The 115343-nt window shown below is 30.4% G+C and carries 111 protein-coding genes, 1 tRNA gene, 1 pseudogene, 1 riboswitch and 3 other annotated features (2 of these 117 cut by a window edge); of the genes and pseudogenes, 86 read left to right on the top strand and 27 right to left on the bottom strand.

The window, feature by feature from the left end; translation table 11 throughout:
* From KQI18_RS06455 to KQI18_RS06440, 4 genes are all read right to left on the bottom strand, one after another.
* Positions 1–854: the 5' portion of a siderophore ABC transporter substrate-binding protein gene (locus tag KQI18_RS06455; protein WP_216466965.1), read on the bottom strand. It extends 103 nt beyond the left edge of the window; 854 of the gene's 957 nt are visible here — the first part of the coding sequence; it begins with the start codon at positions 852–854; its stop codon lies off the left edge, out of view.
* A 92-nt stretch (positions 855–946) separates the two neighbouring features.
* A complete protein-coding gene (locus tag KQI18_RS06450) occupies positions 947–1705 on the bottom strand; it encodes an ABC transporter ATP-binding protein (protein WP_216466963.1) in 759 nt (252 codons plus the stop codon).
* A complete protein-coding gene (locus KQI18_RS06445) occupies positions 1702–2682 on the bottom strand; it encodes an iron chelate uptake ABC transporter family permease subunit (protein ID WP_216466961.1) in 981 nt (326 codons plus the stop codon). The genes KQI18_RS06450 and KQI18_RS06445 overlap by 4 nt, the downstream gene beginning before the upstream one ends.
* Complete coding sequence (locus tag KQI18_RS06440; RefSeq protein WP_216466959.1) at positions 2679–3656, bottom strand: ABC transporter permease; 978 nt, start codon at positions 3654–3656, stop codon at positions 2679–2681. Before KQI18_RS06440 ends, KQI18_RS06445 begins: the two co-directional genes overlap by 4 nt.
* Positions 3657–4091: 435 nt before the next feature.
* Between KQI18_RS06440 and zupT the strand changes: the two genes are divergently transcribed.
* From zupT to KQI18_RS06415, 5 genes are all read left to right on the top strand, one after another.
* A complete protein-coding gene (gene zupT, locus KQI18_RS06435) occupies positions 4092–4949 on the top strand; it encodes a zinc transporter ZupT (RefSeq protein ID WP_216466957.1) in 858 nt (285 codons plus the stop codon).
* Between the two features lie 488 nt (positions 4950–5437).
* Entirely contained in the window at positions 5438–7366 is a 1929-nt protein-coding gene (locus tag KQI18_RS06430; RefSeq protein ID WP_216466956.1) for an OPT family oligopeptide transporter, read from the top strand.
* On the top strand, positions 7356–7739 hold the full coding sequence (locus KQI18_RS06425) for a PqqD family protein (RefSeq protein ID WP_216466954.1): 384 nt from the start codon (positions 7356–7358) through the stop codon (positions 7737–7739). Before KQI18_RS06430 ends, KQI18_RS06425 begins: the two co-directional genes overlap by 11 nt.
* A gap of 160 nt (positions 7740–7899) precedes the next feature.
* The gene (locus tag KQI18_RS06420) at positions 7900–8367 is read left to right on the top strand and encodes a MarR family transcriptional regulator (RefSeq protein WP_216466952.1); all 468 of its coding nucleotides are present in this window, start codon (positions 7900–7902) and stop codon (positions 8365–8367) included.
* Positions 8357–8923 (top strand): cyclase family protein, encoded by a 567-nt coding sequence (locus tag KQI18_RS06415; RefSeq protein WP_216466950.1) that lies wholly within the window; start codon positions 8357–8359, stop codon positions 8921–8923. The genes KQI18_RS06420 and KQI18_RS06415 overlap by 11 nt, the downstream gene beginning before the upstream one ends.
* 31 nt (positions 8924–8954) lie before the next feature.
* On the opposite strand, the gene KQI18_RS06410 is transcribed toward KQI18_RS06415, so the two are convergent.
* Together KQI18_RS06410 and KQI18_RS06405 are read right to left on the bottom strand one after the other, a co-directional pair.
* Positions 8955–9188, bottom strand: coding sequence for a hypothetical protein (locus tag KQI18_RS06410; protein ID WP_216466948.1), 234 nt, complete (start codon positions 9186–9188; stop codon positions 8955–8957).
* A 38-nt stretch (positions 9189–9226) separates the two neighbouring features.
* A complete protein-coding gene (locus KQI18_RS06405) occupies positions 9227–10462 on the bottom strand; it encodes a DNA polymerase Y family protein (RefSeq protein WP_216466947.1) in 1236 nt (411 codons plus the stop codon).
* Positions 10463–10743: 281 nt separating this feature from the next.
* Between KQI18_RS06405 and KQI18_RS06400 the strand changes: the two genes are divergently transcribed.
* Entirely contained in the window at positions 10744–11211 is a 468-nt protein-coding gene (locus KQI18_RS06400) for a methylated-DNA--[protein]-cysteine S-methyltransferase (protein WP_216466945.1), read from the top strand.
* A 123-nt stretch (positions 11212–11334) separates the two neighbouring features.
* Here KQI18_RS06400 and KQI18_RS06395 read toward each other — a convergent pair whose 3' ends face one another.
* Positions 11335–12177 (bottom strand): MBL fold metallo-hydrolase, encoded by an 843-nt coding sequence (locus KQI18_RS06395; RefSeq protein ID WP_216466944.1) that lies wholly within the window; start codon positions 12175–12177, stop codon positions 11335–11337.
* A 128-nt stretch (positions 12178–12305) separates the two neighbouring features.
* On the opposite strand from KQI18_RS06395, the gene KQI18_RS06390 reads away from it, so the two are divergent.
* From KQI18_RS06390 to mgtA, 4 genes are all read left to right on the top strand, one after another.
* Entirely contained in the window at positions 12306–13151 is an 846-nt protein-coding gene (locus tag KQI18_RS06390) for a helix-turn-helix transcriptional regulator (RefSeq protein ID WP_216466942.1), read from the top strand.
* A 49-nt stretch (positions 13152–13200) separates the two neighbouring features.
* Complete coding sequence (locus tag KQI18_RS06385) at positions 13201–13455, top strand: DUF3795 domain-containing protein (protein WP_216466941.1); 255 nt, start codon at positions 13201–13203, stop codon at positions 13453–13455.
* Positions 13456–13533: 78 nt separating this feature from the next.
* The gene (locus KQI18_RS06380; protein WP_216466939.1) at positions 13534–13992 is read left to right on the top strand and encodes a VOC family protein; all 459 of its coding nucleotides are present in this window, start codon (positions 13534–13536) and stop codon (positions 13990–13992) included.
* A gap of 132 nt (positions 13993–14124) precedes the next feature.
* A riboswitch (M-box (ykoK) riboswitch) is annotated at positions 14125–14284 on the top strand.
* A gap of 345 nt (positions 14285–14629) precedes the next feature.
* Entirely contained in the window at positions 14630–17302 is a 2673-nt protein-coding gene (gene mgtA, locus KQI18_RS06375) for a magnesium-translocating P-type ATPase (protein WP_216466937.1), read from the top strand.
* 283 nt (positions 17303–17585) lie between these two features.
* Here mgtA and KQI18_RS06370 read toward each other — a convergent pair whose 3' ends face one another.
* The 4 genes from KQI18_RS06370 to vanR all read right to left on the bottom strand — a co-directional run bounded on the left by KQI18_RS06370 (position 17586) and on the right by vanR (position 21242).
* A complete protein-coding gene (locus KQI18_RS06370; RefSeq protein WP_216466936.1) occupies positions 17586–18059 on the bottom strand; it encodes a GNAT family N-acetyltransferase in 474 nt (157 codons plus the stop codon).
* Positions 18060–18181: 122 nt separating this feature from the next.
* Positions 18182–19159: a D-alanyl-D-alanine carboxypeptidase family protein gene (locus KQI18_RS06365; RefSeq protein ID WP_216466934.1), complete on the bottom strand. Its 978-nt coding sequence runs from the start codon at positions 19157–19159 to the stop codon at positions 18182–18184.
* Between the two features lie 276 nt (positions 19160–19435).
* A complete protein-coding gene (locus KQI18_RS06360) occupies positions 19436–20569 on the bottom strand; it encodes a sensor histidine kinase (RefSeq protein ID WP_420372065.1) in 1134 nt (377 codons plus the stop codon).
* Complete coding sequence (vanR, locus tag KQI18_RS06355; protein ID WP_216466931.1) at positions 20547–21242, bottom strand: VanR-ABDEGLN family response regulator transcription factor; 696 nt, start codon at positions 21240–21242, stop codon at positions 20547–20549. Before vanR ends, KQI18_RS06360 begins: the two co-directional genes overlap by 23 nt.
* 305 nt (positions 21243–21547) lie before the next feature.
* Between vanR and KQI18_RS06350 the strand changes: the two genes are divergently transcribed.
* Positions 21548–21907, top strand: coding sequence for a hypothetical protein (locus KQI18_RS06350; RefSeq protein ID WP_216466930.1), 360 nt, complete (start codon positions 21548–21550; stop codon positions 21905–21907).
* A 10-nt stretch (positions 21908–21917) separates the two neighbouring features.
* Positions 21918–22190, top strand: a complete 273-nt coding sequence (locus KQI18_RS06345) for a DUF1905 domain-containing protein (RefSeq protein ID WP_216466928.1) — start codon at positions 21918–21920, stop codon at positions 22188–22190.
* Between the two features lie 162 nt (positions 22191–22352).
* Here the strand turns inward: KQI18_RS06345 and KQI18_RS06340 are convergent, their stop codons facing one another.
* Complete coding sequence (locus KQI18_RS06340) at positions 22353–23255, bottom strand: helix-turn-helix transcriptional regulator (RefSeq protein ID WP_216466927.1); 903 nt, start codon at positions 23253–23255, stop codon at positions 22353–22355.
* A gap of 125 nt (positions 23256–23380) precedes the next feature.
* On the opposite strand from KQI18_RS06340, the gene KQI18_RS06335 reads away from it, so the two are divergent.
* The 5 genes from KQI18_RS06335 (at position 23381) to KQI18_RS06315 (ending at position 27916) form a co-directional block, all read left to right on the top strand.
* Positions 23381–24157: a hypothetical protein gene (locus KQI18_RS06335; protein WP_216466925.1), complete on the top strand. Its 777-nt coding sequence runs from the start codon at positions 23381–23383 to the stop codon at positions 24155–24157.
* Entirely contained in the window at positions 24151–24741 is a 591-nt protein-coding gene (locus tag KQI18_RS06330) for a dipicolinate synthase subunit B (RefSeq protein ID WP_216466924.1), read from the top strand. The genes KQI18_RS06335 and KQI18_RS06330 overlap by 7 nt, the downstream gene beginning before the upstream one ends.
* 180 nt (positions 24742–24921) lie before the next feature.
* Entirely contained in the window at positions 24922–25452 is a 531-nt protein-coding gene (locus KQI18_RS06325; RefSeq protein WP_236887666.1) for a CD3072 family TudS-related putative desulfidase, read from the top strand.
* 257 nt (positions 25453–25709) lie between these two features.
* A complete protein-coding gene (locus KQI18_RS06320) occupies positions 25710–26918 on the top strand; it encodes a deoxyguanosinetriphosphate triphosphohydrolase family protein (protein ID WP_216466920.1) in 1209 nt (402 codons plus the stop codon).
* Positions 26919–26953: 35 nt separating this feature from the next.
* On the top strand, positions 26954–27916 hold the full coding sequence (locus KQI18_RS06315; protein ID WP_216466919.1) for a type I phosphomannose isomerase catalytic subunit: 963 nt from the start codon (positions 26954–26956) through the stop codon (positions 27914–27916).
* A 109-nt stretch (positions 27917–28025) separates the two neighbouring features.
* Here KQI18_RS06315 and KQI18_RS06310 read toward each other — a convergent pair whose 3' ends face one another.
* Positions 28026–28835, bottom strand: a complete 810-nt coding sequence (locus KQI18_RS06310) for a carbon-nitrogen hydrolase family protein (RefSeq protein ID WP_216466917.1) — start codon at positions 28833–28835, stop codon at positions 28026–28028.
* 485 nt (positions 28836–29320) lie between these two features.
* On the opposite strand from KQI18_RS06310, the gene KQI18_RS06305 reads away from it, so the two are divergent.
* Both KQI18_RS06305 and KQI18_RS06300 read left to right on the top strand, forming a co-directional pair.
* On the top strand, positions 29321–29986 hold the full coding sequence (locus tag KQI18_RS06305; RefSeq protein ID WP_216466915.1) for an anthrax toxin lethal factor-related metalloendopeptidase: 666 nt from the start codon (positions 29321–29323) through the stop codon (positions 29984–29986).
* Between the two features lie 185 nt (positions 29987–30171).
* Positions 30172–31029, top strand: coding sequence for a DUF3298 and DUF4163 domain-containing protein (locus tag KQI18_RS06300; protein ID WP_216466913.1), 858 nt, complete (start codon positions 30172–30174; stop codon positions 31027–31029).
* Positions 31030–31073: 44 nt separating this feature from the next.
* Here KQI18_RS06300 and sleC read toward each other — a convergent pair whose 3' ends face one another.
* Positions 31074–32351, bottom strand: coding sequence for a spore cortex-lytic germination protein SleC (gene sleC, locus KQI18_RS06295; protein ID WP_216466911.1), 1278 nt, complete (start codon positions 32349–32351; stop codon positions 31074–31076).
* Positions 32352–32496: 145 nt separating this feature from the next.
* Here sleC and KQI18_RS06290 point away from each other — a divergent pair, with 145 nt between their 5' ends.
* From KQI18_RS06290 to KQI18_RS06265, 6 genes are all read left to right on the top strand, one after another.
* Entirely contained in the window at positions 32497–33312 is an 816-nt protein-coding gene (locus KQI18_RS06290; protein ID WP_330654366.1) for a PrsW family intramembrane metalloprotease, read from the top strand.
* 138 nt (positions 33313–33450) lie between these two features.
* Positions 33451–33990, top strand: coding sequence for a signal peptidase I (gene lepB, locus KQI18_RS06285; RefSeq protein ID WP_216466908.1), 540 nt, complete (start codon positions 33451–33453; stop codon positions 33988–33990).
* Position 33991: 1 nt separating this feature from the next.
* A complete protein-coding gene (locus KQI18_RS06280) occupies positions 33992–34738 on the top strand; it encodes a sugar phosphate isomerase/epimerase family protein (protein ID WP_216466906.1) in 747 nt (248 codons plus the stop codon).
* Between the two features lie 89 nt (positions 34739–34827).
* Positions 34828–36498 (top strand): nucleoside kinase, encoded by a 1671-nt coding sequence (locus KQI18_RS06275; protein WP_216466905.1) that lies wholly within the window; start codon positions 34828–34830, stop codon positions 36496–36498.
* Between the two features lie 208 nt (positions 36499–36706).
* Positions 36707–37627, top strand: a complete 921-nt coding sequence (gene glsA / locus KQI18_RS06270) for a glutaminase A (RefSeq protein WP_216466903.1) — start codon at positions 36707–36709, stop codon at positions 37625–37627.
* A gap of 82 nt (positions 37628–37709) precedes the next feature.
* Positions 37710–38546, top strand: a complete 837-nt coding sequence (locus tag KQI18_RS06265; protein ID WP_216466902.1) for a deoxyribonuclease IV — start codon at positions 37710–37712, stop codon at positions 38544–38546.
* Positions 38547–38617: 71 nt separating this feature from the next.
* Here the strand turns inward: KQI18_RS06265 and KQI18_RS06260 are convergent, their stop codons facing one another.
* On the bottom strand, positions 38618–39022 hold the full coding sequence (locus tag KQI18_RS06260; protein ID WP_216466900.1) for a RusA family crossover junction endodeoxyribonuclease: 405 nt from the start codon (positions 39020–39022) through the stop codon (positions 38618–38620).
* A 76-nt stretch (positions 39023–39098) separates the two neighbouring features.
* Between KQI18_RS06260 and queG the strand changes: the two genes are divergently transcribed.
* Both queG and KQI18_RS06250 read left to right on the top strand, forming a co-directional pair.
* The gene (queG, locus tag KQI18_RS06255) at positions 39099–39995 is read left to right on the top strand and encodes a tRNA epoxyqueuosine(34) reductase QueG (RefSeq protein ID WP_216466898.1); all 897 of its coding nucleotides are present in this window, start codon (positions 39099–39101) and stop codon (positions 39993–39995) included.
* A gap of 90 nt (positions 39996–40085) precedes the next feature.
* Positions 40086–41969, top strand: a complete 1884-nt coding sequence (locus KQI18_RS06250) for an AAA family ATPase (RefSeq protein WP_216466896.1) — start codon at positions 40086–40088, stop codon at positions 41967–41969.
* A gap of 34 nt (positions 41970–42003) precedes the next feature.
* On the opposite strand, the gene KQI18_RS06245 is transcribed toward KQI18_RS06250, so the two are convergent.
* The gene (locus tag KQI18_RS06245; RefSeq protein WP_216466894.1) at positions 42004–43515 is read right to left on the bottom strand and encodes a recombinase family protein; all 1512 of its coding nucleotides are present in this window, start codon (positions 43513–43515) and stop codon (positions 42004–42006) included.
* Between the two features lie 901 nt (positions 43516–44416).
* Here KQI18_RS06245 and KQI18_RS06240 point away from each other — a divergent pair.
* The 4 genes from KQI18_RS06240 (at position 44417) to KQI18_RS06225 (ending at position 45877) form a co-directional block, all read left to right on the top strand.
* Positions 44417–44596 carry a hypothetical protein gene (locus KQI18_RS06240; protein WP_216466892.1) on the top strand — a complete coding sequence of 60 codons (180 nt, stop codon included), beginning with the start codon at positions 44417–44419 and terminating at the stop codon, positions 44594–44596.
* A gap of 58 nt (positions 44597–44654) precedes the next feature.
* Positions 44655–45107 carry a hypothetical protein gene (locus KQI18_RS06235; RefSeq protein ID WP_216466890.1) on the top strand — a complete coding sequence of 151 codons (453 nt, stop codon included), beginning with the start codon at positions 44655–44657 and terminating at the stop codon, positions 45105–45107.
* A 225-nt stretch (positions 45108–45332) separates the two neighbouring features.
* Positions 45333–45503 carry a hypothetical protein gene (locus KQI18_RS06230; RefSeq protein WP_216466889.1) on the top strand — a complete coding sequence of 57 codons (171 nt, stop codon included), beginning with the start codon at positions 45333–45335 and terminating at the stop codon, positions 45501–45503.
* Positions 45504–45676: 173 nt separating this feature from the next.
* The gene (locus tag KQI18_RS06225) at positions 45677–45877 is read left to right on the top strand and encodes a hypothetical protein (RefSeq protein WP_216466888.1); all 201 of its coding nucleotides are present in this window, start codon (positions 45677–45679) and stop codon (positions 45875–45877) included.
* Between the two features lie 164 nt (positions 45878–46041).
* Here the strand turns inward: KQI18_RS06225 and KQI18_RS06220 are convergent, their stop codons facing one another.
* Positions 46042–46674: a manganese catalase family protein gene (locus KQI18_RS06220; protein ID WP_330654375.1), complete on the bottom strand. Its 633-nt coding sequence runs from the start codon at positions 46672–46674 to the stop codon at positions 46042–46044.
* Between KQI18_RS06220 and KQI18_RS06215 the strand changes: the two genes are divergently transcribed.
* The 15 genes and pseudogenes from KQI18_RS06215 to KQI18_RS06145 all read left to right on the top strand — a co-directional run bounded on the left by KQI18_RS06215 (position 46660) and on the right by KQI18_RS06145 (position 58930).
* Positions 46660–47097: a DUF2935 domain-containing protein gene (locus KQI18_RS06215; RefSeq protein ID WP_330654374.1), complete on the top strand. Its 438-nt coding sequence runs from the start codon at positions 46660–46662 to the stop codon at positions 47095–47097. The genes KQI18_RS06220 and KQI18_RS06215 overlap by 15 nt on opposite strands.
* 211 nt (positions 47098–47308) lie before the next feature.
* Positions 47309–48160, top strand: a complete 852-nt coding sequence (locus KQI18_RS14165; protein WP_236887664.1) for a hypothetical protein — start codon at positions 47309–47311, stop codon at positions 48158–48160.
* Between the two features lie 385 nt (positions 48161–48545).
* Complete coding sequence (locus KQI18_RS06205; protein ID WP_216466884.1) at positions 48546–48683, top strand: hypothetical protein; 138 nt, start codon at positions 48546–48548, stop codon at positions 48681–48683.
* A 358-nt stretch (positions 48684–49041) separates the two neighbouring features.
* Positions 49042–49437, top strand: a pseudogene (locus KQI18_RS06200) (S16 family serine protease); the annotation flags it as partial.
* Between the two features lie 150 nt (positions 49438–49587).
* Entirely contained in the window at positions 49588–50238 is a 651-nt protein-coding gene (nth, locus tag KQI18_RS06195; protein WP_216466882.1) for an endonuclease III, read from the top strand.
* A 174-nt stretch (positions 50239–50412) separates the two neighbouring features.
* The gene (gene trmL, locus KQI18_RS06190) at positions 50413–50883 is read left to right on the top strand and encodes a tRNA (uridine(34)/cytosine(34)/5-carboxymethylaminomethyluridine(34)-2'-O)-methyltransferase TrmL (RefSeq protein ID WP_216466880.1); all 471 of its coding nucleotides are present in this window, start codon (positions 50413–50415) and stop codon (positions 50881–50883) included.
* Positions 50884–50919: 36 nt separating this feature from the next.
* The gene (locus KQI18_RS06185; protein WP_216466878.1) at positions 50920–51768 is read left to right on the top strand and encodes a DegV family protein; all 849 of its coding nucleotides are present in this window, start codon (positions 50920–50922) and stop codon (positions 51766–51768) included.
* Positions 51769–51946: 178 nt separating this feature from the next.
* Positions 51947–52699, top strand: a complete 753-nt coding sequence (locus KQI18_RS06180; RefSeq protein WP_216466875.1) for a DUF6873 family GME fold protein — start codon at positions 51947–51949, stop codon at positions 52697–52699.
* Positions 52700–52866: 167 nt separating this feature from the next.
* Complete coding sequence (locus KQI18_RS06175) at positions 52867–53355, top strand: DUF2975 domain-containing protein (protein WP_216466873.1); 489 nt, start codon at positions 52867–52869, stop codon at positions 53353–53355.
* Between the two features lie 62 nt (positions 53356–53417).
* Positions 53418–53885 (top strand): DUF2975 domain-containing protein, encoded by a 468-nt coding sequence (locus KQI18_RS06170; protein WP_216466872.1) that lies wholly within the window; start codon positions 53418–53420, stop codon positions 53883–53885.
* 11 nt (positions 53886–53896) lie between these two features.
* Positions 53897–54115 carry a helix-turn-helix domain-containing protein gene (locus tag KQI18_RS06165; protein WP_216466870.1) on the top strand — a complete coding sequence of 73 codons (219 nt, stop codon included), beginning with the start codon at positions 53897–53899 and terminating at the stop codon, positions 54113–54115.
* A gap of 470 nt (positions 54116–54585) precedes the next feature.
* Positions 54586–55401 carry a putative sporulation protein YtxC gene (locus KQI18_RS06160; RefSeq protein WP_216466868.1) on the top strand — a complete coding sequence of 272 codons (816 nt, stop codon included), beginning with the start codon at positions 54586–54588 and terminating at the stop codon, positions 55399–55401.
* Positions 55402–55534: 133 nt separating this feature from the next.
* Positions 55535–56137, top strand: a complete 603-nt coding sequence (locus tag KQI18_RS06155; protein ID WP_216466866.1) for a DUF445 domain-containing protein — start codon at positions 55535–55537, stop codon at positions 56135–56137.
* 150 nt (positions 56138–56287) lie between these two features.
* Positions 56288–56506, top strand: a binding site (T-box leader).
* A 55-nt stretch (positions 56507–56561) separates the two neighbouring features.
* Positions 56562–58484: a threonine--tRNA ligase gene (gene thrS / locus KQI18_RS06150; protein ID WP_216466864.1), complete on the top strand. Its 1923-nt coding sequence runs from the start codon at positions 56562–56564 to the stop codon at positions 58482–58484.
* Positions 58485–58729: 245 nt separating this feature from the next.
* Positions 58730–58930, top strand: a complete 201-nt coding sequence (locus tag KQI18_RS06145) for a S26 family signal peptidase (protein WP_216466862.1) — start codon at positions 58730–58732, stop codon at positions 58928–58930.
* Positions 58931–58978: 48 nt separating this feature from the next.
* Here KQI18_RS06145 and KQI18_RS06140 read toward each other — a convergent pair whose 3' ends face one another.
* Positions 58979–60382: an ATP-dependent metallopeptidase FtsH/Yme1/Tma family protein gene (locus tag KQI18_RS06140; RefSeq protein WP_216466860.1), complete on the bottom strand. Its 1404-nt coding sequence runs from the start codon at positions 60380–60382 to the stop codon at positions 58979–58981.
* A gap of 223 nt (positions 60383–60605) precedes the next feature.
* Positions 60606–60751, top strand: a sequence feature (ribosomal protein L20 leader region).
* On the opposite strand from KQI18_RS06140, the gene infC reads away from it, so the two are divergent.
* From infC to rplT, 3 genes are all read left to right on the top strand, one after another.
* Positions 60721–61281 carry a translation initiation factor IF-3 gene (gene infC / locus KQI18_RS06135; protein WP_216466859.1) on the top strand — a complete coding sequence of 187 codons (561 nt, stop codon included), beginning with the start codon at positions 60721–60723 and terminating at the stop codon, positions 61279–61281. (Overlaps the previous feature by 31 nt.)
* Before the next feature lie 26 nt (positions 61282–61307).
* Entirely contained in the window at positions 61308–61502 is a 195-nt protein-coding gene (gene rpmI / locus KQI18_RS06130) for a 50S ribosomal protein L35 (RefSeq protein ID WP_216466857.1), read from the top strand.
* 63 nt (positions 61503–61565) lie between these two features.
* On the top strand, positions 61566–61922 hold the full coding sequence (rplT, locus tag KQI18_RS06125; protein ID WP_216466855.1) for a 50S ribosomal protein L20: 357 nt from the start codon (positions 61566–61568) through the stop codon (positions 61920–61922).
* Between the two features lie 70 nt (positions 61923–61992).
* Here rplT and kynU read toward each other — a convergent pair whose 3' ends face one another.
* The 3 genes from kynU to KQI18_RS06110 all read right to left on the bottom strand — a co-directional run bounded on the left by kynU (position 61993) and on the right by KQI18_RS06110 (position 65224).
* The gene (gene kynU, locus KQI18_RS06120; RefSeq protein WP_216466854.1) at positions 61993–63279 is read right to left on the bottom strand and encodes a kynureninase; all 1287 of its coding nucleotides are present in this window, start codon (positions 63277–63279) and stop codon (positions 61993–61995) included.
* Positions 63280–63384: 105 nt separating this feature from the next.
* The gene (locus tag KQI18_RS06115; RefSeq protein WP_216466853.1) at positions 63385–64578 is read right to left on the bottom strand and encodes an MFS transporter; all 1194 of its coding nucleotides are present in this window, start codon (positions 64576–64578) and stop codon (positions 63385–63387) included.
* 205 nt (positions 64579–64783) lie between these two features.
* Positions 64784–65224, bottom strand: coding sequence for an Lrp/AsnC family transcriptional regulator (locus KQI18_RS06110; protein ID WP_216466851.1), 441 nt, complete (start codon positions 65222–65224; stop codon positions 64784–64786).
* 419 nt (positions 65225–65643) lie between these two features.
* On the opposite strand from KQI18_RS06110, the gene KQI18_RS06105 reads away from it, so the two are divergent.
* The 9 genes from KQI18_RS06105 to KQI18_RS06065 all read left to right on the top strand — a co-directional run bounded on the left by KQI18_RS06105 (position 65644) and on the right by KQI18_RS06065 (position 77119).
* Positions 65644–67020 carry a TrkH family potassium uptake protein gene (locus KQI18_RS06105; RefSeq protein ID WP_236887663.1) on the top strand — a complete coding sequence of 459 codons (1377 nt, stop codon included), beginning with the start codon at positions 65644–65646 and terminating at the stop codon, positions 67018–67020.
* 34 nt (positions 67021–67054) lie between these two features.
* Positions 67055–67726 carry a potassium channel family protein gene (locus KQI18_RS06100; protein WP_216466849.1) on the top strand — a complete coding sequence of 224 codons (672 nt, stop codon included), beginning with the start codon at positions 67055–67057 and terminating at the stop codon, positions 67724–67726.
* A gap of 2 nt (positions 67727–67728) precedes the next feature.
* Positions 67729–68523, top strand: coding sequence for a TrmH family RNA methyltransferase (locus KQI18_RS06095; protein ID WP_216466847.1), 795 nt, complete (start codon positions 67729–67731; stop codon positions 68521–68523).
* 196 nt (positions 68524–68719) lie between these two features.
* The gene (locus KQI18_RS06090; protein ID WP_216466845.1) at positions 68720–69229 is read left to right on the top strand and encodes a hypothetical protein; all 510 of its coding nucleotides are present in this window, start codon (positions 68720–68722) and stop codon (positions 69227–69229) included.
* Positions 69230–69352: 123 nt separating this feature from the next.
* Positions 69353–69577 (top strand) — a binding site (T-box leader).
* A 47-nt stretch (positions 69578–69624) separates the two neighbouring features.
* Positions 69625–70644 (top strand): phenylalanine--tRNA ligase subunit alpha, encoded by a 1020-nt coding sequence (gene pheS, locus KQI18_RS06085; protein WP_216466843.1) that lies wholly within the window; start codon positions 69625–69627, stop codon positions 70642–70644.
* Positions 70645–70659: 15 nt separating this feature from the next.
* Complete coding sequence (pheT, locus tag KQI18_RS06080; RefSeq protein ID WP_216466841.1) at positions 70660–73050, top strand: phenylalanine--tRNA ligase subunit beta; 2391 nt, start codon at positions 70660–70662, stop codon at positions 73048–73050.
* Positions 73051–73073: 23 nt separating this feature from the next.
* Positions 73074–73640 carry a cell division protein ZapA gene (zapA, locus tag KQI18_RS06075; protein WP_216466839.1) on the top strand — a complete coding sequence of 189 codons (567 nt, stop codon included), beginning with the start codon at positions 73074–73076 and terminating at the stop codon, positions 73638–73640.
* Positions 73641–73754: 114 nt separating this feature from the next.
* Positions 73755–76193: a DUF3656 domain-containing U32 family peptidase gene (locus KQI18_RS06070; RefSeq protein ID WP_216466837.1), complete on the top strand. Its 2439-nt coding sequence runs from the start codon at positions 73755–73757 to the stop codon at positions 76191–76193.
* A 95-nt stretch (positions 76194–76288) separates the two neighbouring features.
* On the top strand, positions 76289–77119 hold the full coding sequence (locus KQI18_RS06065; RefSeq protein ID WP_216466835.1) for a nitroreductase family protein: 831 nt from the start codon (positions 76289–76291) through the stop codon (positions 77117–77119).
* A 162-nt stretch (positions 77120–77281) separates the two neighbouring features.
* On the opposite strand, the gene KQI18_RS06060 is transcribed toward KQI18_RS06065, so the two are convergent.
* Entirely contained in the window at positions 77282–77794 is a 513-nt protein-coding gene (locus tag KQI18_RS06060; RefSeq protein ID WP_236887662.1) for a Gx transporter family protein, read from the bottom strand.
* 38 nt (positions 77795–77832) lie between these two features.
* Entirely contained in the window at positions 77833–78240 is a 408-nt protein-coding gene (locus tag KQI18_RS06055) for a NusG domain II-containing protein (RefSeq protein WP_236887661.1), read from the bottom strand.
* A 221-nt stretch (positions 78241–78461) separates the two neighbouring features.
* Here KQI18_RS06055 and KQI18_RS06050 point away from each other — a divergent pair, with 221 nt between their 5' ends.
* From KQI18_RS06050 to KQI18_RS06025, 6 genes are all read left to right on the top strand, one after another.
* Entirely contained in the window at positions 78462–78971 is a 510-nt protein-coding gene (locus KQI18_RS06050; RefSeq protein WP_216466831.1) for an FMN-binding protein, read from the top strand.
* 267 nt (positions 78972–79238) lie between these two features.
* Complete coding sequence (locus KQI18_RS06045; protein ID WP_216466830.1) at positions 79239–80279, top strand: FAD:protein FMN transferase; 1041 nt, start codon at positions 79239–79241, stop codon at positions 80277–80279.
* An 18-nt stretch (positions 80280–80297) separates the two neighbouring features.
* Positions 80298–81170 carry a LysR family transcriptional regulator gene (locus tag KQI18_RS06040; protein ID WP_216466828.1) on the top strand — a complete coding sequence of 291 codons (873 nt, stop codon included), beginning with the start codon at positions 80298–80300 and terminating at the stop codon, positions 81168–81170.
* Between the two features lie 53 nt (positions 81171–81223).
* On the top strand, positions 81224–82171 hold the full coding sequence (locus tag KQI18_RS06035) for a 1,4-dihydroxy-2-naphthoate polyprenyltransferase (protein WP_216466826.1): 948 nt from the start codon (positions 81224–81226) through the stop codon (positions 82169–82171).
* A gap of 32 nt (positions 82172–82203) precedes the next feature.
* Positions 82204–84141, top strand: a complete 1938-nt coding sequence (locus KQI18_RS06030; protein WP_216466824.1) for an FAD-dependent oxidoreductase — start codon at positions 82204–82206, stop codon at positions 84139–84141.
* A gap of 27 nt (positions 84142–84168) precedes the next feature.
* A complete protein-coding gene (locus KQI18_RS06025; RefSeq protein WP_216466822.1) occupies positions 84169–85137 on the top strand; it encodes a polyprenyl synthetase family protein in 969 nt (322 codons plus the stop codon).
* Positions 85138–85256: 119 nt separating this feature from the next.
* On the opposite strand, the gene KQI18_RS06020 is transcribed toward KQI18_RS06025, so the two are convergent.
* The gene (locus KQI18_RS06020; RefSeq protein WP_216466820.1) at positions 85257–86702 is read right to left on the bottom strand and encodes an aminoacyl-histidine dipeptidase; all 1446 of its coding nucleotides are present in this window, start codon (positions 86700–86702) and stop codon (positions 85257–85259) included.
* A gap of 151 nt (positions 86703–86853) precedes the next feature.
* On the opposite strand from KQI18_RS06020, the gene KQI18_RS06015 reads away from it, so the two are divergent.
* From KQI18_RS06015 to KQI18_RS06000, 4 genes are all read left to right on the top strand, one after another.
* Complete coding sequence (locus tag KQI18_RS06015) at positions 86854–89232, top strand: endonuclease MutS2 (protein WP_216466818.1); 2379 nt, start codon at positions 86854–86856, stop codon at positions 89230–89232.
* A 14-nt stretch (positions 89233–89246) separates the two neighbouring features.
* Complete coding sequence (locus KQI18_RS06010) at positions 89247–89690, top strand: DUF523 domain-containing protein (RefSeq protein WP_216466812.1); 444 nt, start codon at positions 89247–89249, stop codon at positions 89688–89690.
* Between the two features lie 154 nt (positions 89691–89844).
* Positions 89845–91545 (top strand): arginine--tRNA ligase, encoded by a 1701-nt coding sequence (gene argS, locus KQI18_RS06005; protein WP_216466810.1) that lies wholly within the window; start codon positions 89845–89847, stop codon positions 91543–91545.
* A 381-nt stretch (positions 91546–91926) separates the two neighbouring features.
* On the top strand, positions 91927–92853 hold the full coding sequence (locus KQI18_RS06000; protein ID WP_216466808.1) for a hypothetical protein: 927 nt from the start codon (positions 91927–91929) through the stop codon (positions 92851–92853).
* Positions 92854–92855: 2 nt separating this feature from the next.
* On the opposite strand, the gene KQI18_RS05995 is transcribed toward KQI18_RS06000, so the two are convergent.
* A complete protein-coding gene (locus tag KQI18_RS05995; RefSeq protein ID WP_216466806.1) occupies positions 92856–93062 on the bottom strand; it encodes a hypothetical protein in 207 nt (68 codons plus the stop codon).
* 101 nt (positions 93063–93163) lie between these two features.
* Between KQI18_RS05995 and KQI18_RS05990 the strand changes: the two genes are divergently transcribed.
* The 13 genes from KQI18_RS05990 to KQI18_RS05930 all read left to right on the top strand — a co-directional run bounded on the left by KQI18_RS05990 (position 93164) and on the right by KQI18_RS05930 (position 105916).
* Positions 93164–94948 carry a B12-binding domain-containing radical SAM protein gene (locus tag KQI18_RS05990; RefSeq protein WP_216466805.1) on the top strand — a complete coding sequence of 595 codons (1785 nt, stop codon included), beginning with the start codon at positions 93164–93166 and terminating at the stop codon, positions 94946–94948.
* A 10-nt stretch (positions 94949–94958) separates the two neighbouring features.
* On the top strand, positions 94959–96104 hold the full coding sequence (locus KQI18_RS05985) for a tetratricopeptide repeat protein (RefSeq protein ID WP_216466803.1): 1146 nt from the start codon (positions 94959–94961) through the stop codon (positions 96102–96104).
* A 45-nt stretch (positions 96105–96149) separates the two neighbouring features.
* Positions 96150–97061: a bifunctional enoyl-CoA hydratase/phosphate acetyltransferase gene (locus KQI18_RS05980; RefSeq protein WP_216466801.1), complete on the top strand. Its 912-nt coding sequence runs from the start codon at positions 96150–96152 to the stop codon at positions 97059–97061.
* Positions 97062–97318: 257 nt separating this feature from the next.
* A complete protein-coding gene (locus KQI18_RS05975; RefSeq protein ID WP_216466799.1) occupies positions 97319–97645 on the top strand; it encodes a PadR family transcriptional regulator in 327 nt (108 codons plus the stop codon).
* A gap of 1 nt (position 97646) precedes the next feature.
* Positions 97647–98459, top strand: a complete 813-nt coding sequence (locus tag KQI18_RS05970; protein WP_216466798.1) for a permease prefix domain 1-containing protein — start codon at positions 97647–97649, stop codon at positions 98457–98459.
* A 363-nt stretch (positions 98460–98822) separates the two neighbouring features.
* On the top strand, positions 98823–100499 hold the full coding sequence (locus KQI18_RS05965) for a formate--tetrahydrofolate ligase (protein WP_216466797.1): 1677 nt from the start codon (positions 98823–98825) through the stop codon (positions 100497–100499).
* Positions 100500–100614: 115 nt separating this feature from the next.
* Entirely contained in the window at positions 100615–101247 is a 633-nt protein-coding gene (locus KQI18_RS05960; RefSeq protein WP_216466796.1) for a cyclodeaminase/cyclohydrolase family protein, read from the top strand.
* Between the two features lie 24 nt (positions 101248–101271).
* Positions 101272–102141: a bifunctional 5,10-methylenetetrahydrofolate dehydrogenase/5,10-methenyltetrahydrofolate cyclohydrolase gene (locus KQI18_RS05955; protein WP_216466795.1), complete on the top strand. Its 870-nt coding sequence runs from the start codon at positions 101272–101274 to the stop codon at positions 102139–102141.
* Between the two features lie 141 nt (positions 102142–102282).
* The gene (locus KQI18_RS05950) at positions 102283–102957 is read left to right on the top strand and encodes a methylenetetrahydrofolate reductase C-terminal domain-containing protein (RefSeq protein ID WP_216466793.1); all 675 of its coding nucleotides are present in this window, start codon (positions 102283–102285) and stop codon (positions 102955–102957) included.
* 27 nt (positions 102958–102984) lie between these two features.
* A complete protein-coding gene (locus tag KQI18_RS05945; protein ID WP_216466791.1) occupies positions 102985–103869 on the top strand; it encodes a methylenetetrahydrofolate reductase in 885 nt (294 codons plus the stop codon).
* A 22-nt stretch (positions 103870–103891) separates the two neighbouring features.
* Positions 103892–105271, top strand: coding sequence for a dihydrolipoyl dehydrogenase (lpdA, locus tag KQI18_RS05940; RefSeq protein ID WP_216466789.1), 1380 nt, complete (start codon positions 103892–103894; stop codon positions 105269–105271).
* Between the two features lie 116 nt (positions 105272–105387).
* Positions 105388–105768: a glycine cleavage system protein GcvH gene (gene gcvH / locus KQI18_RS05935; protein WP_216466787.1), complete on the top strand. Its 381-nt coding sequence runs from the start codon at positions 105388–105390 to the stop codon at positions 105766–105768.
* A gap of 56 nt (positions 105769–105824) precedes the next feature.
* Positions 105825–105916, top strand: a tRNA-Ser gene (locus KQI18_RS05930).
* A 227-nt stretch (positions 105917–106143) separates the two neighbouring features.
* Here the strand turns inward: KQI18_RS05930 and KQI18_RS05925 are convergent.
* Positions 106144–106986, bottom strand: coding sequence for a DUF6544 family protein (locus KQI18_RS05925; protein WP_216466785.1), 843 nt, complete (start codon positions 106984–106986; stop codon positions 106144–106146).
* Entirely contained in the window at positions 106976–107425 is a 450-nt protein-coding gene (locus KQI18_RS05920; RefSeq protein WP_216466784.1) for a MarR family winged helix-turn-helix transcriptional regulator, read from the bottom strand. The genes KQI18_RS05925 and KQI18_RS05920 overlap by 11 nt, the downstream gene beginning before the upstream one ends.
* A 285-nt stretch (positions 107426–107710) precedes the next feature.
* Here KQI18_RS05920 and kdpA point away from each other — a divergent pair, with 285 nt between their 5' ends.
* The 5 genes in view from kdpA to KQI18_RS05895 are tightly spaced (at most 43 nt apart) and all read left to right on the top strand, a layout consistent with a single transcriptional unit that may run on beyond the window.
* Positions 107711–109396: a potassium-transporting ATPase subunit KdpA gene (gene kdpA, locus KQI18_RS05915; RefSeq protein ID WP_216466783.1), complete on the top strand. Its 1686-nt coding sequence runs from the start codon at positions 107711–107713 to the stop codon at positions 109394–109396.
* 15 nt (positions 109397–109411) lie between these two features.
* On the top strand, positions 109412–111472 hold the full coding sequence (gene kdpB / locus KQI18_RS05910; protein WP_216466781.1) for a potassium-transporting ATPase subunit KdpB: 2061 nt from the start codon (positions 109412–109414) through the stop codon (positions 111470–111472).
* Between the two features lie 10 nt (positions 111473–111482).
* Positions 111483–112043: a potassium-transporting ATPase subunit C gene (locus KQI18_RS05905; protein WP_236887660.1), complete on the top strand. Its 561-nt coding sequence runs from the start codon at positions 111483–111485 to the stop codon at positions 112041–112043.
* A gap of 43 nt (positions 112044–112086) precedes the next feature.
* Positions 112087–114801, top strand: a complete 2715-nt coding sequence (locus KQI18_RS05900; RefSeq protein ID WP_216466779.1) for a sensor histidine kinase — start codon at positions 112087–112089, stop codon at positions 114799–114801.
* On the top strand, positions 114801–115343 hold the 5' portion of the coding sequence (locus KQI18_RS05895; protein ID WP_216466777.1) for a response regulator. 162 nt of this gene lie beyond the right edge of the window; 543 of the gene's 705 nt are visible here — the first part of the coding sequence; the start codon lies at positions 114801–114803; the stop codon falls past the right edge of the window. The genes KQI18_RS05900 and KQI18_RS05895 overlap by 1 nt, the downstream gene beginning before the upstream one ends.

Here is a 115343-nt window from a genome sequence, read left to right as displayed (position 1 = left end):
TTTTTACCAGCATTTGTGTTTTTAACTAGGTCGTTATTAAGAGTGTCTGAACTCTTGATTTCTCCACCAGTTACAACAGCACGGTCAACTACAAAAAGTATATCTGGATTTGTTTTTGATATATACTCGAAGTTTACCTCTTGTCCATGTGTAGAAGCCTCTATTTTATCATCAGCAACTTTTAGGTCAAGAACATCGTGAATTAATCCAAAGCGTGATCCTTTACCGTAAGCACTTATATTTCCATCATTAGTTAATATTATTAAAGATTTTTTGTCTGATTCTTCAGCCATTCCTTTAACTTTTTCTACCTTTTTGTCTACTTTAGTTAAATAATCTTTTGCAGTATCTTCTTTTCCAAAAAGCTCTGCTACTTCAGTAGTATTTTTCTTAAAGTCGTCCATGTAAGTATCTGCATTTAAGTCAATATATACTGTTGGAGCTATTTCAGATAGCTTATCATAGTAATCTTCTTGTCTTCCAGATATAAATATTACATCAGGCTCAAAAGCGAATATTGCTTCCATGTCAGGTTCCTTTATTCCACCAGCATTTGTTGACTTTTCAAACTTCGAAAGGTATTTCGGTAAGTTTTTTAGAGGTACTGCAGTCTCAACATCAACATCAAGTGCACCTATTGTGTCAAGTATACCCATGTCAAATACTACTGCTTTCTTTGGATTTTTAGGAACAGTAGTTTCTCCTTTTGAGTGTTTGAATACTACATCTCCAGCATTTTCTGTGGCTTCTGTAGAATTCTGCCCTTCTTCTTTGTTGTCCGTCTTTGGACTGCAACCTGCTACTATGACTACTGTCATAGTTAAAACTAGAAGCATTGAGAATAGTTTTTTCATTGTGATTTCCTCCAATTGTTTAAATTTATTTTTAATTTAGCTATATGCTATTAATTATTATTATCAGTTCGATTCTAAAACAAGCTAATGAGTTAGCTGTAGTACAGACATATATTTTTTCCATCAATATTTTGAATATCTATATCCATGCCGTATATTTCCCTCAGTACTGAGGAATTCATAATGTCTTTTGTGTCTCCGTCCTGAACAATTTGCCCATTTTTCATTGCTATTACATAATCTGCATAACAAGATACGAAATTTATATCATGTATGACTATCATTACAGTTTTATTTAATTCATTTACAAGTCTTTTAAGAACTTTCATGATTTGAACAGAGTGCAACATATCTAAATTATTTAATGGCTCATCCAAGAATATATAATCTGTATCCTGTGCTATTACCATTGCTATGTACGCCATTTGCCTTTGTCCGCCACTTAGTTCATCTAAAAATCTATCTTGTAAATCTGTAAGACCTAAATAACTTAGAGAATCATCTATAAATTTTTCATCTTCTTCTGTTAATTTACCTTGAGAGTGGGGGTAGCGTCCAAAACTAACTAAATCCCTAACAGTAAGTCTTATATTAAGATGATTTGATTGTCTTAATATAGAAAGTCGCTTAGACAATTCACTGTTATTCCATTCTCTAAGTTCTTTGTCATCTATAAATACTTCTCCAGAATTTTTAGCTAGAGTTCTACATATTATAGATATCAATGTACTTTTACCAGCTCCATTACTACCAATAAATGCTATCAGTTTGTTTTGAGGGAGCTCTAGACTCACATTATTTATAACTTCTTTTTTACCGTAATGCTTAGTTATATTTTTTAGTTTTATCATTTTTTACTCTCCTTTAACAAAAGATATATGAAGCATAGCCCTCCGAAGAAGTTTATTATTACACTTATCGGTATTGAAAACTGAAATACTTTTTCAACTACTAATGTTCCAACTGAAAGTGATAAGCATCCAATCAATACTGCAGCTGTTATCTGCAGACTGTGATGATACGACTTCACGATTTTGCGTGACAAACTTACAACTAATATTCCTAAAAATGTTATAGGTCCAACCAGAGCAGTAGACACTGAAACCAATATAGATGTTATTATTAATGATTTAAGCACTGCTTTATTATAAGATATCCCTAAGTTGATTGCGTGGTCAGCTCCAAGTTCAATTACATCATATTCCTTTAGATCTTTTAATGTTATTAGAAAAATAACTATTATCATTAAAAAACTAATACCTAATAAATCCTGGTTTATATTATTGAAGGTTGCAAACATTTTTCCTTGAAGCACTGAGAATTCGTTTGGGTCGAGTAGTACTTGCATAAAAGTTGCCATACCTCTAAATAGTGTTCCAATTATCATTCCGGCTAGAACTAAAAAGTATAGATTTTTATTTTCACCTCTAAATAAGAAGTAAAATAGTAAACATGAGCTTCCTATCATAAAAACTACTGATAGAATAAAATTTGGATATCCAGATAGCATTGATAGCTGTCTTGATCCGAAAGCAAAAACTATAACGGTTTGTATAAATAAGTACAATGAATCTAGTCCTATTATACTAGGCGTTAGAATTCTGTTACCCGTTATCGTTTGAAAGGTTACTGTAGAATATCCTATACAATAACTTACAAGTAGTATTGCAAGCATTTTAAGGCATCTTCTTGGAAGATAGTATCCTATATTTTTTTCTGTTAAACCCCAGAAAGTGTAAAAAGACATTACGCATAAAGTCGCTAGAAAAAGAAGTAGGATAACTTTGATATCCCTACTGTGTTTTTTAATAAATTGTCTATTAATCATAGCGCCTCCTTCTTCTTAAATAAGACTCCTAGGAATATAATACTTCCAAGAATACTTATTACTACGCTTATTGAAATTTCATATGGGGCGATAAGAGTTCGTCCAATGATATCACATATAAGGATAAATAATGTACCAATAAGCACTGTATCCAACAGCGTATTCTTTAAGTTGTCGCCTTTATAAAGTCTTACGATATTAGGGACTATCAGACCCACAAAAGGGATACTTCCAACAGTTATTACTACAAGCGATGTTATAAATGCAACAATAATAAGACCAATCATCACAACCCATTTATGATTTAGCCCTAGATTCGTTGAAAAGCTTTCACCCATACCTGCAATGGTAAATTTGCCTGCATATGCATAGGCGATTATTAATACTGGTATTCCTATAAAAAGTAACTCATATCGACCCTTTATGATCAACGAAAAGCTTCCTTGTAACCACGAAGACATATTTTGAATAACGTCGTATCTATATGCGAGAAACTCAGTTATTGCACTTACTACGCTACCTAACATAAGACCAATTAGAGGCACCATGATAGCATTTTTATATGTAATACGCTGTAAAAGATTCATAAAGAGCATTGTTCCAAGCAGTGAGACAGCAAAAGCAATTAGCATTTTAGCCGTTTTTGCTTGACTTCCAGCTATTATAATTGAAATCAGTATACCTAGGCGACACCATTCCATAGTTCCTGCTGTTGATGGTGATACAAAGTGATTGTTAGTAATAGTCTGCATAATAAGTCCAGCTATACTAAGTGTTGCGCCTGTTATGATAATACTGATTAGCCTTGGTAGTCTACTGATCATAAGCAGATACAAATCACTCTTATTGTATTTGATCAAGCCGTGAAAACTAAAGTCTTCGACTCCAATTCCGATAGATACCACTGATAAAACTAGAAGTAATATAATTAGTGTGGTTCTATTTGAAATCAATCGCAGTATATTTTTTTTCATTTTAGCTCCTCCTATGTCAGTAATAATTCTAACAAAATGGAAAATGAAAGTCAATATCAATTACGAAAGAAAATTAAATGCAATTAAAAATGAAGATTAAACATAAAATATTATTTTATTTTTACAATAACGTAGATATTTTTAGTAATAATGATAAAATTAAAAATACTATAGTTATATTTTTAATTAAAGTATTGTTTTAAATATATAATTTCGATTTGGTTTAGCTAATTTAGGGTATTAGGATAATAACTTATGTTTTTAATACTAAATTTAGATAATAATATAGTTGTGTGACAATTTTAAAATAGATAGAATAGAAGTACGAAAATATTTTTACTATTGTCAAGTGTAGTTTAATAAAAATATATTTGTACAAAACGGATATGAATATTTAAGAAATATCGACAAAGTATGAGTAGGTAGGTGTAGTTTATGGATCAAAATATTTTATTTGCGTTTATGATGACGTTAATAGCAGGTTTATCAACTGGGATAGGAAGTGCAATTGCATTCTTTGCTAAAAAGACGAATACAAAGTTTCTCGCAGTAAGTCTAGGGTTCTCTGCAGGAGTTATGATATATGTTTCTATGATCGAGATATTTACAGAGGCTAAAAGCAAACTGATCGTTCCCTTAGGATTAAAAAATGGAACAATAGTAACGGTATTGGCATTCTTTGGTGGTATGATTTTAATAGCTTTAATTGACAAATTGATACCTTCAGAGGAAAACCCACATGAAGTAGAGTTTGTAGAGACTCTAAATAAGATTGAAGAGGAAGAGATTGTTAGCCACGAAAAAAATATCGAAGACAAGGAAAGCTCTGATTTAAATAAAAGCAAATTGATGAGAACGGGTTTATTTACTGCTTTGGCAATAGCGATTCACAACTTTCCAGAAGGGCTTGCAACATTCGTTTCAGCACTTCAAGAACCATCCCTTGCTATACCTATAGTTGTGGCGATAGCGATACATAATATTCCAGAGGGGATTGCAGTATCTGTACCAATATATTACGCTACTGGAAGCAAGAAAAAAGCATTTATTTATTCGTTTTTATCTGGCTTATCAGAGCCTATAGGGGCTATAATAGGTTTTATGATATTACTTCCAATCATGAATGATATTCTATTTGGAGTAATATTTGCAGGTGTTGCTGGTATAATGGTATTTATATCAATAGATGAACTTCTACCGTCTGCAAGAGAGTATGGAGAGCATCATCTTTCTATATATGGTATGGTTGTAGGCATGGCTGTTATGGCTGCTAGTTTGATTATGTTTATGTAATTAATTTTAAGCTATCTCTAATAGATAAATAATTTTATCTTTATGAGATAGCTTTTTAATTTTTAATATAAAAAGTAAAACAAATCATTTGTAAAGTTGAAATTTTTTAATTGCTAATTTACAGAAAACTTTATTAAAAAAATAAAATAAGGTTTATGTTAATCCATTATTATATATTTGTGGTTAAAATAAATTAGCTGTTTTAAATAATAAAATAGTGGCATAATATTAAGTATGAAAGATTTTGTTTTTAACCTTATTCGAGTTTTCCTATGTCTATAATTATGCTTTTTTGGACATTTTAGAAAAAATATGGAGTAAATTAAAATATTTTTTTAATTAAAAATTATTTGTAAATTTTCTTGAAATGCTCAAATCACGTAGTAATAAGGGGTTAGAGAAAAATGTATAATTATAGGACTCCAATCTTTCGGGAAATTATGGTATCATTTAATTGGATATAAATTAGCCAAAAAGGAGTGAAAAAAATGAAGAAAAAATTACCTACGGAAGCGTATGGTGGCGTATCAGGTAAAGATTACGTACCTTATGTAACCGACAAGTCGAGAACAGGAGGAAATATAGCAGTTCTCTTAATAGGTATAGTTTTAGCTGCAGTCTTTGCTGCCTCAACTACGTATTCAGGAATGAAAGCCGGGTTGACAGTTGCAGCGGGTATTCCAGGTGCTATTCTTGGTGCAGGTTTAGTTGGAGTATTTGCTAAAGAAAAAGGAATCTTAGGTAAGAACTTAATTCAAGGGATGTCAAGTGCTGGTGAGTCAGTTGCCAGTGGTGCGATATTCGTATTACCAGCAGTTTTATTAATTGGTGGGAAGATTACGTTTTTTGAAGGTCTAGCGGTAGGAGTTGGCGGTGTACTATTCGGTATTGGTATCGCGGCATTAGTTCACAACTACCTTATCATTGAAGAGCATGGAAACTTAATGTATCCAGAGTCAATGGCGATCTCAGAAACATTGGTTGCATCTGATACAGGTGGAGAATCACTTAAGTACATGGGAATTGGTTTTGGTATTGGTGGTCTACTAACTGTATTAACAGGATCTGTATTAGGTCTTGTAAATAACATGGCTAGTTTTGTCGGAACAAAAGCATATAAGTGGAAATTGGATATAGAAGTGAATCCACTATTACTAGGTATAGGATTTATAGTTGGTTTAGAGATATCACTTACTATGTTCGCAGGTTCAATGTTAGCAAACTTTGGTATAACACCATTAATCGGTTATTTCGCTGATATGGCTGCTCCAGGTGCTATGGTATGGAATGCTCCAGATGTTGCTATAAAAGGCATGGAAGTTGGAACTATAGCAGGTTCTTATGTAAAATACATAGGTGCAGGAATGATGCTTTTTGGTGGTCTAATAGGTGCTATAAAATTAATACCTGTAATAGTTGCTTCTATAAAAGAAACAATGAAAGCTACAGGTGGTGAAGGTGATTCTAAAGGTTCTCTTCAAATAATAATATTACTTGCTGGTATTGTTATATCATTTGTAGCAGGATTTATGATTACTGGTGGAAACATTGGTATGGCTATATTAGGAACAGTATCTTCATTAATACTAATGTTACTATTTGTAATAGTTGCAGGTCGTTTAACTGGGACTATAGGTACTTCTAACTTACCAGTTTCAGGAATGACTATAGCATCATTAGTTATAGTTACTATGGTATTCGTTGTAATGAAATGGACTGGCGTTGAAGACAATAAATCGTTATTATTATTTGGTACTTTAATAGTTATCGCTATAGCCATTGCAGGCGGTTATTCACAATCACAAAAAGTTACTTACATCATAGGTGGAGATAAAGGTGAAATGCAAAAATATTTTGCTATAGCTGCGATAGTTGGTGTTATAGTTGTTGTTGGAACAATGATAATACTATCTGATCAATTAGCTATAACAGGAGCTGATGCACCATTCGGTCTTCCACAAGCTAACTTAATGGCTACACTTACTTCTGGTATAATGTCAGGGGATCTTCCTTGGGTTATGATATTTATAGGTGTATTTATGGCTATAGTTTTATACTTCTTAAACTTACCAATTATGACAGTTGCGATAGGTTTCTACCTACCAATATCAACTACATCTATAATATTAATAGGTGCTTTAATAAGAGTTCTAGTTGAAAAAATGTCTAAATCAGATGCTGAAAAAGAAGCAAAAGTTTCTAATGGCGTAAGTTTATCTTCAGGATTAGTTGCTGGTGGATCTATAATAGGTCTTATAGGTATAATCCTACAAGTTACAGGAGTTATAACTCTTGGTGAGATAACAGGATTTGCAGCTGGAAATGGTATGGCACTTATATTACTTGCAGCCCTTGTTATATTGACTGCAATACCAATTATGAATTCAAAGCCTACTAAGACAAGCGATGAAGAATAATGAAGAAGTCTTAAACCTTGTATATGAAATCAGAGATGGTTTAGAGTACGAGGTTGATAAAAAAGGTATCGTTACAATATTAAAAAGACAAGATCACTGGATACAGAGATTTTTTAGAAAATTGCACTTTAGAATTCCAGAGACTACTCGAGTAACATTAGACAGTTATGCCAGCTTTATATTTTTAAACATAGATGGTAAAAGAACGGTTAAAGAAATCGGGGAGATTATGGACAGAGAGTACGGTGAGGAAGCCAAACCACTGTATGAGAGATTATTGCTTTTTCTAAATCATATCGAAGTAAATGCCAAATATATCGTTCGTATAGAAAAAGGTTTAGATCAGATAGAATCTGATGATACAAATCTTTAGAAAATATAGATGAATAATAAAAACTACCTCAATGCATATTGAGGTAGTTTTTTTATGTTTTTAAATAATTAATTTTTAAATTAGTTTTATACATATTGACAAATGTAAAGTCAAGACGTATAATGATTATTGTGTCCTAGGAAACAAAAAGGAGTTAGATATGAATAAAGATAAGAAGATTATAAAGATATTAAAAGAAATTTATGAAAAAGAAGATGTACTTAGTAAGATAAGAAACAAAGGAATAATAGAAGGCTATACACTATCAGAAATTCATAGTGTAGATGCAATAGGGGGATCGTATGATCCAGTAAATGTTACTATAATCTCTGAAAAGTTAAATATCACGAAAAGTGCAGTAAGTAAAATAATAAAAAAACTTTTAAATAAAGGTGTCATTAGTGTTTATCAATTACCTGAAAACAAAAAAGAAAGATATTTTCTGCTTACTAAAGTAGGAGAGAATATATTTTTGAAACATCAAAAGTCTCACAGTATGTGGGAGAAAACAGATGAAAGATTTTTCAAAGAAATAGAGGATGAATATAAGGATGTAACTCTAAGTGTCTTAGAAAAATTTAATGAATATTTAAAAGAAGAGATAGAGGAGGAAAATTATGATAATTGACTTAACAACAAAAATAGAAAAAGATAGTGAGGCTATGAAGTGGATAGAGTCTCAAGAAGATAAATTAAGAGCTGCAGGTCATGTGGGTACACACCTAGATACGTATTGTAAAAGTGACATTCCAATTGAATATTTTAAAAGTAAGGGAATTTTAATAGATGTATCTGATATATGTTATGACAGAGAAATAGATATTAAAGATATTGATGGAGTTGAAATTTTAGAAAATACTTTTGTAATTTTTAGAACGACTCATATTGATAAATTTAATTATGGAACTAAAGAATATTTTAGCAATCATCCTCAGCTTTCTAATAAATTAATAGATTATTTATTAGAAATGCAAATTAACTTTATAGGCATAGATTGTTCAGGTATTCGTAGAGGTCAAGAGCACCAACCAGCAGATAGACTGTGTGAGAGCAAAGGCGTGTACGTTATAGAAAACCTTAGTAACCTACAAAAAATAGGTTGCGATCCTTTTAATGTCTATACTATGTGGTTGGATGATTGTGACCTTACAGGATTAAGATGCAGAGTAATTGTAGATCAATAATGCAACTAATAGAACTATACAATTATAACTTTTATGATTCAATAAACCAATGATCTTCATCTAAATACAAGTATCTTTGTTTATTTTTTACAGTTATGGTGTACCTTATGCCAGCGCCCCCAGATTTTAAAGATGCAGCTCTACATACGTCGGTGATTTTATCTATTTCAAAAACACGCCCATCGTCCCAAAGTATCGCTAGGGGGCGAATTGTACCTTCGTGAGTATATTTTGCTACTATTTCAACGAAAACTTTTTCTTTCATAAGGCCCTCCTAATGTTTATTGATATTTTCAACCTAATTTATTTTGTCCAAGCTATTGGATGGATTTTATGGTCGTCTTTTGGATTAAGACTTGAAAGTTCTGTGTCTACAAGTGAGACGCCACGTTGTACAGCAAAGTGGCCAAATCTATATCTTAGAGAGTCTATTGTTTTATCAAGTTCTTCGTGTTTTTGAACATCGATAAACTGTTCGTCAAAAGAAAGCTGAGTTATGTTTGCATCTGATAAATTACATGCACGTACGCCAAGTTTTCTTACTGGTAAAAAAGGACTATGATGCGTTTTAAATAACTCAAATGATTTGTCAAATATCTCATTTGTGCTAGAACAGGGGATATCTAAAGTTACTTGACGCTCATATGTAAATAGAGTATTGTCTCTTACTGTAATCTGGATTGTGCTGCACACTAACTTATGTTTTCTAAGTCTCTCAGTTACACTTTCTACAAGTTTTTGAAGTATAATTTTAACTTCATCATAAGTTTCTAAATTATTCTTAGTTGTTGTAGAGTTACCAATACTTTTAATTGGAGTTTTAGAGCCTAATTCAGAAACAGTTGATGAATCATAACCATTTGCGAAACTCCATATTTCTTCACCTCTTTTACCTAGAACTCTTCTTATAAATTTAGGGGAGGTGTTTGCAAGATCACCTATGGTAAATATATTATACTTTTTTAATGTTTTTTGCGTAGATTTACCTACACATAATAGTTCTCTAACATCCAGATTCCAGATTTCATTTTTGAAATTATCTCTATGTATAACAGTTGTGGCATCAGGTTTTTTTAGATCACTACCCAATTTTGCGAATATCTTGTTGAAACTAACGCCAATTGATACAGTTACGCCAAGTTCACTTTTTATTCTTTTACGAATTGTATTAGCGATCGTCTCGCCATCCCCATAAGGACTATTAGTAACATCTAACCAACATTCATCAAGCCCAAAAGATTCTATTTGATTGGTGTAATCTTTGTAAATTGCTATAGCCATTTTAGAAAATCTTAGATATCTATCAAAATTTGCGGGAACTATTACTAATTCAGGGCATTTTCGTTTTGCTTCCCATAGAGATTCACCAGTTTTAATTTGAAACTTTTTAGCTAAATAATTTTTTGCTAAAACAACTCCGTATGTAGTATCTGAATTATTTCCAACAGCTACTGGCTCATTTCTAATAGACGGGTTGTATAGGCACTCAACACTAGCATAAAAATTATTTATATCAGAATGTAATATAATTCTATCCATCAGAACCACCTCATATATTATTTTACCACAAAAACAGAACTTATGTTCTATTATATTCAATAAGGTATAAAATATTCTACAGGTAAAGGCTGGAATATTTACTTTTTTATATAGCAAACGTATGTACTTACTGATATAATTTAAATAAAGAAAATTAAAAATGATATATAGATAAATTAATAGGTTAGAAGAATACAAGCAAACTGTGTTAGCAACAAAAAATAGTGATTTAATTAAAATCAAACAGAAAAGCGCTTAAACACTTATTTTAGGAGGATGTTATGAATAATATATTTGTATACAAAACAGAGATCGGCGAATTGGCTATTGCTGATAATGGAAGAGCTATTACAGAATTATATTTTAAAAATAAAATAAATTTAGACGGTAAAAATGTTGAAGAAACCAAGTTGATAAGACAGGCATATAATGAATTTAATGAATATTTATCCGGAAGCAGAAAAGATTTTAATATTCCTCTTGAACCATGCGGAACAGAGTTTCAACTTAAAGTATGGGAAGCATTAAAAACTATTCCGTATGGTGAGACTTGCAGCTATAAGGAAATAGCAGAAAAAGTAAATAGCCCGAAGGCTTTTAGAGCTGTAGGTTTAGCAAATAATAAAAATCCTATTTCTATATTCATTCCATGCCACCGAGTAATTGGATCGAATGGAAAATTAGTAGGGTATGGTGGAGGACTTGATGTAAAAGAGTTCTTATTAAATTTAGAAGAAAAGAATAGTTAGATATTCTATATAATGTAAGGGATTGCTCAAAACTTTGTTTGTTTTTTGAGACATTCCCTTATTTTTATGATTTTATAACATATATTTTAATCTTGATAATAAAATTAAAATATAAAATCATAGCTAATTTATCAAGATACTTTCTCCCGTTGACAGGTATGAGATTTTATCTCCAATTCTATTTTTCATGATCTCATATGCTTTTTTCCCAGTACAGTGACAAGTAAGAATTTCTTCAGTGCAGGATTTATCGAGTATATCAGCCACCTCGTTTATATAGTTTTCGTTACAGTTAAGAGATTTAATGCCAAATCCCATCATATGAAATCCACCGATGATATGAGAAATCTCTTTGTCTGGATAGAGAAGTTTCGTAGTATTTACAATATTAACTATTCCACTATGACTACATGCACTTACTACGACTACTTTATTACCTTCTTCAATAGTTAGAAATAATTCGTGATTGAATTCGTCAGGTACGAGTTTACCTTTTTTTCTTTCCTTAAGAGCTTTATCTTTACAGATAAAATAAGGATCTTTTACAGTATCAGATCTTAGGTAAAAGTTGTCTGAAATTTTACAGCCTTTAGTAAAGAAGAAGACTCTATCTTTGTATGTTTCAAATATATACCTATCAACTCCAATGTATTTACTTACAAATAATTTCTTATAATGAAAGGCACCCTTAGCATCACTTTTAATTATTACTTTAACATTTTTATTGTGCTTTAGAAGCGTCTCGAGACCACCGATGTGATCTGAATGGTTGTGGGAAATTATAACCCAATTCAGATTATTTAGATCTATATCTAGTTCTTTAGCATTTTCTATAAATTTATCTGAACCACCAGTGTCTAATAAGCACTTTAAATTGTCTTTTTCTATGTATAGAGATAAACCATGTTCTGATCTCAAATTATCAAAATTGCTAACGTTTTCTAGCAAGGATGTTATTTTTATCATTAATTTTTACCTCCAAAATTATTTTATAATTATGATTAGAATACCACATTAGAATATAAGTTTACAGTTTAAATTTTCAATTGTATAATACAATTTAATACAACGATATATGGAATAGGAGGAAGTTTATGTATTTTGAAAGTATTTTGTTAGAAGACCATTATCATATAATATCAAATAAAAATTATACATATATTTTTCCACATCCTATTCTTAGTAAATATATAGCGCATTATACAGTATCTATACCAGATAGAGGACAAACTAATACTAATGTTGACTTGGGTTATTTAAATTTAATTCCAGACTCAAGTGGTTGCATAGTTTGTACATATGAAGATAATGATTTCAGTATGTATTTATGGGGGGCTACTACTAAAATAGTTACTGTAGAAAATGATATAAATACCGATAAAGTAAGATTTTTTATAGAATTTTTACCAGGGGGACTACATGCTATAACTGGGATAAAACAGTCAGAGCTTTGTGATATTCAAACATCGATAGAAAATATAGATAAAGGCTTGTATAAAAAAATTATCTATGCACTGGAAAACTCAGTAAGTTTGGATGATTTAATTACTTCTATGAACAGTATATTTATTGAAGAGTTAAAAAAGAACCAGAAATCTAATTCAATTATTGAATCTTCTTTAATTATATCTTCAAAAGTAAGTGGCATTATGACTATAAGGGAGCTTGCTGGGTCGCAATATATAAGTGAAAGACAGTTAAATAGATTATTTAATGAGTATATAGGAATGAGCGCTAAGATGTTTTTAAAATTAGTAAGAATTAATAATACTATTAATATACTTAAACACACAAATTATAACTTAGCAGATAATGCACAGATTTTTGGATTCTATGATCAATCACATTTTATTAAGGATTTTAAAGCAATTTGCGGAGTTACGCCAAAGTCATTTATGGAAAACATGTCCGATTTTTACAATGAAGAATTTAAGTATTAGTCTATTATATAAATGAGTATATAAACTATATAATTTGAAAGGAGATACAATGATAGAATCTAGATGTGGACTTTTATGTGATAAATGTGGATACAAAGATGAAGTAGAATGCATAGGGTGTTTAAATATTCAAAAACCATTTTGGGGCGAAGTCTGTCCAATAAAATCATGTTGTGAAAGCAAAGAATACAATCACTGCGGAGAATGTAGCAAATTTGCATGTGAATTGCTTGTAGCGTTTTCATATGATAAAGATCAGGGTGATGATGGAAAGAGAGTTGAACAATGTAAAATTTGGTCATAAAAAAATTTAAGTGGAAGTTTATAATTCTAAAAAACAAAAATTAAAAGTTTTTATATTTTATAATTAAGGAGATATATTATGAAGTTTTCATGTTCACTTATTGCAGTTAAAGATATAAATGCTTCTAAAAAGTTTTACGAAGATTTATTTGGTTTACAAATTGAATCGGATTTTGGGACAAATATAGCATTTGACTGTGGATTATCCATTCAGCAAGATTTTGATTGGTTAACTGGTTTGAAAAAAGAAGATATTAACTATCAGTCAAATAATTTTGAACTTTACTTTGAAACAGTAGATTTACCTGGATTTTTAGAGCGTTTACAAGAATATCCAGACATAACATTTTTACACGATATAAAAAGTTATGATTGGGGACAAAGTGTAATTAGGTTCTATGACCTAGATGGTCATATAATCGAAGTAGGAGAAAGTATGGCTAGTGTAGTTAAGAGATTTTTGAAAGAAGGATTATCAATTGAAGAAATAGCTACTAAAACCCAGCATCCAATTGATTTTATAAAATCTTGTATTTAGTTAATGGACAAAAATAATTATAGCTAAAAATAGACATTTACTACAGAAATTTATATCTAAATATCATAAATAGATGACAACTCGAGGTTGACAAATTAAAATTTAATACATATACTAAATAAAGAGAGAACCAAATAAACTCGGTAGGTGAGGTTACCGCAGGGATACGGGTTGCTGCCGCAAAATAGTGGAGACACTATGAGATGGTTAGCAGTTTATGTCGATAAACAAGGCATAATCTAATGCAATTACATTGCCCTGCGAAGCTAAAGCTTGAACGGTGAGATGACTGTAAATTTTTCAGTTGTTTATTTAATGCGGACTTTTATCCCTTGTCACTGCTTATGCTTTGGCGAGGGATTTTTTAGTTTTCTTAATTTTCCCCATTTATGGGTTTATATAGATATTTTAAATTATGGAGGTGAACAAAATGGACCCTGAAAGTAGCAAAGGCATAAAATTTGATAGACGAAGTAAAGGGATTGACGAGACTGACGCTATTCCTCGGTTCGTTTTTCCACCTAAGGTTTTTTATATGAAAATTTAATAATTAATTTATAGGAATTACTTCTTTATTATTTTATGTCCTTATATATCCAGGAAATTTTGGAGAGATTATAACAAGGAGGTATAAATAATGACTAGAAGAAGTTTAATTAGAGAAGAAAAATTAATATCAACAGATAGATTACTAGATATAGCAAAAAAAGATGTAAATACAGTTTTAAAGGAATTTAACACTTCAACAGAGGGCTTGGAGTATACTTCAGTAGAAGATATGCGTGACGATTACGGAGAAAATATAATTGATCACGATGAAAAGGACTCTATTTTTAAAAGATTGATAGAAGCTTTCATAAATCCTTTCACAATAGTACTATTAGTACTTTCATTTATATCATTTATCACAGATGTACTAATGGCGGCTCCAGGAGAAAAAGATTATACAGCAGTTATCATCGTATTAACTATGGTTACAATAAGTGGTGTTTTAAGATTTATACAAGAGATGCGATCAGGTAATGAAGCGGAAAAGCTTAAAGCAATGGTAAAAGTAACTGCTAATATTGAACGTAAAGGTTTAGGAGCGAAAGAGATTCCACTTAGCGAAGTCGTTGTAGGAGATATAGTGCACTTATCAGCAGGAGACATGATTCCAGCAGATGTTCGTATAATTCAAGCAAAAGATTTATTTATAAGTCAATCCGCTCTAACAGGTGAGAGCGAGGCGTTAGAAAAACTTCCTGATGCAATAGATGATTCTGTTAAAAATCATCTAGATAGTAGCAATTTAGCTTTTATGGGAAGTAACGTTATAAGTGGATCAGCAAGTGCGGTTGTCGTTTCTGTAGGAAATGAAACAGTTTTTGGATCAATGGCTAAGTCTATAGTAGGAGTAAAAACTGAAACAAGCTTTGAAAAAGGTGTAAATTCAGTTTCATGGTTATTAATTAGATTTATGTCATGTATGGTTCCGATAGTTTTCTTTGTAAATGGATTTACAAAGGGAGATTGGATGGAGGCATTTTTATTTGCTTTATCAGTTGCAGTAGGTCTTACACCTGAGATGTTACCGATGATAGTAACCACAAACCTTGCAAAGGGTGCAGTTAAAATGTCAAAGAAAAAAACTGTAATTAAAAATTTGAACTCAATACAAAATTTTGGTGCAATGGATATACTTTGTACTGACAAAACAGGAACTCTTACACAAGACAAGGTTGTTCTTGAGTACCATTTAGATATCCATGGAAATAGTGACGATAGAATTTTGCGCCATGCATTTATGAATAGCTACTATCAAACAGGTTTAAAAAATCTAATGGATATAGCTATATTAAATCATGCAGAAGATATTGGATTCCCTGATTTAACTAGAGATTATGAAAAAGTGGATGAAATACCATTTGATTTTAATAGAAGACGTATGAGCGTTGTAATAAAAGATAAAAAACAAAAAACTCAATTGATTACAAAGGGTGCTGTTGAAGAAATGTTAAGCATTTGTTCTTGGGCTGAGTATGAAGGTAAAGTAGTTGAGTTAACTAAAGAAATAAAAATTGAAATTCTCAATACAGTAAAAGATTTAAATATTAAGGGAATGAGAGTTATCGCTATAGCTCAAAAAACTAATCCAACTACAGAGGGGTTATTCTCTGTAAGTGATGAGTCAAATATGGTGTTAATGGGATATCTAGCTTTTTTAGACCCTCCAAAAGAAACAACTAAAGATGCAATAATAGCGCTTGAAGATCATGGAGTAGGAGTTAAAGTTCTTACAGGAGATAATGACGCCGTAACAAGATCAATTTGTAAGCAAGTTGGATTAGAAGTAGACAATTTATTATTGGGCTCAGATATAGATAATATGAATGATGATGAACTATCTAAAATAGTAGAAAAAACAACTGTGTTTGCAAAGCTTTCACCTATGCAAAAAGTACGTATAGTGAGAATTTTAAGACAAAATGGGCATACAGTTGGATTTATGGGTGATGGTATCAATGATGCTGCAGCAATGAAAGAATCAGATGTAGGTATCTCTGTGGATACTGCAGTTGATATAGCCAAAGAATCTGCAGACATTATACTTCTTGAAAAGGATCTAATGGTTCTTGAAGAAGGGGTTAAAGAAGGTAGAAAGACTTTTGCAAACATTATAAAATATATAAAGATGACAGCAAGCTCAAACTTTGGTAATATGTTTTCAGTATTAGTGGCCAGTGCCTTCTTACCGTTTTTACCAATGTTACCTATTCAAATTCTAGTCCTAAATTTAATATACGATATTTCATGTGTTTCAATGCCATGGGATAATGTAGATGAAGAGTACATTAGAGAGCCTAAAAAATGGGATGCATCTTCCATAGGTAAGTTTATGTTTTGGATCGGACCGACAAGTTCAGTGTTCGACATAGTAACATATATAGTTATGTTCTTTGTTGTGTGTCCAATTGCACTAGGTGGTTTTTATGGAGATGCAGGAGTAGACAAAACGATGTTTATGGCATTGTTCCATGCTGGATGGTTCGTAGAATCTTTATGGAGTCAGACTTTAGTAATCCATATGATAAGAACGCCAATGTTGCCATTTATACAAAGTAGGGCATCACTTTCGGTTACTTTATTTACTTCAATAGGAATAGCAGTTGGAACGATACTTCCATACACTCCTCTAGGAGCTAGTTTGGGTATGGCAGCTCTCCCTATATACTACTACTCATGGTTAGGACTTATCATAGCTTCTTATATGCTATTAGTAACTGTTATAAAGAAAATCTATATAAGAAGACATGGTGAATTTTTATAAGAAATCATGTTTAAAATAAAAATATAGATAAAGCAATTAATGTAAGTAAAAATAATAAATAAGAATATTTAATGAAAAAGCAACTATAATTTACAAAATTGAGAGCTTAAAGTATTAGGTTAAGAAGTTTAACCTGAGCAATTAAAGCTATCACAAATTAGTAAATTGTAGTTGCTTTTTTAATTTAAAGTCTCTTTCTTCTATATTTTTATTGATAATAGAAAGTAAAGTAGAAACAGTATAATTTTTATAATCTCTCATATATTGCAATTATGTTAGGAATTTAATTTATAAAATATTCCATAGGTGTAAACCTCATACCATCAACAATTTGTTCATCCGATAATCTAGAAAAACCAAGTTTAAGATAGAAATTTATTGCGTAAGGTGAAGCATTTACAGTTATTTTTTTTACTGATGCAAAGTCCTTTAGGTAAGTAGTGAGTGTGGTAAATAAATTAGCAGCGATAGTCTGTTTATGATAATTTTTATTTACAAATAAAAGTGCAATATGATTTTTATTTCTTGTGGCCATTACACCTATAATTTCATCTCCATCAAAGCATCCCCAAAAGTTCATAGTTTGATTTTTATAAAGCTCTAACATAGAATCGTAGTCGATGAAATTTTTAAAGCTCTCGACACCATTATATGTATAATCAGAAGCGACAAACTCAAGAAATACATTCCATGCTAAATTTAAACCATGTCTCAAATCTTCTTCTTTAAATGTTCTGATTTGATAGTTATTTTCCATTAAAAAACTCCTTTCTCAAAACATATGATTGTTTTAATGCAATTAATTAATAATAATTCTTAATAAAAAAATATAGTTTTATATAGTTATTGTATATCTAAATATCAAAATTTGTTCAAGAATTAGTGAAAATAAGTATTATATATATTAAAAGCATCTGTTATGTTTGAAGCAGATTTTTTAGCTGTTTTATCTGCACCAGTAGTTATTAAAATATATTCTTTCTCCTTTTTTTCAAGAAGACTGGCTAAACAAAGACCTGCCTTATCTGTATATCCAGTTTTTCCACCTATCACTTTTCCTCTACCTAGATTTTCTTCATCTATTTTTTCAAAAGTAATACTTCTAAATGTGATACCTGCAGAATTTAAATTTGTAGGAGATGTTGAATACTTTTCTGTTGTAAATATAGATCTAAAAGTTTCGTTCTCTAGAGCATAATCAAGTAGAATAGATAAATCGTATACTGTTGTATAATGATCGTAGTTATGTAAGCCTATTACATTGGTAAAGTGAGTGTTTTTCATTCCTAATTCTTTAGCTTTTTTATTCATAAGATTTACAAACTCATCTTCAGATCCCGAAATGTACTCTGCAACAGCAATTGATGATTCAGCCCCTGAAGGCAATATTATACCGTAAAGTAAATCAATTGCTTTTACTTTTTCATCAGGCAAAAAACCAGTCATTGAGGCATTAGAGTCTTTTAGAGAGTTAAAGATACTGCTTTTAATTGGTATTTTTGTATCTAAATTATTTAGATTTTCTATGGCAACAAGAGCAGTCATTATTTTTGTAAGAGATGCAGGGTAGCATCTAGAGTCACTATTTTTTTGAGCGATTATTTTGCCATTATCATTATTTACGAGTATAGCATTTTTGCTATTGATATTATTAATCTCGTTAATATTAGAATTATTGTTATTAAACTTCTTAAATCCAATTGAATTAGATGATATAGTTTTGCTGCTCCAATTTTGATATTTACCTGTATTATATACTATTAATAAAGTAATACAAAGTAAAATAGTTGGAAAAAGTATAGTTGGTATAAAGATATTTAATGGTTTTAATTTTTTATTATTCTTTTTTTTAGACATCTTGTATATCCTCCCTAGATAATTAATTCTTTATAACACTATTTAACTAAATATCAGGGAACGATGTTTTAAATCAAACTTATTTAAATCTTAAGATATCCTTAAAATTAAATAGGAATGGTATTGTGAATATATTTAATATAACAAAAAATAATAAAACTGCCGAAAAACCATTTAATTCAAATTATTATATATAGTAATACTGAATAGATAAACTATACGATTATTATATAAAAACAAACTTGATTAAAGGGCTTATGGCAGTTATTTTAAGTACTAGTTTAACTTCGATTTAGGTAATTTTATTATGAAATTAGTAAAGTCATTATTGCTATTAGCAAGTATTTTTCCTCCGTGAAGTTCTACAATTTCTTTTGCAATGGCTAATCCGAGTCCGGACCCACCAGTATTTGTAGACCTAGCAGAATCTAATCTGTAAAACTTTTCAAATATAGTATTTAGCTGATGGTCAGGTATTTTTTTACCCTTGTTTTGAAAAGTTATCTCTACATAGTTTCCAAAATTTTTTTCTATAATTTTAATTTCACTGTTGTCGTAACTGTATGTTAGAGCATTTTTTAGTATGTTATTAAATACACGCGCAAGTTTATTTGCATCACATGTTATATAAATATCTTCATCGCTAAATACATTACATGTAATACTTTTAGCAGAAAAACTAGGGTAGAATTCATCAGATAATTGCTTTAACATAAGAGAAAGGTTAACTTCTTCTTTTTTCAATTCTATATTTTGAAGATTAAATCTTGTGATCTCGAAGAATTCATTTATTAAGTCTTCTAACTTTAATGATTTGTCTAGTGCTATATCTGTATATTTTTTTCTCTGTTCAACGGGCATGTCGTATGCCTCATTTAATAATGTTAGATACCCTATAACAGAAGTAAGAGGGGTTTTAATATCGTGCGCTAAATATACAACTAAATCATTTTTCCTTTGTTCACTTTCTTGTGCTTGTTCTTTTCGATCTCGAAGTGTCTTTTTAACAGTATTTAATTTATTTTCCATAAACTCAAGTTCTGGAGATAGTTTGATAGTTTCATGATTTTCGTCAAGTAGCTTATCGACACCCTCAATCGTTTGATTAAAGTAGGTTGTTAGTTTTGAAAGTGCAAAGTAAAAGCCTATAAGTAGTATAATAATAAATGTAATTACTAGGAGAATACTTTTGTTTCCTCTAATTATATCGTTATAGAAATAATATGATCCGTTTGAATCCATCAGAAAGACATTTTCAAGAATAGATCTAACGAAGTTAGAAAAGACTCCATTAGTCATAGATAAAATAATAAAAAGTCCGATTAAACTAAATACTATAGTAACAAATAAAATATGTAAAAATATTTTATTCTTAAGTTTTGAAATATCACTTTTCAATTTTATAGCCAACCCCCCAGACAGTTTTTATAAATTTATGATCACTTGTAGTGTCATTCATCTTCTCACGTAGATGTCTAATATGAACCATAACAGTATTGTTATTATTGCTAAAGTATTTTTCACCCCACACTTTTTCAAATAAATCCTCAGAGCTGACTACATTACCTCTATTTTCAGAAAGAATCCATAGTATAGAAAATTCAGTAGGGGTTAGAGACAGTTCTTTTTCGTTTAGACTACATTTATATGTATTTTTATTCATAACAAGTCCCGCATAGTCTATGATATATTTCTGAGCCTGAGAACCTTCATTGTACCTGGTAAATCTTCTTAGTTGTGCTTTGACACGAGCTACAACTTCTAATGGATTAAAAGGTTTGGTAATATAATCATCAGCACCTAAAGTAAGTCCAGTAATTTTATCTATATCTTCAACTTTAGCAGTTAGCATTATTACTGGGAAGTTGTGTCTTTCTCTAATTTGTTGACACAGCTCGAATCCATTTATATCTGGCATCATAACATCTATTATTGCTAAATCTAGATCGGTATTATTTATGCAATTTAGAGCTTCTTTTGCACTATAGTATTTGTATATATTGTAGTTTTCATTTTTCAGATAGAGTTCAACTAGATCTGCTATTTCTTTTTCATCATCGACTACTAAAATATTAATGCTCATTGTTCCTCCTTTTATTGATAAGTCTTATATTCGATAAATTAATCATAACAAAACTCACGTCTCAGTGTTTTAATTAAAGTTTATTAATTTCTTAAGAAATCCTTAAGATGCCTGTTAATTATATTATATATCTACACTTTAGTAAAATCGATATATAATCTAAAATATAAACGAAAGTTGATTAATAAAATTTTCTATAGTATAATTATGGAAAATTGAGATGATATTAATCATATTTTTAGCAAGAGTGTATATTTTATTTTAAAATAGAAAAAATAAAGCATAACTCTAAAGGAGTGAAGAATTTGAACAAATTAAAAAATAGTATGGCATTATATGTTGGGATATTTGTAATTTTATTTTACATAGTTCCATTTATGAATAAATTTATCGATGACAAGAGCGTACCAATTGCTCTTTTAATTTTAATAAATCCAATCGCATGTATCATAATAAGTGTATTTTTTGGATATAACAACAGCTTTAATCTAATGTATGTATTAATTATACCGCTGTTGTTTTTACCAACAATATTTATGTTTTACAATAGTTCTGCTACTTATTATGGTGTACTATACTTTATATTTACTTTTATGGGAATGATGTCGGGGAACTTTATAAAGAGGACTAGGGATAGAATAATAGAAGATAAGAGAAATATATAGAGGAGATAATATGGAAAAGTTATATGAATTCGTGGCAGAGATAAAAAAAGTTCCTGATATTAACGGAGCTTATGTTGAAATCCCTTTTGATGTAAAAGAAGAATTTGGGAAGGGAAGAGTACCTGTTCATGCTACTTTTGACGGAGAGCCTTATGATGGGAGTCTAGTGAGAATGAAAACACCTTGCCATATAATAGGTATTAGAAAAGATATTAGAGAGAAAATAGGAAAACAACCAGGAGATACAATTAAAGTAACTTTAAAAGAAAGAATAAAAAAATAATATAATTATTGAGGACTAACAACTATAAATTAATATTTAATTTTATTTAAACCACTCTTACTGCAAAGAGTGGTTTTTTGCTCACTATAAACACTTATTGAAGTTTATTTCTTTTTTAAGCAATTTTTTATAATTAAATATATAATTAGTATTAAGTAATTATTAATACAACTTCGACATTTTATTGATCCTATCAATTATGATGTCTCTTAATTTCTCTGGCTCAATAACTTTGACATACACTCCGAATGATAATATATACCCGTAAAGCCATTCGTTTTCTGGGCATGATAATGACACAATAAGATTACCGTTATTATCTTTTTGTATATCTTTTAAGGCAAATTCATCGTAAATTCTGTAAGAAATTCTATCAGAAAATTTTAGTACTATATTTAAGTTTTCACAATCATGATCCTTTTCTTTAATTAAATTAAGTCCTTCGGGTAATTCCCTTTCAAAAAATTTATCTGTTATTTGTAAGTATGAAATTCTTGATATTTTAAATATCCTAAATTGATTTTTTAGTAGACAAAATCCTATGATATACCATGACTTATCTTTAAATATAAGTTTTAAAGGTTCTATTTCTCGTGTAGTTTGCTCGCCATTAGAATTATAGTAGCAGAATTTTATAACATTTTTGTTTATCAAAGAGTCTTTTAATATCTTGAACTTTTCCTTTTCTTCGTTTTTTCCTCCCCATCGTGAGAAATCTACTTCAATCCAATTTTGATCGTTTTTACTAAATAAGTTGCTGAGTTTATTATCTAGTTTTTTTATTTCGGGATAATTAGTGGCATGAAGGCTTTGCAACCCTATTAAAATTTCTTTTTGCTCATCATCTGTAAGCAGAGATTTGTTCAGTACATAGTTATCTAAAATACTAATTCCTCCACCTCGTCCTTGACTTGTGTATATAGGTATACCAGAACTACAAAGAGTATCAACATCTCTGTATATTGTCCTTACAGAAACTTCAAAACGATCAGCTAATTCTTTCGCAGTGATGTTTTTTTTATCTAACAATATATATACTATCTGAAATAATCGGCTTACTTGCATACTATCACCTCTAAAATATAATAAACACATTATAGCATACATATTATTTTGTTAATCTATATTTATGTTTTATCACAGAAAGGTTTAAAAAGCATAAAATAACATTAGACTTGTGAATTTAGGGGGTGTTCAATCTGAGAGGGCTGATAATAAAAGATGACGATAGATACGACTATGCAAGTTCGTATTTAAAGGAAAAAGGAGCAATAATAGAGGAAAATTTTGATAATCTTAAAGATTTAGACTTTATTTTATTTCCTTTTAAAGAAGATGTCGACATAGAAAAATTCAATGATAGATTTTTTGAATCTCTAAGCAAAAATGTATTATTATTGTCAGGTGTAAGAAATAACTTCTTAGAAAAAATGAGCGACATTTATAAGCTAGATTATTTTCCTCTGATGGAGGAGAAAAGTGTATCTGTCATGAATGCTGTACCAACATCAGAAGGTATAATATCACATATCATACAAAGTACGAATATGCCAGTATTTGATAGCCATATACTGGTAATTGGTTATGGTGTGTGTGGTCAAGATTTATGTAAAAGATTAAACGGATTGAATGCAAATGCATATACTTTAGTGAGAAATGATGTTAAAGAAGCTAGAGCTATAGCCAATGGAGTGAAACCAGTATACATTGAAGACATTTACAATTATTCTTTTGATGTAATTGTAAATACAGTTCCGAATAAAGTTTTAGAAAGAGAGCATATAGAAAGATTTAAAGATACTCTAATAATAGATATATCTTCTAAACCTCATGGATTTGATGTGGAGTATATGAAGAGCATAAATGAAAATTTTGTAGTATTATCAAGTATACCAAGCAAATGCGCAGTGAAGTTTGCAGGAGAGATACTAGCTAAAAATATTTATAGGAAGGTGAAGTCATGCTAACAGGTAAAAAAATAGGATTTGGTATAACAGGATCATTTTGTACAATAAAAGAAATTATAGAGCCAATGAAAAAACTAGTAGAACTAAATGCTAAAGTATATCCAGTAGTTACAGATATTGTATACAATAGTAGCTCAAGATTTCACGATAGAGATGAGTTTTTAGATGAATTAAAAGATATAACAGGAAATGATGTTATTTATACAATAGATGAGGCTGAGATATTTGGACCTATTATGCCACTGGATATGATGGTTATAGCACCTATGACAGGTAATTCAATAGCAAAACTTGCCTACGGAATCACTGATACAGCAGTTTTAATGGCAGCAAAAGCAACTCTAAGAAATAAACATCCTCTTGTGATTGCACCATGTACCAATGATGCTCTAGGTATGAATGGAATGAATCTAATGAAGTTAATAAATACAGAAAATATTTATTTTACACCGTTTGGACAGGACAATCCGGTTTCAAAGCCTAGTAGTATGACAGCTGATCTAGATAAGCTTGTGGAGACAGTTGAATTAGCTTTTGATAAGGTTCAAATACAACCTATTATAATTGAGAACTATAAAAAATAATTATAATAAAAAAGCCAGTTATATAACTGGCTTTTTTACATATAGCTTTTAACTATAAAAGATAATTTTAAATAATAAATAACAATTATATAAGTATTTAAGATTATTTTTTTAGTTTTTATAGTATAGATATTAATAAATATATTAAAGATTGGAATTGATTAAAGAGTGGAAAAGATTTTGTTTGTAAGTCATTGTGTACTTAATACAGCATCTAAAATTTTTTATAATACCGATAAGATTATTAATAAAGAACAATGCAATAGAGTTAGATTTTTAAATCAAGCAGCAGAAAATAGGGTTCAGTTAATACAACTGCCGTGCCCTGAATTTTTAATGTATGGATCTGACAGGTGGGGGCATTCAAAGGATCAGTTCGACAATCCATTTTTTAAGGAAAAGTGTAGGGAAATACTTATTCCTTATCTCTTGCAAATGAAGGAGTACTTAAAGAATAAGGAGAGGTTTGAAGTTTTAGGGATTATTGGGATAGATGGAAGTCCAAGCTGTGGAATTGATACTAGTTTTTGTGCAAATTGGGGGGGAGAACTCTCTAGGTGTCAGCGCCTTGATGAGAAAATTAAACGAGGAACATTAAAAAAAGAAAAGGGAGTATTTATGGAAACTCTATCTTATATGTTAGTAGAAAATAAAATAAATATACCTATGACAGCCCTAAAGCAAGATGTACTATTAGAGTTTTTATTATGATAGATTAAGATTGTGAAGGTGATTAATATATATCGAAAATAATTTTTAGTCAATCTTTATACAAGATAAATATAATAATTTTCTTGTATGATGGATCCAAAAATTAATTTATATAAAAGAGAGTGGATTTAAATTAGATTCGCTCTCTTTCATATGATATAATAGTATAATACTGAAAAATTTGAATAAAAAATAAGTAATTTTTATATTAATTATATGATAATAAGTTTATAATAAACACTGGGAGTTGTGATAATATGGAAAAGTATTTTCAATTAGATCCATCTCAACAAGAATTACTTAAACAACAAATTGAAAAAAGAAATAAAAATTTAAATAAATTTGCAACAAAAGATAATGAAGCATTTAGAATAGATAAATCGAGGAGTAAGTCTGATTTAATCAGGTCTAGTTTCGTAATTGATACTGATAAGATACTTCATAATTTATTTTATAATCGATACTCTGATAAAACACAAGTTTTTTCATTTTATTTAAATGATGATATTACGAGAAGAAGTTTACATGTACAGCTTGTATCTAGAATAGCCAGAACAATAGGACAGGCACTAAACCTTAATATAGATTTGATAGAGGCTATTTCTCTCGGTCACGATATCGGTCATACACCGTTTGGACACAAAGGAGAAGAGTTTTTAAACGAAAAATTTTATAAAAATACTAAGAGATACTTCACACATAATGTACATAGTGTTAGAGTATTACAAAAGATAACTAACAGTAATTTGACACTTCAGACACTTGATGGAATTCTATGTCATAATGGAGACAAAGATTTTTCACATTTTGAACCTTCTAAGATATTTGGTTTTGAGGAATTAAATAAAAGAGTTGAAGAATGTTGTTTGGATAAAGAAGCTATTAACCAGATGAGACCAGCTACTCTTGAAGGTTGTGTAGTTAGAATTAGTGATATGGTAGCATATGTTGGCAGGGATAGGCAGGATGCAATAAAAGCAAAGCTTAGAACTGACGATGACTTTGATCATATAGGAATACTAGGTAAAGATAACAGAGAGATTATAAAAAAGATGGTGTCAAATATAGTAAAAAATAGCTATGGTAAAAATTATTTAAAGATTGATGATAAAGTATACAGTGATTTTTTGGCTTTAAGAAATGAGAACAATAAAATAATATATAGAAACCCAAAGATCGATGATGTTTATAATGAGACGATAAGACATATGTTATTTGGCTTGTACGATACATTTATAGAGGACATAGATAATAAGAATTATAGTTCTTATATTTACAGACATCATGTAAATCATCCTAAGTTAAGGGGTTTTTATAAAGATAATAAAGGTGAGCTTAAAATTAATTCTGATGAAGTAGTTGTAGATTATATAGCTAGTATGACCGATGATTATTTTATAAACCTATATGAAACCTTATTTCCAAAGAGCAAATTTAAAATACAGTATAGATCTTATTTTAGATAAACAAGTTAGTAAACAGATGTGGAGGACATTTTATAATGGAGATAGTAAAGTTAAAACCTGCCTTTCAGAACTATCTATGGGGGGGAACTAAACTTAAAAAATTATACAATAAAAAAGTTGATTTAGATAAAGTTGCCGAAAGTTGGGAGTTATCAAATCACGAAGATGGGCAGAGTATAGTTGCAAGCGGTACTTACGAAGGACTTAAGTTTGGTGACTATTTAAAAAAAATAGGTAGAAAGAGATTGGGTACAAATTGCAAACAATTTGATGACTTTCCTGTTTTGATAAAATTTATAGATGCAAAAACTTCCTTATCTGTTCAAGTTCATCCTGATGACGAATACGCACTCAGAATAGAGAAAGAACACGGAAAAACAGAATTATGGTATGTTATGGATTGCGAAGAAGATTCATTTTTATACTATGGAGTGAATAGAGATATATCCAAAGAGGAATTTAAACAGAGAATAGAAGATAACACTGTTCTTGAGGTTTTAAATAAAATACCCGTGAAAAAAGGAGATGCTTTTTTTATTGAGGCTGGGACTATACATGCTATAGGCGCAGGTATAGTAATATGTGAGATACAACAAAACTCAAATAAGACTTATAGGATATACGACTTTGGAAGAGTAGATAAAAATGGAAATACTAGAGAGCTACATATAGATAAAGCTATTGATGTAGTAAAATTGAAAAAAATAGATGAACATATTAATATAGTAGACAAATTTGAAAAATTTGATAATTATACTAAAAGAAAATTATCTTCATGCAAATATTTTACAGTATTTAAGTATGATGTACTTAAATATTGCACAATAAACGTTGATGAGTCTAGCTTCAATTCAGTAATTGCACTTGAGGGTGATGGAAGGCTAACAAATAAAGAGTTTACAATGGATTTTTCTAAAGGCGACAGTATTTTTATACCAGCAAATACAGGAGAAATAAAAATAGAAGGAAGATGCCAATTTATACTTACAAAAATATAAAAATATTTGTACAAAAGGCTACTTAATAATGTTATAATAAGTAGCCTTTTTATTGTACAAAAACATTTATTAATTGTATTATGGGATATTAATAACTGATTAAAATCAATTAATATACATCTGTCCTTCTATGTTTAAGAAGGGGCAATTGCTCTCTTATACTATTTATCATAGTTCTATCTATATCAGCATATATAATACATTCGTTTTCATCAGCTGAAGCAATGATTTCTCCCCAAGGGTTTGCTATTCTAGAATTACCATATGCAGTGTATGAGGCTTCGTTATTTCTAGCTGGAGCAGCACCGACAAAAAATACTTGATTATCTAAAGCTCTCATCCTAACAGATAACTCCCAATGAGCAGGTCCTGTAGTCATATTAAAAGCAGCAGGGAGAATTATAATCTCGGCACCTTCCAAAGCCATTATTCTAGAAAGTTCCGGAAATCGGATGTCGTAACATATAGCGATACCTACTTTTCCAAGATCTGTATCTACAATAGTAACTTTATTGCCAGCTGAAAGAGTATCGGATTCTTTAAAGTATACTTTGTTCTTTACGTCTATATCAAATAGGTGCATTTTTCTATGTCTGCCTATTAAGTCTCCATTTTTATTAAAAAAGTAACAAGTATTGTAAATATTGCCATCGCATAATTCTGGTATACTACCAGCTACTAAGTAAATATTGTTGTTTTTTGCTAAATTAGACATAGCTTGAGAAGTTACACCTGGATATTCTTCTGCGAATTCAGGAAAGTACTTGTTTTCATAAGGGCAATTAAACATTTCAGGAAGAATTACTAATTCAGCTTCATTATTTTTAGCGGTATTTACCATATTAACTGCATTATCAATATTTTGCTTTTTATTATCTGTAGTTTTCATTTGGCAAACAGCAATTTTATATTTACTCATTTTTAATCTCTCCTTGAATTTATATTTTTATGATATTATATCATATTTTAAAAGTGGTATGATTTTGGGATTAGTTGATGTTTAAGAGTAGAAAAAAGTTTATATCTCAGATGAAAAAAGTAAAAAAATATTATTTCACTACAAAAAAATGATTATTCACAACATTTTGTAACAAAAAATTTTAAAAATGTTGTATTATTTAGATATTAATTACTAATTAGGATTTTGACAAGTATCTTAGTTAGAGTTAAATTCTTAATTTCTATTTAAAGTTTTGAAAAAATTATATGTTTTTACAAAAAAGTAAAAACACAATAGCTATAGTTTTGTTTTGGCGGACAAATACTATAGTTTTTTGTGTTATTTTTTACCAAATAATGTAAATTTATTGAATAAGAAGTATATAAATGTTATCCTAAACTTAGATATACAATGATAAATAGGGTAGTTGTATATAAAAATTAAATAAGGGGTGTAATTTTATTATGGCAAAAAGTAAAAAATTGCTGCCGGTTGCATATTCACTGATTCTAACCTTAGCAATAGGCTTAAACAGTCAAGTTAATGCAATGATTGAAAATATAGAGCCGGTTAAACATATTGTTGAATTGCCACAGGGAGATTACAATACTAAAGAAGCCTATAATATGATGAAGAGGTTATCGCATATTAATCCAAAGTATTTGTATAAACTTAAACAAAGGAACTCAAAGATAACACTGACTAACAGTAAAATAACTGATGTATCTGAGTATACGTATCTTAGAGGAGTAGTGCCAAGAGGATGGGAACACACAGGTAAAACATGGGATGATGTACCTGGTTTAGGTGGAAAAACTGTAGTCGCTAGAATAGGTTATAGCAACCCAGGTAGAGGTCACAGTTCGCTGAACCTAGAATTACACGAGACAGCACATTCTTTAGATAAACTTGTTTTTAATAATATATCAAAATCGCCAGAATTCAGATATATATTTAGTAAAGAAAAAGCGACATTAGGGAATATAAATTACTTAGGAACCTACCAAGAGGAGTTTTTTGCAGAAGCTTTTGCACATTATTACTTAAGTGATGAGACTAAAGCATATCTCAAAAAGACAAGTCCGTTAACGTATAATTTTTTCAAAACTTTAGATAAACGCGCTATATAAAATTTAAAAAATCGCCAATGAACAAAACTAAAATAAATAAATAAAAAAAACTAATTTGCTTAGTACCGCCAAAATTGAGTAAATTAGTTTTTTTATTTAATATAAAATTTTAATATTAGTTAAAGTAAGAATTATAAATAAAAACCAAGTATATAGTAAATACTATATTTACTTGGAGGTTTATCATGATATATAAAAAGAGGAAAAGACATAGAAAACTAGATGAATTTATATTTTTAATAGGATTTTTTATAGTTACAGTGACAGTTATTGTTTATTCTAACAAGCATTTAAATCTTGAAACAAGTGAAAGATTTGACAAATCTATAGAATCAAATTATACAAATACAATTGAGAGCAAAAACAAAACAAATAATAAATCATTGTCTAATCAGCAAAGCTCAAAAAGTACAATAAAAAATATAAGAATGGATAAGTCAGATAAATATATCAATAGTGTATTAAATGTACCAAATGTTGTTAATGAAAATAAAGAACTTGAAAAAATTATTAATGATAAGATTAATGCCGATATAAATTCATTTTTTGAAAAAAATTATAAAGAAGCAAAAGATAATTATATAAATAATAATATAGATGGTGTAAAGTTTGAAGCGAATACTGATTATAAAGTAGTAAAAAACACCAAAGATGTATTGAGCATTATAATAAGGTACTATAACTACAGCGGTGGTGCACATGGTTATTATGAAGATATAGCATATAATATAGATATAAAAAGTGGAAAGTTTTTAAGATTATCAGATCTATTTTTAGAACAAAGTAACTATAAAGAAATTATAAATAAAGAAATTGAATCTCAAATAAAAACATTAGAAATGGAGAATGTTGAAAACAAAGGAATATATCAGTTTAAATCTATAAGTGATAATCAGAAATACTATTTTTCTGGAAATGACATAGTAATATATTTCGACCTATATGATATTGCTCCGTATGCTGCTGGTATTCCAGAATTTGTTATAGATGGAGATTTAGTAATTCCAATAATTAAAAAAGAATACATCAATTTATTTAAATAAAAAGAGGTATGATATCTGATTATTACAAATATCATACCTTTCTTTTATATTGTTGGATTTAAAGATGCTATCTTAGTGACAGCAACATATAGCCTAGAAATTTCGTACCACGTTTTAAAATCAACTATACCGTTTTGCGGAAGTCCAAAGATTCCTTGGAATGTTCTTACAGCATTTGCAGTGCTTTCTCCAAAAATACCGTCCTCTTGAACTTTAGGTATAGCAGGATAGTTATTGGCAATTGCGTTAATCTGATTTTGAATAGTTCTAACGTACCTTCCTGAAGAACCTATTTGAAGTGTATATCCAGGAAAAGATACGGGCACCCCTGTGACTACTGGAGCCTGATCAAATGACAGATCATTTCCGTAAAAGTATTTTAGTATATTTTGCCAAGTATATCCTTGATCTCCTAGACTCTTGCTTCCCCACTGAGTCATTTGATTAGGGCATTGACTTCTTTCGCCATCACAATATTGAGATAGTAATGGCTGTCTAGAAGTAGGTGGCCTTCTGATAAAAGTATTAAAAATATCGTCTACAACTACATTTATTGTATCGAATATATTCCTATTATAAACAAACTTATGGTCGAAAGCGGTTGACGTTGTTATTGTGAACGTATAGCCTTTATTTCTGTACCATTCAGTAAACACTCTATTTAATGTAAAAGAAATTATAGCAACCACATTTGCATATATCGTCTGCTCTGGCCAGGTTGAGTAAATCTCACATGATGCAACATTTTTGATATAATCTTTAAATGGTATCCAGTAGTTTTCGGCAGAAGTATCTTCTGGTAAACCATCGTGTACTACTATGAATTCAGGCACTACTGGATTATCCAGTACAACAAAACCTGTTGGTGGTGGAAGTGGTTTTAAGCTACTTTCAGGTATTTTTGGTGGAAAAATTCCATACAAAGTGTGCTCTGCAATTGGAAATATTAATTCATTTTGTCTACTATACGAAAGTTTGCTCCTTGTTCTAGGAATCATAGAAATATTTTGTCGAGCCTCTACAGTTGCAAATAATTGAGCTCCATCTATTATTACTGTCTCAAATCCATCAACTATTGCTTCTATTACATATGTGCTATATGGCCTTACAGGAGAAGACGGTTGTAGAGAATATTCAACGTCTGGTGCAGGAAGTACTAAGTCTACTACTTGACCTGATTCATTTGTCAATAAATTTTGATACATAGAAGTCGTTATTTTATTTACATCATCTGGAGTTGAGTAGATATTAATAGAGCCATTTTGTATTGGTCTATTGTTTGAAGAGTCGACCAAACTGACTGTTAAATAACTATCTTGCATGCAATCACCCTTTCTTAAAAAAGTCTTTATTACTATTTATATTCGAAAAAAATAAATATAAAGCTATTTTGTTAAGATATTTGGAGATAATAATTTAATACCAGTAATTTGGATAGTTTTAGGATAAGATTATAAATTTTAATATATGACGGAGAGGGGATTTATGGTATATTATTTAATTTTTTTATCAATATTACCTGTGTTAATTGGGATTTTGTGGATATATTCTAAAAATAAGTACTCTAAAGAATCTATTTTTACTTCATTTAAATTTTTTATAATGGGAGTATTTTTGAGTGTTATTGTAATATTTGTTGAAGAACTATTAGTGAAAATTAATACCTTTAGTGGCTATTCATATATTTTATATATGTCTTTTATAGTTGCTGGATTAACTGAAGAAGGCTTTAAAGCTCTTGTGCTGATTCCTATAATTACTAAAATGAAAGAGTTTGCTAGAAGGATAGACGGAATAACTTATTCAATATATTTGTCTTTAGGATTTGCAACTATAGAAAATATAATTTATATACTTTCAGAGGATAGTGAAATTGTACATCAAGTTGCTTTAAATAGAGCATTAATTTCTATTCCAGCGCATATCATGTTTGCGATAACGATGGGATACTATGTATCTAAGTACAAATTTTGTGATTCTAAAAAGAAAAAGAGAAAGTACTTATATTTGTCAATATTAGTCCCAATTCTTTTACATGGCGTATTTGATTTTATTTTAATGATACAATATAGATGGGCAATAATATTATTTTTACTTTATATTATTGTACTTATAAAATTCAATGTAGATAAACTAGAGAAGTATATAGAAAACTCTAAAAAGATATTTATTAGCAATATGAGGAAGAAAAAAAATAATAATATTAAAAAAAAGATGGACGAGAAGAGTTTAATAATTGAAAAAGAGAAGCCTAAAATATACGATGAATTAGATAAGAAATAAAAAAAATAATATTAAGTAAAATTGTTTAATGCTACATTATTGTATCAATATTATATAATTGGTTTAATATTCTTTGAAAAAGAAGTATAATGTATATAGTTTGAACGACAAAAGTAATAGTTTTAGGGAGATGTGCATATGAGTGAAAATGTAAAAAAAGAGATTTTTGAATGGATTAAAGTCATTATTACTGCATTAATACTTGCATTTGTAATAACTAGATTTATAATACCATCTAGAGTGCAAGGGGAATCAATGTTTCCTACTCTACACGAAAATGATTATTTAATAGTAAATAGAATGACATACAAATTTAGAGAACCAGAGATGAAGGATATTATTGTATTTAAATCTGATATACTTCAAGAGAATGGAAAAAGCAAAAAAGACTTAGTTAAGAGGGTTATAGCAGTTGAAGGTGACCATATAAAAATACAGGATTCAAATGTATACGTAAATGGTAAATTATTAGATGAAAAAGTTTATATTCATGACAATTATACTAGTGGAGATATAGATATGACCGTACCAAAAGGAAAAATATTTGCTATGGGTGACAACAGAGAAAGAAGTTTAGATAGCAGAGCGCAAGAAGTCGGTTTAGTAGATGAAGATTCTGTTATTGGAAAAGTTATGGTAAGACTATATCCATTTAATCAAATAGGTGGAGTTAACTAGATTGAAAATAGGTATATCAGCGCTTGTATACGATATTGATTTAGCACTAACTATATGTAAGCAATACGACAATATTACTCATCTAGAAATCGGCGTTGACAGTATTAGTGACTGTAAAAAATTAAATACGTATACAGATAAAATATACGATTTAGGTTTATCCATAGGTATTCATATGCCTATGGAATTAAACGCTTGTGAAGAAGTTGATTATATTAGAATGTCATGGATAAAGTTTTTTGAAGATATTTACAATGAGCTACAAAAATTAGACGTAAGATACTACAACTTTCATCTAGGTTATGCAATTACTAATAGGTTAGAAAAGAATAGGATGAAATATCTGGATAACTGTATTGATTTTTTCAATAATATAAATATTGATTCAAAAATTACATTGGAAAATACATATTCTAAAGGTGGAGATCTGTCAAATATAGGTACTACTTATAATGATTTTGAATATATATTTAAAGGAATAAAAAAGGATGGAGTATTTTTTTGCTATGATACTGGTCATAATTTAATAAATCGAAGTAATTATATAGAAAATTTAATGGCGAAGATAAGGCTTATCCACTTAAGTGACAATGACGGACTAAATGATCAACATATTGGAATAGGCGAAGGTTTGCTAAAGGATGAACAAATTAAGAGAATACTAGAAATCAATCCTGAATATTTGATTTTAGAGATAAATAAAGAAGATTTAGTATACTCTATAGATAGGCTAATCGGTTTTATATAGTTTATTTATTTTATATAGTTTATTTATTTAATAAGTTATTTATGTACTGTGACCTGTTAATATCCAATATACAGAAAGGATTTGTTTTGATGAAAATAATAACACTTAATATTGATGGAAGTGAAAAACAATACAAATTAGAAGAAAATAGTTTGGGTATACCTTTAAAAAAGATTGCAGAGGACTTTGAGGATGAGCACAAGGGTAAGATATGCATTGCTAGTGTAGATAATAAACTTAGAGAGCTTAATTATATTATAACTAAAGATTGCGTTATAAAATTTATTGATACTACTGAAGAAGATGGAAAAAGAGTGTACTTTAGAGTTTTGTCGTTTGTTCTAGTTATGGCTTGTAAAGAGCTTTTTGGCGATGGAAAAGTTGTTATTGAACATTCATTATCTAAAGGGCTATACTGTGAAGTTCATACAGGTAGAGAATTAAATAAAAATGATTTAGAAGATATAAAGAGATTGATGCAAGAAAAGATTGATAAAAAGTACGATATAGAAAAAATTGAAATGTCCAGAGATGAAGCTATTAAAATATTCAATGACAACAAACTTTATTCAAAAGCAGAACTTTTAAAGTATAAGGACTACGATAGTACGACTGTGTATAAATGTGGAGATTATATAGATCATTACTATGGATATATGCTTCCTTCTACAGGTGATGTTGCAGTATTTAATGTGGAGTTACACAATAGAGGGCTTATATTATTTGGGCCTAATAAAAATGATAAGACAGTACCCACAGATTATGTCTCTCAGCCTAAACTAGCAAGCATATACTATGAAACAGAGCAATGGTCGAAGCTTATGGGAATAGATAAGGTAGTATCTTTAAATAAAATTGTAGAGAATAATGATTACGGAGATATGATTAGAACGGTAGAGGCTTTACATGAAAAGAAACTTGCGCAAATTGCAGATGAGATTAGTGAAAACAATAAGAGAATAATACTTATAGCAGCACCATCTTCATCAGGTAAAACTAGTTTCGCAAACAGACTTTCGATACATTTGAGAGTCAATAATTTAAATCCAATTTCTATATCTCTAGATAACTATTTTGTAGACAGAGAATATACACCTTTAGATGAGTTTGGAAACTTTGACTTTGAATCTATTTATGCAATTGATTTAGATAGATTTAACTCAGATCTTAAAAAACTATTGGATGGTGAAGCGATACAAGAGATTAAATTTGATTTTAAGACTGGTAAAAGAATGAACATAGATAAAACTATACAAATAGAAAAGAATCAACCAATTATATTAGAGGGAATACACGGATTAAATCCAATGTTGACTGAATCCATTGATGATAATGAAAAATTTAAAATATATCTGAGTGCTCTTACACAACTTAATTTAGATAATCACAACAGAATACCTACTACAGATTTAAGACTAATTAGAAGAATAGTAAGAGATCATAATTTTAGAGGTTACAGTGCAGAAACGACTATAATTCAATGGGAGTCTGTAAGAAGGGGAGAAAAGAAGAATATATTCCCTTTCCAAGAGGAATCTGATGTTATATTTAATTCAGCTTGTGTATATGAGCTTTCGGTTTTAAAAGGATTTGTTAAGCCTCTTCTGGAAGAAATAGATACTTCAAGTGAAGCTTATATAGAATCTAATAGATTATTAAATTTTTTGCAGTATTTTGTTGATTTGGAGGATACTTCAGATATCCCTTCTACATCAATCCTTAGAGAATTCATCGGTGGGAGTAAAATTGTAGAAGAATAGTATATTAATAAAATAATATCTAAAATTTTATAAGCTGTTGATTATTTGTATATATTAACTAATAAAGGTATAATTTTTAAACAAATGATCAACGGCTTATTTTATTTGATTTAAAAATTTTAAAAGCATAGAGTTAAAAAAGATAAAGTGTATTTATTTAATTTAATTGACAAAAATATTAAAACTAAAGATAAATTGAGGTGTATATATGGAAAAAATTCTAAATGACATAATTGAGAAAAATAGAAAATATACGGAGTTTGGAAAAGTTGCAACTTACATACCTGAGCTTAAAAAGGCAAAAAAAAATGACTTGGGTATATGTATTATAGATAAAGATGACAATATCTTCACTGCAGGAGATGTAGATAAGAAGTTTACGATTCAGAGTATATCGAAACCAATACTATTATCGATGATCCTTATGGAAAATGATTATGAATACGTTAATACCAAAGTAGGATTTGAACCTAGTGATAATCCATTTAATTCCATAGTAAGCATTGGAAATAATGATGTAAAAAAACCATCTAATCCTATGATTAATTCTGGGGCGATAGTAATAACTTCTATGATAAAAGGTAATAGTTTTGAAGAAAAAGAAAAAAGAATGTTAGATTATTTTAGAAAGTTCGCAGGTAATAAAAACTTAGAAATAAATAATGATGTATACTTGTCTGAAAAGCTTACAGGTGATAGAAATAGAGCAATGGCATACTTACTAAAAAGTCATGGGTTTATAGAAGGACATGTTGAAGAGGTATTAGATTTATATTTTAAGCAATGTTCGATTGAAGTTGATATAAAGGATCTAGCAATGATGGGTTTGAATTTATCAACTGATGGGTACAAACATGGAGATGAATGCTTAATAACTAAAGAAGTAGCAAAAACAGTAAAAACTGTTTTATTTACATGTGGAATGTATGATGGTTCTGGTGAGTTTGCTATAAAAACGGGAATTCCTGCAAAATCAGGAGTAGGAGGAGGAATTATGGGTTCTGTTCCGTGTACAATGGGAATAGGTGTCTATGGTCCATCCCTTGACGAAAAGGGAAATAGTGTTGCAGGAACAAAGGTATTAGAGGATTTATCTAGAGAATTAGATTTAAGTATTTTTAAAAATTAATATATCACAGTATATATAATATAAAAATTTATTTGAGTTAAAAACAAACCAAGAAAAATTAAAAGTATAAGAAGGTGACATTATGTTTTATATAGGCCCACATATTTCGATAGCAAAGGGATTTAAAAAGGCTGCAGAAACAGCTGTAGAAATAGATGCAAATACATTTCAGTTTTTTAGCAGAAATCCTAGAGGGGGTAATGCCAAGAAATTTGATGAAAAAGATATAAATGAATTTCAAAGAATAAGAAAAGAAAATAACTTTGGTCCGATTCTAGCCCATGCTCCTTACACTATGAACTTAGCTGGAGTTAAAGATAAAGTATATGAGTTTGCAAATATGGTTATAAAAGAAGACATTGATAGAATGGATTCACTAAATATAGAGTATATGTGTTTTCATCCAGGTAGCCATGTTGGTTCTGGCGTTGAAGCAGGTATAGAAAAGATAGTAAATGGTCTTAATAATGCTCTAACTGGTAAAGAAAATATAACGATACTACTAGAAACTATGTCTGGAAAAGGTACTGAAATTGGGACAAACTTTAATCAAATTAAAGAAATTATTGATAAAGTAGAGCACAACGAAAAAGTAGGTGTTTGTTTAGATACTTGTCATATATTTTCAGCGGGTTACGATATTGTAAGCGATTTAGATGGAGTTTTGGATGAGTTTGATAGAGTAATTGGTCTAGATAGACTTAAAACTATACATTTAAACGACAGTATGATGCCATTTGGTAGCAAAAAAGATAGGCATGCGCCTATAGGTGAAGGAGAAATTGGCATAGATGCATTTATAAATATTTTAGAAAATCCTAAACTTAAAGGTATTCCTTTATTTTTAGAAACTCCATTTGACGATGAAGGTCATAAAAGAGAAATAAAGATGATTAAAAAATTAATAAATGAAGGGTAGCATATTCATATTAGTTAATTACCTAGAAAACAAATATATAAACAAAAATTAAAAAAGATAGGACAAAAGCCCTATTTCTTAGTAATATTATAACTAACATCATACTCAGAAATAGGGTATAGTTCTATCTCTACACGTGGATTTTCTTTATCAATAAAATCAAACATCAATACTGGCTTCAATTGCTTATCATTTTTTATGATTCCACTTTTTTCTATGCCATCACAAATGCTTTTGGGATAATTATGCAAGTCGCCCATTCTTTTATCTGGGAAATACAATTTTAATATAGTAATTAGATTTTCCTCGATTGTATCTCCATGGTAATCCTTGTTTATATATCCAGCAATCATGTTTTCATAAGCTAAATATCTAGAATGTTTACCTTTGGAAGGCATCCATGTTTGTCCATTTACATTTTGAAGTTTAAAGTTGGATTTACTTATAGGTCTTCCGGGAATAGTTATTTTTATCAAATTCATCACCTTTCTATGCTATATTAATTATAGTTGTGGAGTTAAAAAAAATCAAATTTATAATAGAGGTAAAGTAATGGACAATAATAGACTTAAATTATTATGTGAATCTATAGGTATTAAAACTGTGGGGGTTGCTGGTGTAGATAGAAGTGAAAATCTTAAAAATATACTAGAGTATAGAGCATTAAATAATCTGAACACTGGTTTAGAGGAACCTGATATTGAAAAGAGAATAAATCCAAAACTTATAATGGAAAATGCAAAATCAATAATTGTATGCGCCTTTCCATACTATACAGGGGAATTTACAAACTCAAATATCTCTAAATACTGTTATGGCAAGGATTATCATATTGTTATAAGAAGTATGTTAACAAGGTTATGCGAATTGATCAATCAAGAATTAGAGGATTTTGAGTATAAGGTTTTTGTTGACAATGGGCCACTTGTAGATAGATATTTGGCATATTTATCTGGTATAGGATACTTTGGTATAAATAATAGTATTATTACAGATGAGTTTGGATCATATGTATTTATAGGATATATAATAAATAATTACGAATTTGCTGTAGATAAACCAATGAAGAAAAGTTGTATTAATTGTGGAAAATGCATAGATTATTGTCCGGGAAATGCTATATTGGGAAATTATAAGGTAAATCCAACTAAGTGTTTATCTCATATTACACAAAAAAAGGGAGAATTGTCAGAAGAGGAAAAGAATATTATAAAAAAAACTGGCACAGTATTTGGATGTGATGTTTGCCAAGATATCTGTCCTCACAATACCAGTTCGATAAAGACGAATATTGAAGAATTTAAAAAAAATTTAATAGTAAATTTAAATTATGAGGATTTAAATAAAATTTCAAATAAAGAGTTTAAAAGAACTTATGGAGATAGGGCTTTTAGCTGGAGAGGTAAAAAAATATTAGTTAGAAATATGGAAATTTTATCCGAGAAGTAGTGTAATGATATAGTTAATACCTCCCGTTTGCTTAACATTTATGTATTAATAAACATAACATATTAGAGAAACAAATAGGGAGGTTTGTTTATGCTAAATTATAATAACACATCCGAAATAAAGCCATCTGATGATATATTAAGTCAGAAAAGAGTTGAAAAAGCTATAGAGTTAGGATTAAAAGTTGATAATCCAACTTATAATATATATGTTGCTGGCGAGCCAGGTCTTGGCAAGAGTAGATACGTATTAAAAATGATAGAGAAAAAAAAACCAATAGAAAAGAAATATAAAGATTGGTGTTATCTATATAATTTTAAAAATCCTAGGGAGCCTATGATTGCAAAATTTGACCCAGGTAAAGGTAAAGAATTTAAAGAAGACGTAGAGAGTTTACTAGAAAATATTTTAGAAGAATTAAATAATGTATTTGAGAGTGAAGGTTTTGAATTGGGAAAGTCAGAACTACTTGAAGAATATGAAACTAAAAAAGAGTACTTATTAAAAAAAATTAAAAAATATGGAGAGGATAAGGGATTTGTTTTAAAAAACACAGGATCAGGAATAGTCTTTATGCCTAAACATGAAGAAAACGATGAAAGTGTAGAGGATTTTGATGAGGTATCATTTGAAAAGAATAAGAAAGAGTTAGAAAAAATGGCTATACAGGTTGTATATAAGCTAAAGGATCTCGAGGTATCTGCGGAAGAAGCTGTATCTAAGCTTGAGAAACAAATAGCAGAATACATTATAAATCCACTTACAGAATCTTTAAAAGAAAAGTATAAGGAATCTAAAAGCGTATCTATTTATTTGGATCATTACAGCGATGAAATAATAAAGGATATGGATTTAATCTACGTGGATGCAGATGCTACAAAGCCAAAACTAGAGAAAGACTTTTTTAAAAAATACAAGGTAAATCTTTTTATCAATAACTCTGACTTAGAAGTAAGTAATGATATTCCTGTAGTAACAGAGTTAAATCCAACCCCTTTGAATTTATTTGGAAGAGCAGAATACGATTATTCAAACGGAAATATAAAGACTGATTTTACTAAACTTCTTCCAGGATCAGCACAAAAGGCTAATGGAGGATATTTAATACTCCACTCAGATCAACTTTTTAGAAATGCGGCATCCTGGGAAATGATCAAGAGAGCACTGAGATCGCAATCAATTGAATTAGAGACACAGACATCGCTAAAGCCTCAAAATATGCCACTTGATTTAAAAATTATTCTAATTGGAAATAAACAAATTTATAATACTTTATACAGCTATGAACAAGATTTTAGGAGTTATTTTAAGGTATTAGTTGATTTTGATGACAATGTTGAGAATAATAAAAAAAGTGAAGATTTGGTAGCGCAATATATTGCATTAAAATGTAGTGAAAATAATTTAAGACATCTTGAATATAAAGCGGTTCAAGAAGTAATAAAGCACTGTACCAAAATGGTAGGAGATGTAGGAAAAATTTCTACAAAACTTGATAGAATTGATGAGATTTTAATAGAGGCAAATGCAATGACAGCTTCTGAAAATAATGAATTTATAAAAAAGGCAGATATAATTAAAGCTTTAAAAAATAAAAAAGAAAGAATTAGTAAGATTGAGCAAAGGTTGAACGAATCTGTAGAAGAAGAGTTTACATTGATAGAGACTAGTGGTTCTCGCGTAGGGGTTATAAATGGACTTTCTGTGCTGAATACTGGAGAATATTCATTTGGTAGACCTTCTAGAATAACAGCCACAACAAGTCCAGGTAATAAGGGGATAGTAAACATAGAGAGAGAAGTAGATATGAGTGGTGCTATTCATAATAAAGGAATACTTATATTAGGAGGCTACTTAGCTGAGAACTTTGCCCAAGATTTCGTATTATCTTTAAATGCATATATATGCTTTGAACAAAATTATGGAGGAATAGACGGAGATAGGTCATCGTCATCTACTTACCCCATAAAATGAAGTATTAGAATTCTAATACTTCTATATAATTAATTTAGTTTAGATTTAATTCAATTTCAATTTTAAAATCATCTTTCTTGGAATTTGGCTCTTTTATACAATAGATTTTCTTTATAATTGTTTTTAAAAGAAAATTTCTTTTTTCTATATCTTCTATAGTTGGGTATGAATCGATTACATTTCTAAGTCCGTCAATAATTTCTTTTTGCGTCTTTTTTTGTATATTTTTTTTATTTTCCTTTTTTAACTCTTTTAGATTGCTTTTTATATCTACAATTCTTTTGTTTAGATTTTCCGAACGCTCTAAAAATATATCGTCATTGTAGATTCCACGTTCTAATAGATCATATAGTTTTATTTTCTGCTGTTCTAATTCTTTTAATTCTAGTTCAAATTTATCTATAAAAATAGTTTTTGATTCCTTTGAGTCGTCTTCTTCATCATAGTCATTCTTATTTATTTGTATTTTATAATTGTTTAAGATATCCTGCATAGCTTCAATTACAAAACTTTCAAAAACCTCAAAGCGTACTTGTCTGTTACCGCAGGATTTATTGCACCTTAAATAAGTACCTACCTCTTTAGTATTATAATTCATAGAAGCACCGCATTTACCGCAAACAACAAGCCCAGAAAAAGGATTTTTAATATCCCATTTACCTCTATGTTTAAGTTTACGTGTTCTTATTGATTGTGCCTTTTCAAACATTTCTAAGCTTATTATTGGCTCAATATTAGCTTTTATATATTCCACTTTGTCATCTTCTTGTTTTTCAAAAATATAATTACCATTCTCATTCAGTTTTCTTGTTTGTTTAACACGTCCACGACTAAAATATCCACAGTAAGCTTTATTTTTCAATATTGCTCCAACACTAGAAGGATGCCAATGTTCCGTTTTAGCTGGTTTAATCCCTAAACTATCAAGGTGTTTAGCTATTTTATACATGCCTAAATTCTTATTAACATATAAATCATATATCAGATAAATAGTTTCTGCATTTTCATCTTGCACTAAATGTCTTTTACCAGCAGAGTCATATTGATTTTTGTATCCAAATGGTGGATCTCCAAAGACAAAGTTTCCTTCTCTAAAACTATTTATTTGTCCTCTCGAAAGACGTTTCTTTATCATTTTCAATTCTTGTCTAGCTATAAATGTTTGCATCTCAGTCATCTGCTCGTCTAAATCATCTTCAAGATCATAAACCTTTTGTGGAGTTATAATTTTAGTATCGCTGTATTTAAAAGTTTCTAGGATAAGACCTTGATCCTTCATTCCACCACGTCCAAGTCTGTCTATATCCATTACTAATACAGCATCATACTTTTTATTCTCAACTTCTTGTAATAGCTTAATCATTTCAGGACGATTTATTATAGAATCTCCAGAAACTATTTCTTCTTTTATATTAATTATGTTTAAATTTCTCTTTTTAGCAACATCTAGAAGAACGGCTTTATGTTTGGTAAGAGTTTCGAATTCTCCTATTTGTTCAGCCTCCAAGTCAGCACGAGACTTACGCAAATACATAGCAACGTTCATTGAAATCCCTCCTTAAACCTGTCTATATGAACTATATTAACACTATTATATTAATATAACTACACAGTTTTTTATATTATTTATAAAATAAAAAAAGCATTGTTAAACAATGCTTTTTAGAACTATTTTGTAACTAATTTACAACCAATTAATTTTAGGTAATCACCTTCATCAACAATTATATACTTTTCTCCTTCGAAATTATCGTTCGTTTTAATACTACTCATTATATCGCCCTTACTATTCACAGCTACTTCGTAGTATGAAGGAGTTCCCCTCGGCTATGACTTTATATTCTCCTGCAGGTATTTCGTAACCTATCTTATACATTCCTTCTTTAATAATATATCAACTTCTTTATCTGATCACAAGTTATAATAATTAATTATAATAATTATCAAAATTCAGTTAACGAATTGTATTAATATAGCGATAAATAAATCATTGCATCTATAATTTTTTTATCTTGTTTTGATTTTAGGATCTTGCTCGTATAGTTTTCGTATTACATATCTTCATTATTATTAGATAATTCTTCTATTTTTTAACTATCAATATCAGATATAGGACTTTTATTATAGGTTCTTCCAAGTAGATAATCTATTGACACATTAAAATAATCGAAAATATTTATAAACGTGTCTTGATCCGGAAACCTTCTTCCACTTTCCTAATTGCTTATAGCGACTTTAGTTACATTGAAACTTTTCCTAGTTCCTCTTTCTCAACTCATAACTGCTTTAATCAACAAGTGTCAACATTTAGATACTATGAAAATGAAATACCAGTTCTTACAAGAGCGTTAGAAGCATTTGAAAATCAAGAACAAATATCAATAGTTAACTAGGGTGACATAGGACAAATTCATTAAAACATATCTTATGTAAAAAGGGGTGATTGCATGGTAAAACTGGTGAAGCAAAATTTTGAAGAAAACGGAAAGGCTTATAGCAGACTATATACAAGAGGAAATTCAAAAGCCTATATAATTTCTCCAAATAATACAGAAGAGGAACAACAAAGAGTACTTAATGCAATTAAAGAGGCATATATCAAGGCTACTATGGATTTGTATGTATAACTTAAAGTTGTGCTTCGGCACATCTTAAAATTAAATTGGACATGCAGGAGGTAATAAAATGAAATTACAAGAGTACATAAGAAATTGCATGAGACATAAAAAGTTACCAACACTAAAGTTTTATAACTACTGTAGTAAAGAATTAGCAAAAGGTAAAAAACACGTTTACTTGAATGGGGAGTATAAAATGTACAAGCTAAAAGAAATCATGATGATTGTTGATTCAAACATTAATATAGTTGAGATAATGATAAAAGATAGCGAAATAAGGTTATCTGATATTAAACGAGCTGCAGTTAAATATTGTTTACGAGACGAGGGCAAAATAGATAATCAACAGGAAGTTGTAAATGATTTAAAATCGCAACTAAAAATGACAAAGACAATAAAAAAAGGTCTAATTCTAATATTAGAAAGAGAAGAACAAAAAGAAAAGAGCCACGGCAATGGCCCAGATCTAAATAATACTACTAATCTTACGTTTATTAGTAGTATATCACAGGAGGCTTAAAAATGAAAATACAAGATTTAGAAACAGATATATTACTTACAAAATTAGATACAGACTTCTTTGATGAAGATTGTTAAGCCTATAAAGTTGGGTTAGGTGCTTAAATGGAAGTAAAACTAGAAAATAGACAAGCCTTAATAGATCTAGCAAGGCATTATTGGATAGATGTTGGATAAAATATTCTAGAAGCAATTAAACAAGCTAAAAAGGATTTGGAGGTCTAAAATGATTAATGATATAGCAATCTTGATGATACTTGTCCTGGTAGGGATAGGGACGTTAATTTCTGTATTCTTACTTGGGCATTGGGCTGGACAAATGAGGTTTTATAAAAAATATAATAAAATGGTTTCTAAAAATAAAAGGCTAGAGAGAGATAACCAGTATTTGAAGTAAAAAGCAGGTTTGAATAATTTATCCGATGATGATTTAAATAAGTAAGAGTTATTAAATATGTACTAGAAGTTAAAAGGTATAGACACACACTAACACAAATTGCATAAACATATTGGTAAAGGTTCTGAAAATTCTAAAACTATACAAGAGGATGGGAATTGGAGGATAGATTTATGATTAATATAATAACCTTGTTAACCTATATCGCAATAGCTACCGTTAGTCTAATAATAATATATAACTATGGACGAAAGTTAGAGCAAGAAATTTACTCAGAGCAAAGAATAAAATTTGAGCAACTTAATATAGAAAATATGAAATTAGAGAATGAAATAAATAATTTAAGTCCTATATATAAAGAAGTAATAGATTAAAAATACATAGATTGTTTAAGTTGGGATGAAATAATTGATAAGACCTCTTATAGCAAAGATTATTAAAATACAAGAGAAGTGAAGCAGTTAAAAGTATAGCCATAACATTATTTGGAAGTAAGGTTTTCAAAGAGGACGAGCCTAGTTTATTTGATTTAAAAATATTAATAACAATATAGGTAGTAGAAGGTCATATCTGACCTTCTATTATATAATAATTTATTGGAATTTTGAGGTTTAGCATCAACATTAAATTTTTGACCAGGTGATGGACTAGAAAGGTCAAAATATAATTTTGAATCTTCTGTTACTCTGAAACTTTGGTTTGATACAGAATTACTTACTTTATTGAATGCTTCTCTGAACATAGCATTATGGGCTTCTTCTCTATTTAACAAGAAGTCTATTGTTTCTTTTACTAATTTATCATCTATTTGTCTATATAGATATTCATACACTACTTTTGCTCTTTGTTCTGATGCTATATTTGATAGTAAATCAGCACATAAATCACCTGTAACCGTTACATAATCAGCAGTCCATGAATAACCAGATGCATTAATTAAACCAGGATTTAAACCGAGTATAACATGTGATTGTATTTCTCCTGATCCAACTGCTTCATAGTCTACATCATGTCCATTAAGCATATTAATCATCGTTCCTAGCATTTCCATATGGCTTAATTCTTCAGCAGCGATATCTAAAAATAAATCTTTTATTTCAGGATCCTTAATTATGAAACTTTGTGAAAGATATTGCATTGCAGCTTTTAACTCACCATTACCTCCACTAATTGTTTACGTGAAGCAAGACTATATCTTTCATTAGTAAATGACCTTGAGAATGGGGTTGATATTGATTCTGAGGATACTAGAGAAACAGAGTTATTTTGGGATCAGATTATGATGGAACATGCACAATTTATAAGAGGGTTACTCGATCCTACTGAAGAGGAATTGATTGATACTGCAGATGATTTTGCTCATGAATTTAAATGTTTAAGGAAAGAGGCTCTGGCTAAGACAGATGCCACAATAGATAGTGTTACAGATGAGACTTTATTTCAAACTATACAACTTAAAAACTTTAAGCAAGCAGCTACAGAAGGAATTACTAGTTGTGAAATAAGATCCATAATACTTCCACTTCTTGCGGATCATGTGCTAAGAGAAGCGAATCACTACATTAGATTGTTAGAAACTTTCGAAGAAATATAATATAATTCAATAATCTTAAAAGATGAAAAGGATTAACTTTAACGTTGAGAAGTATTTTCAATTTTATTCTCATAGTAGGATTTATATTAAGATAAGTTTTTATGTTATAAAATGTCATATTTAATAACAATTATATACATAAGATCATATTATGGTATTGGAGATGTAAATATGTCTCATAAAATTTTAAAAGGAGATAGATATTTTATGTTTGATAGAAATAGATGTTGTTTCGAAAATCGTAGATCTCACTGCCATTGCAGTAATGATTGGCATTGGTGTATTAAATGTTGCGGCAGAGATAGAGACAGAGATAGAGACAGAGATCGTTGTGAAAGAAGATGCGAAAGAGAATGCGAAAGAGAATGCGACAGAGACAGAGATAGAGACAGAGATAGAGACAGAGATAGAGACAGAGATAGAGACAGAGATAGAGACAGAGATCGTTGTGAAAGGAGATGCGAAAGAGAATGCGAAAGAGAATGCGAAAGAGAATGTGAAAGAGAATGCGAAAGAGAATGCAACAGGGACAGAGACAGAGACAGAGATCGTTGTGAAAGAAGATGCGAAAGAGAATGCGAAAGAGAATGTGAAAGAGAATGCGACAGAGACAGAGATAGAGACAGAGATCGTTGTGAAAGAAGATGCGAAAGAGAATGTGAAAGAGAATGTGAAAGAGAATGCGACAGGGACAGAGAGCATTGTGAAAGAAGATGCGAAAGAGAATGCGAAAGAGAATGTGAAAGAGAATGCGACAGAGACAGAGATAGAGACAGAGATCGTTGTGAAAGAAGATGCGAAAGAGAATGTGAAAGAGAATGTGAAAGAGAATGCGACAGGGACAGAGAGCATTGTGAAAGAAGATGCGAAAGAGAATGCGAAAGAGAATGTGAAAGAGAATGCGACAGAGACAGAGATAGAGACAGAGATCGTTGTGAAAGAAGATGCGAAAGAGAATGTGAAAGAGAATGTGAAAGAGAATGCGACAGGGACAGAGAGCATTGTGACAGAAGAAGATGTCACTGCTGCAACAACTAGAGTTAGTAATATCTTTTCTGATTAATAGATAAATCAATAATAAATAAATATTAAAGGGTAGCGTAATTGCTACCCTCTTTTTTTATATTGAAACTTATTTAGATACATTAGACAACATTAGTTAAGTCTAATATTATTGATAAAATAACACTGTTATAAAATTTTTGTTAAATGTGGTTAAGAAGGTTGATTTCTGTAAAAACATCCGTTTGCACTACGGATGTTTCTTTTTATTTATAAAGAAAATGCCATCTCATATATTTATTAAGATGGCATTTTTATTATTGTATTTTCCATATAGGGATAGTTAAACCTCACAATAATTTTAAAAGGAATTGATTATTAAGAATAACTTTATGAATCAATATATTTTAAAAATACATTTAAAGATAAATTAGTAAGGTTGAATTGTGACTGATATAATAATTTATATTCAGCTTTTTTCTTACAAAGAGATACCAATAAATGAAAATATGAAGCCAGCTTTATGTTTAATTAAAAATGAAGAGAAGAATTATTCTAGTTTTATTGCGAAACTACCTGCTTAATCGTAGGTAGTTTTTTTATGTAATAAATAATGAACTTTAATTAAACTTACATAAAAAAATAGAGAAATCTAAATAAATAGATTTCCCCTATGGTCACTTTAATCGATTACTCTTAACGTTTATCACATCTTAAAACAAGTTTAAGAACGCTACGCTTGTTATTCACTTGCGTAATAAAGTGTATGCATACTAATATTAAAATGTGCATGTCTTTATGAAAAGGTATAAATATAATTTTTTAATACTATCATTATATATAGAATATAACTAAATATAATTACAAATTAAAACTCTGAAATTCATGAGAGCATATATAGTGAAAGAAGTTTTAGGGTAATTAGTACACGGTCATAGTGCATCATCAGCTGAGCTTTACGCACTTCTTTCATCACTTAGCGATATACCTATAAAACAAAATATTGCAGTAACAGGATCTATAAACCAAAAAGGGGATATACAAGTGGTTGGAGGAATAAGTGAAAAAGTGGAAGGATTTTATACAATTTGTAAGATTAAAGGATTGGTAGAAGGTCAGGGAGTTATTATTCCTAAAAATAACTTTAAAAATTTAATACTATCAGATGAGTTGAACGAAGAGATTAAAGCTGGTAGATTTGCGATTCATACGGTAGATAGAGTAGAAGAAGCTATTGAAATCTTAACTGACTCTAAATTTGATCATGTAAAAGAAAAAGTAAAGAATAAGCTTCTTGGATTTAGTAGAATTCAAAATAAGCCTAAAGAAAAAAATTAAATATTGTTTAAGATACTAATTAAACTTAACGTAACTAGTATTTATTGTATAATAAAAAGCAAGGACTTATATAGTTTTTGCTTTTTTTATGTTTGATATATGTATTTTAAGGTATTTTATATGTGAATGATGAAAATGGAGATGATATATATGAAGAGAAAAAATAAGAGTAAAAAAGATATAAAAATTATATTAGATAAATTAGAAGAAATGTATCCAGACGCTGAATGTGAGTTAAATTATAATACTCCATTTGAGCTTTTAATTGCTACGATACTATCTGCACAGTGCACAGATGTTAGAGTAAATAAAGTAACCTCAGAAATGTTTAAAAAGTACAATACGCCAGATGATTTTGCAAACTTAAGTTTAGATGAAATCAGCGAAGAAATAAAAACTTGTGGACTCTATAAAAGTAAATCTCAAAAAATAAAAGATACTTCAACACAACTTTGTGAAAATTACGGTGGAGAAGTTCCGGACACTCTAGAAGATTTAATTAAACTCCCTGGTGTAGGAAGAAAAACTGCAGGGGTAGTACTTAGTAACGCTTTCGGACAACCAGCAATAGCTGTAGACACTCATGTTTTTAGAGTTTCTAATAGAATTGGAATAGTTGATGAGCCAACACCAGAAAAAACAGAATTTGCCCTAATGAAAGCTATACCAAAAGACAGATGGTCTAAATCACATCATACACTTATCTTTCACGGAAGGAGAATGTGTAAGGCAAGAAAACCGGAATGTGAAAATTGTAATATAACAGAATACTGCAACTTCCACAAAAATATTAACAAGTAGATTAATATATCATTACTATCAAACTTTACTCAAGTTTTATTTTTAGTGGCGTATTTTTCTGTTATAATATTACTAATTGAAATTATTAAACTAATTTATAATTAATTTTTAATTTCAAATTTGAACTTATACTATTATATTTTAATTAATTGTTTTATTATATTAGGAGGAAATATGTCATTAAATATAGTTTTGGTCGAACCAGAAATACCACAAAATACTGGAAATATAATTAGAACTTGTGCGGCAACAGGTTCTACACTTCATTTAGTCAAACCTTTAGGATTTTCTTTAGATGATAAACACTTAAAGCGCTCTGGACTTGACTATTGGGATATAGCTAATATACAATATTACAATAGCTTTGAAGAGTTACAAGCAAAATATCCTGAGGGAAAATACTTTTTTTCAACAACAAAAACTCATAAAAATCATTCAGAAGTCCAATATGAAGATGGATGTTTTATAGTATTTGGTAAAGAAACAAAAGGATTACCGGAGTCTTTGTTGAAAGAAAATAAAGAGGGATGTATAAGAGTACCTATGTTAGACATAGAAAAGGCGAGATCTCTTAATTTATCGAATGCAGTTGCTATCGTAGCATACGAAGCACTTAGACAATTAGGGTATCCAGATTTAAGATAATTTAAATAATAAATCCGTTTAGAAAGGAGATATCAAATGAGCAACATTAAATTAATATGCGATAGTTTATCCGATGTTCCAGATGATATGCTTAAAAAATACGATATTGATCTTATGCCTCTAACCGTTATATTAGATGGCCATGAGTACAGAGATAGAGTAGACATAACTGGCGATGAATTCTACAAAAAATTAAGAAAAAAAGACACTTATGCAAAAACTTCACAAATTACTTATGCACAATTTAAAGAGGTTTTTGAAAAATATATAGAAGAGGGAAGAGACATCCTTTATATAGCAGGATCGGCAGCAGCAACAGGTACATATCAAAGTGCAATTATGGCAAAAAATGATTTAGAAGGCAACATATACGCTTTTGATTCTAACTCTGTATCTTTTGGTGCAGGGGTTTTAGTAAAAGAAGCAGGTAGACTTATAGCTGAGGGGAAAACTATAGAAGAAATAATTCAAGCTCTAGAAGTTTTACGTGATGAAACGTTTGTTATATTCTCTGTAGATACACTGGATCATCTTCAAAAAGGTGGAAGAATTTCTTCTACTAAGGCTTCAATTGGAAATATCTTAAGTATCAAGCCTATACTTGAAGTTAAAGATGGACTTGTATCTCAAGCCTCTCAAGTAAGAGGAAAGAAAAATGTTATAGCAAAGATGTTAGAGTTAATAGAAGAAAGTTGTGGAAATGATCTATCAGATCAAGTTGTTAATATAGGTTACAGCGATGATATTAAAGAAAAAGAACAACTTACAAAAATGTTAACAGATAAATTTAATCCAAAGGAAATATTATTTTTCCAAATAGGATCTTGTATTGGTGCACACTCAGGGCCTGGAGTTACAGGAGTAATATGTAAGAGAAAGAAATAATAAAAATTATAGAGTTTAATTAAAAGTAATAGATGATATATGGCTTTTTGCATTTTAGCTAAGATGCATTATATGCAATGTATCATCTTTTTTGTTCTTTTATAATTTATTGAATAAATTTATATAAAAATTGTATATTTGATAATTCTATAAAATAATTTATAGAAAGGATTATGTGATGAAGTTTACAACAAAATCTTTTTTAATTGACGAAGACTTAGCTCTGGCTCTAGTAGATAAAAGATTGTCTAGGAGTATGGAAGATGAATTGAGAAAAAGAAATATTGAAATTATAAAAACTGTAAAGTGTGATAGGGTGTATGAAAGTATAAGTTACCATCCAGACATTAGTCTTTGTAATTTAGGGTATGGCAATATAGTAGTAGAACCGAGTTTGTACAAGCATTACAATCAATTACTTGAAAAATATGACTTCAACATAATTAAAGGAGAGACAATACTTCAAGAAAAGTATCCATCTGATATAGCTTATAATGTAGCGATAGTTGGCAATTACGCTATACATAATTTTAAGTATACAGATAAAAAAATTCTAGAGTTTATTGAAAATAATGGACTTGAAAAAATCAATGTTGAACAGGGATACTCTAAGTGTTCGATATGTATAGTTGATGACAGCTCTGTAATAACATCTGATAAAGGTATATATAATAAGCTTATAAATACAGAATTAGAATGTTTATTAATTGAAGCAGGTCATATTGAACTATTTGGTATGAATTACGGATTTATTGGTGGATGTACTGGTTTAATTTCTAAAAGTGAATTGGCGTTCTTTGGAGATATTAGTAAACATCCAAGCTACAGTGATATTAAGGATTTTTTAGACAAGAAGGGTAAAAAAATTGTTATGCTCAGTGATGAAAACCTGCTAGATCTCGGATCTTTAATACCTCTAGGTTTTGAATAATGTAAATTTAAGATTATTTTGTATTTAATTTATATAGATTAATAGAATTATATATAAAACAATTATAAACAATAAAAAAATATTAATAAATAATAGAAAATTATTGAAAAACAATATATAAAATGTTAGACTTAGTATATAATATGTATTAAAGGAGATGGCATTTTATGAAAGATAATTTTGTTAAAGGCGTACTATCAATTTTTTTATTTATTGTTTTATTTGCCTTGAGTGTGGGTGGCCTAGGTGTATTGTGGAGAGAATTATTTGACTTTTTAAATAATATGAGTATTAAAAAATTTGGTGAATTAATTTTATTAACAATATACACGGCTAACTATATAATAGTGGTTTTAAACCTAACATTTATAGTTAATAGCACATCATACACGCCATTTATAAGTGGAAATGTTAAGAGGTTTAAAATAATGGGAACATGCTTGTTAGTAAACTCTGTGTCTGAATGTATTATTGGATTTTATTCAAATGCAGATGCTCCTCTTGTATTATTTGGAATTAGGGATGCAAAAAACATGATTGGTGGACTTACAGGTTCAATGGTATTTAATATAATATTTGCTCTGATGTGTTTTGTACTCGCAGAAGTTATTGACAAAGCTATAAAGATAAAAAATGAGAACGACTTGACTATATAATGAATTTATGAGCGAAATGCTGGTTATACTTATTAATTCTTATTAAGGAGATGTTTTATATTATGAATAAATATTTTTTTAGAAACATGTTATCAACAATTTTACATCTTTTTTTAGTTTTTATACCTATTATAGGCATAATAGCAGTAATGTTTGATATACCTAGAATATTCACTAATGGGTTTAAAATAATGGAAGTAGCTGCATTTATTTTTGGAATAGTTTATCTTGCAGGCTGCTTTTTAGTAGTTTATAATTTGATAAAAATTATTTTTAATATTGATAAAGATCCATTTGTTAGAGATAATGTAAGAAGACTTAAAATTATAGGGTATTTACTATTAGCAAATGCAATACTTAGGCTTGCTGAGCCATTAGGGAATCATACAATGCAGTTTTTAGCTATTGGTAATTATGGACTAACACCAGAGAAATTAGTATATTTTATCATTGCTTCAGTTTGTTTCGTTATAGCTGAAGTATTTGATAAAGCAATAAATATAAAAGATGAAAATGACTTAACTATTTAGGAGGAGATATTATGGCAATAGTGGTAAACTTAGATGTAATGATGGCAAAAAGAAAAATATCTCTTAAAGATTTAGCAGAAAAAGTTGATATTACCAATGCAAACTTGTCTATTTTGAAGACTAACAAAGCTAAGGCAATAAGGTTTTCAACACTCAATGAAATTTGCAAGGCCTTGGACTGCCAACCGGGTGATATACTAGAATACGTAGAAGATGATACTGAAATTTAAAAAGACTAACGCCGTTTATTATTAATTATAAATATAAAAAGACTAGATTTCAAGTTTAAAAAACTTTTGAATCTAGTCTTTTTATATTTAAATATTTACAAGATAATTTTCAAAATAAAACTATCCTAAAAAATAAGATTTTTATTTTAAATTACTATCAGAATATGTATAAATCTAATAAAAGTACAAGCAATATAAAATAATTTTTATTAACATAGATAACATTGTATAAAATTAGGTAGGTTTGTAAAAAATAATAATGAGTTGTAATAATATCTTAAATATTTTTTTAGTACACTTAATTTTATATTGCACTAAAATTAACTTTTTTCATATTATAAAAATAACACTACAATAATGCAATATAACAACAGTACGGACAGGATGAATATTGAAATTAAATTATTAATTACAAGCACAGAATAAAAATAGAAAGACATATGTACTACGACTAGAAAGGAGCGATATAATTGATAGGTAAAGATAAAATTTCAGATAAGAAGTTTTATGGCAATAACATCAATAATAAATTAATTTATACAAATGGAATAGTAGAGGTAGTGACAAGTACAGGAAAAAATGAAGTGATTGCTAGAAAAGTAATAGATGATAAAGTTTTTAGCAGTGAGGGTTTAAATCTAGACGAAATAACTGAAAGAATAACCAATAAAATTATAAATATCATGAGAGATCAGATTTTAAGGGAATATATACAAACTCAGTATGGGAAGACATATCCAATGGAAATTAATAATATTTACGAACACTCCTTAAAAATATTTAAAGACAAAGAGGTATTCATTAGAGAGACAATATTTATGAGGGTAAGCAATTATATTTTAGAAAATGATTACATAAATATCGACGGTTTTATAAAATTCAGGATGAAAGAATTTTTAAAATACATATCTGCTATAGCAGATATATCTCTAGAAGAGTACTTAATAAATAGGGATCATGCAGAATTTATAAGGGTACTTAAATACTTTATAGACACACAAGATGTAAAAATCGATTTACTTAAAGTTCATATTATGGAGGACAATAGTTTTGTTCTTTATGATAAAAATGGTGAAAAAATAGATAGTATAGATGATGAAGATATTATAAACATGGTAATAAGAGAAAATCTTAACTACGAGGACTTTTTAATAAGTACATTGCTATCACTATGTCCTAGAAAAATTGAAGTATTAGACACATTAAATAACAATTGTTCAAAAGAGATTATAGATACATTGAAATCAATATTTGAAAATAGAATAGATATTATATCTAGCAACTAAATGGATTTCAAAAAACATGTTTCTAATAGAATCCTAATAATTAAGACCTTTTTAAATACAGTGACATGGCTTATAATTGTATAGTAGAATTATGTAAACAGATACAATATACAAACGAAGAGGAGAGATAGTCATGGATAACTTGATAAAAATACTATTATTGGCATCTATAGGTGGGGTTATTGGATATATAACTAATGTTGTTGCAATAAGGCTTATATTCAGGCCTTTAAACCCAATCAAAATACCAATATTAAATACAGAAATTATAGGACTTATACCTAAAAGGCGAGAAGAAATCGCGACTAATATAGCAAAGATAGTTGAAGAGGAATTCTTGTCTCTTGATGATATATTAGATAATGTTATTACTGAAGATGATAAGGACGAAGTAGTAATTTATATTAAATCCAGAATAAATGTAATGCTTAATGAAAAATTATCATATGTTCCATCAGGTATAAAAAAACTTATTGAAGGTTATCTTAATGATATGATTGAAGAAGAAGTCAAAAATAGCATAGATGACTTGAGTAAAGGTATGGTTAAAAAAGCTAGTGAACGTATAGATATACAGAAAATGATTGAAGAAAAAATTAACCAATTAGATTTGCTAGTTTTAGAAGATCTCATAATAAGTGTTGCAAAGAAAGAATTGAAGCATATAGAATTTCTAGGTCTTGTACTTGGCTTCTTAATTGGTATAGTGCAAGGATTGATAGTTGTAATTTTATAAAATAATATAAGTTGCAAAATAGTTAATAAATGAATAATTATATAGTAATATGGCAATAATTGATATAAACTTAAAAAAATTGTAGAAATATCAAAAAATTATTATTGACGATTATTATTTTTTCTGATACAATTTGAAATAACATTTAGATAATAAGCGTAGAAGAGGAAAAGTAAATTAGAAACTATTTTCAGAGAATTTGGGTCTTGGCTGTAAACCCATTTAATAGGTCTTTTTGAAAAACTACCTTGGAGCGGAATGTGAGTAGCTTTGTAAAAGCATTCGGATGACGACCTTACAGTCAACAAGAGGGCTTCAGTTCACTGTAGTCAACTTGGGTGGAACCGCGATTGTACAGTCGCCCCAAATATATATTTGGGGCGACTTTTTGATTTTATAATAAATATAAATAGGAGGAATCATGATGATAAAAGTTGCATTAAAAGACGGATCAATCAAGGAGTTCGAAAGTGGAATTTCAGTTATGGACGTAGCTAAATCAATAAGTGAAGGTTTAGCTAGAAATATATTAGCAGCATCAGTAGATGGAGAACTTGTTGGTTTAGACTTTGTTATAAACAAAGATTGTGAGCTTAACTTATTCAAATTTGAAGATGAAGAAGGAAAGGATGTATTTAGACATACATCTGCACATATACTTGCACAAGCATTAAAGAGAATATATCCAGAGGTAAAACTTGCAATAGGACCAAGTATAGAAAATGGTTTCTACTATGATTTAGATATGGATCACAGACTTGTTCCAGAAGATTTAGAAAAATTAGAAGCTGAAATGAAAAAGATAGTTAAAGAAGATTTAAAACCTGAAAGAATGGAACTTCCTAGAGAAGAAGCTATCGAATTAATGAAAAAACAAGGTGAAGATTATAAAGTAGAACTTATATCTGATCTACCAGAAGGAGAAGTAATTTCTTTCTACAAGCAAGGAGACTTTATAGACTTATGTAGAGGTCCACACCTTCCATCAACTAAGAAAGTAAAGGCTATAAAATTATTGAGCATAGCTGGGGCTTACTGGCGTGGTGACGAAAAGAATAAGATGCTTCAGAGAATCTACGGTATATCTTTTGAAAAGAATAAAGATTTAGAAGAGTATCTTCACCTTTTAGAGGAAGCTAAAAAGAGAGACCACAGAAAAATAGGAAAAGAATTAGACCTATTTATGATGCCTGAAGAGGGGCCAGGGTTCCCATTATTTTTACCAAAAGGTATGGAGCTTAAAAATGAACTTATGAAATATTGGAGAGAAGTTCACAAGAAATATCAGTATGTTGAAATAGAGACTCCAATAATATTAAATAGACAACTTTGGGAAACTTCAGGACACTGGTTCCACTATAAAGAAAATATGTACACTGTACAAATAGATGACGAAGATTATGCAATAAAACCAATGAACTGTCCAGGATCACTTATATTCTACAATCACAAACAACATTCATATAGAGATTTCCCAATGAGAGTTGGAGAAGTTGGCAGAGTTCATAGACACGAGTTATCTGGAGCACTTCATGGACTTATGAGAGTTAGAGCATTCACTCAAGATGATGCGCATATATTCATGTTACCAGAGCAAATCAAAGATGAAATAAAAGGAGTAGTAAAGCTAATTGATGAGGTTTACAAAACTTTTGGATTTGAATATCACTTAGAGCTATCAACTAGACCTGCAGATTCTATGGGAAGTGATGAAGAGTGGGAAAATGCAGAAAATGGGCTAAGAGAAGCATTAGAAGAACTTAACCTTCCATATATACTTAATGAAGGAGATGGTGCTTTCTATGGTCCTAAGATAGACTTCCACTTAAAAGATTGTCTAGGAAGAACTTGGCAATGTGGAACTATACAATTAGATATGCAATTACCTCAAAGATTTGACATTACTTATATAGGTCAAGATGGTGAAAAACATAGACCAGTAATGATTCATAGAGTTGCATTTGGAAGTATAGAAAGATTTATAGGTATCCTAATAGAGCAATATGCTGGAAAATTCCCAGTTTGGTTAGCTCCAACTCAAGTAAAAATATTGCCTATATCTGATAAGTATTTAGATTATGCTAATGAAATAAAAGAGTCTCTTTATCAACAAAACATAAAAGTAGACTTAGATGATAGAGCAGAGAAAATTGGATTTAAGATAAGAGAAGCTCAGCTTGAAAAAGTTCCTTACATGATAATTGTAGGTGAAAAAGAAGTTGAAGAGAAAAATATATCTGTTAGATCAAGAGATAAAGGTGAGCTAGGAAATATAAGCTTAGAAGACTTCATCTCTAATATAAATAAACAAGTTGCTTCAAGAGAGAATGTAGAGGAACTTGATTAATTAACTCGCTAGAACATATTTTATATACTTAAAAGCTGTGTACTTTATATGTTAGTTTATAACTAAGCTAAAATTGGTACACAGCTTTTTAAATTAACTTGATATATATTTAATAAAAATTAGATATTTAGAATATTTAAAAAATATGTCTGCTTTTACATTACAAAAACGTTATATATTATATCAACAAAAATATGGTATAATAATAACCTAATAGATATAAAAGTAGAGGAGAAGTGGATATAATGAAAAACATAAGAAAAGTATTTGATTCAACAAAGTCATTAATTTTTCCGGCCTTGATATTGCTTCTTTTGATTTTTGTAATTCAGCCTGTGAATATAAGCGGACAATCAATATACCCAAAACTTAAAAATAAAAATTATATAGTTATTGATAAGTTTATTGAAGTATATTCTTTTGAAAATATTGATTTATTTAATTAGATATAAAAATCAGAGTGGATGCATGTTTTAAAACATGCATCCACTCTCTTAATTTGCAGCTTCTTTTCTTATTAAAGCTTTAAGCTCTTCATGAGTCATAGTTTCATTTTCAAATAGATGATTAGCGAGTATATCTAAATCGTTGCTGTTATTAGTAAGAAGTTCAATAGTTTCATTGTAGCATTCTTCAACTATCTTATTAGCTTCAAATTGTATTTTTTCAGACATAAAAGTCTTATCATTTCCATCTATAGTCATAAATCCTAAGTCGCTCATTCCGTACTCACAAACCATTTGATTAGCTATTTCGGTAACTTTTTTAAGGTCATCTTTTGCTCCTGTAGATTTGTGTTTGAATATAATCTCTTCAGAGGCTTTACCTGCTAGTAGAATTTTTATCTTACCTATAAGTTCTTCTTTAGTATAGATATATCTATCTTCATCTGGAAGTTGCAATACATAACCTAAAGCTTGGCCTCTAGGAATTATAGAAACTTTTTGTATAGGGGTTATGCCTATAATATCACTTACTAATGCATGACCCGCTTCGTGGAATGAAACTATTTTCTTTTCTCTTTCTATAAGTGTAGAATTCTTAGATTCTAATCCAGCAATAACTCTCTCTAGAGCTTTATCAAAATGTACTGAAGTTATATTTTCGCTGTTTTCTCTGACAGCAAAGATTGCAGCTTCATTGGCAATATTAGATAAGTGAGCACCATTAAATCCGTGCGTTTTCTTTGCTAATACTTCAAGGTCTACAGATTTATCGATAGGCTTGTTTTCTGTATGTACCTTTAAGATTTCAAATCTTGTATGGTAGTTTGGAGCGCCCATGTGTATATGCCTATCAAATCTTCCTGGTCTAATTAGGGCTTCATCAAGTAAATCTAGTCTGTTTGTCGCACCTATAACCAATACATTTGAATCTTTGTTAAAACCATCCATTTCAACAAGTAACTGGTTTAGCGTCTGATCCTTTTCGTTGTTACTTTCCATATGTCTTTTTACACCAATTGCGTCAATTTCATCAATGAAGATTATACTAGGAGCGTCTTTTCTTGCTTTTTCAAACAGTGCTCTTACTCTTTTTGCACCAACACCTACGTACTTTTCAACAAACTCTGAACCAGTAATATTGAAAAATGCAGAGTTAGTTTCTCCAGCAACTGCTGAAGCTAATAATGTTTTACCAGTTCCTGGAGGACCATAAAATAGAACTCCTTTAGGAATTTTAGCTCCCATTTTTTTATATTTATCTGGCGATCTCATAAAATCTACGATTTCAAATAACTCTTCTTTGACTTCCTCAAGTCCAGCAACATCTTTAAATGTAGTCTTAGGATGAGTTGAAAACGCATCATCTGCTTTTTCTTCTTTTTCTAACTTTGTCTGTGCAAAAGCTGGCACAGGATTTTTGATTTTTTTGATAAAATTATTAAACATCTTCATGTAAACACCTCTGGTAATTTTTATTTGATGTCTTTATATTTTCCATATTTAATATATTTTATTATAATTTTCATTGGTAAATAAAGACATATATTTTTTTAGTAGATTTATGTATAGTAAAGTAGGAATTTGTATTAATTTATAAGAAATTATAAAAAGTATATAAAAGTTTTAAAAAAACTTGCACATATTGAACAAAGGTGGTATAGTATATAAGGAAAAGAAAACGAAGAAGAAGTCCGCTTCTCACCTTGCGACGAAAGTTAGCTAGGTATATATAAGTAAAAGCTTAATGTGTAGATTAGAAGAGCTTTATTATTTTGAGACTTATATGGCGGATGATTATATCATTCGCCATTATTTATATAAAAAAACGGAGGTGTCTAACAATTAGCAAAGAGTTAGCAATCAATGAGCAAATAAGAGACAAAGAGGTAAGACTTCTAGCGTCTAATGGAGATCAACTTGGGATAGTGTCATTAAAGGAAGCGCAAGCTATGGCAGATGAGCAAAATTTGGATTTAGTTCAAATTTCGCCTAATGCAAAGCCATCAGTTTGTAAGATAATGGACTATGGAAAACATAGATATGAACAATCTAGAAAAGAAAAAGAAGCAAAGAAAAAACAAAAAGTAGTTAGCCTTAAAGAAGTAAGACTTAGACCAGGTATTGAAGCAAATGATTTAAATACTAAAGCTAATAACGCCATAAAGTTCCTTAAAAAAGGAGATAAAGTTAAAGTTGAGCTTAGATTTAGAGGAAGAGAATTAGGACATAAGGATATAGGAAAAGAAGTTATGCTTAAATTCATAGATATAGTTAAAGAGTTTGGTGAACCAACAAAAGCCCCAGCATTTGAGGGAAATAATATGGTTGTAATTATAGATCCAAAAAAATAGATGTTTAATCGAGAGGAGGAAACACCATGCCTAAAATGAAAACTCATAGAGGTGCAGCAAAGAGACTTAAGAAAACAGGAAGCGGAAAGTTAAAGAGAGCAAAAGCTTATAAAAAGCACATATTAACTAAAAAGTCTGCTAAAAGAAAAATGAACTTAAGAAAATCTACTTTAGTTAGTGATGGAGATGCAAAGAGAATATCTCAATTATTACCATACTAAGACCGGATTAATACAGATAATAAACTATAATTAACATTAGGAAAATAAAAGGAGGTAATAACGATGGCAAGAGTAAAAAAGGCTATGAATGCCCGTAAAAAGCACAAAAAGATATTAAAGCTTGCTAAAGGATACAGAGGATCTAGAAGTAAATTATATAGACCAGCAAATACTTTCGTAATGAAAGCATTAAAGAACGCATATATAGGTAGAAAGTTAAAGAAGAGAGATTTCAGAAAACTTTGGATACAAAGAATAAATGCAGCAGCTAGAATGAATGGTATATCTTATTCAAGATTAATGAATGGTTTAAAATTAGCTGGTGTAGAAGTTAACAGAAAAATGTTATCTGAATTAGCTATACAAGATCCAGAAGGTTTCTCTAAGTTAGCAGAAACTGCTAAATCACAATTAGCTTAATTATCAAGTAAATAATTTGAATTCATATAAAGAACCCTAGAGTATATTCTCTAGGGTTCTTTGTAGGTTATTAATATACTAATAGACGTTCTTTACTGAATTCTTCATAATATTTGTCAGCTACGATTTCTTCAAGAGCGTCGACAAGTTTGTAGACTTCTTCATAAGTATTGTAAAGTGCAATAGGGGCTAGGCGAATAACATTTGGCTCTCTATAATCAGGAACTATGTTCTTTGCCTTTAATGCAAAAGAGATTCTATATGCTTCATCATGTACAAGTGAAACATGGCCTCCGCGAATATCGTCATCTGTTGGGTTATCATAGCTATATCCATATCTAACAAGTCTTTCATCAATTAGGTACATTAGATAAGCTGTTATATGTAGAGATTTTTCACGTAAATTATCAAGTCCAGCTTCGTTGTATATTTTTAGAGCCCCTTCTAGTGGTGCCATAGAAAGTAGATTTGGAGTCCCGGTCTGTAAGCTTGTTGCGTTTAATTCAGGTTCAAAAGTATGTCTTAGTAAAAATTGAGTCTCATCTTTATTGCCAAACCATCCAGCTAAACCTGGAACAACTCCAAAATACTTCTTATTTAAGTACACTCCAGCAGTAGCTCCTGGACCTCCTGAAAGATATTTATAATTACACCAAACAGCAAAGTCAGGTTGAATTTCTTTAAAATCGTGTGGAACAGAACCAATAGAATGGCAAAGATCCCATCCTATTATAATACCCTTTTTATGGGCAGCGTGCGTGATTTTTTTCATGTTCAAGAGCTGGGAACTTCTATATAATACAGCAGGTAAAAGAACTAATGCTACATCATCAGTCATAGATTCAATAATTGCATCTTCATCAATTAATTTACCATCTAGGCTTTTTACAACCTTTATTGTATCTTCTATATCTAGTCCCTTTAATCTAACTACACTGTCAACTGCGTATCTATCAGTTGGAAAGTTTAAGTCATCAACAAGTATTTTATATTTTTTATCTGTTGGTTTGTACAATGTAGAAACTGCCTGATGTATTGTAGATGTAGTTGTTCCAGTTACGCAAATTTCTTCAGGTGTTGCATTTATTAATGGAGCTAAGAGCTCAGCCAGCACATTTGAATAGTGATAATAACGGCTATCTTCAACATTCCAGATACCAATAGCATAGTTTTTCCACTGATTTATCATATTTTGAAGTGAGTCTAATGCATCTTTTGAGCAAAGACCTAAAGAGTTACCATCCATATAAATTTTATTTTCTAACATGTAAAATCTGGATCTAAATTTTTTTAAAGAATCTTTAGAGTCAAGCTCTAAAGCATAATCCATTCCTAATTTAAAATTTCTGTCTAACATATGATTACCTCCCAAATTTTAATATATATAGAATATGAATAAATCAATAAATTCCTAAACAATTATTGATTATCATATAACCTATCTGTTTAATTCTTCATTTGTTTACACTTGAATACTTTTTTCCTTATCAGCAGTTTTGCTATTTGTAATAACTAAATATGCGATTGATATAGTTCCAGCTAATGAGACTCCAGATAATACTAATGTAGCAATATTCCAGCCATAAGCTTCAACAATTTTAGATATAATAGGAGAACCAATAAATATGCCTATATAGTAAAATAAGTATATAATAGAAAACGTTGAACCAATTAATGCTGGACGCTTGACTAATTTGTTGACTGCTATTGAAATAGAAGATGAAACTAAGCTAAGAGCAGCAGATGCAAAAAACACTTGGGCAATTAATATACTATTTGACAATCGCACTGTTACAAAACAAGCTAACGAAAGTACTATATAAGAAATAAAAGCTAATGATACTGGTTTACCTGTTCGATCATTTATAACTCCGGCAATAACACCAAAAGGTACAGCAAATAGACCAAACAGACTATTATAGTAGTTTGATTTGTCTGGATTCAAATGGTACACCTGTGTGAAAATTTGAGGATATATAGTAATAAAAGTAAAAAGTACAAATGACATACATCCCATCCCGAGAGCTAATATCCAAGTTGATTTATCGCTTGCTGCTTCTATTAAACGTCCTTTATTCTCATCATTTGAATCAGACTCTTCAGGGCCGTCAAGTAGGTAGTAAAAACAAAGTATAACAATAAAAGATGCAATAGACATTATAAACCATATACTTTTTAGACCCAAAGCAATATAAATAGGTCTAAATATATTCATTCCTATCATGGAAGCTAATGCAGAGAATGTACCGAATATTCCTATCGCTAATCCTGCGGATCCATCTCTAAACCAATAATTAATATAAATCATTGAAACCATCATAATCAATGAAAAAGAAATACCTTCTATTATTCTGCTTATTAATAGTAATGAATAATTTTCGCTAAAACCACCCATTATATTACCTATAAATAAGCAAAACATTATAGCTACACTTATCTTTTTTACTCCAAACTTATTAAGTATACTTCCTCCAGGAATAGCTAAAAATAGTGCGGAAAATGTAAATATAGATGTAAGCAATGAAGTTTGTGTCATACTTATATTCATTGTTTGAGATACTTCATTGAAAATTGGAACTATTTTTAGCTGACTTAACGAAAGTACCGTAGCTCCTAGATACAGGATAAAAAATTTTATCCACTTATTTTTGATCATCTCCAAACCTCCTTATTAAATATTTAATTTTACTAAATTGATGCTTATTTTTTGATTTGGTTGATTAAATCTATTATAGTTAATAACTAGAAATGCTAATATGAAAATTTGAATTATTTTGACAATATAATTTTACAAAAAGCATATAATTTTAAGAAAAATATGCAAAATAAAAGTGAGCTATAATTTAGAGCTCACTTTTATATTAATCTACAGGTATTATAATACTGTTCTCGAGAGGAGTGTTTAAGATAATTGATGTATTTATATGTGCATAGGGCATTAATTCTTCTAATAGGGCATTCATTTCTGAAATATTTTTAGTAGATCCTTTTGCGATATAATTGATTTTACCAGTAACAGCATGTATTTCTGTAATACATTTTTTTGAAGTAAGAATTTCGCATATTTTATTAAAGGATACTTTTATATCACTTATTTGGATGTAAAAACTAACATTTAAACCTACTGATTCTGGTGGAACATGTGCAGAAAATTTTTTTAATATTCCTTTATCAATTAACTTATTTATGCGTTCATTTATACTAGGTCTACTCAAATTTACTTTAGACGACAATTCTGTTATAGAAATCCGAGAATCTTCTTGTAGTAGTAGTATTAACTGCTTATCAATATTATCTAGCATAATTTCACTCCTTAATATATTAAAATGGATACTCAAATCAAAAAAGGTAGGACTTATTAGAAGAATTTAACTCTTTTTAGATTTTGATTTTTATATTTAATAAAATTTAATATCATAATACGATAATATAATGACATTGTCAAAGTACATAATTTATCTACTTTATCAAATATTAAGGTTAAGTTAATAAGTAAAATTGAAAAATAATAAATAAAATTAAGTCTCTAAAAACAGTTCAAACATTTGAAATTTACAGAATTGTATACACGTCTGTTAAAGAGAAGTTAAATAATATAGCTGCCAATTACTTGTATTGTTTTTAGATAATCTTTGTAATATAATATAGTAATGGTTGAAGGAGAGTACTAAAAAATTAGTATTCTTAAATCAACTTATTTGAAATTAGGAGGGGCGTTAAATTGAATAAATTGGTAAAAAGGCTTCTAGCATTAGCAAATAAAATGCAACCAGTTCAAATAATAGTTATTGGATTTGCTTCTGTGATACTAATTGGAAGTCTTTTATTGACATTACCTATCGCTACGCAGAGCGGAGAAAGTGTTGGTTTTATAGATGCTTTATTTACAGCGACTTCAGCTGTATGTGTCACTGGGCTAGTTGTAGTAGATACGGGAACAACCTGGAACTTATTTGGGCAAATTATATGTATAACATTAATACAAGTTGGTGGGCTTGGATTTATGACAGTCGCCACGATGTTTGCAATTTTTACAAGGAAAAAAATAAATTTAAAGGAAAGACTTGTTATACAAGAATCCCTGAATCAATTAGATTTGTCTGGGTTAGTTAAACTGGTAAGATATGTTGTACTTATTACATTTTCTATAGAAATAATAGGTGCTTTTATACTATCAACCGTTTTTATACCGCAATTTGGTGCAGCGAAAGGTATTTGGTTTAGTATATTCCATGCTATTTCGGCCTTCTGTAATGCAGGATTTGACCTCATGGGACCAACAACTGGCAAGTTTACATCTATTACTTCATATGTAAACAACGCTACAGTATCTCTAACGATTTGTTTGCTTATTATTTGTGGAGGACTTGGTTATCCTGTAATGTTAGATATTGCTAAAAAGAGAAAGATATCTAAATTTAATTTACACACAAAACTAGTATTAATATCAACAGTGACACTTATATTTGTAGGTATGGCACTGATATTTATAATAGAATATAAAAATCCAGATTCAATAGCACAACTTGGAATGAAAGGTAAGTTGCTTGCATCATTATTCCAATCTGTAACATCTAGAACTGCTGGATTTAGTACGCTAAATTTAGCTGCAATGGATGAAAGTAGTGTTTTCGTTATGATTATTTTGATGTTTATAGGAGCATCTCCAGCATCAACAGGTGGTGGGATTAAAACAACGACATTAGCTGTGTTGATACTTACAGTTAAGAGCTTTATAACAGGCAAATCAGATATAGAAGTATATGAAAGAAGAATTTCACCAGATATCGTAAAAAAATCTTTAGGAATTTTTGTGATGGGTATTGCTGCTGCTACAACCGGTACGCTACTTATTTCTATAACTCAACCTGGATTCGACTTAACAGCATCGGCATTTGAAGTTGTATCGGCACTTGCTACAGTAGGTAGTAGTTTAGCTGGTAGTGCAAACTTAAATCTATTTGGTAAATTATTGATAATTTTATGTATGTTTATGGGTAGAGTAGGCTCTCTTACTATATTTATGGCAGTTTTATCTTTTGGACACAGAAAAAATCAACCAATTAGCTATCCAGATGGTAAAATAATAGTAGGTTAAAATAAATTATGTTATTTATGTGGAGGAACATTAAATGAAACAATATATTGTTATTGGATGTGGAAGATTTGGAAGTTCCGTTGCGACGACTATAAGTCTTCTAGGAAATGAAGTTATGGCAATTGATAAAAATAAGGATATAATACAAAATCTTTCTGATAAAGTTACTCATTCAGTTATTGTAGATGTTACTGACGAGCAAGCTCTTAGATCTCTAGGATTAGGGAACTTCGATGTAGCAGTAATTTCTATAGGATCTGATATTAGAGCATCTATAATGGCTACTCTTATAGCAAAGGAAATGGGAGTTCCCCAAATAATTTGTAAGGCTAAAGATGAGCTACAAGCTAAAGTTTTCTACAAAATAGGTGCTGATAGAGTAGTTTTCCCAGAGAGAGATATGGGTGTAAGAGTTGCTCACAACTTAGTATCGGATAATATACTTGATCATATTGAGTTAGACCCAGAGTACTCTATCGTTGAAATAGTAGCTCCAAGTAAATGGATAGGAAAAACTTTAGTAGATTTAGAATTAAGAGCTAGATATGAGATAACTGTTCTGGCAATAAAAACGGGTGATGATATAAATGTTACACCATCTCCAGAGGAAAAATTAGAATTAGGAAGTATCTTAGTAGTAATTGGACAAAACTCAAAGATTAGTGAGATAACTTCTGAGAGTCATAAGATGCCTGGGAGAAAATAATAATGATTAAAAAAATTACAAGTAGGGATAATGAAAAGTTAAAGTACACAAGATCACTACTTAAAGCTAAAAATAGAAACAAAGAGTCTAAATTTATCGTTGAAGGACTTCGTATTCTTTCACTTGCACTAGAATCAGGTGCAAAAATAGATTATATATTTATCAATGATGACTTTGAAAATAAAGAAGATCATAAAAAATTACTTAAAGAATTTGAATCTAGTGATGTAGACATATATAAGACATCGAATAAAAACTTTAATGAACTTGTAGATACAGAAAACACTCAGGGGATTATTGGAGTAAAAACATATAAATCCAATAACTTAAAAGAGAGTTTAACTGATCAAAAATTTATTGTAGTTTTGGATAGGGTTCAAGATCCTGGTAATATGGGCACGATAATTAGAACTGCTGATGCTGCTGGAGTTGAAGCGGTAGTCATTTTAAAGGGTAGTGTGGATATATATAATCCTAAAGTTATAAGATCTACAATGGGATCAATATATACAATGAATATTATCAATTCTGAAGAAAAAGAAATAGTAGATGTATTAAATGAGAAAAATTTTAATATAGTATCAAGTTATTTAGATACTGATAATTACTATGATAAAGCTGACTACGGATCAAAAGTAGCATTAGTTATTGGCAATGAGGCAAATGGAGTAAGTGATTATTTAGTATCAAAATCAGATACATTAGTAAAAATTCCTATGTATGGAAGTGCGGAGTCATTAAATGCAGCTATAAGTTCTGCGATCTTGATGTACGAAATTAAAAAGCATTTGGTTTAAATTATATGGCAATATGTACACAATTTGTTTTTACTATGTTAGTGTAGATATTGCCTTATTTATTTGTAATAAAATAGGTACAGCTAGAATGAAAAAGCATACTTTAAGAGTAATTATCAATATATTTGCAATTCAAGTTTTAAAGATCTATAATAAAATTAAATGAAAAGAAGTATACTATATGGGAGGTTTTCTAATGATTTGGATTAGATCTTTATTCGACGGATTGATAGTATCTATATTAATATGTGGTTGGATTTCTATTATTTTAAAAGTAAACCCAAGATATGAAATGAAGAGTTTTCCCCCTGAAATTGTTAATCAAGTGGATAAACAAACATTAGATGAAAAAAAGGGATTTTTGAAGTTGGCTATACCTATGTTATTAATAATAACACTATATATTATATTTTCATGTATTGTGACATATAGAAATTTAGAAATATCTAATAAAATTATATTTTCGCATATTTTTATAGTTTTTATGGTATGGAATACTATAGATTTAGTTATATTTGATTGGATTGTATTTTGTAAAATCAATCCGGATTTTATGATACTTCCTGGTACAAAAGGAAATCCTGCTTATAAAGATTATATGTATCACTTGAAGGGTTTTTTAAAGGGAATTATACTATCACTAATTGCAAGTACAATTTTAACATTCTTGGTTATATTTATAGATATATTTATAAAAAGTATGTAAATCAAAATAATATTAAATTTATGGAACAAATTATATAGATAGTAATAAAATAATATTAATCATATTTTTTTTATATTGAAAAATAGATACAGAAATGGTATAATTACTTACTAATGTTAATATATTTATACGTTGAAGGAGATAAGTATTTTGTTTAAACTTAGTACAGAGATAAACACAATTGCTGGAAGTGTTTTCTAAGGACTCAAAAGAAATTCGCTCTGGAGTATGTGGGCTGAATACAAGTAAGCTTGCACGTCTGAACGCGTTAAGTTTTTCGAGTGGTTTTACTGCAATTTGTAAAACTACTAGGGTGGTACCGCGAAACTATAGCCTTTCGTCCCTAGCTGGGATGAAGGGCTTTTTTTATACAAAAAAATGAAAGGGTGATAATGATGCAACAAAGACTGTTAGACTTGCAAGCGGCAGCTTTAAAAGAAATTAAAGAAGCTTGTAGCATGGACAATATAGAAAATCTTAGAGTTAAGTATTTAGGTAAAAAAGGTGAGTTAAAGTCAATACTTAAAGAGATGGGAAAACTATCTACAGAAGAGAGACCTGTTATTGGTAAAGTAGGGAACGAAGTTAGAGACGCTATAGAAGAAAGTTTGATTAGCAAAAAAGAAGAATTAAAAGAGATTGTAAAAAATGAAAAACTTTCCAAAGAGATTATAGATGTTACACTTCCTGGTAAAAAACTTGCACTAGGTAGAAAGCATCCTATAACTCAAATAATAGATGAAGTTTCGGAAATATTTATAGGTATGGGATTCTCAATAGCAGAAGGCCCAGAGATGGACACTGTTGATAATAATTTTGACGCACTTAATGCTCCAAAGGATCATCCATCTAGAGATATGACAGATACATTCTATATTAGTGACGACTTACTTTTAAGAACTCAAACTTCACCAGTTCAAGTAAGAACTATGAGAAGTTCAGAGCTTCCGATTAAGATAATATCTCCAGGGAGATGCTTTAGGCGTGACACTCCTGATGCTACACATTCACCAATGTTCCATCAAATTGAAGGTATGGTAGTTGGGAAAGATGTAACAATGGCACAATTGAAATGGACACTTGAGTCATTTGTAAAAAAATTATTCGGAGAGGATACTAAAACTAAATTTAGACCTCATAATTTCCCATTTACGGAGCCAAGTGCTGAAGTTGATATCACTTGTTTTAAATGCGGAGGAGAAGGTTGCCCTACATGTAAACAAGAAGGTTGGATAGAGATATTAGGTTGTGGAATGGTTCATCCTAATGTACTTAAAAACTGTGGTATTGATCCAGACGTTTACAGTGGCTTTGCATTTGGTGTTGGTGTAGAAAGACTTGCAATGTTCAAATACGAAATAGACGATATAAGATTATTATTCGAAAATAACAAAAGATTTTTAAATCAATTTTAATAGGGAGGTTTTTAAATGTTAGTACCTTTAAAATGGCTAAGAGACTACGTTGATATAGATATAGATGTAAATGAATTCGCTGACAAAATGACAATGTCAGGTAGTAAGGTTGAAAAAGTAGATTTTTACGGAGAAAATATAGAAAATGTTGTAGTAGGAAAGATACTTGAAATAAAACAACATGAAAATGCTGATAAACTTATAGTTACTAAGGTAGATATAGGTGAAAAAGTTATACAGATAGTAACAGGAGCTCAAAACGTATCAGAGGGTGATTATATACCTGTTGCGGTACATGGTGCTAAACTACCGGGTGGAGTAAAGATAAAGAGTGGAAAGCTTAGAGGAGAAGTTTCTGAGGGGATGATGTGTTCAGCAGAAGAACTTGGAATAGACCCACATTATGTAAAAGAAAATAGCAAGGATGGAATACTATTATTAGATTTTGAAGATTCATATGAACTAGGTAAAGATGTGAGAGAAGTTTTAGGATTAAATGATGCTCTTATAGAATTTGAAATTACTTCAAACAGACCAGACTGTAGATGTATATTAGGTATAGCAAGAGAAGCTGCTGTTACATTAGGTAAAAATACTAAATACCCAAAAGTGGAAGTTAAAGAGAGCGATGAAGAAATTAAATTTGAAATAAATATAGAAAATCAAGATTTATGTAGAAGATATTCAGCAAGAATGGTTAGAGACGTAAAGATAGAGCCATCTCCTTATTGGATGCAAAGAAAACTTATAGAGGCAGGGGTAAGACCTATAAATAATATTGTAGATATTACAAATTTTGTTATGCTTGAGTTGGGTCAACCAATGCATGCATTTGATTTAAAGCAAGTTTCTACTGGTAAGATAGTAGTAAGAAACGCTGAGGATGGAGAAAAATTTGTAACATTAGATGATACTGAGAGAGAATTAGATAAAGATATGCTTGTAATAACTAACGGTGAACGATCACTTGCACTCGCAGGAGTTATGGGTGGAGCAAACTCAGAGGTTACAGAAGGTACTACAGAAATACTATTTGAAAGTGCAAACTTTAAAGCAGAGAATGTTAGAGCAACATCTAAAAAACTAGGACTAAGAACTGAGTCTTCTTCAAGATTCGAAAAAGGGATAAATCAAGATTTAGCGAATTTAGCAGTAGATAGAGCGGCTCAACTTGTTGAACTATTAGGAGCAGGAAGAGTATTAAAAGGTGTTGTAGATGAGTATCCTACAAAACATGAACCAAAGAGTATAACTGTAAATGTTGATAGAATAAATAGATTAATAGGCGTAGAGATACCTGCCAGTGAAATGATAGCTATACTAGAGTCACTTGAGTTTAAATGTGAATTGAATTCGTCTAATGAAATAATTGCTAAGGTTCCAAGTTTCAGACTCGATATGGAGCAAGAAGCAGATTTTGTAGAAGAAATAGCAAGGATATATGGGTACGACAAAATTCCTACTTTAGAGTTAGAGGGAAATCCAACAATAGGTATGAAGACTGATAAACAAAAATTCTCTGATACAGTTAAAGACAGCTTAGTGGCTTTAGGGTCAGATGAAATACTTACTTATTCTTTTGTTAGCCCTAGAGGAATTGATAAAATAAATGAGCCTAAAGATAGTGCCAAACACAATTTCGTAAAAATACTAAACCCACTTGGTGAAGAGACATCGGTTATGAGAACAACTCTTATACCAAATATGTTAGATGTAGTTGCAACTAACGTATCTCACAGGGTAGAGGAGTTATCAGTATTTGAGCTTGGCCATATATTTGAAGCGGCTATTGTTGAACCAAATCAGCTTGATAGGCTTTGTATAGGAATGTACGGAAAAGGAAAAGATTTCTTTACTCTTAAGGGAATGGTAGAGACTGTATTTGAAAAAATTGGATTTGCAGGGTATGAAATTGAGCCAGAAAATAATAATACTACTTTTCACCCAGGAAGATGTGCTAAAATAGTATATAATAACAAAAATATTGGTACATTAGGTGAGTTACATCCTGATGTAATAGAAAATTACGACTTAGGTCAAAGAGTTTATGTTGCAGAAATTGACGTTGATTCTGTGTTTGCTAATTCAGACGAGACTGCATTATACAAGCCACTTCCAAAATATCCATCGACTTCAAGAGATATTGCTTTAGTAGTTAAGGATAATATCTATGTTAAGCAAATAGATGATATAATAAGTGCAAATGGCAGAGGATTAATTGAAGACTTCAAATTATTCGATGTATATACTGGAGATCAAATCGAAAAAGGATACAAATCAATAGCATACTCTATAACATACAGAAGTAAAGACAGAACTTTGACTGATGAAGATGTAGCTAAGGTGCACGATAAGATATTGAGTGAGCTGAGCGAAAAACTAGACGCAAACTTAAGATCAAACTAACGCCAAGTGTAAGGGGGATTAGTATGAATAAAGTAGTAGTCAAAATACATGGATCCGAATATACGATGATAGGAGAAAATTCTGAATCGTATATGATCAGAGTAGCTGATTTTGTAGATAAAGAGATGAATAAAATCGTCGAGCACAACCCGAGGTTGAGTATATCACAAGCGGGGATTTTAACTGCATTGAATATAGCGAATCTCCTATTTGAATGTTCAAGTGAAAATGATGATTTAGTTAAACAAAATGAAAATCTTAAAGATTCAAGATCTAATCATGAAGATTTAAAAAGGCATATAGCTGACTTAGAGGAAAAATTGAAAGTAAAATCAGAGGAAATCGAAAGTAAAGACTCTGAGATGAAAGAGCTTACTACAAGTTTAAGATCAATAAAAGATAATGACAACAGTAGTAACAGTGATGAATATAAAAATAAATATGAAAAATTAGAAAAAGAATTTTTTGAAGCAAAAGAAAGAGCAAAAATATCTGAAAATTTAGCTTCTGAATTTCAGAACAAAGCTTATGAGTTACAGTTAAAATATACTGAATTAGAAAACTCAATAAACAAAAATAAGCTAAAGTAAATATTAGAATATTTAAAAAATATATATGGTGATATTTACAATAAATGTAAGGAGCTGTCTCAAAAAATGGGATAGCTCTTTCGTGTATATTAATATGATATGGAAGTAGGTAATATGGAAACTAATAAAATTAAAAACAATATTGAGCTTCTAGCTCCTGTTGGTTCATATGAAGCTTTGAAGGCAGCAGTTCAAAATGGTGCTAATGCTGTTTATTTGGGTGGAAAAGACTTCAGTGCTAGAGCATCAGCAAATAACTTTGATAGAGATGAATTAATAGAAGCAGTAAAGTATAGCCACATAAGAGGTGTACAAGTATTTGTAACAGTAAATACACTTATAAAACAGAGAGAGATCGAATATTTTGTCGAGTATATAAAATTTTTATACGATGCAGATGTTGATGCTCTTATAATCCAGGATATTGGTATAGCTAAATTAGTAAAAGAGCTTTTACCAGATTTTGAAATACATGCTAGTACACAGATGGTTGCACATTCTTTAGATGATGTAAAGTACTTGAGCAGTGTAGGATTTGATAGAGTAGTTTTAGCTAGAGAATTAAATATTAGTGAAATAAGAAATATTTGTGATAACACTGATGTAGACATAGAAGTGTTTGTTCATGGAGCATTATGTGTTTGTTACTCTGGTCAGTGTTTGATGAGTAGTATGTTAGGAAATAGATCTGGAAACCGAGGAAGATGTGCACAACCATGTAGACAAAGATACCAACTTATAGATTTAGAGACTGGTAAAGTTGTAAATGAAGACGGAGATTATTTACTTAGTACAAGAGATTTAAATTCTATAGAAGATATAGATAAGGTAATAGATGCTGGAGTTTATTCACTTAAAATTGAAGGACGAATGAAAAAGCCTGAGTACGTTGCAACGGTGGTATCTAGCTATAGACATGCGGTGGATGAATATTTGGAAAAAGGAGATTTCTGTGTATCTGAAAGCACTATGGAAAATCTTTATACTATATTCAATAGAAGGTTCACAAAAGGACATATCCTTGGAGATATAGGGAATGACCTTATGAATAGGGAAAAACCAAATAATCAAGGTTTATATATCGGAAAAGTAATAGATTGTAATAGAAAGATGAAAAGACTTAAATTAAAATTGGAAGGGACTCTAAAAAAAGGGGACGGCATCAATTTAGGCGGAGGAACTATTGGTAGAATAATTAAGGGAAAAGAGATTTCTGATATTGGATACGTAGGTGAAACTATAGAACTTGACTTCATAGGCGAAGCAAAGAGAAATCAGAGAGTCTTTAAAACTTCAGATGGAGAGCTTTTGGAGAGAGTTAAAGAAACTTTCAAAGACAATAAAGAATTCGTTAAAATACCAGTAGAAGCTGAAATAAAAATCAAATTGGACCATAATCCAGTGCTTACAATAAAAGATGAAAATGGAAACATCGCAACAGTAGAAGGTATTAATCCAGCAGAAAAGGCTATAAAAGTTGCACTTAGTGAAGAAAAAGTAAAGTCTCAATTGGCTAAGTTGGGGAATACACCTTACATTATGCACAATGTAAATATAAATATTGATGATAATGTTAGTATGCCTATAAGTGTACTTAATCAGATGAGAAGAGAAGGTATAGATCTTTTAAGTGTCAAAAGATCTAATATTCGAGAAAGAAAGTACAAGGATAAGCATGTAAATTATATTCCTAGAACGATACAGCAAGTTATAGTAAGCAACAATAAATTGAGAGTTAAAGTTAAGAATTTAGAACAATTAGAGGCTGTTTTAGGATACAATTTAGACGTTATATACTATGAAGATATTTATTCTCTAGGGGAGGCAATAAAAATATCAGAGAAAACAGGTGAAAAAATAGTTTACTCAGCTCCAAGAGTTATTAGAAATGGAGAGTTTAGCTTAATATCTAAATTTAAAGATATTACTGATAAAATCGGAGTTCAGGTAGGTACTTGGGGATCTCTTGACGTTTTTGAAAATAATGATAAGTATATAGATTATTATTTAAATACTTTCAATAGTGAATCGCTGAACTATTTTAATAGCCAAAAAGTTAAATCTGTTTGTATATCAGTTGAAATGAGTCTAGATGAAATAGAGGAAACTTTAAAATACACTGAGGTCGAAGCTGAGGCAGTTGTTTACGGATATATTCCTATGATGATAACAGAATACTGCCCAATGGGAGTAGTGGCAAGAGACTGCAAGAGAGATAAGAGATGTGTTATATGCTCACAAAGTAAATACGCTTTAGAGAGTGCAGATGGAGAGAGATTTAAATTATTCCAAGATATGTACTGTAGAAGCACTATTTACAACTCTAAACCGCTTTGCGTATTGGACGATTTAGATAGACTAAGACGTGTTGGAATATCCGTATTTAGACTAGATTTTACATTTGAAGGAGTACATGAAATAAAAGAAATAGTAGAATCATATTTAGATGTCATAGACAATAATAATAAGCTGGATGGAAAATCTACTCAAGTGTTCAAGTATTTAGAAAAAAATGGGATAATGGAAGGTCATTATTACGAAGGGATAGAATAATTCTCTATATCAAAAGTAAAGTTTGGTAATCAAACTCTGGCAAGTAATATGCAAATTTCAAATTATAATATATTACACATAGAGGGGGTTTTAAATTGATTAAGATTGATGAAAATAAATGTATAGGCTGTGGATCATGTGCATCAGAGTGTTTACCAACAGCTATAATCATGAAGGATAAAAAACCTGTAGTTAGAGATAGAATCTGTATGAAGTGCAGTCACTGCGTGTCTGTCTGTCCAGTAGATGCTGTGGAAATGACTGATCACAACAAAGTAGAGGTAGTAGAATATGATAAAGCTACTTTTGATATCGATCCAGTAAACATGTTAAATACTATAAAATTTAGAAGAAGTATTAGACACTTTAAGGACAAAAAAGTAGAAAAAGAAAAACTAGACAATATATTAGAAGCTGGTAGATATACACCTACAGCAAGCAATAAACAAGCAACAAGGTATATTGTCTTAGATAAAGAGTTAGAGGAAATTAAGGTAATGGCTATGAAGGGGCTACACAATTTAGCTGTTAACCATGGTGATGAAGAGCCTCTTAAGTCATCATCAGTGTACAAGAAAAAATTCGAGCAGATGTATGATGATTACGACGAAAACGGTGTAGACATGTTATTTTATAACGCTCCAATGGCCATATTAGTAGTTGTGAATGAATCTCAAAGTGGAATGTTCGCTCGTGTTGATGGGGCATTAGCTGCATCTAATATGGAATTAATGGCTCATACTCTAGGATTAGGAATGTGTCATGTAGGATTTTTCTTAAGAGCTGTTGATTATGTACCAGAACTTCAAGAAAAGCTTGGACTAAAAAAAGGAGAAGCTATAGCTACGACCGTGATACTTGGATACCCTGATGTAAAGTATAGAAGAGGAGCTAATAGAAAAGCTATCAATGTAACAATGAAGTAATTTAGTATAGAAATATTTAAGAAATTTTAAAGTAATGATAATATGTGAACCTATGCTATTAAAGAATAAATATAATATAAATTTTAATAAAAAAGGATGCATAAAAATAATGCATCCCTCTTTTATTTGAAATATTATTTAGAATATGATTTTATTCTACAGCTATAAACTTTCTTCTAGCATTAATTTTTCTCTGAATTGGGGTAATTTTTTTAAATGGTTTAATAAGTAATTAGCGGATAAACCAATAAAAAATCCTGTACCTATTCCTGCAATTGAGAGTATTGGTAAATAAATAAACACTCCAAAATTATTGAGTATTAAGGATGCAGCAAACAGTTGGCCTATATTATGAAAAACAGCAGCTGATGTACTAACACCTATTACTGATACATATTTACCACCAAGTTTTTTTACTAAAATAGTAACTATAAAACTTAGGACACCACCTGTAGCACTATATAAAAGAGCAGAAACGGTACTACCTAGTAAAGTGGAAAGTAGAAGTCTTAAAATAAGTACAGCAAATGCTTCTCTATAATTATCTAGTGTGTATACTGAAATTACTATTATTAAATTAGCTAGACCTAATTTAGCACCAGGCGTGATAAAAGGTACAGGTATTGTTCTTTCTATTAAAGAGAGAATCAGTGCCATTGAAACTAAAAGCGACATATAAATCATTTTTGATGTTTTATTAGTTCTCATATTATTTAGTGAGATAGTATTAAATCGTCAGAACTATCCTTCTCCTCTCCTTTTATCTCAATTATAAGTTTATGTGGAAGACAAGCAATATTTTGACCTACTTTCGATATTTTCCCTTGTCTTATACAAACTTCGTCGGCACAGTTTGCTTCAATCATTTTGACAGTATTATCTTTGATTAATATTTTATTTACATATCCTTTATGCTTTTTATCTTCTATCTCAATGATTTTTTCCCCTTTAAATGATGATAGAGGAATATTGTCGTAATTTTTGCCATCTAGAGTTATGCTTACATAAGTTGAACTATAATTTGCAAATACTGATGATTTAGCAAAAATAATGTTTGGTATAAAAGATAAAACTATTAAAAATACTATTATAACAATATCCATTTTTTTTATTATCTTCATGTTATTCTCCTATTACTTAATGTTAAAAATAATAATACTTCTAAATTGAATTTTATAGGAAATATGTAAAAATATCAATATACTAAAAATTATATTAGTTGCGATATAAAAAAACTATGTAGTATAATTAAATACTATTAACATATTTTTAACAAACAAGAGTATAATTTACTTAACGGAAATATTTTATAAAACTATATAAGTTGTAGGGGGATTTATTCATGAACAAAAAATTTTTATCGTTAATATGTGCAGGATTAATATCTGTTTCGGTTGTAGGTTGCTCAAGCCAACCTAAAGAAGAAGATTCAAAAGATCAAAAACCAGCAGCAACTGAACAAACAAAAGATGAGTCTAAAATAAAAGATGGTACATATGAAGTTGAAACAAAAGAAGCAGATGATAAAGGTTTCAAAGCTAATGCAAAAATCACTGTAAAAGATGGAAAAATATCTGAAGCTAAATATGTAGAGTTCTCTGATGAAAAAGGCGACAAAAAAGACGATGAAGAGTACAACAAAAAAATGAAAGAAGTTTCTGGAACTAACCCTCAAGAATATGAAGTAGCAATAGCTGATCAAGTTGTTAAGGCGCAATCAGGAGAAATTGATGGAGTAACTGGTGCCACTGGATCAACTGCAAAAGCAAAAGAATTGTTTGCAAAAGCTTTAGAAAATGCTGAGAATGGAAAAGCTGAAAAAGAGTTAATTGAAGTCAAAGCTGCTGAATAATTAAGTTGATTATATACAAAACTACTAATTTGTTACATTAGTAGTTTTGTTGTTTTATTGATGAGATGTTTTAATAAATGTATACTTGGGTATAAGGAGTTATATAATTTTATATAAATACAGCGATTCTAATAAAACATTCCAACCATTCGAAATTGAATAAACCATAGAGTTATTACTCTACCAGACATTAAAAAAATTAAAATTAAATATGATTATCAGCATAAGTTAAAAATTTAATAAAAACTATATAAAGCGAGATTTATTATGAAAAAACGTTTTCTTTTAATTTTATTGGTTCTATTTATAATTGCTTATTCTAGTGGCTGTGGGCCAAAGGATACAGCAGGATCCACTGAACCTGTTTCTAAAACAGAGATGTTTATGGGAACAGTCATAAAAGTTACACTTTACGATCATCAGAGCGATGAAGTAATGGATAAGGTATTTGATAAGCTTAAAGAAATTGACGATATTGTAAGTGTTAATAAAGAGGGGACCGAAATAGATAAGGTAAATAAAAATGCAGGTGTAAAGCCTGTTAAAATGAGTGAAACAAGTTTTGATATTATATCTTCAGGGCTTAAGTATTCTAAGTTTTCAAATGGAGGTTATGATATCACAGTAGGGCCACTCGTGAAGTTGTGGAGCATAGGGCTCCCAGAAGCAAAAGTCCCAACCAAAGATGAAATTGAAAAGTCATTAGAGCTTATCGACTACAATAAAGTACAATTAAACAAAAATACTAAAGAAGTTTATTTGCAAGAGAAAGGTATGATGCTAGATTTAGGAAGCATAGCGAAAGGTTATGCCGCTGATGAAGCTGTTAAGGTATTAAAAGAAGCAGGAGTTGAAAGAGCAATAGTAGATTTAGGCGGGAATATATTTGCTATGGGATCTAAGTCTAAAGATAAGGGATGGACTATAGGAATACAAGATCCAGTAGAACTTAGAGGTAATGCTTTAGGAAGCCTAGAAGTCAAAAATAAAACAGTTGTAACAACTGGAATTTACGAGAGATACATTGAAAAAGATGGTATAAAATATCATCACATATTAAATCCAGAAACAGGTTATCCATATGATACCTCAATATCTGGAGTATCAATTATTGCTGATAAATCAATGGACGCAGATGCTTTATCTACGTTGATATTTACAAAAGGTCTAGAAGATGGTTTAAAAATGGTTGAAGAAATGGAAAATGTGGATGCTGTATTTGTTACAAATGACAAACAAGTTTACACTACTAGTGGAATAAAAGGAAACTTTAAACTACTAAAAGATGATTTTAAACTTGTTAATTAGATCCCTGGAGGAATTGTAATGAGAATAAGCACCCTTAGGTATTTTTATGAAGTTGCCCAAATAAAGAGTATATCAAAAGTAGCAGCAAATTTCCATATTTCTCAGCCTGCTCTAAGTAATCAACTATTTAAGCTTGAAAGTGAGTTTGGTGAAAAGTTATTTGAGAGAAGTAATAGAGGGGTGGAGTTAACTGAGAAAGGTGAAATTCTTTATCAGTATGCAAAAGAAATAATCATGCAGTATGATAATCTTTTACAAGATATGAAATCAGAGAGCCATGATCAAAGAAAGATTAAGATTAACATTTCCAATGTTTATGCGAATTATATCGTAAACAAGGTGTCAAATAGTATCATAGAAATTTTTAGTGAGACTGATGTTTACATTAACAATGACTATATTGCAAATGAAAATGCGATGTTATTAAATAATAGAGCTGAATTGGCTGTAGGTTGTTCATATATAGCTGATCCTGATTTAGTTTCTGATTATGTAGGCACAGATAAGATTATATTAGTGAGTAATAAAAAAATAGATATTTCTGAAATCAATAATATGCCAATAGCTTTATTAAATGATAGAGTTGAGACAGTTGGCAAAGTTAATTCTAACGTAAAGTATGAAAATATAGTACTAAGAACAGATTCATTAGACATTTTAAAAGGATATATATTTAATAATGAATGTATTGGAATTTTACCACGTATATCTATAAGTGACGAGTTGGAAACAAATTCTCTGGTGAATCTAAATGCAGTAGATTATGAGTGGGATTATAACTTTTATGTGTCATATAGAAAAGATATAGATAACAAAATGAAGAATAGTATAGCGAAATTTAGAAACAAATTAGAAAATATTTTAATTAAGTCCTCGGTAAGTGTAATATAGAAATGATATAGATAATTGAAAACAGTAATAAAATGTTAGTTAAAGGAGGTTTTATGGGGATTAAAGGTTTTATTAGATACGTTGAACTTCCAACTAAAATCGCTAGTGTGACGCCATTTATGCTAGGTGTACTTTTTACATTATTTAGATATGGTAAATTAGATATTACAAATTTAATTATAATGTTTATATCTATGATAAGTTTTGATATGGCAACAACCGCTATAAATAATTATTATGACTACAAAAACGAATTGAAGCATACAGATGGTAATTATAATGGTAGCAATCCCATGTTTATATACAATATTTCTAAACAAAAAGGTATCTTTATAATACTAATGTTAATATTTATAGCTGTTGTATTTGGAGTTTTATTAACACTTAGAACAAATCTTTTATTGTTAGTTTTAGGGGTTGTGTGTTTTCTTATGGGAATAAGTTATACATTTGGACCAGTGCCTATATCTAGGACTCCTTTTGGGGAAGCATTTTCAGGATTTTTTATGGGGTTTTTTATAACATTTTTAACAATTTATTCAAGCATTTATAATGATAATTTTTTCGGAGTTTATTTAAATGGATATATATTGACTGCCAAGTTTAATTTACTTGAAGGTCTTGTAATACTTTTAATATCGATGCCTCTAGTTGCAGGAATTGCTAACATAATGTTGGCAAATAACATCTGTGATTTAGAGGATGATATAAAAGTTAATAGATTTACACTTACTTATTATATAGGTAGGGACAAGGCACTAATTTTGTATAGATATATATATTACATAGCATATATTTGCATGCTTATTGGAGTATTTATAAAAGTGCTTCCGTTGAGTTGTATGTTTACTCTACCCACATTTAATGTGATAAATAAAAATATTAAAAAATTAGCACAAAATCCTGTTAAGTCAGAGACTTTTGTTACAACAGTACAGAACTTTACTTTACTAGGATTTTCATATTTACTATGTATTTTAATCGGGATGGTACTAATGTAAATAATTTATAAAAAGAAAAGAGGGGGAAAAGTATGTCAAAGAAAATTGTTATACTAGGAGCTGGATATGCAGGAGTTCATGCGGCTAAAAAGCTTGCAAAGCATTATAAAAAAAATGATGATGTAGAAATTACAATCATAGATAGACATCCATACCATACTTTAATGACAGAGCTTCACGAGGTTGCAGGAGGAAGAGTTCCAGAGGATTCTGTTAAGATAGATCTATACAGAATATTTTCAACAACAAAGGTAAATGTTGTTGTTGATAATATCGAAAAAGTTGATTCTGATAATAACGTAGTTAAGACTAAAGATGGAGAGTACAAGTTTGATTATTTGATGATAGGTATAGGTAGTGAGCCAGCGTTCTTTGGTGTACCTGGAGTAAAAGAAAATGGATTTACATTATGGTCTCTTGATGATGCGCTTAGAATAAAAGCGCATATTGAAGATATGGTTAGAAGAGCTTCCTATGAAAAGGATGAAGAAAAAAGAAAAAGAATGCTTACGTTTATTGTAGCAGGTTCTGGTTTTACCGGAATAGAAATGGCAGGAGAGCTTTTAGAATGGAAGAAGACTTTAGCTAAAGAATACAGGGTAAATGAAGAAGAGATTAGATTGCTTGTTGTTGAGGCTATGGGTACTATTCTAAATATGCTTGATAGAGATCAAGCCGATAAAGCCGAGAAGTATATGATCAAGCATGGGTTTGAAGTAATGAAAAATTCGCCTATAATAGAAGTTGAAAAGGAATACATAAAATTAAAAGATGAAACTGTTATTCCTACAGAAACACTGATTTGGACATGTGGTATACAAGCTAACCAAGAATTAGAAGGATTAGAGGTTGAAAGAGGAAGAGCGAATAGATATAAAACAAATAAAAAAATGCAAATAGAAGGCAAAGAAAATATATATGTAGTAGGGGATCTTTCCTGGGTAGAAGTAGAAGAGGGGAAGGGTAATCCACAGATAGTTGAAGCTGCAGAGCAAACAGGTGTGACGGCAGCAAAAAATATAATGGCTTCAATAGATGGAAAAGAACAAGTAGATTTTAAACCAAATTACCATGGATTCATGGTATCTGTAGGTGGAAGATACTGTGTTGCAAATTTATCTGGAATTAAACTTTCAGGATTCTTTGCTATGGTTATGAAACATCTGGTAAATATGAAGTATTTATTCAGTGTAAATGATATTCATGCTGTTTACAAATACCTTTTACATGAGTTCTTTGGAATGAAAGAAAGACGTAGTATAATGGGAAATCACCTGTCATCTAAGGGTAATAGACTTTGGTTGTTGCCGCTTAGATTTTATATAGGATTTTTATGGATTATAGAAGCATCTAAAAAGCTTGTGGGTGAAGAAACCTGGGCATCTGCATTTAAAGCAGCAGGAAGTTCACATGGAGTTTTTGACTATATTGGTACACTTACTTCTAAATTGTTTACAATTGGGCCTGATAGCTGGGTACTTGCAGGGAACGTCAAAATGCCTTTTTCTTGGTTACAAGATGCAGTTTCAGGAGCATCACAGGCAGTAGATTCAGCTGCGTCAACTGTTACACCAATACTATCAAAGACTCCTGGATTTTATGAGGCTATAATGAAAGTATTTATGCCAACTCCAGAAGTAGCAGTTTGGTTTCAAAGAATAGTAGTGTTGACTGAGTTAGCTATTGGTGCTTGCTTGATAATAGGTCTGTTTACTTTCTTGGCATCAGCTGTTTCAGCTTTTATGACTCTGAACTTTATATTGACAGCAATGGCAGGTTGGGATATACTTTGGTTTACATTTGGTAGTATAGCGCTTATGTCTGGAGCAGGTAGAACTTTTGGTGTGGACTACTACTTGATGCCGTGGATAAGTCAGAAGGTCAGCGATTTCTGGATGGGCAAAAGAAGACCTATATACGAAGCTCACGGAGGAAGAAAAGGTACGAATAGTACGGAGACAAATAGTTAAAAGAGCAAAGTAAAGTGAGGGATTAAATTGAGTAAATTCTGGAGAGATTATCCCGTAATAGACAGAGAAATAGAAGAAGTTACAGAGACAATTAAGAAGAATGCAAAGTGTAAGGATAAAATTATCGAAAATAGTATAATAGAACTTGTAAATTCCGGTGGTAAAATGCTAAGACCAGCATTTACATTAATAGCCTCTAGGTTTGGAGATTACAATAAAGAGAGAGCACAGGCACTAGCTTCTGTAATGGAAATGTTTCATATGGCTACATTGGTACACGATGATATTATAGATGAAGCTAAGTTTAGAAGAGGGAAAGAAACAGTTCAATCAAAGTACGGTAAAAACTATGCAGTTTATATTGGAGATTACTTATTTTGTATATGTTTTAGGATACTTGCTACTACATCTTCTATTGACAGAGGAATAGATGTAGATACAAAAGTTATGTCTAAGATATGTCTAGGAGAGATCAACCAATTAAACTCTATATTTAATAAGAATTTATCTATAAAAGAGTACTTTAGAATTATTGCGGGGAAAACTGCTGAGCTATTTTCACTGAGTTTTTATATAGGAGCTGCAGAGAGTGGATGCGACAAAAAGGTTTGTAGACTTTTTTGGAGTATAGGTCATAATATTGGAATGTCGTTTCAAATTATAGATGACATACTAGACTATACTGGGTCTGGGGAACAGCTCGGTAAAAGTGTGGGAAATGATTTAAAAGAGGGACTGTATACCCTACCTTTACTTCTTGCAATTCAAAATAATCCTAATAAATTTGAAGAACTTTTAAAAGATGATGAATACGATGAAGACGAAATAAAACAAATTGTCGATGCAGTGAAAGACAATGGAGGAATAAAGGAAGCTATTAAAATATCAGAAAAATACACTAAAAAGGCGTTTAGAGACATAAACAAGCTTCCTGATAATGAATATAAGCAAATACTGCTTGAGGTCGTAGAAAGACTTTTAGTAAGGGAATATTAAATTACAAAGTATACTATATATGATAGATTAGATTTAAAAAGTCAGGGACTTAAATTGTTCCTGACTTTTGTTATATAACAAAAAAAGATGCCCCAATATCTGAGACATCTCTTGTTTTATTATTTTATAGCTTTCAATAAAGCTAATAAGTATTCCCAAATATTTTCTACAGATGGTAAACTTATGTGCTCATTTGGTGTATGAACATCGAACATATCTGGCCCGATTGATATAGCTTCGGCTTCAGGAAGTTTATCAAGTAATAAACCACACTCAAGTCCTGCATGTAATGCAGTTATTACTGGCTCTTTTCCAATTAATTCTTTATAAACATCAGCGCCTAATTTCTCTAGAGCTGAACCTTTTCTGTGTTCCCAAGCTGGGTAAACACCAGCTATTTCATTTGTTCCACCAAGTACGTCTGCAAGAAGCTGAACTCTATCTGCTATTTCTTCTCTTAGAGATATAACAGAACTTCTTATAGCACTCATAAAGCTTATTGTATCATGCTTGTTATCTATTATAGCGAAGTTAGTAGAACTTTCTACTAGCCCCTTGATTTCCATGCTTACTGATTGAACGCCATGAGGTATTAAGCAAGTCATTTGAATTATTTTAGCTTTGCTTTCTACAGTCATAACTTCATCAGCGGAAGCGTCTTTAACTTTTATTATTAGTCCTGGATCAGCAGTGCTGTATTCATTTCTGAATGTAGCCTCTAATTCGCCTATTTGTTTTTTAGCTTCATCAACATCTTTAGCATCAACTAAGATTACACAGTTAGCTTCACGTGGAATTGCATTATGTTTAGTTCCACCTTGTATACTAGCTAAATCAAAGTCCACAGTTAACATATTTAAAAGTCTTCCAACTAATTTATTTGCATTAGCCTTTTGTAAAACGATATCCATACCAGAGTGTCCACCTAAAAGTCCACTTACTTCAACTTCTAGAGCTTTTTTATCTGGGCAGGCTTTTGTGTACTCAACAGGTAGAGTAACTACAGAAGTTTTACCACCAGCACAGCTTACAAGTATAAATCCTTCTTCTTCAGAGTCTATATTGATAATGTATTTACCTTTTATTAGACTTGGGTCTAATGCAGCAGCACCATCCATTCCAGTTTCTTCGTTAGTAGTAACTAAAACTTCTAACGCTGGATGTTCAACAGTGTCGTCTTCTAAAATAGCCAGAGCCATAGCAACAGCAATACCGTTGTCCGCACCAAGAGTTGTCCCAGTTGCATAAAGCATGTCCCCATCTAATCTCAATTTAATTGGGTCTTTTTCGAAATCATGCTCTACATCCTTTTCTTTCTCACAAACCATGTCCATATGACCTTGAAGTACTACACCAGGTGCATTTTCATAACCTTTAGTAGCTGGTTTTCTAATTACTACGTTTAAAGCTTCATCTTGTACAGTTTCAAGACCAAGATCTTTACCGAATTTAACTAAGTAATCACTTACTTGTTTTTCGTTTCCAGATCCTCTTGGAATTTGTGAAATTGCTTCAAAGTTCTTAAGAACGTTTTGAGGCTTTAGACCATTTAGTATACTTGACATAAAATACATCTCCTTTAATTTAATTTATAGTATAAAAATAGCTATATAAATAGTATAATACAAAATGTACATTATAAGTATACCCAAATAGGAGTTTGTTAAAAAATAAAAAAGAAATTAGTAAAAAATAGAATGAGGATGGTGAAAATTAATGAATAATCGATCTATGAAAGTGCTAGAATTTTACAAGATAATTGAATTACTTAAACAAAAAGCTTCCTCTTCTCTAGGTTTAAAATATATAGATAAATTAATGCCAAGTTCAGAAACTGAAGAAGTTAAATATATGTTAGAAGAGACTAGTGAAGCACAATCAATTCTTATTAAAAGCGGATCTGTAAGTTTAAGTGGAATAGACGACATAGAGGATAAAGTCAAAAGAGCTAATGTTGGAGCGTCTTTAGATACTGGTAGCTTGCTAAATATAGCTAAAAATTTACAAGCTGCTAGAAATGTAAAAAGAACTTTATCTAGTTCTGAAGAAGAGGATTTTAATTATCCTGTTATTCAAGGAATGTCTGATTCACTTTATGTATTTAGAGATATAGAAGATAAAATTTTTAATTCTATAATAAGTGAAATAGAGATATCAGATAATGCGTCAACTACTCTTAGAGATATTAGAAGGAAAATACTTCAAAAAAATCAATCAATAAGATCTAAATTAAATTCAATAATAACTTCTTCGACATATCAAAAATATCTACAAGATGCAATAGTATCTATGAGAGATGATAGATTTGTTGTTCCTGTAAAGGCTGAATATAGATCTCAAATGGCTGGAATAATTCACGATCAATCATCTTCAGGTGCAACACTATTTATAGAACCAATGAGCATAGTAGAAATGAACAATGAACTTAGACAATTAAAGCTTAAAGAGAAGGAAGAAATAGAAAGAATTCTAGCTGAACTCTCAAATGAGGTTGGAGAGATAAGTGAAGACTTAATCTCAAATCAAGAGATATTAGGAAAGTTAGATTTTATATTTGCCAAAGGAAAGCTTTCAATCCAAATGAGAGGTATTGAACCAGAAATAAATGACAATAAACATATAAATATAAAGAAAGGTAGACATCCTCTTATAGACTCTGATTATGTTGTATCTAATACGGTGTATTTGGGTGAAGATTTTGATACACTTGTGATAACTGGGCCAAATACAGGAGGTAAAACTGTAACAATTAAGACTGTAGGTCTATTTGCACTTATGACTCAAAGTGGTCTTCATATTCCTGCGGATTTTGGAAGTAGCATGTGTGTTTACGACAATATTTTTGCTGATATTGGCGACGAGCAAAGTATTGAGCAAAGTCTATCTACATTCTCTTCTCATATGACTAATATAGTAGATATACTAGATCAAATAACATCTGATTCCCTAGTAATATTTGATGAGTTAGGTGCTGGTACAGATCCAGTTGAGGGTGCTGCTCTTGCTATTTCTATACTTGAATATGTAAACATGATGGGTGCAAAATGTATCGCGACAACTCACTACAGTGAGCTTAAAAATTATGCCCTAACAAAAGAAAGAGTGGAAAATGCAGCAGTAGAATTTGATTTAGAGACATTAAGTCCAACATACAAACTTCTTATCGGTATACCAGGAAAGTCAAATGCGTTTGAAATATCCAAAAAATTAGGGCTTAGCGATTATGTTATTGACAAGGCAAAAGAGTTTATAAATACAGATAATATAGCACTTGAAGATGTACTTCAAAATGTAGAGAAGAATAGGCTTCAGGCAGAATCAGATAGACTTGAAGCTAAGAGGTTAAAACTTGAAATAGAAAATTTAAAAAAAGAATACGACGAAAAATTAGAAAGGTTATCATCTCAAAAAGAAAAGATGTTGGAGCGTGCAAGATCAGAAGCATTCTCTATTGTAAGACAAGCTAAAGAAGAAGTAGATGGTATAGTAAAGGAGCTTAGAAGGTTAGAAAATGAGAGAGCTTCCAAGGAGAAAAATAGAATTATTGAAGATCTTAAAAAAGAACTAACAAGCTCTATGGGTAGTCTTCAACCTTCAGTCAAAAGTATGATAGTTCCTAAAGTTTCTAATAAAGAAGTAAAAGATTTAAAACCAGGTGAAGAAGTTAAGGTAATAACATTAAATCAAGAGGGGACAGTAATATCTGTTGATAAAAATAAAAAAGAGGCTGTTGTTCAAATTGGTATTATGAAGATGGCTTTACCGTTTAAATCACTTAAGAAAGTTGGTAAAAGCGCAAATTCTGTTGTTACAAAATCCACTAGAAGTATAATAAAATCAAAGTCAGGAAGAGTGAAAAGTGAAGTAGATCTTAGAGGAATGAATCTTGAGGAAGCAATAATGGCCGTTGAAAAGTATCTAGATGACGCATACATGTCAGGTATTGAAAAAGCGACAGTAATCCACGGTGTAGGTACTGGAGTTCTTAAAAAAGGTCTTCAGGATGTTATAAGACAAAATAAGCATGTAAAATCACAAAGACCTGGTGAATACGGAGAAGGCGGAATAGGGGTAACAATAGTAAGCTTTAAATAATGGAGGGTAAATAAATGATATTAGTATCAGCGTGTTTACTTGGAATAAATTGTAAATATAGTGGAGATAATAATAATAGCGAGAAATTAATAGAGTATCTAAAAGATAAAGAATTTAAAATAGCGTGCCCAGAACAACTGGGTGGACTTTCTACTCCTAGAGATCCTTCCGAGATAGTTGGAGAAGGTGGAGAGTCTATATTAGCAGGGGATGGCAAGGTCCTAACCAATAGTGATAAAGATGTCTCTTATTCCTTTGTAAGAGGAGCGGAAGAAACTCTTAAAATCGCAAAATTGTATAATTGTACTCAAGCAATATTAAAAGAAGGTAGCCCTTCATGTGGTTCAAGCCTTATTTACGATGGTTCTTTTTCTGGAGTTAAGGTAAATGGCCAAGGAGTGACTACATCTCTTCTAAGACAACATGGAATTTCGGTTATTAGCGAAAAAGACATTTAATATAATAATAGAATACGGAAATACTTGAAAAAAGAATTATTTTGCTTTAACATGTTATAAGTGGTGATTTACTGTTTTAATAACATGTATATATTAAAGAATTAAATTTATAAGTATTAATAAATATAGATATGATGATGAGAGGAGCAAAAAGATGCAAGATTTTAAATTAGCTGTAGCAGAATGTCTTAAGGCTAAAATTGAAGATTTATCAGTAGAAGAAATTAAGGGATTGATAGAAGTTCCTCCAAATAAAGAGATGGGAGACTACGCTTTTCCATGTTTTAAATTGGCAAAGATATTTAGAAAAGCACCAAATATGATAGCTGAAGATATATCAAAAGATATTGAGCTAACTGATGGAATATCTAAAGTAATAAACCTTGGAGGATATGTAAACTTTTTCGTAAACAAAACTCAACTTGCTGAAACTGTTATAAAAAAAGTTCTTAGTGAGAAAAAGGATTACGGAAGAAGTGATTTAGGAAAAGATGAAACTATAATAGTTGAGTATTCTTCACCTAATATAGCAAAGCCATTCCATATAGGTCATATAAGAACTACGGTTATAGGTAATGCTATATACAAATTATATGAATCTCAAGGTTTTAAAACAATTAGAATTAACCATTTAGGTGACTATGGAACTCAATTTGGTAAGCTTATTGTTGCATTTAAAAAATGGGGAGACAAAAAAGCTGTTGAAGAAAATCCAATACCAGAGCTATTAAAACTTTATGTTCAATTCCATGAAGAGGCGGAGAAACAACCAGAATTAGAAGATGAATCTAGAGAGTGGTTTTCTAAATTAGAACACGGAGATGCAGAAGCTAAAGAATTATGGCAATGGTTTAGAGATGAGAGTCTAAAAGAATTCGATAGAGTATACGATTTATTAGATATACAATTTGATTCTCTTGCTGGTGAAAGTTTCTACTCTGACAAAATGGACAGTGTTATAGATACTCTAAATGAAAAACATTTGTTACAAGAATCAAAGGGAGCTCAGGTTGTAGATCTTGAGCCTTACAATATACCAACAGCATTGGTTACTAAAAATGATGGTTCAACACTTTATATGACAAGAGATCTTGCAGCAGCAATATATAGAAAAGAAACTTATGACTTTGATAAATGTATTTATGTAGTTGGGTCACAACAAGCACTTCATTTCCAACAATGTTTTAAAATATTAGAACTTATGGGATATGAATGGGCTAAAGATTTAGTTCACGTACAATTTGGTATGGTCTCATTAGAAGAAGGTACTATGTCTACTAGAAAAGGTAGAGTAGTATTTTTAGAAGATGCATTAAATCAAGCTATAGATAAGACTAAAGACATTATTCTTACTAAAAATCCAAATGCAGAAAATGTAGATGAAATATCAAAACAAGTAGGAGTTGGAGCTGTTATATTCCAAGAATTATCAAATAGTAGAATTAAAGACTATACGTTCTCTTGGGAAAGAACACTAAGTTTTGAAGGTGAAACAGGACCTTATGTTCAGTACACACATGCAAGATGTTGTTCGGTTCTTAGAAAATTCGGTGAACCAGTTTCAGCTGATATAAACTTTGATTTATTAGCTGATGAGGGAAGTTCTGAAGTATTAAAACAAATAGAATCATTTAATAAAAACATACTTGCAGCACTTAGAAAGAACGAGCCGCATATTGTGACAAGATTTGTTTTAGACTTAGCACAAGCTTTTAACAAATTCTACCACGATAATCCAATATTAGTAGAAGATGTCGAACTAAAAAAAGCTAGAGTTGCTTTAGTAGAAGCGACAAGACAAACAATAGAAAATGGATTAGCTTTACTTGGGATGAAGTCGCCAGAAAGAATGTAAAACTAAAAAAATAATTGTTAACTAATGTTAAATATAAATTTGTCGATCGTTGAGATTAAGAGGGATACAACTGCATAATATGGGGATGTCGAAAATTGATACTTTACATATAAAAAAATGGTGTCGTATAATAAGATATAGATAGTAGATTACATGAATTTTGTACACTACTATCCCCCTATATAATGACAGCTTATTTGCTGTCTCTTTTTTTTGAAAAGATTAGTAATTGAATAAAGGTAACGGTTTATTAAAATCACTATAATTTGTGATTTTAAAAAATTATAATAATATATAATCGTTTAGAAAATAAATTTTCTGAAATAAAGTCAATATTATTAAAAAATTGATTATAGAATATTGGTAAGGAAGGCGATATTTATGAAAGAAGTGTTAATAAAAAATGCATATATAAATTCTTTTGATATTGATGATAAAATTATTAAAGATATACTTATAATTAACACAAAATCGCTAGTAGATGATAAAACTCAAAGGTGTGTATACATTGATGAAAGCCGATTAAAGGGAGAGCTAATATACTACAGATACTACGGAGAGAAAATCTTAAAGAGTAATATTTTGAATATTTTACTGCCTTTAATACTTGCAAATACAAATATAAAAAAAAGTGAAGTACAAGTTATAGATCTAATGACCAAATATGTAAGATATTTCAAGGCAGATGATATGTATTTTAATTATTTACTCTCATCAGTGATGTACAATTCGTTAATTCACATGTTAATTGAAGATAAGAATATAGAGTATAAAGATTTATTACAAAAGATGAAGGAAGAAATTATAGGGTTCAACTTTGAGCTTGAAAAAAAAGATATAGTAAAGTTTCAGATGGCCAGGATAGATGCAATTAAGACTCTTGATGATTATATAGATTTAAAACACTATGATTATGATGAGAATATATTAAAAGGGCTTTTAAATGTATTATATGATGTGTATGTTGAGGATAGAGATTTAGAAGACCAAGGATTAATGAGCATAAAAAAATCTATACTATCACTATTAGGTAAAGACATAAAAGAAAATAGTATAGATAATTTAGTTTTTGTAAGTTCAATGTCCGATTATCTGATTAAAATTAGAAACTATAGAGTATCTAAAAAAATATTCAATAAAAGTGTAGATCCGAGATATATTATTAATCTAAAAGAAGAAGAATTAGTTTCAGATCCAGTTTTTAATCAAATGAAAGTAGTTTCTAAAAAATTAGTAGATGATGCATTGAACATTGTAATTAATTGTAAGTCTGGCAATTATGTACTCAAGTTTATGAAACTAAAATAGCACTAATTATTACTGTGAGTTTCTAGATAATTTATGAAGTCACTTTCAGTAGTATTAGTTAAGAAGCATAATTCTTTAACTATATTGTTTCTAAGGTCGATAAAATCATCAAGCTTAGTATTTTCATTAGTAAATTCTAAAGCTTTTATTATAAGCAATAGATCTTTTTTCGATAGTGAGTCGATAGACACTTTATCTATTGATTCCATAATCAACTTCCTTTCTAAAATAATAATATTTTTTATACATATATCATTTTAACCCATAAACACGTTAAAAAATAGTATAATTTTAAAAAGAGGTGAAAATTTTGAAGATATTACTAACAACTTTGAACTCAAAGTTTATTCATACAAACCTAGCAATAAGGTATCTAAAAGAGTTTGCAAAGGATATTACCGATATAGAAATTAGAGAGTACACGATAAATAACGATTTAGACTATATTCTAAAAGATATATATAGACATGATTACGCCGTAATACTATTTTCAACGTATATATGGAATATTGAAGATATAGTAAGATTATGTGACAACCTTAAAAAAATATCCAAAGATACTAAGATAGCACTTGGAGGACCAGAAGTAAGTTATGATAGTGTAAAAGCTATGGAAAAATACGATTTTGTAGACTATATACTTTATGGTGAGGGAGAAAAGATTTTCAGAGACTTAGTTCGTCATATAAAAGGAGAACTTGATATAAGTGAAGTAAAGGGAATTGTTTATAGAAAAAAAGTAGCAGATAAAACAAATTCCAATATTATAGATAAGATTATTTTAAATGAACCTATGGAGCTTATTGACGATTTAGATATAATACCAAGCCCTTATAAAAATATAAATAGAGACGAATACGAAAATAAGATAGTATATTATGAATCATCTAGGGGCTGTCCGTTTGACTGTCAGTACTGTTTATCTTCTACCTTAGAAGGTCTAAGATATTTTAGTATAGATAGGATTAAAGAGGATTTGAAGGCGCTTATTGATGCGAGGGTATCCCAAATTAAGTTTATAGATAGAACATTTAATGCTAATAGAAAAATAGCTATGGAAATAATGGATTTTCTTATGAAAAATGATAATGGATTTACGACATATCATTTTGAGGTTACTGCTTACCTGATAGACGACAAGATGCTTGAATTTTTAAAGGACTGTAAAGAAGGGCTTTTTCAATTTGAGATTGGTGTACAGTCTACAAATGACAAAACCTTAGAGGAAGTAGGAAGAAGAGATGATTTTGAAAGATTATCTCATGTTGTAAGAAGGGTAGAGTCGTATAGAAATATTCACCAACATCTGGATCTAATTGCAGGTCTACCATATGAAGACTATAATAGTTTTGAGAAATCATTTAACGATGTATTTAATTTAGATATTGAGCAATTACAACTTGGATTTTTGAAAATGATTAAGGGTACAGGTATCAGAGAAAATGCGGACAAGCATGGTTTTAAATACAAGGATTATCCTCCATATGAGGTACTTTATAACGATTACATGAGTTATTCTGATATACTTAAATTAAAGGATATAGAAGAAATTTTAGAAAGATATTATAATTCTAAGAACTTTTTGCTTTCTATGAAGTTTATTATAAATAAATACTATAAAGAGAGTCCGTTTAAGTTTTTTGAAGCTTTTGCAACGTATTTTGATAAGAATGGATATTTTGACTTGGCTCAAGGAAAAAATCAGTTGTATAAGATACTGCTTGATTTTTACAGTGAAGAAATAGGTGTAGATACAGATGTATTTAGAGATATTCTGAAATACGATTATGTATCTCTTGGAAAGAGTTCAAATATACCTGATTTCTTTGTTAGAGATGAATTAGAAGATTTTAAAAATAGATGCCATATATTCCTAAAAGACGAAGACAACTTAAGATTATATTTACCAAATTATAAAGATACACCAGCAAAAAACATAATAAAATATGTACATTTTGAAGTGTTTGATTACAATGTAGTCGATTTAAAAGATAATATTGACAGCAGGGTTATAAAAGACAAAAACGTTGTGCTATTTGAGTATGGGAACAAAAAAATATTTGATAAATCCAAAGCTTATAGCATACAAATATAGGAGGTATAGCATGAAATTTTTAATAGAAAAATATATACTTAATAAAGCTGAAGAACTAGCCTTTATTACCATAAAAGACGATAGTGACTTCCATCTTGATGGTTATGAAATACCAAAAGGTGGTATTGATGTACCTATTAAAAATGAAGTGCTAGTAAAGGGAATTAAAGAGAACACTGCTCAGGACAGAATTAGTTCTATGTCTATTGCAGATGCAATGATATATATAATGGGTATAGACAGTAATTTTAAACACAATAAAGAATACGAAAAATTTTTAAAGGCGCTTGAATTAAAAACTGATCTAGAGTTGAAAGCTTATATGGGTTATATGTCTAGAAAGTATTTTGAGATAGGAGAATTTAAAGATGCTCTGATCTATTTAAAGGCATTAATAACGATGTTTGAAGATGATTTAGATGGAATATACCATTATGCAATTGTATGCCAAGAATTGGCGAAACAATATCAGAAAGACTCAGAAGAAGAGCCAATGGGAAAATTCCTTCTAGAATCTATCGATAAACTTGAAAAAGTTTTAGACTTAGATGAAAATTTCGCACTTGCATACTATCACTTAGGGTATCATTATTACAACCAAGCTCAGTATATAAAATCAAAACTTATTTGGGAAAAAGCAATAAGCTTAGGAATAGAAGAAGATTTATATGCAGAGGTTCAAGAAAATCTTGGAAAAATGGATTTTAAAGTTCAATACGAACAAGGGTACAGTTTAGTGCTTCAAGGTAAAGGAAAAGAGGGGTTAGAAAAGTTACTTCCTCTGGAAGAAGAGTATTCTGATTGGTGGAATTTATTATTTATGATAGGTCTTGGTTATAAAGAGATAGGTGACGTTGAAGATGCAAAAAATTACTTTGAGAAAATACTAATTTTAAAACCAGAGCAAGTAGATGCTATGGTAGAGTTAGGTCTATTAGAAGCGCAGACAGGAAATTTAGCTGGAGCGATAGATTTCTTTCAAAGAGCAGCTAAAATAAAGGAAGATCCAGAAATTTTATGTAATTTAGGTATGGCATATTTAAATAACGGAGAATTAAATGAGGCAATATATTATGTAGAACATGCACTTGAGTTAGATCCGCAAGATGAGATAACCCTTGCGTGTCTACATGAAATAAATAAATATAGACAATAATTAGAATCTGACAGATATTAGCAAATAATATTAGGGGGGATTTAATTGATTAAAAAACTAGATGAGATGTTTAAGCAACTCGAAGGAACAAATAAGGGTATACTTTCAGTAGCAGCGGCACATGACGATGAGGTTTTGATGGCAATAAAAGATGCTGTAGAAAGAGGCATTATAACTCCTATATTAGTTGGAAACAACGACAAAATTGTAAAAATATCTAAAGAAATTGGATTTGATCTAACAGGGATAAGAATTATTGATGAAGAAGACTTACAAAAATGCGCTGAGATAGCAGTGAAATTAGTATCTCAAAATGAAGCGGATTTCGTAATGAAAGGACTTTTAGATACTTCTATATTATTAAAAGAAGTACTAAACAAAGAATACGGACTTAGAACTAATAATCTACTTAGTCATGTAATGATGTACGAATTAGAAGAGTATCACAAACTTTTGATCATAACTGATGGAGGAATGAACATAGCTCCAAATTATGCACAAAAAGAGCAAATATTAGAAAATTCTATAGAAGCTACCAAAGCGCTTGGTGTATGCAAAGTAAAAGTGGCTTGTTTAGCAGCTAAAGAAAAAGTTAATCCTAAGATGCTGGCAACAATTGATGCGGATTTATTAGCACAGGCTTGCAAAAAAGGGAGATTTGGAAAAGATGTTGTTGTAGAAGGCCCACTTGCATTTGATTTAGCAGTTTCTAAAGAAGCAGCTGAAATTAAAGGATTTAAGAGCAAAATATCTGGAGATGTAGATGTTTTACTAGTGCCTACTATCGAAGTTGGAAATGGAATAGGAAAAGCTCTGACTTATATGGCTGATTCTAAATCAGCTGGCATTGTTATGGGCGCAAAGGCTCCAATAGTATTAACTTCTAGAGCAGATTCTCATGAATCAAAGTTGTATTCAATAGCTTATGGAGCATTGATTGCGACTAATAATGAATAGGTTTTTAGGACAAAATTTTATAAATTTATATTTAAAGGTAGTGTAATAGTTTTGAATAAAACTATTACCTACCTTTTATTTTTTATAATTTTATTATAGTACCCTACGTATATTTAGTTAAATATTCTCAGTTTCTTAGTATATCAAATTTATTATCTTCTTAAAAGATAAATACCTTGCATTATATAGTAGTATATAATACTATATTGATATGTACATTGTATTATAGAGTAATATATAAAAAGTAGGTGAGATATTTGGAATTAAATAAGGAAGTTTTAAAAGGTCATATCGATACTTTAATACTAGCAATTCTTAGAGAGAAAGATTGTTATGGATATGAGATAGCTAAAAATGTTCGAGAAAGAAGTTTGTTTGAATTAAAAGAAGGGACTATGTATTTAGCTCTTAAGAGAATGGAAGGTAAGCGACTAATAAAATCTTATTGGGGAAGTGAAAGTTCTGGGGGGAGGAGAAAATACTATAATTTAACCGAAGAAGGAAAAGAATTCTTGGAAGTTAAAAAACAGGAATGGTATTTTATCCAAGAAGTTATGAAGGAATTTTTAGGAGAGGAGAGTTAGAATGAAAGCAATTGACGAATATTTAAATAGTATTTATAAAAATAATAAAAGTGATGAAATACTTGAGTTAAAAGAAGAGATGAAAGAACACCTTATTGAATCTGTAAATGATATTGTAAGTGAAGGACACAATAAAGATGAAGCTATCAAAATGGCTATTAGTAGGTTTGATGGTGGAATTGAAATGAGCGAAGAAATAAATACTGAATTTATTGAAAAGAATCATATAAAAAAGTTGAGAAATTTATTTTTTATATTTTTGACACTTACACTTGTTAGTATTTTTATTGGATATAACAATGCAACTATGTCAATAGAGTCAAATGAGGCATCAAAAGTCGAAGAGAAACTGAAATATAGACTTAATAAAATTATAGATTCAAAGGATATTAATGATATATCAAGTTACGGAAGGCAACTAGATAAATTATTAGATGAGAACGAGTTTAGTAAAATAGCTTCCATAGATATTTATAATAAAATAAACTACATACCTATACCAGAAAATATTTCAAAACTTAATAAGTATGAAATTACAAATCTTCCTGGCCCTGAAGAAAAGTATAAAGGAAGAGAAGAAAATCTTATATTTCGTCATGGATCTAAAGAGATTGAAGAATATTTTGTATTTGATGGTGAAACTCAAAAAAACGAACTAGGACAAAGATTATATTACTCAATAAAATTTGAACACTTGTGGTATTGTGGACTAGAAATGAAGGTATCCATCGTGTTGGGAGTTATTTCTTTAGTTATATTTGCAAATTTCTATAAAATAGAATCCGAACATTTGAGAAAGAAAGATAAAAAATAGAATGATTGTAAAAGAATGAAAAATAGAATAAATTAAAAATTTAAAATATATGTGTATTTATTTTTATATTGTTTTGCTTGTAAATAAAATTTTTATCGATGTTTTTATTTGAATTTTCAAATAAATTTAATGTCATTAGATACCTTGATTTTACAATAAATAAACATCATTCACTAAATTTATATATATTATATTATAATTATAGAACATAAGGTTTGAAAATTCTAAAAATTTGATAAAAATCGATGTATTTTGTATACAATAAAAATTTGGTTAAAACTATTTAAACTTAAAATATTATAGTATAATTGTAAATACGAACTAATAATAGTTTTATATTTTAAGCTTAGGAGGCGATTAGGTATGGGATTTAAATCAGACATAGAAATTGCACAAGAGGCTACACCAAAACAAATAAAAGAAATAAGTAAGAAGTTGGGTCTTACAGAAGACGATATTGAACTGTACGGAAAATATAAAGCAAAATTAGATTACAATTTGCTAAATAATGGGACAGGTAAGAAAGCTAAACTTATCCTTACAACAGCAATTAACCCAACACCAGCAGGAGAAGGAAAAACTACGACTACAATAGGCGTTTCAGATGCTTTGACTAGATTAAATAAAAATGCAATAGTTGCTCTTAGAGAACCATCTTTAGGACCTGTATTTGGAATCAAAGGCGGAGCCGCTGGGGGTGGTTATTCACAAGTAATTCCTATGGAAGATATAAATCTTCATTTTACTGGGGATTTCCATGCAATAGGAGTAGCAAATAACCTATTGGCAGCTTTAATAGATAACCATATACATCAAGGAAATGCTCTTAATATAGATCCTAAGAGAATTACCTGGAGAAGATGTATGGACATGAACGATAGACAACTTAGAAATATTATAGATGGATTAGGTAAAAAGATAGATGGTGTTACTAGACAAGATGGATTTGATATAACTGTTGCATCAGAAGTAATGGCAGCATTTTGTCTTGCTAATAGTATTACCGATCTTAAAGAAAAATTAGGAAAGATAATCATAGGTTACAATTATTCTGGTGAGCCAGTAACAGCGAGTCAACTTAAAGCTAATGGGCCTATGGCGGCACTTTTAAAAGATGCACTAAAACCAAATCTAGTACAAACATTAGAAGGAACGCCTGCATTTGTACATGGTGGGCCATTTGCAAATATAGCACATGGATGTAATTCAGTAATAGCTACAAAAATGGCAATGCACTTTGCTGATTATGTTGTTACAGAAGCTGGATTTGGAGCGGATTTAGGAGCTGAAAAATTTATAGATATAAAATGTAGAATGTCAGAAATTAATCCAGATGCAGTAATCATAGTGGCCACAGTAAGAGCACTAAAATACAATGGCGGGGTAGACAAAGCAAATCTAAACGAAGAAAATCTAGAGGCTCTTGAAAAAGGTCTTCCAAACCTATTAAAACATGTAGAAAATATTACCCAAGTATTTGGGATACCTGCGGTAGTAGCTATAAATAGATTCCCTCTTGATACAGAATCAGAACTTAAACTTGTAAAAGATAAATGTACAGAGTTAGGTGTAAATGTAGCTTTATCTGAAGTATGGGCTAAAGGTGGAGAAGGTGGAATTGAAGTAGCTGAGGAAGTTCTTAGACTTATTGATGAAGAAGAAAATAAGTTTGCTTATGCATACGACTTAAATGACAGTATTAAGGATAAGATAGATGCGATAGCTACAAAGATATACGGTGCTGATGGTGTAGATTATACAAAAGAAGCTGACAAAGAAATTGCAAATTTAGAGAAGCTAGGTTTTAATAATATACCGATATGTATGGCTAAAACTCAGTATTCACTAACAGATGATCAAACTAAGCTAGGTAGACCAACAGGGTTTAGAATTACAGTAAGACAAATTAATGTATCTGCGGGTGCAGGATTTATAGTAGCTCTTACAGGCGAAATAATGAAGATGCCAGGTCTTCCAAAAGTACCTGCTGCTGAAAGAATAGATGTAGATGAAAAGGGAGTAATCTCTGGATTGTTTTAGTTCAAACAATTATCTTTAAAAATTACATTTACAATTAGATATTATAGAGCTATAATATTAGAAACAATTTTTTGTTATTTGCAAAAATTGTGAAAGATTCAGCGGGAGGATATAGATGAATATTTCGAATAAAAGTTGTATAGACTTCGTAAGTGAATTAGCATCAAAGCAGCCGGTTCCAGGCGGAGGAGGTGCAGCAGCATTAGTCGGAGGAATTGGTGTAGCGCTTAGCAGTATGGTTTCAAACCTTACTGTAGGTAAGAAGAAATACGCAGAACACGAGGAAAGCCTTCAAGAAATTTTAAAAAAAGCAGAAAAATTAGAAAACGAGCTATTAAGAATGATTGATGAAGATGCAGAATGCTTTTTACCTTTATCAAAAGCTTACGGACTTCCAACTGAAACTGATGAAGAAAAAATAATAAAGCAGGAGACAATGGAAAAAAACCTTAAAATGGCCTGTGAAGTTCCATTAAATATAGTTAGAGCGTGTCATAATTCTATTAAACTACATGAGGAATTAGTAGATAAAGGTTCGAGATTGCTGATTAGCGATGTCGGCGTTGGAGTACAGTGCCTTAGAGCGGCAATTTTATCTGCAAAATTATGTGTATTTATAAACACTAATTCAATAAAAGACCGTGAATATGTGGATAGAGTTGAGAGTGAGGTTAATTCATTAGTAGAAGATGGAGTTAGAATCTGTGATGAAGTTTACTTAAAAGTAGAAGCGATAATAATAAAATAGGATCAAAAGAGGAGTTGTGTATAATTGAAGTTTGATTTAGAAAGAGGACAAATAATCAAGGGTAAGCCAGTGGCTGATAAAATTAGCGAAAAATTAATTGAAGAAGTAGAAGAAATAAACAGTTCTGGTAAAATACCAAAGCTTGCTTTAGTAAGAGTTGGTGAGAGATCTGATGACTTGTCTTATGAAAGAGGGGCATTAAATAGATGCGGTAAAATTGGTATAGATACTGACGTTATCGTGTTAAAAGAAGATGTCACTACTGATGAATACATAAAAACTTTGAATAGACTAAACGAAGATGATTCTATAAATGGAATCCTTTGTTTTAGACCTCTTCCAAAACATTTGGACGAGAATCTAATAAAATACCAAGTATCTCCTCTAAAAGATGTAGACTGTTTTAATCCGATAAATTTAGCAAAAGTTGTAGAGGGTGATCATGGTGGTTTTCCACCGTGTACTCCTACAGCAGTTGTGGAGATACTAAAACATTACAATGTTGACTTAAAGGGGAAAAATGTAGCAGTAGTAGGAAGATCTTTAGTAGTTGGTAAACCTGTATCAATGCTTCTTTTAAATGAAAATGCAACTGTAACAATTTGTCACTCAAAAACTGATAATTTATCAGAGGTTTGTGCAAATGCAGATGTTTTGGTTGCTGCAGTTGGAAAAGCAAAGATGATAGATGATAGTTATGTAAAAGACGGGGGCGTAGTAATTGACGTTGGTATAAATGTAGATGATGAAGGTAACTTATGCGGAGATGTTGATACAGAAAAAGCATCTAAAAAGGCATCTCTTATAACACCAGTTCCGGCTGGCGTTGGATCTGTTACAACTTCGATTTTAGCTAAACACGTGCTAAAGGCCTATAAATTACAAAATTCATAAAGTTAAAATTAAGAAAATTTGAAATTATTTAAACTGAGGATCAGATTAAATATTGTATTAAATATTTAAAAAATGTGAAATCAATGTAGTAGACTTTAAGAGAAGGACATTTAGTAATAGGGTTTTTACGGGGGGTTAATTATGATTATATCTGAGAATAAAGATATAAAAGAAACGATTGAGATGATAGGGGAATCTAAAAAATTGATACTAGTTGGCTGTAACCAATGTGCTGCAGCTTGCAAAAGTGGTGGTGAGACTGAAATTGATGAGATGAGGGTCCATTTAGAAGGACTCAATAAAAAGGTTTTAAAAGAATTAATTTTAGATCCAGCTTGTAATTTGCTAAAAACCAAAAAAGAGATTAAAGCTCTTGAAGAAGATATAAAAGAGGCTGATGCGATACTTTCATTGGCGTGTGGAGATGGGACTCAAACATTGGCAAAAGTTATACAGGATAAGCCTGTTTATCCAGCTAATAACACTCTCTTTATTGGAGAAGTTCAAAGAGTAGGAAAGTACGAAGAAGCGTGTAGAGCTTGTGGAAAGTGCGAACTGGGTTGGACTGGCGGAATATGTCCAATGACATCTTGCGCAAAAGGTCTTATAAACGGAGGTTGTGGTGGATCTCAAAATGATAAGTGTGAGGTCAATGAAAACAACGACTGCGCTTGGGTAAAAATTTATGAAAGATTAGAATCTATAGGTCAATTAGAGAACTTAATAGAAGTTAGAGCGCCAAAAGATTTTTCAAAGAAGAATTATAAAGTACGTTTAGACAATAGGAAACAGAGGGGGACAGCTAAAAATGTATAGTTTTTAGTTGGGGGTATGGTGAGATTTATGAGTAGATTAGAAAAATTATTAGAGGATGGAAAATTTGTAATAACTGCAGAGATAGCTCCACCTAAGGGTATTGATTTTACGAAAGTTAAGGAAAGTGCAGAATTGCTTCGTGGAAAAGTGGATGCGATAAATATTACAGATTTTCAGCTTTCGGTAATGAGAGCGACATCTTTATCGACCTGTAAAGTAATAAAAGATATGGGAATAGATCCTATTCTTCAAATGACAGGTAGAGATAGAAATAGAATAGCGTTACAGGGAGAAATGCTTTCTGCAGGGGTCTTTGGTATCGAAAATATACTAGCGCTAACAGGGGATCACACATCGTTAGGAGATCATCCTCAAGCAAAGGCTGTATTTGATTTGGATTCGGTTGGAATATTACAAGCAGGTCAAGCATTGACATCTGGATTTGATATGTCTGGTAATGAGTTAAAAGGAACTCCAGAGTTTTATTTTGGAGCGGCGATATCACCAGGGCATACAAATTTAAACTTACAGACAATGAAGATGAGGAAGAAAATAATTACAGGCGCGAAGTTTTTTCAAACTCAAGCTGTATTTGATATAGATGTAATGAGAAATTTTAGAGAGATTACAAAAGATATGGAGTACAAAATACTTTGTGGAGTGCTGCCTTTAAAATCTCCACGTATGGCAAGAATGATGAATGATAGGATACCTGGAATATTTGTTCCAGAGGATCAAATAGAGAGATTAGAATCAGTAGGAAAAGAAAACTGGAAGACAGAAGGTTTAAAAATAGCTGCGGAATTAATTAGGGAATTGAAAAATGAGAAGTTGTGTGATGGAATACATATAATGACAATTGGAGCAGAGGACAAAATTCCAGAATTATTAGAATATGCAGATTTACTATAATAATACGCTTGGAGGTAATTAGATGAACATAGTGATTATAGGAGGCGGTCCTGGAGGATACGTAGCGGCACTAAAAGCATCTATGTTTGATGTAGAAGTTACTGTTATTGAAAACTACAAAGTGGGTGGAACTTGTCTAAACTTCGGATGTATTCCGACCAAATCGTTACTAGCATCAGCAAATGTACTTAATACAGTATTGGGTGCAAAAGATTTTGGTATCAATATTGATGGAAATATATCTATAGATTATCAAACTGTTATCTCAAGAAAAGACAAGGTAGTAGATCAACTTGTAAAAGGAGTTGAATTTTTACTAGAAAAAAGAAAAGTAGAATTAATTAATGGATATGGAAAGCTTATAGATAGAAATACTGTTGAAGTTACAAAGAAAGATGGTACAGTAGATAAAATTAAGGCAGATAAAATAATACTTGCAAATGGATCTAAACCTGTTATACCGGATATATTCCCTTACGATGGCAAGGTTGTCATAACAAGTGATGATGTTCTTAGCCTTAAAGATTTACCACAATCAATGTTAGTAGTTGGAGGTGGAGTAATAGGTTGTGAGATAGGTCAATTTTTTAGATCTATGGGAACCGAAGTTACAATAGTTGAAATGGCAGATCAACTTCTAATCAATGAAGACAAGGATATAGTAAAACAGCTAGTCAGACAGTTTAAAAAAGATAAGATAAAAATGATTACAGGTACTTCTGTTGTTAGTTGCAAGGTAGAAGAAGGTAAAGCTGTAGTTGAGCTGTCTGACGGTAAAAAAATAGAGACTCAATATGTACTTGTGTGTGTTGGCAGAAAGGCAAATATTGATGGAAGCGGAATTGAAGATATAGGAATTGAAACAAAAAAAGGTAAGGTTTTAGTAGACAAATATCTTCAGACTAGTACTGAAGGAATATACGCTGTAGGAGACATTATAGATACTCCGTTTTTAGCACATGTTGCATCAAAAGAAGGAGAAGTAGCTGTAGAGAATGCTTTAGGAAGAACTAGAGAACTTAATTATACAGCTATTCCAAGATGTGTCTATACTGAACCTGAAGTAGCTTCAGTTGGAAAAACTGAAAAAGATTTAAATTCTGAAGAGATACCGTATAGAGTAGGTAAATTTGAATTTAGAGGACTTGGAAAAGCGCAAACTATAGGAAAGTTCCAAGGATTTGTAAAAGTTATTGTAGGAGAAGATAATAGGATTTTAGGAGCATCTATTATAGGAGCAAGTGCTACAGAACTACTTACAGAACTTACTTTAGCAGTGCATTTAGGGCTTACGGTTCAACAAGTAGGAGATGTGATACATCCACACCCAAGTTTATCTGAAGGATTAATTGAAGCTCTTAATGATGTTAACGGAGAAGCCATACATTCTGTCGGAAAATAAAAGGATTAAATAATTAACTATACTTAAAATTATCATAATGATATGATATAATGAGGCTTAAATAGAATATAGGATAAACTTTTTTTAAGGTTTAATTTACGTTAGGGGGTATATTTATGAAATTACTACAAGATATAAAATATTCAAGTGATCATGAATGGGTGAAAGTAATCGATGATGATACAGTATATATAGGAATAACAGACTTCGCTCAAGATCAGCTAGGAGAGGTGTTATTTGTTGAGATGCCAGAAATTGGAGATCAAATTAGCATAGGAGATGACTTTGGTGTTGTTGAATCATCTAAAGTAGCATCAGATCTTATAGCTCCTATTAACGGGGAAGTTGTAGAATTAAATGAAGCTTTAGAAGATGATCCAGGTTGTATTAATGAAGATCCTTATGGAAGCTGGATAATTAAAGTAAAAGTTTCAGATACAAATGAGATAGATGATCTACTTAGTGCAACTGATTATGAGGCTACTTTAGAAGATTAATCTATTTAAGTTGACCTAAGTTGGGTTTTGATATATAATTTAGTCATGTGACAAGTGGAGAAGTACTCAAGTGGCTCAAGAGGATCCCCTGCTAAGGGATTAGGCTGGGTTAACCGGTGCGAGGGTTCGAATCCCTCCTTCTCCGCCATACATAGATTAAGTCAATAAATTTTAAAATTTAATAAATAAATAAATGAAAAGCCTTTTGAATTATTCAAAAGGCTTTTATTGTATAGATAATATACAGATATTTTTTTGTGAAGATAATTATTTTGGTGACACCTATATATGTGTAAAAACCGGTACTTGATGGGAATTATCCCAATTATCTACCGGTTTTTGTTATGAACATTAGTACAATGCAAATTATGGGTATCAATTGTAAAATATATTATCAGCATCAAAATACACAGAATCACTACTTTTAAAGTTCCAGATAGCTTTTAAATTAGTAGGTCTTTTAACACCATTAAATTGTTTATATGATCCATATAGACAAGACCATTTTTCGAAGGATTCAGTAGATGTATTGTACCTTTTATCAATCGTTAGTTTTATTATCTCGTATTTTTCATTAAAGAAAACAGTTCCGATTTCAATTAAATTACCATCTTTTACAGTTACATTTATTGAATATTCATCTATTTCTTCAAATAAAAATTTATCACTTAAAAATATAGATGGAAATAACATTCCTTCTGCTATGTAAGTAGTCAGTTCACCTCTGTCCATATGATTACCTATCTCATTAAAAAGGGTTATGTTTTTTGCTATAACACCTTTCATAAATCCCTTTTGATTCTCATATACATCTAGACCTTGAAATGGTACGCCATACATTTTAGAATCGATTAGTGCAAATCTTTTTATATTGTCTGCAAATAAATTTACAGTAAAATCTATCTTTATTTTAGGTTTATCCTTATCCAATAGGAAATCTACATCCTTGCAATAAAATTTAATGTGACTTACTTTATTAGTATTTAAATAACCGTTGTTGAGTATATATTTCTGTAACTGAACAGGGATGTTTTCGAGGTCGTCTAAAGTAATACTTCCATTTACTTTAGCGACATCATTTGAAATATTATTTACAAGTCTTTTATAATCGTTTAAAACTGGAGAGTAGGGAATATTAAAATATATAAAAATCAAAATTATTATAATAATAGTTAATATTATTTTCATAAGTCTTCCTTTCACAGAATTATTTTTCATGCAAGCTTTCTTCCATCTCATATATATTTACTGTTAATTTACTTATAGCGTCGAAAAGGTTTGATATTTCATTTTCTTTAAAATCTTTAAATACATTTTCAACAAATTCATTTTCTTTTTCTTCTCTCAATTCAAAGATTTCATCACAATATGTTGTTGGAACTACTAGAAGCGATCTAGCATCTTTACTGTTGTTTTTTAATTCTATTAAACCTTCTCTTTCAAGATTAAGAGCTAATTGCTTCACATTTTGTCTGCTACTGCCGATTGTTTCTGCGAGATTAGTAAGAGTCGCTTGACCTGAGGGTGTTTTATAAAGAGCGGCTATTAATAACCATTGTTTAGTTGTTATGTTTTCGAATGTCTTGTCTCCAAGGTTTTGTAGCTTATTAGCAAGTATAAAAATACTGCCAAATATATAAGCTTTCTTTTCAATCATTATAATACCTCCATTAAACGTAATATATTACCTTAATAATAAGTAATATATTACGCATTGTCAATGCATACATAAAAAAATCTTAGATACTTAATAATCTTTATAACATCTTTATATATTATTAATTTTTCTAAACACTGTCTTGATAAAAATCCTGGTAAGATGATATTTGAAAAGGAAATTGATTGGAGTTGAGAATATGGGTGTTGTCTTAGTGGTTACTGGTTTGACGGGGGTCGCATTAATTATTTATTTATTTTATATTTTATTTCGAGGTGATGAATAATGAATTATATGATTTTTCAAGATATATTCTATATAGTAGTATTAATTGTACTATCAATTCCACTAGGGATATATATATATAAGGTTATGAAAGGTGAAAGAGTGTTTTTAACTCGTCTAGTCGGCCCAGTGGAGAATGGAATATATAAACTTATGGGAATTAATATTGATGATGAAATGAATGCTAAAAAATATGCTGTATCAGCCATTAGCTTTAGTGTAGTAGGGTTTATATTTTTATTTTTGTTGCAAATCATGCAGGGCAATTTACACTTTAACCCACAGGATTTACAAGGGGTTACATGGCATCAGGCTTTTAATACTGCAGCTAGTTTTATTTCAAACACTAACTGGCAGTCGTACTCAGGTGAAACTACTTTGACTTATACAACACAGTTTATAGGTCTTACGGTACAAAACTTCGTCTCAGCGGCAACTGGTATAGCAGTACTGTTTGCACTTATTAGAGGATTTATACTCAAAAATAAAAGTACAATAGGCAATTTTTGGATGGACCTTACTAAAATAACTTTATATGTACTGATACCTCTATCTTTTGTGGTTGCTATACTAATTGCATCGCAGGGAGTAGTGCAGACTTTTGGTCATTACAAAGATGTGGTTATGCTAGAAAGTGGAGATATTAAGTCTTTACCACTTGGTCCTGCTGCAAGTCAAATTGCTATTAAGCAATTAGGTACAAATGGAGGAGGATTCTTTGGATCAAACTCAGCATTTCCTCTAGAAAATCCTACAATATTTTCAAATTTCATAGAGTCTATTTGCTTGCTTGTTATTCCTGCTGCACTTTGTATTTCTTTTGGTAAAGCAGTAAAGGACAGTAAACAGGGATGGACTATATTTACTACGATGATGATAATATTTGTGTTAGCACTTTTCGCTACCACTTTTAGCGAACAATTTACAGGACCAGTATATAGTGGAGTAGCAACTTCAGGTAACATGGAAGGAAAAGAAGTAATTCATGGAGTTGGTGCTTCATCATTATGGGCAACAGCCACAACTGCAGTATCAAATGGATCTGTCAATTCAATGCACGACAGCTTTACACCACTTGGTGGGATGGTACCAATGTTTTTGATGCAATTGGGTGAGATAATATTTGGAGGCGTTGGTAGCGGTCTTTACGGCATGATAGCCTTCCTAATACTTACTGTTTTTATAGCAGGTCTAATGGTAGGTCGTACGCCAGAGTTTTTAGGCAAAAAAATAGAACCATACAACATGAAGATGGTGTGTTTAATAATACTTACACCACCTCTACTTACACTTATAGGAACAGCTAGTGCAGTAATGATACCTGATGTTGTAAGATGGCTTTCAAATTCAGGAGCACATGGATTTTCAGAAATACTGTACGCTTTTTCGTCACTAGCTAATAATAACGGAAGTGCTTTCGCTGGATTTAATGCAAATACTGTATTTACAAATGTTGTAGGTGGGATAATAATGTTACTCGCACGTTTTATACCGATGATAGCGACAATTTTCCTTGCAGGTAATTTAGCTAATAAAAAATCAGTTGCAGCAAGTGAAGGAACGCTATCTACTAGTAATGTTATGTTTGTAGGTCTTTTAATTGGAGTTATATTTATAATTGCTGCACTTAGCTTTTTACCAACATTAGCATTAGGGCCAATTGCAGATTATTTTATAACACATTAATAATGGGGTGAAAAAATGAAAGAAAAAAGTGTAAATAAAGACATTTTATTGGATTCGATACGTCAGTCTTTTGTAAAATTATCACCACGTTTACAGATTAAAAATCCTGTGATGTTGGTGGTTTATATAGGAGCTATACTTACAACAAGTCTTTATATGCTGTCATTTACAGGTGTAAAAGATGAAAGTTCAGGATACACTTTAGCAATATCATTAATACTGTGGTTCACAGTCTTATTTGCAAATTTTGCTGAAGCTATAGCTGAAGGCAGAGGTAGAGCTCAAGCAGACAGTTTACGTAGTGCAAGAAAAGATGTTATGGCAAAAAAATTAAAATCTACATCAAATAAAAATGATTATACCGAAGTTATATCAAATAATTTAAAAAAGGGGGATATAGTATACGTAAAAGCAGGGGAGCAAATACCTATGGACGGTGACGTAATTGAAGGGGCTGCCTCTGTTGATGAAAGTGCTGTAACAGGAGAGTCAGCGCCAGTAATACGTGAATCAGGTGGGGATAGAAGTGCGGTTACTGGTGGGACAACAGTAGTATCAGACTGGCTTGTTATAGAGATAAGCACTGAAGCTGGAGAAAGTTTCTTAGATAAGATGATAACAATGGTTGAAGGAGCCTCAAGAAAGAAAACACCTAACGAAATTGCTTTACAGATACTTTTAGTAACTCTTACAATAATTTTTCTAGTTGTAACAGCTACTCTTATACCATTTTCAAGTTTTTCAAGTATTCAGGCTGGATCTGGATCTGCGATTTCAATAACAAATGTTATCGCGTTACTAGTTTGCCTTGCACCAACTACTATAGGTGCGCTTTTATCTTCAATAGGTATTGCTGGTATGAGTAGACTTAATCAAGCAAATGTTTTAGCAACTAGCGGTCGTGCAATAGAAGCCGCTGGAGATGTTGATGTTCTTATGCTTGATAAAACAGGCACTATAACGCTAGGCAACCGTCAAGCTAGTGAATTTATTCCGGTTGCAGGAATAAAAGAAGAAGAATTAGCTGATGCAGCTCAACTTTCTTCAATTGCCGATGAAACTGCAGAAGGAAGGAGTATAGTAGTACTAGCTAAAGAAAAATTTGGAATACGTGGTTGTGATCTATCAAAATTACAAGCAAATTTTGTTGAGTTTACAGCTAAAACACGAATGAGTGGAATAGATTATCAAGACAATGAAATACGTAAAGGTGCTGCAGATTCAGTTAAGAAGTACGTTATAGAAAAAGGCGGAGATTATCCTATAGAATGTGATGAAATTGTAAAACGTGTGGCAGGTGCAGGAGGAACACCTCTTGTAGTTGTAAAAAATAGTGTTGTTTTAGGAGTAATATATTTAAAGGATATAGTAAAAAATGGAGTTAAAGAGCGTTTTGAGGATATGCGTAAAATGGGTATAAAGACCATAATGATAACTGGTGATAACCCAATTACTGCAGCAGCTATTGCAGCTGAAGCTGGAGTAGACGATTTTCTTGCGGAGGCAACTCCTGAAGCGAAATTAGAGCTTATACGTGAATACCAAAGAGAGGGGCATCTTGTAGCTATGACTGGTGATGGAACAAACGATGCGCCTGCTTTAGCACAGGCAAATGTAGCTGTTGCGATGAACTCAGGTACACAGGCGGCTAAAGAAGCGGGGAATATGGTAGACCTAGATTCAAGCCCTACAAAATTAATTGATATTGTTAGAATTGGAAAACAGCTTTTAATGACCAGAGGGTCTCTTACAACTTTTAGCGTTGCTAACGATGTTGCTAAGTATTTTGCTATTATTCCCGTACTGTTTTTTGGTATTTATCCGCAATTAAACGCTCTAAATATAATGGGATTAACTAGCACTAGGAGTGCTATACTTTCAGCAATTATATACAATACTTTAATAATAATTGCATTGATACCATTGGCTCTTAGAGGAGTAAAATATAGAGAACTACCTGCTGAGAAACTTTTGCAGAGAAATATACTAATATATGGTTTGGGCGGTCTTGTAACTCCATTTATAGCAATAAAATTTATTGATATGTTATTGGCCACCATATGTGGTTTAGCGTGAGGTGAATAAAATGATAAAAATAATTAAAATATTAAGACCGGCGTTAATGTGCTTTGTCGTTATGTCAGTAATTTGTGGTATTTTTTATACAACTGCTGTAACAGGTGTTGCTCAAGTGATATTTCCTAAAAAGTCAAATGGAAGTATTATAGAAGTTGCATTAAAAGATGGAACAAAACAAACTTATGGATCCGAACTAATTGCACAAGAATTCTCTAAAAAAGAGTATTTAATCGGGAGGCCAATGGGAAATTCCAATCTATCACCGACAAGTGAAGATCAAAAACATATAGTAAACGACAGAATTAAATGGTGGCACAAACTAGATCCAAGCAACAACAAAGCAATTCCAGCAGACTTAGTAACTGCCTCAGGAAGTGGCGTAGATCCGAATATTACTCCACAAGCAGCTGATTACCAAGTAATTAGGATTTCTAAAGAAAGAGGAATTTCTGAAAAAAAAGTTAGAGATACCGTTGAGAAATATACTACTGGAAGACTTCTGGGATTTCTAGGTGAACCATCTGTAAATGTTTTAAAAGTCAACTTAGATTTAGATGGATTAATTTAGAGATATGTTATGATATAATACTTTAAAAGGAAGTGATACTCCATTGGATAATTTAGATAATCGCCGTAATCCAGATGATATATTAAGCGAAATTTTAGAGCAAGAAAAAGATAGAAAGTCTGGTAGGTTAAAAATATTTTTTGGATATGCAGCAGGTGTAGGAAAGACATATGCTATGCTTGATGATGCTCAAGAACAATTAAAATGTGGAGTAGATGTATTAGTGGGATATGTTGAACCACATACTAGACCAGAGACCATGCAACTTTTGCATGGTCTATCGGCTTTAGACCCAAAGACTATTAATTATAAAAATATTGAGTTAAAGGAATTTAATCTGGAAGAAGCTCTAAATAGAAAGCCAGAACTAATTTTGGTGGATGAACTTGCACACACTAATGCAAAAGGAGTGAGAAACAAAAAAAGATATCAAGATATTGAAGAACTTCTTAATGCAGGAATAGATGTTTATACAACTGTAAATGTACAACATATTGAAAGTTTAAATGATATTGTAGAAGATATCACGAAGATAAATATACAAGAAACAGTGCCTGATTATGTATTTGACCGTGCTGATAAAATCAAATTAATAGATATTGAGACAGAAGAATTACTTAATAGATTTAAAGAAGGTAAGATTTATAGACCTGAACGTGCTACTACGGCTATGAATAATTTTTTTACTAGAGATAATTTAAAGTTACTACGTGAAATTGCAATACGTAAAGTTGCTGATAGAATAAGTAACGAGAATCAAAATGAGCGTAAATTATCAGAAAAAATGGCAAATACTAAGTTATTAGTTTGTATTGGCCCATCTCCTTATAGCGCAAAGTGTATAAGATGGACTGCAAGAGCGTCTGAGGCATTTCATGCTCCTTGGACAGCAGTGTATGTGGAAAATATGGATAGCGAAAGTTTGAGCGAACAACAACTAAAAACACTTCGCTCAAATATAGATTTAGCGGAAAAACTTGGGGCAGAGATAATTACATTGACTGGACATGATATAGCAATTGTAATTGCTGAGTATGCAAAACTGTCAGGAATAACTAATATAGTTATCGGTAAAAGCCGAAACAAAAAAACTTTGAAAAATTTGTTTGAAATGGAGCTTGAAGATAAGCTTATATCAATACTACCAAGTATAGAAGTGCATATAATACCGGGAAGTATAGTCCATAAACCTTATCGAAATAGATCTTATGAAAAACCAAAAAAAACTGAGTACGATTATAAAATTAAATTTTCTTGGCAAGATAATCTAAAGACATTTGCTTTATTAATACTTTCGACTTTAATTGGGTTTGCATTAAAAAAATTTGATATTAGTGAACAGAATACTATTATGGTGTATATTTTATCTGTATTAGTTATATCAAGAGTTACAACAGGATATATGTATGGTGTGATATCATCAATACTAAGTGTTTTAACTTTTAATTTTTTCTTTACTGAACCGTACTTTACATTTAATGCTATAAAATCAGGATACCCCATTACTTTTGTTATAATGATGATGGTAGCGCTTATTACAAGTGCACTAACTGTAAGAATAAAAAAACAGGCAAGGTTGGCTGTGTTAAGAGAAAGACGAACAGATATTTTATATGAGATAAATAAAAAATTATTGTCTACTAGAGGGCTAGAACATATTGTGGGACTTGTAAATGAATACATTGTAAATATATTTGAAAGATCTGCAGTTATATACACCATAGATAGCAATAATAAAATGGTCGGGAAATTGATGAGAACTGCTTGTGATTTAGAGTCCACTTTTATGAATGAAGAAGATGAAAGAGCTGTAGCACATTGGGTTTTTATTAATAACAAATCAGCTGGTACTGGAACTGATACATTGATGGGAGCAGGAGCTTTTTATATTCCTGTTACATCACAAGGAAAAGTATTAGCTACAATCGGTGTTTCTTGTATTAATGGTGAATTAAACCACAAGAATAAACTTTTTCTAAGAATGATAGCTTCTCAATTAGCAATGGCTTTAGAAAGACAAAATCTATCAGACGAGCAGAAAGACATATTAGTTGCCTCTGAAAAAGAAAAAATGAGAAGTAATCTACTAAGAGCAATATCCCATGATTTAAGAACCCCTCTTACAGGTATATTAGGAGCAAGTTCAGCAATACTTGAGAATGAGGAAAGCATAGATAAAAAGACTCATGATAAATTGATTTTAAATATAAAAGAAGATTCAGAGTGGTTAATTCGAATGGTAGAAAATCTATTGTCAGTTACAAGAATAAACGAAGGGTCTATGAATGTAACCAAATATCCAGAAGCTGCGGAAGAAATTGTAGCAGAGGCTGTAAGTAGGGTAAAAAATAGATTTCAAGATATTAATATATCTGTCAATGTTCCACAAGAACTTTTGATAGTTCAAATGGATGCTACTTTAATAGTTCAAGTACTTATGAATCTTTTAGAAAATGCTGTAAAGCATTCAAAAGATAATACCTATATAACTGTTAATTTAAAAAAAAGGGGGAAATTAGCATTATTTGAAGTAATAGATAATGGAAAGGGTATTTCTGAAGAAGATTTTCCACACTTATTTGAAAGCTATATGCCATCTGAAAACAAATCTGCAGATTCAACTAGGGGAATGGGTATAGGTTTATCAATTTGTATGTCGATTATTAAAGCACATAATGGTAAAATAGAAGCTAAGAACAGAAAAGAAGGTGGAGCAGTATTTAGTTTTACACTACCACTTGAGGGGAGTAAACAATAGTGAGTATTAAACCGCTTATTTTGATTATAGAAGACGATGAGACTATATGTAACTTTACATCAGCTGTACTTACATCAAATGACTACAATGTAGTTAAGACAGGAAAGGGAAGAGAAGGTTTAGAGATGAATGCTTCACATGTACCAGATTTAATACTTTTAGACCTAGGGCTTCCAGATATGGATGGAATCGAAGTATTAAAAAATATAAGGCAGTGGTCAATGGTCCCAATTATAGTTGTATCAGCTAGAGGTCATGAAAGAGAAAAAGTCGAAGCACTAGATTTAGAGGCTGATGATTATATTGTAAAACCATTTGGTACATCAGAGTTACTAGCACGAATACGTACTGCAATTAGACACAGCACGAAACTCCAGATATTAGGGAATTTAGAAACTTTAGAAAAAGCAAAGATAGGGGATCTTGAGGTTGATTACAATAAGCGTCTGGTTACACTAGAAGGTGAAAAAATTCATTTAACCCCTATTGAATATAAAATAATAGTACTTTTATCAAAAAATGCTGGAAAAGTTTTAACGCAT

The organism is Metaclostridioides mangenotii (genome assembly GCF_018917235.1).
GTDB lineage: Bacteria > Bacillota > Clostridia > Peptostreptococcales > Peptostreptococcaceae > Metaclostridioides.
This window is presented reverse-complemented; position numbering and strand designations above follow the sequence as displayed.

Bases quoted from the DNA above. Each gene is read 5' to 3' on its own strand.
- KQI18_RS06240 (WP_216466892.1), top strand. From the start codon at position 44,417: ATGGTAAAACTGGTGAAGCAAAATTTTGAAGAAAACGGAAAGGCTTAT.
- KQI18_RS05945 (WP_216466791.1), top strand. From the start codon at position 102,985: ATGAGTAGATTAGAAAAATTATTAGAGGATGGAAAATTTGTAATAACT.
- KQI18_RS06090 (WP_216466845.1), top strand. From the start codon at position 68,720: ATGATTTGGATTAGATCTTTATTCGACGGATTGATAGTATCTATATTA.
- KQI18_RS06390 (WP_216466942.1), top strand. From the start codon at position 12,306: ATGTATTTTGAAAGTATTTTGTTAGAAGACCATTATCATATAATATCA.
- lpdA (WP_216466789.1), top strand. From the start codon at position 103,892: ATGAACATAGTGATTATAGGAGGCGGTCCTGGAGGATACGTAGCGGCA.
- KQI18_RS06030 (WP_216466824.1), top strand. From the start codon at position 82,204: ATGTCAAAGAAAATTGTTATACTAGGAGCTGGATATGCAGGAGTTCAT.
- rpmI (WP_216466857.1), top strand. From the start codon at position 61,308: ATGCCTAAAATGAAAACTCATAGAGGTGCAGCAAAGAGACTTAAGAAA.
- KQI18_RS06035 (WP_216466826.1), top strand. From the start codon at position 81,224: ATGGGGATTAAAGGTTTTATTAGATACGTTGAACTTCCAACTAAAATC.
- KQI18_RS06395 (WP_216466944.1), bottom strand. From the start codon at position 12,177: ATGATAAAAATAACATCCTTGCTAGAAAACGTTAGCAATTTTGATAAT.
- KQI18_RS06365 (WP_216466934.1), bottom strand. From the start codon at position 19,159: ATGTCTAAAAAAAAGAATAATAAAAAATTAAAACCATTAAATATCTTT.
- KQI18_RS06155 (WP_216466866.1), top strand. From the start codon at position 55,535: ATGGATAACTTGATAAAAATACTATTATTGGCATCTATAGGTGGGGTT.
- infC (WP_216466859.1), top strand. From the start codon at position 60,721: ATGATTATATCATTCGCCATTATTTATATAAAAAAACGGAGGTGTCTA.
- KQI18_RS06250 (WP_216466896.1), top strand. From the start codon at position 40,086: ATGCTAAATTATAATAACACATCCGAAATAAAGCCATCTGATGATATA.
- mgtA (WP_216466937.1), top strand. From the start codon at position 14,630: ATGACTAGAAGAAGTTTAATTAGAGAAGAAAAATTAATATCAACAGAT.
- trmL (WP_216466880.1), top strand. From the start codon at position 50,413: ATGTCATTAAATATAGTTTTGGTCGAACCAGAAATACCACAAAATACT.
- KQI18_RS06070 (WP_216466837.1), top strand. From the start codon at position 73,755: ATGGAAACTAATAAAATTAAAAACAATATTGAGCTTCTAGCTCCTGTT.
- KQI18_RS05905 (WP_236887660.1), top strand. From the start codon at position 111,483: ATGATAAAAATAATTAAAATATTAAGACCGGCGTTAATGTGCTTTGTC.
- KQI18_RS06180 (WP_216466875.1), top strand. From the start codon at position 51,947: ATGAAGTTTACAACAAAATCTTTTTTAATTGACGAAGACTTAGCTCTG.
- KQI18_RS06450 (WP_216466963.1), bottom strand. From the start codon at position 1,705: ATGATAAAACTAAAAAATATAACTAAGCATTACGGTAAAAAAGAAGTT.
- KQI18_RS06290 (WP_330654366.1), top strand. From the start codon at position 32,497: ATGACGGAGAGGGGATTTATGGTATATTATTTAATTTTTTTATCAATA.
- KQI18_RS06420 (WP_216466952.1), top strand. From the start codon at position 7,900: ATGAATAAAGATAAGAAGATTATAAAGATATTAAAAGAAATTTATGAA.
- KQI18_RS06235 (WP_216466890.1), top strand. From the start codon at position 44,655: ATGAAATTACAAGAGTACATAAGAAATTGCATGAGACATAAAAAGTTA.
- KQI18_RS06145 (WP_216466862.1), top strand. From the start codon at position 58,730: ATGAAAAACATAAGAAAAGTATTTGATTCAACAAAGTCATTAATTTTT.
- sleC (WP_216466911.1), bottom strand. From the start codon at position 32,351: ATGCAAGATAGTTATTTAACAGTCAGTTTGGTCGACTCTTCAAACAAT.
- KQI18_RS06170 (WP_216466872.1), top strand. From the start codon at position 53,418: ATGAATAAATATTTTTTTAGAAACATGTTATCAACAATTTTACATCTT.
- pheS (WP_216466843.1), top strand. From the start codon at position 69,625: ATGCAACAAAGACTGTTAGACTTGCAAGCGGCAGCTTTAAAAGAAATT.
- glsA (WP_216466903.1), top strand. From the start codon at position 36,707: ATGGAAAAAATTCTAAATGACATAATTGAGAAAAATAGAAAATATACG.
- KQI18_RS06310 (WP_216466917.1), bottom strand. From the start codon at position 28,835: ATGAGTAAATATAAAATTGCTGTTTGCCAAATGAAAACTACAGATAAT.
- KQI18_RS06265 (WP_216466902.1), top strand. From the start codon at position 37,710: ATGTTTTATATAGGCCCACATATTTCGATAGCAAAGGGATTTAAAAAG.
- KQI18_RS06100 (WP_216466849.1), top strand. From the start codon at position 67,055: ATGAAACAATATATTGTTATTGGATGTGGAAGATTTGGAAGTTCCGTT.
- KQI18_RS06400 (WP_216466945.1), top strand. From the start codon at position 10,744: ATGAATAATATATTTGTATACAAAACAGAGATCGGCGAATTGGCTATT.
- KQI18_RS06055 (WP_236887661.1), bottom strand. From the start codon at position 78,240: ATGAAGATAATAAAAAAAATGGATATTGTTATAATAGTATTTTTAATA.
- KQI18_RS06050 (WP_216466831.1), top strand. From the start codon at position 78,462: ATGAACAAAAAATTTTTATCGTTAATATGTGCAGGATTAATATCTGTT.
- KQI18_RS06010 (WP_216466812.1), top strand. From the start codon at position 89,247: ATGATATTAGTATCAGCGTGTTTACTTGGAATAAATTGTAAATATAGT.
- KQI18_RS06315 (WP_216466919.1), top strand. From the start codon at position 26,954: ATGGAGATAGTAAAGTTAAAACCTGCCTTTCAGAACTATCTATGGGGG.
- KQI18_RS06305 (WP_216466915.1), top strand. From the start codon at position 29,321: ATGGCAAAAAGTAAAAAATTGCTGCCGGTTGCATATTCACTGATTCTA.
- KQI18_RS06020 (WP_216466820.1), bottom strand. From the start codon at position 86,702: ATGTCAAGTATACTAAATGGTCTAAAGCCTCAAAACGTTCTTAAGAAC.
- queG (WP_216466898.1), top strand. From the start codon at position 39,099: ATGGACAATAATAGACTTAAATTATTATGTGAATCTATAGGTATTAAA.
- KQI18_RS06370 (WP_216466936.1), bottom strand. From the start codon at position 18,059: ATGGAAAATAACTATCAAATCAGAACATTTAAAGAAGAAGATTTGAGA.
- vanR (WP_216466931.1), bottom strand. From the start codon at position 21,242: ATGAGCATTAATATTTTAGTAGTCGATGATGAAAAAGAAATAGCAGAT.
- KQI18_RS06430 (WP_216466956.1), top strand. From the start codon at position 5,438: ATGAAGAAAAAATTACCTACGGAAGCGTATGGTGGCGTATCAGGTAAA.
- gcvH (WP_216466787.1), top strand. From the start codon at position 105,388: ATGAAATTACTACAAGATATAAAATATTCAAGTGATCATGAATGGGTG.
- KQI18_RS05995 (WP_216466806.1), bottom strand. From the start codon at position 93,062: ATGGAATCAATAGATAAAGTGTCTATCGACTCACTATCGAAAAAAGAT.
- KQI18_RS05960 (WP_216466796.1), top strand. From the start codon at position 100,615: ATGAATATTTCGAATAAAAGTTGTATAGACTTCGTAAGTGAATTAGCA.
- KQI18_RS05925 (WP_216466785.1), bottom strand. From the start codon at position 106,986: ATGAAAAATAATTCTGTGAAAGGAAGACTTATGAAAATAATATTAACT.
- KQI18_RS06405 (WP_216466947.1), bottom strand. From the start codon at position 10,462: ATGGATAGAATTATATTACATTCTGATATAAATAATTTTTATGCTAGT.
- KQI18_RS06320 (WP_216466920.1), top strand. From the start codon at position 25,710: ATGGAAAAGTATTTTCAATTAGATCCATCTCAACAAGAATTACTTAAA.
- KQI18_RS05985 (WP_216466803.1), top strand. From the start codon at position 94,959: ATGAAATTTTTAATAGAAAAATATATACTTAATAAAGCTGAAGAACTA.
- KQI18_RS06095 (WP_216466847.1), top strand. From the start codon at position 67,729: ATGATTAAAAAAATTACAAGTAGGGATAATGAAAAGTTAAAGTACACA.
- KQI18_RS06140 (WP_216466860.1), bottom strand. From the start codon at position 60,382: ATGAAGATGTTTAATAATTTTATCAAAAAAATCAAAAATCCTGTGCCA.
- KQI18_RS06385 (WP_216466941.1), top strand. From the start codon at position 13,201: ATGATAGAATCTAGATGTGGACTTTTATGTGATAAATGTGGATACAAA.
- kdpB (WP_216466781.1), top strand. From the start codon at position 109,412: ATGAAAGAAAAAAGTGTAAATAAAGACATTTTATTGGATTCGATACGT.
- KQI18_RS06425 (WP_216466954.1), top strand. From the start codon at position 7,356: ATGAAGAATAATGAAGAAGTCTTAAACCTTGTATATGAAATCAGAGAT.
- nth (WP_216466882.1), top strand. From the start codon at position 49,588: ATGAAGAGAAAAAATAAGAGTAAAAAAGATATAAAAATTATATTAGAT.
- KQI18_RS06415 (WP_216466950.1), top strand. From the start codon at position 8,357: ATGATAATTGACTTAACAACAAAAATAGAAAAAGATAGTGAGGCTATG.
- KQI18_RS06300 (WP_216466913.1), top strand. From the start codon at position 30,172: ATGATATATAAAAAGAGGAAAAGACATAGAAAACTAGATGAATTTATA.
- KQI18_RS06115 (WP_216466853.1), bottom strand. From the start codon at position 64,578: ATGATCAAAAATAAGTGGATAAAATTTTTTATCCTGTATCTAGGAGCT.
- KQI18_RS05920 (WP_216466784.1), bottom strand. From the start codon at position 107,425: ATGATTGAAAAGAAAGCTTATATATTTGGCAGTATTTTTATACTTGCT.
- KQI18_RS06015 (WP_216466818.1), top strand. From the start codon at position 86,854: ATGAATAATCGATCTATGAAAGTGCTAGAATTTTACAAGATAATTGAA.
- KQI18_RS06040 (WP_216466828.1), top strand. From the start codon at position 80,298: ATGAGAATAAGCACCCTTAGGTATTTTTATGAAGTTGCCCAAATAAAG.
- KQI18_RS06000 (WP_216466808.1), top strand. From the start codon at position 91,927: ATGAAAGAAGTGTTAATAAAAAATGCATATATAAATTCTTTTGATATT.
- KQI18_RS06340 (WP_216466927.1), bottom strand. From the start codon at position 23,255: ATGCAAGTAAGCCGATTATTTCAGATAGTATATATATTGTTAGATAAA.
- KQI18_RS06445 (WP_216466961.1), bottom strand. From the start codon at position 2,682: ATGATTAATAGACAATTTATTAAAAAACACAGTAGGGATATCAAAGTT.
- KQI18_RS06165 (WP_216466870.1), top strand. From the start codon at position 53,897: ATGGCAATAGTGGTAAACTTAGATGTAATGATGGCAAAAAGAAAAATA.
- KQI18_RS06060 (WP_236887662.1), bottom strand. From the start codon at position 77,794: ATGTCGCTTTTAGTTTCAATGGCACTGATTCTCTCTTTAATAGAAAGA.
- KQI18_RS06110 (WP_216466851.1), bottom strand. From the start codon at position 65,224: ATGCTAGATAATATTGATAAGCAGTTAATACTACTACTACAAGAAGAT.
- KQI18_RS06185 (WP_216466878.1), top strand. From the start codon at position 50,920: ATGAGCAACATTAAATTAATATGCGATAGTTTATCCGATGTTCCAGAT.
- argS (WP_216466810.1), top strand. From the start codon at position 89,845: ATGCAAGATTTTAAATTAGCTGTAGCAGAATGTCTTAAGGCTAAAATT.
- kdpA (WP_216466783.1), top strand. From the start codon at position 107,711: ATGAATTATATGATTTTTCAAGATATATTCTATATAGTAGTATTAATT.
- KQI18_RS06175 (WP_216466873.1), top strand. From the start codon at position 52,867: ATGAAAGATAATTTTGTTAAAGGCGTACTATCAATTTTTTTATTTATT.
- KQI18_RS05965 (WP_216466797.1), top strand. From the start codon at position 98,823: ATGGGATTTAAATCAGACATAGAAATTGCACAAGAGGCTACACCAAAA.
- thrS (WP_216466864.1), top strand. From the start codon at position 56,562: ATGATAAAAGTTGCATTAAAAGACGGATCAATCAAGGAGTTCGAAAGT.
- KQI18_RS06345 (WP_216466928.1), top strand. From the start codon at position 21,918: ATGGAAAAGTTATATGAATTCGTGGCAGAGATAAAAAAAGTTCCTGAT.
- KQI18_RS06225 (WP_216466888.1), top strand. From the start codon at position 45,677: ATGATTAATATAATAACCTTGTTAACCTATATCGCAATAGCTACCGTT.
- zupT (WP_216466957.1), top strand. From the start codon at position 4,092: ATGGATCAAAATATTTTATTTGCGTTTATGATGACGTTAATAGCAGGT.
- rplT (WP_216466855.1), top strand. From the start codon at position 61,566: ATGGCAAGAGTAAAAAAGGCTATGAATGCCCGTAAAAAGCACAAAAAG.
- kynU (WP_216466854.1), bottom strand. From the start codon at position 63,279: ATGTTAGACAGAAATTTTAAATTAGGAATGGATTATGCTTTAGAGCTT.
- KQI18_RS06440 (WP_216466959.1), bottom strand. From the start codon at position 3,656: ATGAAAAAAAATATACTGCGATTGATTTCAAATAGAACCACACTAATT.
- KQI18_RS05970 (WP_216466798.1), top strand. From the start codon at position 97,647: ATGAAAGCAATTGACGAATATTTAAATAGTATTTATAAAAATAATAAA.
- KQI18_RS06410 (WP_216466948.1), bottom strand. From the start codon at position 9,188: ATGAAAGAAAAAGTTTTCGTTGAAATAGTAGCAAAATATACTCACGAA.
- KQI18_RS06275 (WP_216466905.1), top strand. From the start codon at position 34,828: ATGAAAATAATAACACTTAATATTGATGGAAGTGAAAAACAATACAAA.
- pheT (WP_216466841.1), top strand. From the start codon at position 70,660: ATGTTAGTACCTTTAAAATGGCTAAGAGACTACGTTGATATAGATATA.
- KQI18_RS06330 (WP_216466924.1), top strand. From the start codon at position 24,151: ATGCTAACAGGTAAAAAAATAGGATTTGGTATAACAGGATCATTTTGT.
- KQI18_RS06380 (WP_216466939.1), top strand. From the start codon at position 13,534: ATGAAGTTTTCATGTTCACTTATTGCAGTTAAAGATATAAATGCTTCT.
- KQI18_RS06245 (WP_216466894.1), bottom strand. From the start codon at position 43,515: ATGAACGTTGCTATGTATTTGCGTAAGTCTCGTGCTGACTTGGAGGCT.
- zapA (WP_216466839.1), top strand. From the start codon at position 73,074: ATGAATAAAGTAGTAGTCAAAATACATGGATCCGAATATACGATGATA.
- KQI18_RS06045 (WP_216466830.1), top strand. From the start codon at position 79,239: ATGAAAAAACGTTTTCTTTTAATTTTATTGGTTCTATTTATAATTGCT.
- KQI18_RS06230 (WP_216466889.1), top strand. From the start codon at position 45,333: ATGATTAATGATATAGCAATCTTGATGATACTTGTCCTGGTAGGGATA.
- KQI18_RS05950 (WP_216466793.1), top strand. From the start codon at position 102,283: ATGATTATATCTGAGAATAAAGATATAAAAGAAACGATTGAGATGATA.
- lepB (WP_216466908.1), top strand. From the start codon at position 33,451: ATGAGTGAAAATGTAAAAAAAGAGATTTTTGAATGGATTAAAGTCATT.